This is a genomic window from Marinovum algicola (genome assembly GCF_900109145.1).
Lineage (GTDB): Bacteria > Pseudomonadota > Alphaproteobacteria > Rhodobacterales > Rhodobacteraceae > Marinovum > Marinovum algicola.
Genome location: NZ_FNYY01000019.1, coordinates 1 through 96,418, shown reverse-complemented (window position 1 = coordinate 96,418; position 96,418 = coordinate 1). Strand labels below are relative to the sequence as shown.

93 protein-coding genes and 3 tRNA genes are annotated in these 96,418 nt (G+C 65.7%); 53 read left to right on the top strand and 43 right to left on the bottom strand.

All coding sequences use genetic code 11. From position 1 onward, the window contains the following. On the top strand, window positions 1-318 hold a 318-nt coding region (locus tag BMW90_RS20445), incomplete at its 5' end, for a 5-deoxy-glucuronate isomerase (protein WP_170850593.1). A 12-nt stretch (window positions 319-330) separates the two neighbouring features. Here BMW90_RS20445 and BMW90_RS20440 read toward each other — a convergent pair. Beyond that, window positions 331-1,257, bottom strand: coding sequence for a 2-dehydropantoate 2-reductase (locus BMW90_RS20440; protein ID WP_170850592.1), 927 nt, complete (start codon window positions 1,255-1,257; stop codon window positions 331-333). 264 nt (window positions 1,258-1,521) lie between these two features. Next, window positions 1,522-1,605 (bottom strand) — tRNA-Tyr (locus tag BMW90_RS26780). Window positions 1,606-1,774: 169 nt separating this feature from the next. Between BMW90_RS26780 and rlmB the strand changes: the two genes are divergently transcribed. The 7 genes from rlmB (at window position 1,775) to BMW90_RS20405 (ending at window position 6,281) form a co-directional block, all read left to right on the top strand. Continuing rightward, on the top strand, window positions 1,775-2,557 hold the full coding sequence (rlmB, locus tag BMW90_RS20435) for a 23S rRNA (guanosine(2251)-2'-O)-methyltransferase RlmB (protein WP_074838629.1): 783 nt from the start codon (window positions 1,775-1,777) through the stop codon (window positions 2,555-2,557). A gap of 58 nt (window positions 2,558-2,615) precedes the next feature. Further along, the gene (locus BMW90_RS20430; RefSeq protein WP_074838626.1) at window positions 2,616-2,948 is read left to right on the top strand and encodes a hypothetical protein; all 333 of its coding nucleotides are present in this window, start codon (window positions 2,616-2,618) and stop codon (window positions 2,946-2,948) included. A gap of 13 nt (window positions 2,949-2,961) precedes the next feature. After that, on the top strand, window positions 2,962-3,594 hold the full coding sequence (locus tag BMW90_RS20425) for a CDGSH iron-sulfur domain-containing protein (RefSeq protein WP_074838623.1): 633 nt from the start codon (window positions 2,962-2,964) through the stop codon (window positions 3,592-3,594). Window positions 3,595-3,675: 81 nt separating this feature from the next. Then, window positions 3,676-4,788: a 3,4-dihydroxy-2-butanone-4-phosphate synthase gene (gene ribB / locus BMW90_RS20420; protein WP_048532196.1), complete on the top strand. Its 1,113-nt coding sequence runs from the start codon at window positions 3,676-3,678 to the stop codon at window positions 4,786-4,788. A 6-nt stretch (window positions 4,789-4,794) separates the two neighbouring features. Then, the gene (locus tag BMW90_RS20415; RefSeq protein WP_048532195.1) at window positions 4,795-5,346 is read left to right on the top strand and encodes a 6,7-dimethyl-8-ribityllumazine synthase; all 552 of its coding nucleotides are present in this window, start codon (window positions 4,795-4,797) and stop codon (window positions 5,344-5,346) included. Continuing rightward, entirely contained in the window at window positions 5,343-5,840 is a 498-nt protein-coding gene (gene nusB, locus BMW90_RS20410) for a transcription antitermination factor NusB (protein ID WP_048532194.1), read from the top strand. The genes BMW90_RS20415 and nusB overlap by 4 nt, the downstream gene beginning before the upstream one ends. 66 nt (window positions 5,841-5,906) lie before the next feature. After that, a complete protein-coding gene (locus BMW90_RS20405) occupies window positions 5,907-6,281 on the top strand; it encodes a hypothetical protein (RefSeq protein ID WP_306456265.1) in 375 nt (124 codons plus the stop codon). A gap of 455 nt (window positions 6,282-6,736) precedes the next feature. On the opposite strand, the gene BMW90_RS20400 is transcribed toward BMW90_RS20405, so the two are convergent. Together BMW90_RS20400 and BMW90_RS20395 are read right to left on the bottom strand one after the other, a co-directional pair. Further along, window positions 6,737-7,486 (bottom strand): COG3904 family protein, encoded by a 750-nt coding sequence (locus BMW90_RS20400; protein WP_074838620.1) that lies wholly within the window; start codon window positions 7,484-7,486, stop codon window positions 6,737-6,739. Then, window positions 7,483-8,814 (bottom strand): AAA family ATPase, encoded by a 1,332-nt coding sequence (locus BMW90_RS20395; RefSeq protein ID WP_074838618.1) that lies wholly within the window; start codon window positions 8,812-8,814, stop codon window positions 7,483-7,485. Before BMW90_RS20395 ends, BMW90_RS20400 begins: the two co-directional genes overlap by 4 nt. Window positions 8,815-8,921: 107 nt before the next feature. On the opposite strand from BMW90_RS20395, the gene BMW90_RS20390 reads away from it, so the two are divergent. Continuing rightward, window positions 8,922-9,401 carry an MmcB family DNA repair protein gene (locus BMW90_RS20390; RefSeq protein ID WP_048532191.1) on the top strand — a complete coding sequence of 160 codons (480 nt, stop codon included), beginning with the start codon at window positions 8,922-8,924 and terminating at the stop codon, window positions 9,399-9,401. A gap of 9 nt (window positions 9,402-9,410) precedes the next feature. On the opposite strand, the gene BMW90_RS20385 is transcribed toward BMW90_RS20390, so the two are convergent. Continuing rightward, window positions 9,411-9,605 (bottom strand): DUF6324 family protein, encoded by a 195-nt coding sequence (locus tag BMW90_RS20385; RefSeq protein WP_074838615.1) that lies wholly within the window; start codon window positions 9,603-9,605, stop codon window positions 9,411-9,413. A 70-nt stretch (window positions 9,606-9,675) separates the two neighbouring features. Between BMW90_RS20385 and BMW90_RS20380 the strand changes: the two genes are divergently transcribed. From BMW90_RS20380 to BMW90_RS20360, 5 genes are all read left to right on the top strand, one after another. Next, the gene (locus tag BMW90_RS20380; RefSeq protein ID WP_074838613.1) at window positions 9,676-10,161 is read left to right on the top strand and encodes a GNAT family N-acetyltransferase; all 486 of its coding nucleotides are present in this window, start codon (window positions 9,676-9,678) and stop codon (window positions 10,159-10,161) included. A 71-nt stretch (window positions 10,162-10,232) separates the two neighbouring features. Continuing rightward, window positions 10,233-10,309, top strand: a tRNA-His gene (locus BMW90_RS20375). A gap of 185 nt (window positions 10,310-10,494) precedes the next feature. Further along, a complete protein-coding gene (locus BMW90_RS20370) occupies window positions 10,495-11,151 on the top strand; it encodes a cytochrome c3 family protein (RefSeq protein ID WP_074838610.1) in 657 nt (218 codons plus the stop codon). Then, on the top strand, window positions 11,148-11,978 hold the full coding sequence (locus BMW90_RS20365) for a c-type heme family protein (RefSeq protein WP_074838607.1): 831 nt from the start codon (window positions 11,148-11,150) through the stop codon (window positions 11,976-11,978). The genes BMW90_RS20370 and BMW90_RS20365 overlap by 4 nt, the downstream gene beginning before the upstream one ends. Then, window positions 11,975-12,466, top strand: a complete 492-nt coding sequence (locus BMW90_RS20360; protein WP_074838604.1) for a hypothetical protein — start codon at window positions 11,975-11,977, stop codon at window positions 12,464-12,466. Before BMW90_RS20365 ends, BMW90_RS20360 begins: the two co-directional genes overlap by 4 nt. Here the strand turns inward: BMW90_RS20360 and BMW90_RS20355 are convergent. Further along, window positions 12,453-12,764: a DUF6476 family protein gene (locus BMW90_RS20355; protein ID WP_074838601.1), complete on the bottom strand. Its 312-nt coding sequence runs from the start codon at window positions 12,762-12,764 to the stop codon at window positions 12,453-12,455. The two genes, BMW90_RS20360 and BMW90_RS20355, sit on opposite strands and share 14 nt — an antisense overlap. On the opposite strand from BMW90_RS20355, the gene BMW90_RS20350 reads away from it, so the two are divergent. Next, the gene (locus BMW90_RS20350) at window positions 12,763-13,782 is read left to right on the top strand and encodes an RluA family pseudouridine synthase (RefSeq protein ID WP_074838598.1); all 1,020 of its coding nucleotides are present in this window, start codon (window positions 12,763-12,765) and stop codon (window positions 13,780-13,782) included. The two genes, BMW90_RS20355 and BMW90_RS20350, sit on opposite strands and share 2 nt — an antisense overlap. A gap of 258 nt (window positions 13,783-14,040) precedes the next feature. After that, window positions 14,041-14,937 (top strand): RNA polymerase sigma factor RpoH, encoded by an 897-nt coding sequence (gene rpoH / locus BMW90_RS20345; protein WP_048532183.1) that lies wholly within the window; start codon window positions 14,041-14,043, stop codon window positions 14,935-14,937. 99 nt (window positions 14,938-15,036) lie between these two features. Here the strand turns inward: rpoH and BMW90_RS20340 are convergent, their stop codons facing one another. Continuing rightward, window positions 15,037-16,971: a calcineurin-like phosphoesterase C-terminal domain-containing protein gene (locus BMW90_RS20340; protein ID WP_074838596.1), complete on the bottom strand. Its 1,935-nt coding sequence runs from the start codon at window positions 16,969-16,971 to the stop codon at window positions 15,037-15,039. Between the two features lie 181 nt (window positions 16,972-17,152). Here BMW90_RS20340 and BMW90_RS20335 point away from each other — a divergent pair, with 181 nt between their 5' ends. Further along, window positions 17,153-18,127, top strand: coding sequence for a Gfo/Idh/MocA family protein (locus BMW90_RS20335; protein ID WP_074838593.1), 975 nt, complete (start codon window positions 17,153-17,155; stop codon window positions 18,125-18,127). A 90-nt stretch (window positions 18,128-18,217) separates the two neighbouring features. On the opposite strand, the gene phaZ is transcribed toward BMW90_RS20335, so the two are convergent. Then, complete coding sequence (gene phaZ / locus BMW90_RS20330; RefSeq protein ID WP_048532180.1) at window positions 18,218-19,483, bottom strand: polyhydroxyalkanoate depolymerase; 1,266 nt, start codon at window positions 19,481-19,483, stop codon at window positions 18,218-18,220. Between the two features lie 115 nt (window positions 19,484-19,598). Between phaZ and BMW90_RS20325 the strand changes: the two genes are divergently transcribed. The 4 genes from BMW90_RS20325 (at window position 19,599) to phaR (ending at window position 23,758) form a co-directional block, all read left to right on the top strand. Then, window positions 19,599-21,392: a PHA/PHB synthase family protein gene (locus tag BMW90_RS20325; protein ID WP_074838590.1), complete on the top strand. Its 1,794-nt coding sequence runs from the start codon at window positions 19,599-19,601 to the stop codon at window positions 21,390-21,392. A gap of 131 nt (window positions 21,393-21,523) precedes the next feature. Then, the gene (locus tag BMW90_RS20320) at window positions 21,524-21,979 is read left to right on the top strand and encodes a phasin family protein (protein WP_048532178.1); all 456 of its coding nucleotides are present in this window, start codon (window positions 21,524-21,526) and stop codon (window positions 21,977-21,979) included. Window positions 21,980-22,151: 172 nt separating this feature from the next. Next, window positions 22,152-23,099, top strand: coding sequence for an HlyD family secretion protein (locus BMW90_RS20315; protein ID WP_074838587.1), 948 nt, complete (start codon window positions 22,152-22,154; stop codon window positions 23,097-23,099). Window positions 23,100-23,209: 110 nt separating this feature from the next. Beyond that, the gene (gene phaR, locus BMW90_RS20310; protein WP_048532176.1) at window positions 23,210-23,758 is read left to right on the top strand and encodes a polyhydroxyalkanoate synthesis repressor PhaR; all 549 of its coding nucleotides are present in this window, start codon (window positions 23,210-23,212) and stop codon (window positions 23,756-23,758) included. Between the two features lie 76 nt (window positions 23,759-23,834). Here the strand turns inward: phaR and BMW90_RS20305 are convergent, their stop codons facing one another. The 11 genes from BMW90_RS20305 to BMW90_RS20255 all read right to left on the bottom strand — a co-directional run bounded on the left by BMW90_RS20305 (window position 23,835) and on the right by BMW90_RS20255 (window position 34,737). Then, window positions 23,835-25,034, bottom strand: coding sequence for a DegT/DnrJ/EryC1/StrS family aminotransferase (locus tag BMW90_RS20305; protein WP_074838584.1), 1,200 nt, complete (start codon window positions 25,032-25,034; stop codon window positions 23,835-23,837). Window positions 25,035-25,135: 101 nt separating this feature from the next. Next, on the bottom strand, window positions 25,136-26,431 hold the full coding sequence (locus BMW90_RS20300; protein WP_074838581.1) for an NAD(P)/FAD-dependent oxidoreductase: 1,296 nt from the start codon (window positions 26,429-26,431) through the stop codon (window positions 25,136-25,138). Window positions 26,432-26,498: 67 nt separating this feature from the next. Further along, the gene (locus tag BMW90_RS20295; RefSeq protein ID WP_048532173.1) at window positions 26,499-27,857 is read right to left on the bottom strand and encodes a glutamine synthetase family protein; all 1,359 of its coding nucleotides are present in this window, start codon (window positions 27,855-27,857) and stop codon (window positions 26,499-26,501) included. Next, window positions 27,854-28,531: a type 1 glutamine amidotransferase gene (locus BMW90_RS20290; RefSeq protein ID WP_074838577.1), complete on the bottom strand. Its 678-nt coding sequence runs from the start codon at window positions 28,529-28,531 to the stop codon at window positions 27,854-27,856. The genes BMW90_RS20295 and BMW90_RS20290 overlap by 4 nt, the downstream gene beginning before the upstream one ends. Window positions 28,532-28,547: 16 nt before the next feature. Continuing rightward, complete coding sequence (locus BMW90_RS20285; RefSeq protein ID WP_048533843.1) at window positions 28,548-29,882, bottom strand: glutamine synthetase family protein; 1,335 nt, start codon at window positions 29,880-29,882, stop codon at window positions 28,548-28,550. Window positions 29,883-30,053: 171 nt separating this feature from the next. Then, window positions 30,054-30,860: an ABC transporter permease gene (locus tag BMW90_RS20280; RefSeq protein WP_048532171.1), complete on the bottom strand. Its 807-nt coding sequence runs from the start codon at window positions 30,858-30,860 to the stop codon at window positions 30,054-30,056. 97 nt (window positions 30,861-30,957) lie between these two features. Next, window positions 30,958-31,764 (bottom strand): ABC transporter permease, encoded by an 807-nt coding sequence (locus BMW90_RS20275; protein ID WP_407657405.1) that lies wholly within the window; start codon window positions 31,762-31,764, stop codon window positions 30,958-30,960. Window positions 31,765-31,925: 161 nt separating this feature from the next. After that, window positions 31,926-32,654 carry a transporter substrate-binding domain-containing protein gene (locus tag BMW90_RS20270; protein WP_074838574.1) on the bottom strand — a complete coding sequence of 243 codons (729 nt, stop codon included), beginning with the start codon at window positions 32,652-32,654 and terminating at the stop codon, window positions 31,926-31,928. A 25-nt stretch (window positions 32,655-32,679) separates the two neighbouring features. Next, window positions 32,680-33,456, bottom strand: coding sequence for an ABC transporter ATP-binding protein (locus tag BMW90_RS20265; protein ID WP_048532169.1), 777 nt, complete (start codon window positions 33,454-33,456; stop codon window positions 32,680-32,682). Between the two features lie 142 nt (window positions 33,457-33,598). Beyond that, complete coding sequence (locus BMW90_RS20260) at window positions 33,599-34,036, bottom strand: tellurite resistance TerB family protein (protein WP_048532168.1); 438 nt, start codon at window positions 34,034-34,036, stop codon at window positions 33,599-33,601. Between the two features lie 125 nt (window positions 34,037-34,161). After that, on the bottom strand, window positions 34,162-34,737 hold the full coding sequence (locus tag BMW90_RS20255; protein WP_048532167.1) for a DUF6151 family protein: 576 nt from the start codon (window positions 34,735-34,737) through the stop codon (window positions 34,162-34,164). A 138-nt stretch (window positions 34,738-34,875) separates the two neighbouring features. Between BMW90_RS20255 and BMW90_RS20250 the strand changes: the two genes are divergently transcribed. Then, complete coding sequence (locus tag BMW90_RS20250) at window positions 34,876-36,834, top strand: bifunctional 2',3'-cyclic-nucleotide 2'-phosphodiesterase/3'-nucleotidase (RefSeq protein ID WP_074838570.1); 1,959 nt, start codon at window positions 34,876-34,878, stop codon at window positions 36,832-36,834. A gap of 117 nt (window positions 36,835-36,951) precedes the next feature. Here the strand turns inward: BMW90_RS20250 and BMW90_RS20245 are convergent, their stop codons facing one another. From BMW90_RS20245 to BMW90_RS20235, 3 genes are all read right to left on the bottom strand, one after another. After that, window positions 36,952-38,595, bottom strand: coding sequence for a CTP synthase (locus BMW90_RS20245; RefSeq protein WP_074838568.1), 1,644 nt, complete (start codon window positions 38,593-38,595; stop codon window positions 36,952-36,954). Between the two features lie 191 nt (window positions 38,596-38,786). Further along, window positions 38,787-39,149, bottom strand: coding sequence for a preprotein translocase subunit SecG (secG, locus tag BMW90_RS20240; protein ID WP_048532164.1), 363 nt, complete (start codon window positions 39,147-39,149; stop codon window positions 38,787-38,789). 302 nt (window positions 39,150-39,451) lie between these two features. Further along, window positions 39,452-39,847 carry a DUF6524 family protein gene (locus tag BMW90_RS20235; protein WP_074838565.1) on the bottom strand — a complete coding sequence of 132 codons (396 nt, stop codon included), beginning with the start codon at window positions 39,845-39,847 and terminating at the stop codon, window positions 39,452-39,454. Between the two features lie 189 nt (window positions 39,848-40,036). On the opposite strand from BMW90_RS20235, the gene BMW90_RS20230 reads away from it, so the two are divergent. The 3 genes from BMW90_RS20230 to BMW90_RS20220 all read left to right on the top strand — a co-directional run bounded on the left by BMW90_RS20230 (window position 40,037) and on the right by BMW90_RS20220 (window position 42,621). Beyond that, complete coding sequence (locus tag BMW90_RS20230) at window positions 40,037-41,332, top strand: adenylosuccinate synthase (RefSeq protein WP_074838562.1); 1,296 nt, start codon at window positions 40,037-40,039, stop codon at window positions 41,330-41,332. Between the two features lie 7 nt (window positions 41,333-41,339). Further along, window positions 41,340-41,585, top strand: a complete 246-nt coding sequence (locus BMW90_RS20225) for a DUF2842 domain-containing protein (RefSeq protein ID WP_074838560.1) — start codon at window positions 41,340-41,342, stop codon at window positions 41,583-41,585. Between the two features lie 106 nt (window positions 41,586-41,691). After that, window positions 41,692-42,621 carry a DMT family transporter gene (locus BMW90_RS20220; protein ID WP_074838557.1) on the top strand — a complete coding sequence of 310 codons (930 nt, stop codon included), beginning with the start codon at window positions 41,692-41,694 and terminating at the stop codon, window positions 42,619-42,621. On the opposite strand, the gene BMW90_RS20215 is transcribed toward BMW90_RS20220, so the two are convergent. Then, window positions 42,572-43,264 (bottom strand): thiamine diphosphokinase, encoded by a 693-nt coding sequence (locus tag BMW90_RS20215; protein WP_074838555.1) that lies wholly within the window; start codon window positions 43,262-43,264, stop codon window positions 42,572-42,574. The two genes, BMW90_RS20220 and BMW90_RS20215, sit on opposite strands and share 50 nt — an antisense overlap. Before the next feature lie 138 nt (window positions 43,265-43,402). On the opposite strand from BMW90_RS20215, the gene BMW90_RS20210 reads away from it, so the two are divergent. After that, on the top strand, window positions 43,403-45,379 hold the full coding sequence (locus BMW90_RS20210; RefSeq protein WP_074838642.1) for a hypothetical protein: 1,977 nt from the start codon (window positions 43,403-43,405) through the stop codon (window positions 45,377-45,379). A gap of 57 nt (window positions 45,380-45,436) precedes the next feature. Here the strand turns inward: BMW90_RS20210 and BMW90_RS20205 are convergent, their stop codons facing one another. Further along, window positions 45,437-46,810: an L-serine ammonia-lyase gene (locus BMW90_RS20205; protein ID WP_074838552.1), complete on the bottom strand. Its 1,374-nt coding sequence runs from the start codon at window positions 46,808-46,810 to the stop codon at window positions 45,437-45,439. A 233-nt stretch (window positions 46,811-47,043) separates the two neighbouring features. Between BMW90_RS20205 and rpiA the strand changes: the two genes are divergently transcribed. The 6 genes from rpiA to BMW90_RS20175 all read left to right on the top strand — a co-directional run bounded on the left by rpiA (window position 47,044) and on the right by BMW90_RS20175 (window position 53,363). Beyond that, window positions 47,044-47,844 carry a ribose-5-phosphate isomerase RpiA gene (gene rpiA, locus BMW90_RS20200; protein ID WP_074838549.1) on the top strand — a complete coding sequence of 267 codons (801 nt, stop codon included), beginning with the start codon at window positions 47,044-47,046 and terminating at the stop codon, window positions 47,842-47,844. Window positions 47,845-47,854: 10 nt separating this feature from the next. Beyond that, a complete protein-coding gene (gene gor, locus BMW90_RS20195; protein WP_048532155.1) occupies window positions 47,855-49,213 on the top strand; it encodes a glutathione-disulfide reductase in 1,359 nt (452 codons plus the stop codon). A gap of 70 nt (window positions 49,214-49,283) precedes the next feature. Continuing rightward, entirely contained in the window at window positions 49,284-50,471 is a 1,188-nt protein-coding gene (hflK, locus tag BMW90_RS20190) for an FtsH protease activity modulator HflK (protein WP_074838548.1), read from the top strand. Then, window positions 50,471-51,505, top strand: a complete 1,035-nt coding sequence (gene hflC, locus BMW90_RS20185) for a protease modulator HflC (RefSeq protein ID WP_048532153.1) — start codon at window positions 50,471-50,473, stop codon at window positions 51,503-51,505. Before hflK ends, hflC begins: the two co-directional genes overlap by 1 nt. Beyond that, window positions 51,502-51,699 carry a DUF2065 domain-containing protein gene (locus BMW90_RS20180; protein ID WP_048532152.1) on the top strand — a complete coding sequence of 66 codons (198 nt, stop codon included), beginning with the start codon at window positions 51,502-51,504 and terminating at the stop codon, window positions 51,697-51,699. The genes hflC and BMW90_RS20180 overlap by 4 nt, the downstream gene beginning before the upstream one ends. Before the next feature lie 239 nt (window positions 51,700-51,938). Continuing rightward, window positions 51,939-53,363, top strand: a complete 1,425-nt coding sequence (locus BMW90_RS20175; protein WP_074838545.1) for a DegQ family serine endoprotease — start codon at window positions 51,939-51,941, stop codon at window positions 53,361-53,363. A 62-nt stretch (window positions 53,364-53,425) separates the two neighbouring features. Here the strand turns inward: BMW90_RS20175 and BMW90_RS20170 are convergent, their stop codons facing one another. Both BMW90_RS20170 and BMW90_RS20165 read right to left on the bottom strand, forming a co-directional pair. After that, a complete protein-coding gene (locus BMW90_RS20170) occupies window positions 53,426-53,974 on the bottom strand; it encodes a peptidoglycan-binding domain-containing protein (RefSeq protein WP_074838543.1) in 549 nt (182 codons plus the stop codon). A gap of 42 nt (window positions 53,975-54,016) precedes the next feature. Continuing rightward, on the bottom strand, window positions 54,017-54,367 hold the full coding sequence (locus BMW90_RS20165) for an OB-fold nucleic acid binding domain-containing protein (protein WP_244526563.1): 351 nt from the start codon (window positions 54,365-54,367) through the stop codon (window positions 54,017-54,019). Between the two features lie 281 nt (window positions 54,368-54,648). Here BMW90_RS20165 and BMW90_RS20160 point away from each other — a divergent pair, with 281 nt between their 5' ends. Continuing rightward, window positions 54,649-54,972, top strand: coding sequence for a 2Fe-2S iron-sulfur cluster-binding protein (locus BMW90_RS20160; protein WP_074838540.1), 324 nt, complete (start codon window positions 54,649-54,651; stop codon window positions 54,970-54,972). A gap of 131 nt (window positions 54,973-55,103) precedes the next feature. Continuing rightward, complete coding sequence (locus BMW90_RS20155; RefSeq protein ID WP_139211491.1) at window positions 55,104-55,757, top strand: FG-GAP repeat domain-containing protein; 654 nt, start codon at window positions 55,104-55,106, stop codon at window positions 55,755-55,757. Between the two features lie 85 nt (window positions 55,758-55,842). Here the strand turns inward: BMW90_RS20155 and BMW90_RS20150 are convergent, their stop codons facing one another. Continuing rightward, complete coding sequence (locus BMW90_RS20150) at window positions 55,843-57,594, bottom strand: trypsin-like peptidase domain-containing protein (protein WP_074838538.1); 1,752 nt, start codon at window positions 57,592-57,594, stop codon at window positions 55,843-55,845. Window positions 57,595-57,817: 223 nt separating this feature from the next. Between BMW90_RS20150 and BMW90_RS20145 the strand changes: the two genes are divergently transcribed. The 8 genes from BMW90_RS20145 to glmM all read left to right on the top strand — a co-directional run bounded on the left by BMW90_RS20145 (window position 57,818) and on the right by glmM (window position 68,540). Beyond that, complete coding sequence (locus tag BMW90_RS20145; protein ID WP_074838535.1) at window positions 57,818-58,762, top strand: glycine--tRNA ligase subunit alpha; 945 nt, start codon at window positions 57,818-57,820, stop codon at window positions 58,760-58,762. Continuing rightward, on the top strand, window positions 58,759-59,289 hold the full coding sequence (locus BMW90_RS20140) for a DUF6446 family protein (protein ID WP_074838532.1): 531 nt from the start codon (window positions 58,759-58,761) through the stop codon (window positions 59,287-59,289). The genes BMW90_RS20145 and BMW90_RS20140 overlap by 4 nt, the downstream gene beginning before the upstream one ends. A 150-nt stretch (window positions 59,290-59,439) precedes the next feature. Beyond that, window positions 59,440-61,608 carry a glycine--tRNA ligase subunit beta gene (glyS, locus tag BMW90_RS20135; RefSeq protein ID WP_074838530.1) on the top strand — a complete coding sequence of 723 codons (2,169 nt, stop codon included), beginning with the start codon at window positions 59,440-59,442 and terminating at the stop codon, window positions 61,606-61,608. Between the two features lie 97 nt (window positions 61,609-61,705). Then, window positions 61,706-64,288, top strand: a complete 2,583-nt coding sequence (locus BMW90_RS20130) for a putative PEP-binding protein (RefSeq protein ID WP_170850591.1) — start codon at window positions 61,706-61,708, stop codon at window positions 64,286-64,288. Between the two features lie 176 nt (window positions 64,289-64,464). Continuing rightward, the gene (locus BMW90_RS20125; RefSeq protein ID WP_053083360.1) at window positions 64,465-65,106 is read left to right on the top strand and encodes a cell wall hydrolase; all 642 of its coding nucleotides are present in this window, start codon (window positions 64,465-64,467) and stop codon (window positions 65,104-65,106) included. Between the two features lie 107 nt (window positions 65,107-65,213). After that, window positions 65,214-66,146, top strand: a complete 933-nt coding sequence (locus BMW90_RS20120; RefSeq protein WP_074838524.1) for a dihydroneopterin aldolase — start codon at window positions 65,214-65,216, stop codon at window positions 66,144-66,146. A gap of 27 nt (window positions 66,147-66,173) precedes the next feature. Continuing rightward, complete coding sequence (gene folP, locus BMW90_RS20115) at window positions 66,174-67,193, top strand: dihydropteroate synthase (protein WP_074838635.1); 1,020 nt, start codon at window positions 66,174-66,176, stop codon at window positions 67,191-67,193. 3 nt (window positions 67,194-67,196) lie between these two features. Further along, window positions 67,197-68,540: a phosphoglucosamine mutase gene (gene glmM / locus BMW90_RS20110; protein WP_048532143.1), complete on the top strand. Its 1,344-nt coding sequence runs from the start codon at window positions 67,197-67,199 to the stop codon at window positions 68,538-68,540. Window positions 68,541-68,631: 91 nt separating this feature from the next. Here the strand turns inward: glmM and BMW90_RS20105 are convergent, their stop codons facing one another. From BMW90_RS20105 to BMW90_RS20090, 4 genes are all read right to left on the bottom strand, one after another. Further along, window positions 68,632-69,756, bottom strand: coding sequence for an aminotransferase class V-fold PLP-dependent enzyme (locus tag BMW90_RS20105; RefSeq protein WP_074838522.1), 1,125 nt, complete (start codon window positions 69,754-69,756; stop codon window positions 68,632-68,634). A gap of 64 nt (window positions 69,757-69,820) precedes the next feature. Further along, complete coding sequence (locus BMW90_RS20100; protein ID WP_074838519.1) at window positions 69,821-70,702, bottom strand: CHAD domain-containing protein; 882 nt, start codon at window positions 70,700-70,702, stop codon at window positions 69,821-69,823. Between the two features lie 37 nt (window positions 70,703-70,739). Then, on the bottom strand, window positions 70,740-71,201 hold the full coding sequence (locus tag BMW90_RS20095; protein WP_048532140.1) for an Lrp/AsnC family transcriptional regulator: 462 nt from the start codon (window positions 71,199-71,201) through the stop codon (window positions 70,740-70,742). A 10-nt stretch (window positions 71,202-71,211) separates the two neighbouring features. Further along, window positions 71,212-71,667 (bottom strand): Lrp/AsnC family transcriptional regulator, encoded by a 456-nt coding sequence (locus tag BMW90_RS20090; protein ID WP_048532139.1) that lies wholly within the window; start codon window positions 71,665-71,667, stop codon window positions 71,212-71,214. 136 nt (window positions 71,668-71,803) lie between these two features. Between BMW90_RS20090 and ilvC the strand changes: the two genes are divergently transcribed. The 3 genes from ilvC to BMW90_RS20075 all read left to right on the top strand — a co-directional run bounded on the left by ilvC (window position 71,804) and on the right by BMW90_RS20075 (window position 74,530). Continuing rightward, complete coding sequence (gene ilvC / locus BMW90_RS20085) at window positions 71,804-72,826, top strand: ketol-acid reductoisomerase (RefSeq protein ID WP_048532138.1); 1,023 nt, start codon at window positions 71,804-71,806, stop codon at window positions 72,824-72,826. 189 nt (window positions 72,827-73,015) lie between these two features. Further along, window positions 73,016-74,236, top strand: a complete 1,221-nt coding sequence (locus BMW90_RS20080) for a S8 family serine peptidase (RefSeq protein WP_074838516.1) — start codon at window positions 73,016-73,018, stop codon at window positions 74,234-74,236. A gap of 51 nt (window positions 74,237-74,287) precedes the next feature. Next, window positions 74,288-74,530: a hypothetical protein gene (locus BMW90_RS20075; RefSeq protein WP_074838514.1), complete on the top strand. Its 243-nt coding sequence runs from the start codon at window positions 74,288-74,290 to the stop codon at window positions 74,528-74,530. 3 nt (window positions 74,531-74,533) lie between these two features. Here the strand turns inward: BMW90_RS20075 and BMW90_RS20070 are convergent, their stop codons facing one another. Both BMW90_RS20070 and BMW90_RS20065 read right to left on the bottom strand, forming a co-directional pair. Continuing rightward, window positions 74,534-75,730, bottom strand: a complete 1,197-nt coding sequence (locus tag BMW90_RS20070) for a UbiH/UbiF family hydroxylase (RefSeq protein ID WP_074838512.1) — start codon at window positions 75,728-75,730, stop codon at window positions 74,534-74,536. An 83-nt stretch (window positions 75,731-75,813) separates the two neighbouring features. Beyond that, the gene (locus BMW90_RS20065; RefSeq protein ID WP_048532135.1) at window positions 75,814-76,458 is read right to left on the bottom strand and encodes a pyrimidine 5'-nucleotidase; all 645 of its coding nucleotides are present in this window, start codon (window positions 76,456-76,458) and stop codon (window positions 75,814-75,816) included. A gap of 98 nt (window positions 76,459-76,556) precedes the next feature. Between BMW90_RS20065 and BMW90_RS20060 the strand changes: the two genes are divergently transcribed. Continuing rightward, window positions 76,557-77,201 (top strand): GntR family transcriptional regulator, encoded by a 645-nt coding sequence (locus tag BMW90_RS20060; RefSeq protein ID WP_048532134.1) that lies wholly within the window; start codon window positions 76,557-76,559, stop codon window positions 77,199-77,201. On the opposite strand, the gene BMW90_RS20055 is transcribed toward BMW90_RS20060, so the two are convergent. Beyond that, the gene (locus BMW90_RS20055) at window positions 77,198-79,102 is read right to left on the bottom strand and encodes a glycosyltransferase family 2 protein (protein ID WP_139211489.1); all 1,905 of its coding nucleotides are present in this window, start codon (window positions 79,100-79,102) and stop codon (window positions 77,198-77,200) included. The two genes, BMW90_RS20060 and BMW90_RS20055, sit on opposite strands and share 4 nt — an antisense overlap. 127 nt (window positions 79,103-79,229) lie before the next feature. Then, on the bottom strand, window positions 79,230-80,393 hold the full coding sequence (gene carA / locus BMW90_RS20050; RefSeq protein ID WP_074838510.1) for a glutamine-hydrolyzing carbamoyl-phosphate synthase small subunit: 1,164 nt from the start codon (window positions 80,391-80,393) through the stop codon (window positions 79,230-79,232). A 206-nt stretch (window positions 80,394-80,599) separates the two neighbouring features. Here carA and BMW90_RS20045 point away from each other — a divergent pair, with 206 nt between their 5' ends. Further along, window positions 80,600-81,064 carry a GatB/YqeY domain-containing protein gene (locus BMW90_RS20045; protein WP_048532131.1) on the top strand — a complete coding sequence of 155 codons (465 nt, stop codon included), beginning with the start codon at window positions 80,600-80,602 and terminating at the stop codon, window positions 81,062-81,064. 483 nt (window positions 81,065-81,547) lie between these two features. Here the strand turns inward: BMW90_RS20045 and BMW90_RS20040 are convergent, their stop codons facing one another. The 6 genes from BMW90_RS20040 to lipB form a co-directional block, all read right to left on the bottom strand. Beyond that, window positions 81,548-82,447, bottom strand: coding sequence for a hypothetical protein (locus BMW90_RS20040; RefSeq protein ID WP_074838508.1), 900 nt, complete (start codon window positions 82,445-82,447; stop codon window positions 81,548-81,550). Window positions 82,448-82,454: 7 nt separating this feature from the next. Further along, complete coding sequence (locus BMW90_RS20035; protein WP_074838505.1) at window positions 82,455-82,946, bottom strand: DUF2244 domain-containing protein; 492 nt, start codon at window positions 82,944-82,946, stop codon at window positions 82,455-82,457. A 258-nt stretch (window positions 82,947-83,204) separates the two neighbouring features. Beyond that, a complete protein-coding gene (locus BMW90_RS26775) occupies window positions 83,205-83,381 on the bottom strand; it encodes a hypothetical protein (RefSeq protein WP_158499034.1) in 177 nt (58 codons plus the stop codon). A gap of 152 nt (window positions 83,382-83,533) precedes the next feature. Then, window positions 83,534-85,204 carry a cytochrome c oxidase subunit I gene (gene ctaD, locus BMW90_RS20030; RefSeq protein ID WP_048532128.1) on the bottom strand — a complete coding sequence of 557 codons (1,671 nt, stop codon included), beginning with the start codon at window positions 85,202-85,204 and terminating at the stop codon, window positions 83,534-83,536. 174 nt (window positions 85,205-85,378) lie between these two features. Further along, window positions 85,379-85,546: a hypothetical protein gene (locus tag BMW90_RS26770; RefSeq protein ID WP_170850590.1), complete on the bottom strand. Its 168-nt coding sequence runs from the start codon at window positions 85,544-85,546 to the stop codon at window positions 85,379-85,381. A 286-nt stretch (window positions 85,547-85,832) separates the two neighbouring features. Then, window positions 85,833-86,489 (bottom strand): lipoyl(octanoyl) transferase LipB, encoded by a 657-nt coding sequence (gene lipB / locus BMW90_RS20025; RefSeq protein ID WP_074838503.1) that lies wholly within the window; start codon window positions 86,487-86,489, stop codon window positions 85,833-85,835. 218 nt (window positions 86,490-86,707) lie between these two features. Between lipB and BMW90_RS20020 the strand changes: the two genes are divergently transcribed. Continuing rightward, window positions 86,708-86,794: transfer RNA gene (locus BMW90_RS20020), tRNA-Leu, on the top strand. An 87-nt stretch (window positions 86,795-86,881) separates the two neighbouring features. Here BMW90_RS20020 and BMW90_RS20015 read toward each other — a convergent pair. Then, the gene (locus tag BMW90_RS20015) at window positions 86,882-88,246 is read right to left on the bottom strand and encodes an MATE family efflux transporter (RefSeq protein ID WP_074838500.1); all 1,365 of its coding nucleotides are present in this window, start codon (window positions 88,244-88,246) and stop codon (window positions 86,882-86,884) included. A 120-nt stretch (window positions 88,247-88,366) separates the two neighbouring features. Then, entirely contained in the window at window positions 88,367-89,062 is a 696-nt protein-coding gene (locus BMW90_RS20010) for a GntR family transcriptional regulator (RefSeq protein ID WP_074836622.1), read from the bottom strand. A 251-nt stretch (window positions 89,063-89,313) separates the two neighbouring features. Between BMW90_RS20010 and BMW90_RS20005 the strand changes: the two genes are divergently transcribed. From BMW90_RS20005 to BMW90_RS19985, 5 genes are all read left to right on the top strand, one after another. Then, entirely contained in the window at window positions 89,314-90,417 is a 1,104-nt protein-coding gene (locus tag BMW90_RS20005; RefSeq protein WP_048532124.1) for an ABC transporter ATP-binding protein, read from the top strand. After that, on the top strand, window positions 90,414-91,418 hold the full coding sequence (locus BMW90_RS20000; protein ID WP_082154489.1) for an ABC transporter permease: 1,005 nt from the start codon (window positions 90,414-90,416) through the stop codon (window positions 91,416-91,418). The genes BMW90_RS20005 and BMW90_RS20000 overlap by 4 nt, the downstream gene beginning before the upstream one ends. 13 nt (window positions 91,419-91,431) lie before the next feature. Beyond that, window positions 91,432-92,313 (top strand): carbohydrate ABC transporter permease, encoded by an 882-nt coding sequence (locus tag BMW90_RS19995; RefSeq protein ID WP_048532123.1) that lies wholly within the window; start codon window positions 91,432-91,434, stop codon window positions 92,311-92,313. Between the two features lie 111 nt (window positions 92,314-92,424). Beyond that, window positions 92,425-93,996, top strand: coding sequence for an extracellular solute-binding protein (locus BMW90_RS19990; protein ID WP_244526490.1), 1,572 nt, complete (start codon window positions 92,425-92,427; stop codon window positions 93,994-93,996). Between the two features lie 85 nt (window positions 93,997-94,081). Further along, on the top strand, window positions 94,082-96,412 hold the full coding sequence (locus BMW90_RS19985) for a DUF4962 domain-containing protein (protein ID WP_074836623.1): 2,331 nt from the start codon (window positions 94,082-94,084) through the stop codon (window positions 96,410-96,412). The last annotated feature ends 6 nt before the right edge of the window (window positions 96,413-96,418 follow it).

The window sequence follows — 96,418 nt, the reverse complement described above, 5'->3', positions numbered from 1 at the left end:
CACTGGTCCTCCTACCCCAGCCACCGTCACGACGAGGACGACTTCCCGCGCATCACCTATCTGGAGGAAACCTATTACCATCGCCTTAACCCGGCCTCGGGATTCGGCGTGCAGCGGGTCTATACCGAGGATGGCACGCTCGACGAATGCATGGCGGTGCACGATGGCGAGGTCGTTCTGGTCCCCCGCGGCCACCACCCCTGCGGCGCGCCTTACGGCTTCGAGATGTACTACCTCAACGTCATGGCCGGCCCCCGCCGCAACTGGCGATTCCTGCCCGACCCCGCCGTCAAGTGGATCATCGATAAAGACGGGTGAACGCGCCGGCATTCAACCGGACATCTGCGCCTCGGCAATCGGTTTCAGCGCCGCGTAGAGTACGCTATGGATCGGGGTCGGCACGCCGTGACTTGCGCCGGCCCGCACCAGATCGCCGCTCAGATACTCATGTTCCAGCGGCTTGCCATTGCGCAGATCGTCGAGCATCGAGGCATGCATGTGATCGGGCAGCCCGTCGAGGAAGCCCCAGACCGTCTCGGCCGTGTCCGCCGGCATGTCGGGGCGCACCGCGCGGGCCACGGCGACCGCCTCTTCGACAGCGGCGCGAAACAGCGCCCGGCTCTCGGCGGTGGCACGCAGCGGCCCCATGTCGAGCCCGGTCAGCGTGGTCATCGAGGCCATGGTGCTCTGGCCGCAGAACTTGGTCCAGAGATCGATCAGAATGTTTTCGTGCAGCACCGGGGTGGTTCTGGCCTCGGTCAGCGCCTCGGCCAGCATTTCGCAGCGTGGGCTGATGCCGCCGCCGGCCTCGCCAAAGGTCAGCATGTCGAACGGCGCGGTATGGGCGATGACCCCGGGCTTGGCAATATGGCCGGGAATGCGGGCGACGCCGGGGATGACGTGTTGCGCGCCGATCGCGGCTGCCAGACGTTCCCAGGCGGTGATGCCGTTCTGGCAGGTCACGACGGCGGTTTCCGGCGTCAGCATCGGGCGGATCGCCTCGGCCGCCGGTTCGACGTCGATGTTCTTGACCATGAACAGCACCGTATCGACCGGCCCGACCTCGGCCGGATCGCCGCTGGCGCCGATCCCGGGCAGATGCGCGTCGCCCTTGGGGCTACGGATGGTCAGACCGTTGCGGCGCAGCGCCTCGAGATGCGCGCCCCGGGCGATCAATGTCACCTCATGGCCGGCCTGCGCCAGCCGTCCGCCGAAATAGCCCCCCAGCGCGCCTGCGCCCATCACCGCGATCTTCAATGCCTGATCCTCCGTATCTTGCGGGAAGCATAACAGCAGATGGCGGAAAACCGAGCGGAAACAGGCCGGCGCAGGCTGTGCCGGAGGGCGGGTCATGTTTCTGGAGAAGTGGTGGCGACCTTGGAATCGAACCAAGCGTGCGTCTCCGCGAGGGAACCGCAGGTGGCCGCTGCCACATGCAGGGAACGCGGGATCGATCCTGGGGATCGATCGGTATCCAGCCGCGCAGGCTGTGCCGGAGGGCGGGTCATGGTTCTGGAGAAGTGGTGGGCGACCTTGGAATCGAACCAAGCGTGCGTCTCCGCGAGGGAGTTACAGTCCCCTGCCACACCTTGCGGCCTGTCGCCCACTGTGTGGGGCTGATTAATGATGGGGCCGGGGGAGGTCAAGCCGGAAATCCGGGAAAATTTGCCGGCCCGCATCTTTTCTTGCGGGGGGCATTTGCGCCCGGTAAGGGGCGGCGGGTTGCGCCATGGGGCGCGGGCGGCCATTGTCGCCAGAGGCGAAGGGGATTGCGATGAAAAAGCCCAAGTGGGTTGTCGAAAAGGAACAGGCCAAACGGGCGGCGGCGGCTGAAACCGTCTGGCTCTTTGGCATCCATGCGGTGCGCGATGCGCTGGAAAATCCGGCCCGCGAAAAGCTGCGGCTGATCGTGACGCGCAATGCCGCAGCCAAGCTGGACGCGGCCATCGCCGCCAGCGGCCTGCCCCCCGAAGAGGCCGATCCGCGCAAGTTCCCGGCCCCGATCGATCCGCAATCGGTGCACCAGGGCGCGGCGCTCGAGGTCAAGCCGCTGGCCTGGGGTTCGCTCGAGGATGTGGCGCTGGCCGACGGGCCGGGAGCGCAGCGGCTCTTGCTGCTCGACCGGGTGACCGATCCGCACAACGTGGGCGCCATCCTGCGCTCGGCCGAGGTCTTTGGCGCCCGCGCGGTGATCGCCCCGCGCCACCACAGTGCGCCCGAGACCGGTGCGCTGGCCAAGACCGCCAGCGGCGCGCTGGAGCGGCAGCCCTATCTCAGGGTGCGCAACCTGGCTGACACGATCCTCGCGCTTCAGGGCATGGGCTATATCGTCCTCGGACTGGCCGGCGAGGCCGCGCAGACCATCGAACAGGCGCTCGAGGGCCGCGCCGACCGGCCGGTGGCGCTGGTGCTGGGCGCCGAGGGGCCGGGGCTGCGTGAACGCACGCGCGAGACCTGCGACGCGCTGGTCCGGATCGATTTCGCCGGCGCCTTCGGTTCGCTCAATGTCTCCAATGCTGCCGCCGTGGCGCTTTATGCCAGCCTGAGCCGCGGCTGAAGGCTTTCAATTCGCGGTGCCGTGCTTAGGTTGGAGGGCACACATCACGGAGGATGCGATGCCGCAGGGCACAAAGATCGCCACATGTTGTTATTGCGGCACCCGCGCCGCGCTGATCCTGACCGGCAAGACGCGGCACGAGCTGAGCTGTCAGGGCTGCGGCGCGCCGCTGCATGACCTCAAGATGATGCCCGGCCCCCGCGCCGAAGTGCCCAGACAGGCGAAGGCCTCCAGGACGCCGAAGGCCGGCAAACGCAAGTCCGCGACGCCCAATCCGCTCTGGGAGATGAAGCGCGACAACGGCTACAAGCGCAAGAAGAAGAAAAAGAAACGCGGCGTGAGCTGGTTTCTGGAAGAGGCCTTCGACGTGATCGAGGATATTTTCGACTGACCGGGAGGACATCATGGGGAAAGCCAGGACTTACGACGGTAAGGACATCGCCATCTCTTTCGACATGTCGCGCTGCATCCACGCGCGCAATTGCTATCTCAAGCTGCCGCAGGTCTTCGACCCGTCGCGCCGGCCCTGGGTCGACCCCGATGCCGCCCCGGCCGAGGACATCGCGGCGATGATCCGCACCTGTCCCTCCGGCGCCTTGACCTATGCCCGCCGCGATGGCGGCCGCGACGAGACGCCGCCGGCGATCAATCGCGTCGCTGTCTGGGAAAACGGGCCGCTCGCTCTGGCCGGAAATTTGCAGATGGGCGAGGACCGGATGCAGCGCGCCACGCTCTGCCGCTGCGGGCTCTCCGCGACCAAGCCGTTCTGCGATCACAGCCACGTCAATGGCGGGTTCCAGGCCACGGGCGAGCCGGCGGAGGCCGAAGGCGAGGCGCAGGCGCCCGGGCCGCTGAAGATCACCTGCCGCGAGAACGGGCCGCTGGTGCTGGTCGGCCCGGCCGAGGTGACCACCGGCACCGGCCGGCGGGTGAAACAGGCGGGCCGGCTCTTTCTCTGCCGCTGCGGCCAGTCCGGCAACAAGCCTTTTTGTGATGGAAGTCACAAGAAGGCCGGCTTTACCGCGGATCCGGTCTGACGCGATGGGACGGCGGCGGGATGGTCTTTCCAATTCGCGCGGCCTCCTTTATCCCGAGCGGCAGAATTCAGGAGGCGTGCCATGGAATATGTGACCCCGGGGCCGGTCGAAGAGAACTGGAGCGAGGCGATCTCTCCGGTCGAGGAGATCATCAACGAGGCCCGCAACGGCCGGATGTTCATCCTTGTCGATCACGAAGACCGCGAGAACGAGGGCGATCTGGTGATCCCCGCGCAGATGGCGACGCCGGATGCGATCAATTTCATGGCCACCAATGGCCGCGGGCTGATCTGCCTGACCCTGCCGGGCGAGCGGGTCGATGCGCTGGGCCTGCCGCCGATGGTGACCAACAATTCCTCGCGCACCGAGACGCCCTTTACGGTGTCGATCGAGGCGCGCGAAGGCGTCAGCACCGGGATTTCGGCGCATGACCGGGCGCTCACGGTGGCGGTGGCCATCGATGGCAGCTCCACCGCCTCGGATATCTCGTCGCCGGGCCATGTCTTTCCGTTGCGCGCGCGTGATGGCGGCGTGCTGGTGCGGGCCGGCCATACCGAGGCCTCGGTCGATGTCAGCCGGCTGGCCGGGCTCAACCCCTCGGCGGTGATCTGCGAGATCATGAACGAGGACGGCACCATGGCGCGGCTGCCGGAACTGGTGTCCTTTGCCCAGAAACACGGGCTGAAGATCGGCACGATTTCCGATCTGATCGCCTATCGGCGGCGGCATGACAATCTTGTCAAGGAAACCGCGACACAGGAAGTGGTCTCGGCCTTCGGCGGCGACTGGGTGCTGCGGGTCTTTACCGACGTCACCGAAGGTGTCGAGCATGTGGTGCTGACCAAGGGCGACGTGACCTCGCCCGAGCCGGTGCTGGTGCGGACCCATGCGCTTTCGGCCTTGCAGGACGTGCTGGGGATCGGCAATTCCGGCGAGCTGCGCAAGGCGATGGAGATCATCGCGCGCGAGGGCAGGGGCGTTGTATGCCTGTTCCGCAATCCGCAGGCGCGGGTCATTCGCGAAGAGGCCGAGGAGGGGCCCAAGACAGTGCGCGAGATCGGTCTGGGCAGCCAGATCCTCTCGACCATGGGTCTGTCGAAGCTGATCCTGCTGAGCGACCACGAGGCGACGCGTTATGTCGGCCTCGACGCCTATGGGCTTGAAATCGTGGGCACCCGCCCGATCACGGAGTAACAAGAGATGGCCGAAGCCGAGACCCACTACATCCTGCCGCGCGCCGAATTCGACAAGCCGGTGAAGATCCTCATCGTGGTGGCGCCCTATTACAAGGCCATCGCCGACAATCTGGTGGCCGGCGCCAAGGCCGAGATCGAAGCCTCGGGCGGCACCTGGGAGCTGATCGAGGTGCCCGGCGCGCTCGAGGTGCCTTCGGCGATCGGCATCGCCGAGCGGATGAGCAACTTCGACGGCTATGTGGCGCTGGGCTGCGTGATCCGCGGCGAGACCACTCATTACGAAACGGTGTGCAACGACAGCTCGCGCGGGATCACCCTGCTGGGGCTTCAGGGGCTTTGCATCGGCAATGCCATCCTCACGGTGGAAAACATGACCCAGGCCGAGGTTCGGGCCGATCCGGACCGCGGCAACAAAGGCGGCGGGGCGGCCGCGGCGGCCTTGCATCTGGTGGCACTCAGCCGTAAATGGGGCGCTTCGCGTGACGGTGTGGGATTCCGCCCGGCGCGAGACGAATACCAGATAGCCGCCGACATGAAGAGCACCCCGACCGCATGAGTGACGAGACCGAAGCCTCCGCCCCCAAGGCGCTGTCAGGCAATCAGAAGCGCAAGATGAAATCCGCCGCCCGGCTTTATGCCGTGCAGGCGCTGTTTCAGATGGAGGCGCGCGGCCAATCCGTGCCTTCGGTGACGCATGAGTTTGTCGAACACCGCTTTGGCGCGGTCTACGAGGGCGACGAGATGGTCGAGGGCGATGTCAGCCTGTTCGGCCAGCTGGTGGCGGAGGCGGTCAACCATCAGGCCAGGATCGACCAGATGACCGACCGGGCGCTGGTGGCGAAATGGCCGATCGCGCGAATCGACCCGGTGCTGCGGGCGTTGTTCCGCGCCGCCGGCGCCGAGCTTGTCGAGGGCGAGGCGCCGCCGCGGGTGGTGATCAAGGAGTTCGTCGACGTGTCCGGCGCCTTCTTTCCCGAGGGCCGCGAGCCGCAGTTCGTCAACGCGGTGCTCGATCACATGGCGCGCGAGGCCCGCCCCGAGGCATTCTGAGCGAAAAAACGCCGGATGACGTGATGTCGCAGCGGCTTTTCATATCGCTTTGGCGTGATATCCTGTATGCTGAACGGCAAGCGCCACATTCCTTGGGGCGCCGGGAGAGGGATTACGATGCGAGAGCCGCAATTGCCGAAACTTGTCCGTCAGTACTTCAAGCACGTCTTGATCGGGTTCCTGGCCTCGGCGGTCTTCGTGATCATGCTGCTGGGTTTCAACATCGCCAATCTCGCGCATCTGGTTGCCACGTCGCCGCTGGGTATCCTTGCCGTGTTCCTGCTCTGGGTGGTTAACGGCATCGTTTTCGCCGGGGTGCAATTCGGCATTTCCACAATGGGCGATGACGATGACGACACCCCCGGCGGGGGCCTGCGCGCGCCGGTACGCGAATATGCCCCGGTGCGGGTGCCGGTCGCGAAGCCGCGCCGCAGGATCTGACGTCGGGGCCGCGTGGTGCCCGGCTTTTCGTGAAGGTGCGCAGGCGTTGCGCGCCTTTTTTCATGCCATGACGTTTTTGCCGTGATTGTTTTCGTGCCGTGACGGCAGGGAAGCCGCCAGGGGCGGCGATCTGGTGGAAAACGGCGGGCCCGCAAACGCGACCGTGGGGTTATCTCATTCCCGAGGACCTGTATATACAGGTGGGCGCCAGGTAACCAGGCCAGGACCAGGACAGAGCCAGCTCCCTCGGAATTGCTTAAGGCCACCGGAATGCAACCGTACACGAGAAGGGCAGCACCCGCCTTCACGCCAGATAGGGGCTCCGTGGCGCGGCGGCAAGGGGGGCGGGAAAGAAATCCCGGCCCGGCTGCGGCGAACGGGCGGAGGCGCGGCCCCTGCCGCCTGTGGCGAAATCCCCGAGGGGGCTTGAAAACAGAAGAAGATCAGGCGCTGTCCTAGCCGTCGGAGGCGCTGCGGAACTTGTAGCGGTCAAGCTCTTCGGGCAGGAGCAGGTAGATTTCATCCGGCGGTGTGGCCAGCGCATGGCGCATCACCAGCGGGTCGATGCCCATCTCTGCCAGATAGCCCATGACCTCGCCCTGACCGCGCTGGATGTCTTCCACCGCGACAAAGGCGGGCAGCAGGGAGCTTTCGCCGAAGTAGTGCTGATGGACCCCGACCGAGGCCGTGGCGTCGATCACGCGGCTGCTGCCGCCGGCCAACAGATAGGGGCAGGCAGAGTAACAGAATTCGCCTGCCAGCATCTGCGTCTCGATCCCCCTGGCGCGCAGGTGGCGGCCGAGAGTCAGCGCCTCGGCCACGGCGCCGCCGGGGGATTGCAGGATCAGCCGCTCCGGCGCCGGCTCGGCGCTCTCGAGCTGGTCGATGATGCGGCTGGCGTCGCCCTCGGCAATGGTGCCTTCGAGCCGCCAGGTGCCGCCTTCGGCGGGGGTGAGAACAAGGCGGTCCGGAAGGGTGCCGGGATCCCGCAGGGGCTGTGTCGCCGGGCGGTCGCGGCCCGGATCGAAGACCCGGCGCTGGTCGCCCGGTCGCACCGGTTCGGACAGCCGCGGCGTGTCGGTCCAGAGTTTCGGCAGCCGCAGCCCGCCGCGCTGCACATCGCCCACCACCAGCAGCACGCCGATGCCGACCTGAAACACCAGCACGCCGGTGAGGATGCGGGCAATGGCGCTGCCGGCGCTCATGTGGATTTGCCGGTCAGCGGGTGGACCTTGCCGCCGTCCTTGCCGGTCTCGGGCTGGGGCTCGCTGTCGGCTGCGGGGGGCTCTGCCGGGGTCTCGGGCACTTGGCGCATGGCGGTTTCGACATCGCGCAGGGCGGCCAGGGCGGCGCGCAGCTCGGCCAGGGTCATCGTGTCCTCGACCCCGGCACCGTCGCGGCCGGCGCGAATCGCCGCCTGGGTGATGGCGAGGATGAAGACCAGCACCGCCGGCAGCAGGTCGATGGCAATCGCCCCCGCCCAGGAGGGCACGAAATTGCCGGCATAGAGGATCACTGCGTCGGCCGAGGAGATCGGCGCATAAGAGACCTCGGGCGGCGGCGCGAGGGTGCGGACATCGCGGGCGGCGTTTTCCAGTGTGGCGGCGCGGCGGACCAGCACGTCGAGCACCGAGGTGATGGTGGCGGCCTGATCGCCGCGGTTCTGCTCGGTGGCGCCATCCAGCTCGGGCAGCACGACAGAGGCCGCGAGATCCTGCGCCGCGCGTTCCACCAGCGGTGCCACCGAGAGCTGGCGCAGCTGGGTGATCAGCCCTTGCAGTTCGACCGCCAGTTCGGAGAATTCCACCGACCGGGGTTCGACCGCGCCCGGCTCGACCGTCAGGGCGCGCATCCGGCTGAGCAGGGCGTTGCCCTGGGTGAAGGCGGTCTCGACCCGCGGGGTCTGGGCGGCGATCTGCGCCTCGAGCGCGGCCAGCTCTTCGGATTTCTGCCGCAGCACGCGGAACACCGCCCCGCGCCCCGCCAGCCCCGAGAGATTGCCGGTCGCCTCCTGTTCCGAGAGATCCTCGAAGCCCTGGCGCACCCGGGAGACATCGCGCTCCAGCGCCTGGCCGGTGAGCGCCACCTCATGCGCCCGTTCGAGCGAAGTCTGATAGCGTTGCACGGTTTCGGCCAGGTGCTGTTCGACGGCCGCAGAGCCGGCCAGCGCGGCGGCATTGAGCCAGGATGACATGGCGACGATGGCCAGCGAGCCCAACCCCATGGCGGCCAGCAGGCCGACGCGGGCCTGGGCGGTGCGCACCGCAGGAAACAGCCGCATCATGTAGGACCAGAAGACAAAGATGCCGACCGAGACCGCGACCGAATAGGCAATGGCGGCAAAGACCGACATGGCGCCGTTCTCATCCAGCAGCGAGGAGACCCCGAGATAGGTGTAGATCCCCGAGGCCACCGCCAGCACGCCGAGCGCGGTGCCGGAAAAGGTGTCGAGCCAGCCGAGATGGCCCTGCAATTCGCGCGCATGGCGCACGCCGCGCGCCTGCGCTTCGGTCAATTCGGTCTCTTTGGCCATTCTGTCCTCGACGGTTGCAGGATTGAAAATATGAGGGCCGGTGGATTTGGCAACGGCGGGGCGGCAGGGGATTGTCAACGTTCGCCTTATGTTCCAGTATTTACCGCATGAGCACCGCGTCCAGACCCGACCCGACCGCCGATCTTGCCACAGATCTCATGCCCGGCCAGCTTCTGGCGCGCGGGGTATGCCGGCACATGGCGAGCCTGGGGTTTGTCACCGTCGAGGAACTGGTGGTGACCCGGGGCTTGCGGGTCGACGTGATGGCGCTTGGGCCCAAGGGCGCGCTCTGGGTGATCGAATGCAAATCCTCGCGCAGCGATTTCATCACCGATCGCAAGTGGCAGGGATATCTGGAATGGTGCGACCGATATTTCTGGGCGGTGGACGCGGCCTTTCCAACCGATCTTCTGCCCGAGGGCACCGGGCTTATCATGGCCGATGCCTATGATGCCGAGGTGCTGCGCATGGGCGAAGAGAGCAGGCTTGCGCCGGCGCGGCGCAAGAAGATGATCCAGTGTTTTGCCACCCATGCCGCCCGCCGGCTTCAGGCGTTGCGCGATCCCGGTGCGCGGATCGAGATGTGAGGGTGGGCCTCAGCGGCGCTTGCCGGCCTTTTCGGCGGCGGCGGCCGCGGCGGTCAGCTCTTCGGCGATCTCGCGTGCCTCGTCGGGGTCGAAATCCATCGGAATCTCGATACCATCGGCGCTCACGAAGAGGCGCACCATGCCGGCGTCGGTTGGGCCGATCTGAAGATTGGCCTCGATGTCACGTTCGGAATTGATACCCATGATAGCCTCCTTCTGGCCGCCTCTGACAAGGCCGGATCGGGCTACAGGAGGCGGGGCGGAAAGGCAAGAGATGCAACAGGAGGTGACATTGCGCGCGCTGCGGCAGGGCGATGTGGACTGGCTGACCCGGGCGCATGGCCGGCTTTATGCCCGCGACGAGGGATTCGACGCCAGTTTCGAGACATTGGTGGGCCAGGTGCTGGCGGATTTCCTGCGCGACATGGAGCCGGCCTGCGAAGCCGGCTTCGTGGCCCAACGGGGCGGGGCGCGGCTGGGCAGCATCCTCTGCGCCCGCGAGGATGCCACGACCGCGCGGCTGCGGCTGTTCCTGCTGCTGCCCGAGGCGCGGGGGCGGGGCCTGGGCCGCTGGATGTTAGGGCGCTGCATGGGGTTCGCGCGAGAGGCGGGATACAGCCGCATGGTGCTGGCCACCCATCGCAGCCATGCCGCGGCCTGCGCGCTTTATGCCAGCACCGGCTGGCGCCTGCTGGACAGCCGGCCGGTCACCAGCTTTGGCGTCGAGCTGGAAGAGATGCGCTGGGAGGTGGATTTGTGAGCTGTTTCGGCAGATTTTTCGCCGCAAACGGCTTGCAATCGACGCGCGTCAGAGCTATTCCGCCTGCCAGTGCCGCCTTAGCTCAGTAGGTTAGAGCGCTTGATTGTGGATCAAGAGGTCGCCCGTTCGAACCGGGCAGGCGGTACCATTTCCAACCTGACAAATGTTACGACGCCCCGCATGGCGCAGGTGTCCAACTCCGCCGCTGGCGTCGGGTTGGCGGAGCGGCGAGGCGCGAAAAGAGAGCAAATTTTTGCCGCCTTAACCAATTATTAAGGGTGATTAATCAACTTAAAAGCGATTTCGGGTCCAAGGCATTCTGGAGAGATCGCGATGACGTTGCGCCGGTCGGCAGTGACCATGGCCATTCCGGTGGCCTTTCTGGGGGCGATGGGCCTCTGGACCGGGCCGGCGGCGCATTGGCTGGCGCAGGGGCCGATTCAGCAGGGCCATGCCGAGGTCTCCTGTCAGGGTTGTCACACGCCCAGCCCCGGCACGACGCGGCAGCAGGTGCAGGCCCGTTTCGCCTTTGCCATCGGGCGGCGCGACAGCGATGTCGATTTCGGCAATGGCCCGGTGACCAGCGATCACTGTCTGGCCTGCCACGCGCGGCCGAACGAGCGACATCCGATCTATCGTTTCCGCGAGCCGCGGTTTGAACCGGCGTTGCGCGCGGTCCGCGCCGACAGCTGCCTTGGCTGCCATTCCGAGCATGACGCGGCGCGGGTGTCTGCCACGCCCGATATTTGCAGCGCCTGTCATGGCGATCTGACGCTGGCCCGGGATCCGGTGAACATCCCGCATGACCGGCTGATCGCGGAGGAGAAATGGGAAAGCTGCCTGGGCTGTCACGATTTCCACGGCAACCATGTCTTCGAGCCGCCGACCCGTGTGCAGGCGATGATCCCCGGCGCCGCCATCCGCGCCTATTTTCATCAGGGCGCGGGGCCCTACGGCACCTTCAAACATTTCGAGGCAAAGCCGGAATGAGTTTCAGGATCATCGTCGCATTTGGCTGTTTCACCTGTCTGGCGATCTATCTGGTAGTCACCGCGCCGCCGCCGCTGCCGCTCGAGGCCAGCCGCGCCGGGGCCGGGCGCAGCCTGCCGGTGGCGCGGATGTTCGACGCGGTAAATGCGATCAACGATGCGGCGCGGGCGACCTATACGGCGCGGATCGTCGGCCCCGGCGGCAAGGCGGGGCTGAAATTCGGCGAGGACTGGGCCGAGCCGGGGGTCGACAAGGGGCCGTTGCCGGCACTGTTCCTGCGGCTGACGGCGGCGCGGATCGAGGCCAGGCCGCCGCGCCTGGGGCTCTATCTCGGCTCGGATGCGCCGATCAACGCTTCGAATCTGTTTGCCGGGACGCAGGCCACGGCCTTTGCCCGGGTCCGCGCCACCAAGGCGCCGGTGTTTTCCACTTCGGAGCGCGGCGATCAGGTGGCGATGTACCCCGATTTCGCAAGCGCCGCGCCATGTGTGAGCTGCCACAACGACCATCCCGACAGCCCGCGCAAGGATTGGCAACTCGACGCGGTGATGGGGGCCACGACCTGGACCTATCCCGAGGCCGCGCTGAATGCCGACAGCGCGCTCAAGGTGACCGAAGCCTTTTACCGTGCGGTCGAAGAGGCCTATCAGCGCTATCTCGACAAGGCGGCGGGTTTCGCCGTTCCGGTGACGATCGGCGCGGCCTGGCCCGAGGCGGGCGCGCCGGTGCTGCCCGACAGCGCGACCTTCATGGCCGAGGTCCGGGCCCGGGCGGGCGGGGCGGTGATGCGCGCGCTGATCCTGAGCGGCGGCGAGGGCGGGGCATGACCGAGGTTCTGCTGCGTATCCGGCGGCGGCCCTACGTGATGCTCGGGTTGCTGGCGCTCGCCTTTGCCGTCGCGGCGCTGACCGCCGGCACGGCCTTTCGGCCCTGGCCTCTGGGCGGAACGCTGACCTGGCAGGTGGTGACCGGCACGCTGCTGCTGACCGGCATGGGCTATCAATGGATGCTGCTGCGCGCCCGCACCGGCGGCACCGCGGCCGATGTCCGGCGCCATTATGCCGCGCATCGCTGGGTCGGGGTCGGGCTGGTGCTTGTCTTTGCGTTGCATGCGGTGCGCTTCGGCCATGCCTGGACTTCGGCGCTGGCGCTGTGCTTTGTCGCCATCGCCGCCACCGGCCTGCTGAACCGCGAGGTCATTCCCTATCGCAGCCGCTGGCTCTACCGGGCCTGGCTCTGGCTGCACATCGCCCTGTCCTCGGCGCTGATTCCGCTGGTCGCGCTGCACATCTGGGTGGCGCTCACCTATCAGTGAGCTCCACCTCCTGGGTCATCCGCCCGGTGACCCGGTCAAAGATCAGAATGCGGTTGTCGCCGGTCACCACCGCCACCCAGCCGGTGCCGAAGGTCACCGCCTGGGCCTCCACCCCGGCGGGCAGGCTGAGTTCTTCGGGCAGCTGCGGCCCGGGATCGCGGAAGCGGATGACAATCAGCGCGATGATCAGTATGACCCCTGCGATCATCACGCCCGTGAGCACGGTCACCAGCAGGCGCAGAAAGCGCAGGTTGGCCGGTTCGGGCAACTCCGCCTGCGTTTCAGAAGGGTCATCCATGCCGGAACTCCGTTTCACCATCGGCGCCAATCCGCCCGGACGTCTTGATAAGGCCTTGGCCCGCGATGTGCCAGAGGCGGCGGCCCTGTCGCGCACCCGGCTGGCGCGTCTTCTGGAAAGCGGGGCGGTGCGGCTGGATGGCGCGGTCGAGGTCAATCCCAAGGCCAGGGTCGCCGAGGGCGCCGAAGTGGCGATCACGCTGGAAGAGGCGGAAGAGAGCCATATCCTGCCCGAGGACATCCCGCTTGACGTGCTTTACGAGGACGATCACCTGATCGTCGTCAACAAACCGGTGGGCATGGTGGTGCATCCGGCGCCGGGCACGCCCTCGGGCACGCTGGTCAATGCGCTGCTGCATCATTGCGGCGACACGCTTTCGGGCGTGGGCGGCATGAAGCGGCCGGGGATCGTGCACCGGATCGACAAGGACACCTCGGGCGTGCTGGTGGTGGCCAAGGATGACGCCGCCCACCATGGGCTGGCGGCGCAATTCGAGAAACACACCGCCGAACGCGCCTACAAGGCGGTGGTTTTCGGCGTGCCGGATGCGGCCGATCCGCGACTCAGGGGGCTGCGCGGCATCAGCTTCGAGCCCGGCAACGTGCTGAAGGTGACCACGCAACTGGCCCGCCATCGCACCGACCGTCAGAAACAGGCGGTCTGTTTCGAAGGCGGCCGGCATGCGGTGACACGGGCGCGGGTGGTCGAGCGCTTTGGCGCGCCGGCGGCGGTGGCGCTGCTCGAATGCTGGCTGGAAACCGGCCGGACCCATCAGATTCGCGTGCATATGGCCCATGCCGGACACGGGCTGATCGGCGATGCCACCTATGGCGGCAAGCGCAAGATCGCCAAGGGCGCGCTTGCCGAGGCCGGGCAGGGGGCGGTGCAGGGCTTTCCCCGTCAGGCGCTCCATGCCGAGACGCTGGGATTTGTCCATCCGGTCACCGAAGAGCGTCTGAGCTTCACCGCCGCGCTGCCGGAAGACATGGAATTGCTGCTTGCCGCGTTGCGCGGCTGAAACATTTCCAATGCGATGATGCACGAAGGCCCCGGTCCGATCCGCAGGGTCTGTGCATTTGTGCACATGGACACCAATTATTCACGCTCTTATGACAGGTTTTGTCGTGAAGTGCACATGGCTGTGATCCGGCCACATGGGGCTTCCAATCTGAACGGATCGGTACAATTATCGTAATCAAGGTGGATATGTGCTCTTGAAAGGCCCGATTTCCACACCATATGGAATGTTAAAGCCCTAAACATTGGAGGGACCAACATGGCTAACTACGCAAATCTCCCGGCGCCGACGCCCGAAGGCGGCCTGTCGCGCTATTTGCAGGAAATCCGCAAGTTCCCCCTGCTTGAGCCGGAAGAGGAATACATGCTGGCCAAGCGCTGGGTCGAGGAGCAGGACACCGAGGCGGCGCACAAGATGGTCACCTCGCACCTGCGTCTGGCAGCCAAGATCGCCATGGGCTATCGCGGCTACGGTCTGCCCCAGGCCGAGGTCATCTCGGAGGCCAATGTCGGTCTGATGCAGGCGGTCAAGCGCTTCGACCCGGAAAAGGGCTTTCGTCTGGCCACCTATGCCATGTGGTGGATCCGGGCCGCGATTCAGGAATATATCCTGCGGTCCTGGAGCCTGGTGAAACTGGGCACCACCTCGGCACAGAAGAAGCTCTTCTTCAACCTGCGCAAGGCCAAGGCCAAGATCGGCGCGCTGGAAGACGGCGACATGCACCCCGACAACGTGGCGCAGATCGCCACCGATCTGGGCGTGACCGAACAGGAGGTCATCAGCATGAACCGGCGCCTGTCCGGCGGCGATGCCTCGCTCAATGCCACCGTCGGCTCCGAAGGCGAAGGCACCATGCAATGGCAGGACTGGCTCGAGGATGAAGACGCCGACCAGGCCGCCGATTACGAGGAACGCGACGAGCTGGAAGCGCGCCGCGCGATGCTGGCCGAGGCGATGGATGTGCTCAACGACCGCGAAAAGGACATCCTGACGCAACGCCGGCTGTCGGATCAGACGGTGACGCTCGAGGATCTGTCCGGCCAATATGACGTCAGCCGCGAACGGATCCGCCAGATCGAGGTGCGGGCGTTCGAAAAGCTGCAAAAGCGGATGAAGGAACTGGCCAAGAAACAGGGCATGGCCGCAATGGCCTGAGCGTTTCCAGAGAGGCCCGAGGGTTTCTTAACGAGTGCGGCGGCCCGGGGGTGACCCCGGGCCGTTTTTTGTCGCCTGCGGGCCGAGCAGGCGCCGGGATCATTGCCAGAGCTGCGTCTGCCAGGTCATCTGCGGGATCTCTGCCACCACTTCGAAGGTGTAATCGGTGGTGAAGGCCCGGCCGTGACGGTCGGTGGCGGTGACGGTCATCACATGCACGCCGTCCGACAGGTCCGAGGGCAGATCGGCACGCCACAGGTGCAGGCTGTTGTCGGTCAGAAGCCAACGCGGAAAGGGGCCGGCGACACCGGACATGCGGTTGCCCTGGAACATGGCATAGCCGGCGGTGTCGTCACCGCCGCGGTCCGACCGGATGGCCAGGCTGCCCTGGGTCGCCTGTTTCAGGATCGCCGCCGGGTCGGCATAGTCGAGCCCGCGGTACTTGGCCTCGCCCTCGCCGGGCTGGGTGCGCGTGGCCACCATCGGCGTGCCGCCATCGATCGACACGGTGACCTCGGTCGATTTGCCGCCGTTCCAGACATTCACCGCGACCCAGCTGTCACCTTCCAGATCGGCGCGGGTCAGCATAAAGGGATCGGCCAGATCGTTGCGCGTCACCGGCGGCAGCACCTTGGAGGGCGTGCCGTAGAGCTCGGCATAGGTGATCAGCGCATCGGCCCATTTGCGGAACCGGGGCGTATTGAACGCGGCGTGGAACTGGCTGTCCTCGGTGGTATGGAAGGTCAGATAGGTATCGACAAAGGTTGCGCCGTCGAAATCCAGCCGGAAATAGCCCCGTGGGCTGCCCAGACGCTGGGTGGCATGCGGCACGCCCTGGGCGTTCAGGTCGCCGGCCCACCAAGAGCCCGACAGCCCGCCGATCACCAGTTGATGAAAGGGCGAGGTCGCCAGACCGGTGGCCGCTTCCCAACCTTCAAAGCCTTCGCCCGGTTCGATGTTTTCGGTGGTGTGGGTGTGGCCCGCCATGGTCAGTACCTTGCGCCCGTCGAGCAGCGCGGCCAGCTCGGCGAGGTTGTCGGTCTGGTGCTTGGCGGCGGTGTTGTCGGTGAAGGTCTGGAACGGGATATGCGCCGTCATCACGATCAGCCTGTCCTCGGGCACCTGCGGCAGCAGGTTGCCCAGCCATTCCATCTGCCGCTCGGAGATCACGCCGTTGTAGGTATGGCTCTTGTCGGTCGAGCAGAAGGGGTGCGGATCGACGCCGTTGCAGGGATAGCGCACATTGTCGAGGCCGATGAAGAGCACGTTGCCGAACTCGGCCGCCCAGTATTCCGGGCCCCATTCGCGGCGGAAGGTGTCAAAGCTGTGGGCATCGGTCTCGGCGTCGAAATCGACGTCATGATTGCCGCCCACCCAATATTGCGGCGTCTGGCCGACGGCGATGATGCGCTTGAAACGCGGATAGAGCGACAGGTCGTCGCCCATCACGTCACCGGCAAAAATCAGGCATTCGGTCGAGGACAGATCGGCGGTTGCCAGCAGCTTGCCGGCGGTTTCGCGGACGTAAGAGACCTCCTGATTGGTATAGGGCTGGGCGTCGCCGAAGGCGAGGCAGCTGAAGCGGTCGCCGGCCGCGTCCTCGATCATGGGAAAGTTGATCGCGGCGGGCAGGGGGCCGGTCGGGGCGATGCCGCCAAAGCGCAGCTCGGGCGAGCCGGCCTGTTTGTGCACATAGGCGAACTGCGGGATCATCTGTTGATCGACCGGGTTGGCATAGCCGGCGGGTTTGATCACGCTCAGGTTCATGTCGTCATAGGCCGGCAGCGCGTAGGTGCCATCGGCGCCGGTTGCCACGACTTCGCGGCCATTGGTCACCAGCGCGCCTCCGATCCCGGTTTCGCCGGCGTCGAGGCGGCTGTTGCGGTTGGCGTCGACAAAGACGGTGCCGCGCGCCATGCCGGCGCTGTCGCCGGCAACGGTTTCGACGGTGCCAATGTAGCTCGCGTCCTTGGCCGCGGCGGGCAGGGCGGCAAGCCCGGCCAGGGCCGCCAGTGAGAGAGAGGAAAGTCGCATGTGGGATGTCCCTTTTGTAAAAGCGCCGAGGCCCAATCTCGCCGCGCTTCGCAAAGGGGATTTTGCGGCGCTGTGAAACTTGAGTGACGCCTCTGTGACAGCGCCGGGCCGGGCGCTTCCGGGTTGCAGCCGGGCCGCAGGTGGCTAGGGTTCGGCGCAAGCATTTCAGGGAGACGAGATCATGGCAGACCACATTCGTTGGGGCATTCTGGGCGCGGCGAAATTTGCCCGGCAACATATGGCTCCGGCCATTCAATCCGCGCGGCGCGGCCGTCTGGCGGCGCTGGCCACCTCGAGCGCGGACAAGGCCCGGCCGTTCCAGGAGCTGACGCCCGGGATCGAGGTGTTCGGGGACTATGACGAGATTCTGGCCAGTGATGCGGTGGACGCGGTCTATGTCCCGCTGCCCAATCACCTGCACGTGGAATGGGCGGAAAAGGCGCTGCGCGCCGGAAAACATGTGCTGGTGGAAAAGCCGCTCGCGATGAAGGCCGGCGCCTTCGACAGCGTGATCGCGCTGCGCGACGAGACCGGGCTTCTGGCGGCCGAGGCCTATATGGTGGTGCACCACCCGCGCTGGCAGAAGGTGCGCGAGCTGGTGCAGGCCGGCGAGATCGGCGAGCTGGTGCTCTGGGACACGGTGTTTTCCTATGACAACCGCGCCGACACCGGCAACATCCGCAACCGCGCCGACACCGGCGGCGGCGCGATCCCCGACATCGGCGTCTATACCTACGGCACCGCGCGTTTCGTGACCGGCGAAGAGCCCGAGGAGATCCTGTCGACCGAGATGCGCTGGGAAGAGGGGGTCGACGTCTGGAGCCATGTGACGGCGCGCTTTCCGTCCTTCCACTTTTCCGGGATCAATTCGATGCGCATGGCGCCTCGTCAGTATGTGGCGATCCAGGGCGACAAGGGCGTCATCACCGTCAAGGCGCCGTTCAACGCCGGGGTCTTCGACCAGGCCGAGCTGACGCTGGAGCGCGCCGGGATGGAGGCGGTGACCTGGCGCTGGCCGGGGGTCAACCACTATGTCTGCCAGGTCGAGAACTTCAACGCCAGCGTGCTGGATGGGGCCGAATATCCCTGCCCTCTGGAATTCTCGCGCGGGACGCAGGCAATGATCGATGCAGTGTTTGAGAAAGCCAGAGCCTGACCGGCCGTCGGGTGCGCCTTTACGGCGCACCCTGGTTCCTGCGGATGTATCTGGCGGAAGGTGCGCCGTGAAGGCGCACCCTACGGGGGGTCACACCGCGCGGATTTGGGTTGCCGCCGGCGGTGTATCGCTGTTGGCATCGATGAATTCGAGCACCAGCGGACGGATGTTGTTGCGCCAGGACTTGCCGGCAAAGATGCCGTAGTGGCCGGCGCCCGGCTCGAGGTGGCTGGCCTTCTTGTTGTCGGGCAGCCCGGTGCAGAGATCGAGCGCGGCGATACATTGGCCCGGTGCCGAGATGTCATCCTTGTCGCCTTCGACGGTTTTCACCGCCACGGTGGTGATCTTGCCGATATCCACCGGTTTGCCGGCGACGGTGAAGGCGTTCTTGGCAATCTCGCTGTTCTTGAAGATCCGCTCGACGGTCGAGAGATAGAATTCCGCCGGCATGTCCATCACCGCGAGATATTCATCATAAAAGCGGTTGTGCGCATCGTGGTCCGAGGCCTCGCCCCGGGCGACACGGCCGATCTGATCGACGAAAGCCTTGGAGTGGCGATCGGCGTTCATCGAGATGAAGGAGGTCAGTTGCAGCAGCCCCGGATAGACCTTGCGGCCGACGCCGGTGTATTTGAAGCCGACCTGCTGGATCATCGATTGCTCGAGCTGGCCCATGGTCACCCGATGGCCGAAATCTGTCACGTCGGTAGGGGTGGCGTCGGGGTCGATCGGGCCGCCGATCAGGGTCAGCGAACGGGGCTGGGCCTCGGGGTCCTCTTCCGCCAGATAGGCGGTGGCGGCCAGCGTCAGCGGCGCCGGCTGGCAGACCGCGATGACATGGGTATCTGGGCCAAGATGCCGCATGAAATCCACGAGGTAGAGGGTGTAGTCCTCGACATCGAACTTGCCTTCTGACACCGGAATATCACGTGCATTGTGCCAATCGGTGACATAGACTTCACAGTCAGGGAGCAAGGACCGAACTGTCGAGCGAAGGAGCGTGGCATAGTGTCCGGACATAGGTGCAACCAGCAAAACCTTGCGTGGTGCGGGCGTGCGGCCTGCAATCTCGAAGTGAATCAGGTCGCCGAACGGCCGGCTGATTTCGGTGCGGATATTGACCAGGTGATCGCGCCCGTCTTCGCAGGTGATCGAATGGATGCCCCAGTCGGGCTTGACGGCCATGCGTTCGAAAGCCCGCTCGGTCACCGACCCCCACGCCGCGAGCCAGGTCATCGCCGGATTGGGCCACATGGCAAAGGCGGGATAAGAGGCCATCGCCTCGGCCGTCGCGCCGAGCCACTGGTTCGTGTTCCGAAGGGTTTCCATCATATCGTAGGTGACCATGTAACGCATCTGCGTGGGCTCCGGAGCTATGGGGCACTGGCACGCCCCGTTGTTTTTGTCGCTTTGCCCCCTCCAACAAAGCAATCTAATGCTGCGCCTGCAAGATTAAAGAGGAATCGTTGAGATGACAATCGAAGACGCTAAACAGAGTAATAATATTGCTCATCTAGACGAGAATATTGCCAAAATTGACGAGTTGACGCAGCGTCTGACCAAGGCCTTGACGCGACGCAAACCGCCGAATCCGCAAATTGCTGCGCCCGAGTCCGAGCTTTTTGCACGTGCAGCGACGGCTTATTGGCAGGAATGGATGCAGAACCCGGCCAAGATCCTCGAGCATCAGGTGGACTATTGGGGCAAGTCGCTGAAGCATATCGTCGAGGCGCAGCAGCTTCTGGCCCAGGGCAAGCTGGCCGCGCCGGAAGACAACACGCCGGACGACAAGCGGTTTTCCAATCCGGTCTGGAAATCCAACCCCTATTTCAACTTCATCAAGCAGCAATACATGATCAATTCCGACGCCATCAAACAGGCGGTCGAGGACATTGAGGACATCGACGAGAAGGAAAAGAAGCGGCTGCGCTACTTTTCGCAGCAGATCGTCGACATGATGGCGCCGACGAATTTCTTTGCCACCAATCCCGACGCGCTGATGAAGGCGATCGAGACCGAGGGCGATTCCGTGGTCAAGGGGCTTGAGAACCTTGTCGCCGATCTCGAGGCCAACGATGGCGAGCTGGTGGTGCGGCTGGCCGATACCGAAGCTTTCGAAGTGGGCGGCAATATCGCCACCACGCCGGGCAAGGTGGTGTTTCGCAACGACATGATGGAGCTGATCCAGTACAGCCCCAGCACCGACAAGGTGCATGAAATCCCGATCGTGCTGTTTCCGCCCTGGATCAACAAGTTCTACATCCTCGATCTCAAGGACAAGAATAGCTTTATCAAATGGGTGGTCGACCAGGGCTATACGCTGTTCGTGGTCAGCTGGGTCAATCCCGATCCGACCTATGCCGACAGGGGCATGGAGGATTATGTCGAGCATGGCTATCTGGCCGCCATCGAAGAAGCCAAGAAGCTCTGCAAGGTCAAGCAGGTCAATGCGATCGGCTATTGCATCGCCGGCACCACGCTCAACCTCGTGCTGGCGCTGCTCAAGAAGCGTGGCGACAAGTCGGTCAAATCCGCCACCTTCTTCACCACGCTGACCGATTTTTCGGATCAGGGTGAATTCACGCCGTTCCTTCAGGATGATTTCGTCGACGGGATCGAGGCCGAGGTCGCGCAGCACGGCATCCTGCGCAGCTTCATCATGGGGCGGACCATGTCCTTCCTGCGGTCGAACGACCTGATCTATCAGCCGGCAATCCGCAGCTACATGATGGGCGATACGCCCCCGGCCTTCGATCTGCTGTACTGGAACGGCGATGGCTCGGGCCTGCCCGGCAAGATGGTGATGCAGTACCTGCGCGGCCTGTGCCAGCGCAACGAGATGATCGAAGGCACCTTCGAGCTTCTGGGCGAGAGCCTGTCGATCAAGGATGTCACCGTGCCGATCTGTGCCGTCGCCACCGAGACCGATCACATCGCGCCCTGGAAGGATTGTTATCGCGGGTTCCTGCAAACCGGCAGCCGGTCGCGCAGCTTCATCGTCGGCCAGTCGGGCCATATCGCCGGGATCGTCAATCCGCCGACCAAAAAGAAGTATGGCCATTACGTCAACGACGATCTGCCCGATACCGCGGAGGAGTGGATGGAAGGCGCCGAGTTCCACGAGGGCTCCTGGTGGCCGCGCTGGGAGGCCTGGCTCAAGCCGCGTGCAGGCAAGATGATCGATGCACGCGACGCGGGTGATTCTGAGCACCCGCCGCTTGGCGATGCCCCGGGTGACTACGTTCGGGTCAAGGCAAGCATCTGAATTTACGTAGGGAAAACCTTTTTCTGCACCGCAGCAAAAAGTGGTTGAAATGCTGCGGTGCAGCGGCTATATTCTTTGCAGACGCAGAGACGGGGTGGGCCCGCTCCGCGCAGAAACAAAGGATTTAGATTATGGCTGCTGCAAAAGCACAAGACGTCACCGCGCTGCTGAAAGACATGATGGGCGCGTTCCCGGTTGACACTTCGGCTCTGGAAGATGCCTTCAAGACCCAAGCGACCCTGAACGAGAAACTCTCGGGCGTTGCTCTGGAAGCTGCCGAGAAGTCGACCGAGATCTCCTCGAAATGGACCAAAGACACCCTGGCCAAACTGGCCGAGCTGTCGAAAGCCAAATCCGAGCCCGCCGACTATGCCAAGGCGATGACCGATTTCGCTTCGGCTCAAGCTGAAGTTGCCGCCGAAAACGTGGCCGCTTTCGCTGAAATCGCCAAGAAAGTTCAGATGGAAACCGTCGAACTGATGATGGCGGCCGGCAAGGAATTCTCGGAAGAAGCTTCGGCTGCCGTGAAAAAAGCCACTTCGGATGCGACCGCTGCCACCAAGAAAGCGACCGCAACCGCCAAGTAAGCTGATCATCTGATCAGGATGTAGTCCGCGCTGTCTCCTCCCCCCTGATGCGCGACGACATCACGGAAAGACGGGTCCCTCGGGGCCCGTCTTTTCTTTTGCGCCCGCCGCTCTTGCCAGATCGCCCGGCATTGCGCACCATCACCCGGATCGCAGCGGGGAAGGGCGCATCATGATCGGCAAGATTGCATCGAGACGCGGGGCGTTGGTCCTTGGCCTGGCCGCGACGGGCGCCATGGCCCAGGAGACAGAGGCCGAATTCCAGCCGTTCACCTTTGCCGGTACCGTGGTGGCCCGTGAGATCACCGGGCTGTCTTATGAAACCGGCGGCTGCATCGTCTCCGTCTCGGACAGCGCCCGCCGCACCGGCGCGGCCGAAAGCGGGCAATTGCTGGTCGAGCTTGACGCGCAGGACGCCGAACTGGCGCTCGAGACCGCCAAGGCAAGGGTTGCCGATCTCGAGGCGGCGGTGGCTGAGAAACAGCTCGCCATCGACGCCGCCGAGGCCAATGTCGACCGCCGGGCGCAGGAACTGGCCTTTGTCGGCAAGGAATTTGCCCGCAACGAACAGATGTTCCGCCGCGGCTTGATCAACGAAAGCACCATGGAAGGTGTCGAAAGCCGGATGATGAACGCCGATTTCGCCGCCGATCAGGCCAAGGAGACCCTGGCCAGCGCAATCTCCGCCAAGAAACGCGCCGAGATCGCGCTCGACATCGGCCAGCTCGACCTGCAATCGCAGCAGGTGGCCCATGCGGCGCTTCAGCTGCGCGCGCCTTATGCCGGTGTTCTGCTGGGCTTTGCGCCCAATGTCGGCGATTGCGTCAGCGCCGGCGCCTCGGCCGCGCAGATCTATGCGCCCGAGAAGAAATCGGTCGAGGTTTTCGTGCGCGTCGATCAGCTTGTGGCACAGCAATCCTCGGGCGTGACCATTGGCGCGCCGGTCCGGATCGCGCGGATCAACGGCCAGGCCTGTGGCGGCAGCTTCACCTGGATCGGCACCGAGGCCGACCTCGAACATCAATACGTCAAATCCTCGATCGAGGTCGACGAAGACTGCGCCGCCGCGCTCTATCTGAACGAGGCGGTCGAGGTCGAAACCCTGCCGGATCCCGCGTGATGCTGCGCAGCATCATGTTTTTCGCGCCTGCGGCGTGACAACGCTTTTCTTTTTGCAAACGCTGGCCTAGGCTTTTTTGCAACGCTGAAACTCACGGGAGGACGGCCCAAGTGGCGGACAAACCGAAACCCCTTCTGATCAAGCGGTACGCGAGCCGCAGGCTCTACAATACCGAAACCAGCGATTACGTGACGCTCGAAGACATCTCGGGGTTCATCCGCGATGGCCGCGACGTGCAGATCGTCGATCTGAAATCGGGTGACGACCTGACCCGGCAATACCTGCTTCAGATCGTCGCCGAACACGAGAGCCGCGGCGAAAATGTGTTGCCGCTGGGGGTGCTTACCGACCTGGTCCGCAGCTACACCACCCAGGCGCAAAGCGTCGTGCCGCAGTTCCTGACCGCCTCGTTCGAGATGCTGCGCGAAGGCCAGAACCGCATGCTCGAGATGAGCCCGATGGCCAAGATGCCGGGCTTCGAGGCGATGAAGGCGCAGCAGGAAGCTTTCATGAAGGCGATGACCGGCGGCATTTCTCCGCAATGGTCGGGCCCCGATCAGGGCGAAGGCCAGAGCGACCAGAAAGACGAGGAAGACCTCGACGCGATCAAGAAACAGCTGGCCGAGCTTCAGGCCAAATTGTCCAAGATGGACAAGTAAACCGCGAGCAAAAGCTCAGTTTTGCAAAGCCCCGCGCCGGTCGCGGGGCTTTTGCGGTTCCGACCCTTGCGGCGGATCAGGTGCCGTAGGCCCGGGGCGTGCCCATCACCGTCTCTGCCGCGGCGATCAGCGCCTCGGCGATAAAATCGCACTCCGCCCGCGTCAGCCGCGCCGGCAGCCGCACATCGCAGGCCCGCATCAGCATCGCCCGGGTGGCGGGCAGATCTTCCGGCAGATCCGGTACGAAATGCCAGTTCCAGAAGGCGCGCGCATTGTCTGCCGAGAGCCCGAAGATCTGCACCTTGACGCCCATCGCCTCGGCCGCCTCGGCAAAGCTGCGGCGCTGGGGCTCGGTCATGCCCTCGAGGTTGAACTGGATCGAATCCGGCGCGCGCTCTTCACCGGGCAGGCTGTCGGGCACCTGCATCCAGGGAGAGGTGTTGAGCCGCGCCGCCACGTGATCGTGGTTCGCCCGCCCGTCGCCCACCCGGCGCGCCAGATGCGGCAGCTGCGGCCGGATCACCGCCGCCGACAGGTTCGACATGCGCTGATTGTAAAGCGGCAGGCGGTTCTGCAACGCCGGGAAATGATCGCGCAGCACCGGGTGTTTCTTCCAGTTGTGCTCATAGGCGCCCGACATGATGATCGCGCGCGCCACCAGCTCGGCATCGTCGGTAACCAGAATGCCGCCTTCGCCGGCGTTTATCATCTTGTAGCTCTGAAAGCTGAAACAGCCGATCCGGCCAATGGTGCCGATCTTCCGCCCGCGCCAGGTGGTGCCCAGAGAATGTGCCGCATCCTCGACCACCGGAATGCCACGCGCGTCGCAAAGCGCCATGATCGCCGCCATGTCCGAGGTATGGCCGCGCATGTGGCTGATGATCACCGCCGCGACATCGTCGAGCTTGGCGGCGAAATCCTCAAGGTCGATGCGGTAATCGTCGCCGACCTCGCACAGCACCGGGCAACATTCGGCATGCACCACCGCCGAGGGCACCGCGGCAAAGGTGAAGCCGGGGATCAGCACGCGGGCGTCGCGCGGCAGCTCCAGCGCCTTGAGCGCCAGAAACAGCGCCGCCGAACAGGACGCGACCGCCAGCGCATAGCGCATGCCCATCATTTCGGCGAATTCCGCTTCGAGAAGCGCCACCGGCGCATCCTCGGGCGCGGTATAGCGGAACAGGTCGCCACTTTGCAGCAACCGGTCGATTTCGGCGCGGGCCGCCTCCGGGATCGGCTCGGCGTCATGAACGTTGGGGGCCTCGAGACTGCTCATATTCGCTTTCCTTAATCGGGGTTTTCAGAAAACTAAATCAGAGCAATGCGGCAAAAAAGTGAATTTTCCGTAACGGGCGTCAATGCCCGTCGCCTGTGTCGTCAGATCCCCAATCTGTCGCGCAGGGCATACCAGCTCATCGCCAGGGTCAGCAGCGGGGTTCGCATCATCCCGCCGCCGGGAAAGGCGGGGGCGGGCAGGGCGGACATGGTCTCGAACCCCTCCTGTTCGCCCATGATCGCCCGCGCCATCAGCCAGCCGGCATGGGTCGCCGTGCCGACCCCGTGGCCGGAGTAACCCGAGGCCGAGAGCACCCCCGGCGCCACCCGCGCCAGAAAGGGCAGGCGCTTCATGGTGATCGCCAGGGTGCCGCCCCAAGCATAGTCGATCCTGACGTCTTTCAGATGCGGGAAAATCTCGGCCATCGGCCGCCGCACCTTGGCGGCGATGTCCTTCGGGAACCGATAGCCATAACTCTCGCCACCGCCGAACAGCAGCCGCCTGTCGTGGCTGAGCCGGAAGTAGTTCACCACGAAGCGGCTGTCGGCCACGGCCACATCCTCGGTCAGCACCTGCGCCGCGCCCGCGCCCAGAGGCTCTGTGGCAATGACAAAATTGTTGATCGGTATGACCCGCGCCAGCACCTTCCGGTCCAGCGTGCCAAGATAGCCGTTGCCTGCCAGGATCACGTGATCGGCCTTGACCCGCCCATCGGCGGTCTGCACCAGCCCCGGCGCGACGTGATGCACGCAAGAGCCCTCATGGATCACCGCCCCGGCCGCCGCCGCCGCCCGCGCCAGCCCCACCGCCAGCCGCAAGGGGTGCAGATGCGCCGCATCCCGGTCGATCATCCCGCCCTTGTAATCGGGAGACGGGCAGAGCGCCCGGCAGGCCGCTTCGTCCAGCGCCTCGACATGGTCATAGCCATAGCGCTCGCGCAGGAAATCGACATAGCCGTGCAACTCGGCCACCTCCGCCGCGCTCGAGCCGGTCCAGGCCACGCCCGGCTTCAGGTGACACTCGATGTCATGGTCGGAAATCAGCCGCTTGACCAGCGCCTTGGCCGCCTCGCCGAGCGCCCAGTATTTCGCCGCATCCGCGCGTCCGACCAGTCGCTCCAGCCCCTGCTGGTCGACCCGCTGCCCCGAGCCCAACTGCCCGCCATTGCGTCCCGAGGCGCCAAAGCCCACCCGATGCGCCTCGAGCAGGACAACCCGGCGCCCGGCCCGCGCCAGTTCCAGCGCCGCCGAGAGCCCGGTATAGCCACCGCCGACAATACAGACATCGGCCGTCACCGCGCCCTGGAGCGGCGCGAAGGGCGGCAGAAACGCGGTTGTCGCCGCATACCAGCTCTCCGGGTACTGGCCCTGGCGATCGTTGGAAAACAGCAGGTTCATGCCCCGCTCCCCTGCTTCTTCTCTTTGACAAATACCGCCGGGGGTCCGGGGGCAGCGCCCCCGATCCTCACACGTTCAGCAACAGGTGTTCCCGCTCCCAGGGCGAGATCACCTGAAGAAACTCCTCGTATTCCGTGCGTTTGACGATGCCATAGACCCGGGCGAACTCCGGCCCCAGCACCTCGTGCAGCTCGGTCGCCGCGTCAAACAGATCCAGCGCCGATCCCAGCACCTGCGGGATGTCCGGCTCGCCCTCATAGGCATCCCCCGAAAACTGCCCGGCTGGCGTCACCTTGTTGACCAGACCGAGATAGCCACAGGCCAGCGACGCTGCGATCCCGAGGTAGGGGTTGCAATCCATGCCGCCGATGCGGTTCTCCACGCGCCTGGCCTCCGGATCCGAGATCGGGATGCGGATGCCGGTGGTTCGGTTGTCGCGCGCCCATTCCAGGTTGATCGGGGCGGCATGGTCGCGCACGTAGCGGCGATAGGAGTTCACATATGGCGCCATCACCGCGATGGCGCTTGGCAGATACCGCTGCAAACCGCCGATGAAATGCGCAAAGGCATCTGTCTCGCCGCCCTGCGGCCCGGCGAACATGTTGCGGCGGGTCTCCAGGTCGAGCACCGAATGATGGATGTGCATGGCCGAGCCCGGCTCATCGGCGATCGGCTTGGCCATGAAGGTGGCAAAGCAGTCGTGGCGCAGCGCCGCCTCGCGGATCAGCCGCTTGAAATAGAACACCTCGTCGGCCAGTTTCACCGGATTGCCATGCCGCAGGTTGATCTCGAGCTGGCCGGCGCCGCCCTCCTGGGTGATGCCGTCGATTTCGAAGCCCTGGGCCTCGGCAAAATCGTAGATGTCGTCGATCACCGGGCCGAATTCATCCACCGCCGTCATCGAATAGGCCTGACGCGCCGCGGCCGGCCGGCCCGAGCGGCCCATCATCGGCTCGATGCTCTTGGCCGGGTCGATATTGCGGGCCACCAGGTAGAATTCCATCTCCGGCGCCACCACCGGCTTCCAGCCGCGCTGGTGGTAGAGGTCGACCACCCGTTTCAGCACGTTGCGCGGGCTCGCCGGGATCGGCACGCCCTCGCGGTCAAAGGCGTCGTGGATCACCTGCAAGGTCCAGTCGCCGGTCCAGGGCGCGGCAGTGGCGGTCGACATGTCGGGCTTGAGGATCATGTCGCGCTCGATAAAGCCATCGGCGCCGGCGGCCTCGCCCCAGCCACCGGTGATGGTCTGATAGAAGATCGAATCCGGCAGGAAGAAGAACGACTGCCGGGCGAATTTCGACGCCGGGACCGCCTTGCCGCGGGCAATGCCCGGCAGGTCGGGGATCACGCATTCCACCTCGTCGAGCCGGCGCCCCTCGAGATAGGCCTGCGCGGCCTGCGGGGTCTGGGCGATCCAGTCGGTCATGCAAGGCTCCTGTCGCGAAAGAACTGGCCGATCATCCGGCCCAGCGTGGCATTGGCCACCGGCTTGTCGACCGTGGCACGCGCCTCGGCCAGCATCTCCGGCGGGATCGCCCCGCCGCGCGCCTCCATCAGCCCGGTGAGAAAGCCGGCGTCAAACTCGGGATGCGGCTGCACCGAGAACATCTTGCGGCCATAGACCAGCCCGGCGTTCTCGCAGAAATCGGTGCGGGCGATCACCCGGGACTCCTGCGGGCGCACGGTCACCTGATCCTGATGCCAGGCGTAAAGCGGCAGGGTCTCGCCGTCGAATTCATAATCCACCCGGCCCACCGACCAGCCACCCGAGAATTTCTCGACCCGCCCGCCAAGCGCCTGGGCCATGATCTGGTGGCCAAAGCAGATCCCCACCATCGGGATATCGGCCGCATAGGCCGCGCGGATCAGCGTCTCGAGCGGCGCGATCCAGGGCAGGTCGTCATAAGCTCCGTGTTTCGATCCGGTGATCAGCCAGCCATCGGCGTCCTCGACGCTGGCGGGAAACTGGCCATCCACCACGTCGTAATTGTCGAAGTCAAAGCCCTGGCCGTCCAGCAGATCGCGGAACATGCCGGAATAGGTCTTGTGGTCTGGCAGCGCCTCGGGCCTGTGCCCGGTGGTGAGGATGCCGATCTTCATGGTTCACCCATTTGTTCTAGACCGTGTCGAGATAGATCTCGACACGCTCCGTTTCAGTCAGTTCTTCCATATAATGGGCCTCCTGCCGTTTGGTCAGGAGGAAATTGCGGATCATCTCCGGGGCAAAGATGCGGCGGATGTGATCGCTGCCTTCGAAGGCGTCCATCGCGCCCACCCAGGTGACCGGAATCCGCGGCAGATCCAGCGCATAGGCGTTTCCGGTGATCGGCGCCGGCGGCTCGATCGCATCCTCCATGCCGTTCATCGCCGCCCCGAGAATCACCGCCAGCATCAGATAGGGGTTCACGTCGCCGCCCGCCACCCGATGTTCGATCCGTCGCGCCCGGGCATCGCCCGACGGCACCCGTACCGCCGCGGTGCGGTTCTCATAGGCCCAGCAGATGCCGGTGGGCGCATGCGCCTCTGGCACCAGCCGATCATAGGAATTGTGATGCGGCGCAAAGATCAGCGCCGAATCGGCCATTGCATCGAGACAGCCGCCAATCGCATGGCGCAGCACCTCGGTGCCGGTTTCGCCGCCGTCGTCGAAGATGTTGTCGCCGTTCTCGTCGAGCACAGAGAAATGCGTGTGCAGCCCCGAGCCGGCATAATCGTCATAGGGTTTGGCCATGAAGGAGGCGGCAAAGCCGTGCCGCCGCGCCAGCCCCTTGACCAGCCATTTGAACAGCCAGGCATCGTCGGCCGCCCGCAGCGCATCCTCTGAATGCATCAGGTTGATCTCGAACTGCCCCAGCCCGGCCTCGGAGATCGCGGTATCGGCGGGGATGTCCATCTCTTCGCAGGCATCGTAGAGATCGGTGAAGAACTGGTCGAAACTGTCGAGCGCGCGGATCGACATGGTCTCGGCCGCCTTGCGCCGCTTGCCCGAGCGCTCGCTCACCGGCACCTGCAACGACCGGCCGCTGTCGTCGATCAGGTAGAATTCCAGCTCCACCGCCACCACCGGCGTCAGCCCCTTGGCCTTGTAGCGGTCCAGAACGGCGCGCAGCGCATGGCGCGGATCGCCCTCGTAGGGGCGGCCATCCTCGCGGAACATCCAGATCGGCAGGAGGGCGGTCGGCGCCTCGAGCCAGGGCATCGGCAGAAAGCCGCGTTCGGTGGGCAGGAGCACGCCGTCGCGGTCGCCGCTCTCGAACACCAGCGGGCTGTCGTCGATATCCTCGCCCCAGATGTCGAGATTGAGCACCGAAACCGGAAAGCGGGTGCCGCTCTCGACCACCTTGTCGGCGAAACGCACCGGCACCCGCTTGCCGCGCGGCTGACCGTTGAGGTCGGCGGCGGCGACACGGATCGTGCGCACCTGCGGATTCTTGCGCAGCCAGGATTTCATTGCATTGCCGGACATGGGGCACCTTGGGTGAATAATTTGATCAAATTATGGATAACGACCCCCGCCGGGGTTTGGCAAGCGGGAAATGAAAACCCGATTGCCGCGCCCCGGACCTGATCCGGGGCCGCGCCGATGGCCAGGGGACGTCCCGGATCGGGGGTCCGGGACGGGTCAGCGAATGAGGTTCAGCCGCAGCTTCATCTTGGCCCGCCGCGCCTGCGGCAGATGCCGGTTGAGCCGCCGGTTGATCAGCCCGAAGAGCGCGATCAGCAAGAGCGTCAGCAGGATGAAATAGCCCGCCAGGATCGGGTAGGGGACAAAGGGGTTGAAGGTCTTGTCGGCAAAGTAATTGGCATAATACAGCGCGTCGCCGCGTTGCTGAAACGCCGGAAAGCCCGAGAAATAGACCAGCGTGGTGGCGTGAAACAGAAAGATCGCCTCGTTGGTATAGGCCGGCCAGGCCAGCCGCAGCATGGTCGGCCAGACAATGCGCCGAAACCGCACCCAGCCGGAAAAGCCATAGGCGTCGGCCGCCTCGGTATCGCCCTTGGGCACCGACAAAAGCGCGCCATAGAAGATCTCGCCGGAATAGGCGGCGGTGTTGAGAAACAGCACCACAAGCGCCCCGGCCCAGGCCGAGGTCAGCGGCGTGAAGACGGGCGCCACCTGTTTCAGCGACAGGAACAGGAAATAGGCAAAAAAGAACTGGATAAACAATGGCGAGCCGCGAAACAGGAAGATGAACCATTCCGCCGGCTTGCGCAGCCAAGGGCTTTGCGCCGCCTTGCCCAGCGCCACCGCCGTCGCCAGGAAGAAGCCGGCAAAAAGCGCCAGCACCCCGAAATAGACGTTCCAGATCATTCCCGAGCCGATCAGCACGAACTGCTGGCAGAGGGTAAAATCCGACCGCGGCAACAACCGCTCCCCCACACCGACAGAACGCAGGGCATAATCGGCAAAAGTCTCCCAACAACTCATTCCGCGCCCCCCCGGCAGCTTCCTCTTGCACAAAATACTCTCGGGGGAGTCGCCAAAGGCGACGGGGGCAGAGCCCCCAGAGTACCGCCACCCAACCTCATGCCGCCGCCTTCCGCTGCGCTTCGCCGCCGGCTGTCGCCTGCCCGAAGGTCAGACGTTGCATCACCCGGCCCAGCACCACCTCCGACACCTTGGTGAACCCCAGGTAGAACACCAGCAGCGCCAGGAAATACCACATCCGCCAGTCGCCATGCGGGTAATCGGTGAAGCGCGGGGTCTTGGTGCCGCCCAGCTCGCGCGCCCAATAGACGATATCCTCGACACCGAGCAGGAACAGCAGCGGTGTTGCCTTGATCAAAACCATCCAGAGGTTCGACAGGCCAGGCAGGGCATAGACCCACATCTGCGGCACCAGAATGCGCCAGAAGCTCTGCCGGCGCGACATGCCATAGGCCTCCGCCGTCTCGATCTGGGCCCGGGGCACGGCGCGCATGGCGCCAAACAGCACATTGGCGGCAAAGGCGCCAAAGACAATGGCAAAGGTCAGCACCGCCAGCAGGAACCCATAGGTCTCATGCACCCATTGCGGCGCGGTGCCCAGCGGCAGCTTGGCGGCGTCGCAGACCACGAAATCATTGCCCTGCCGGATCGGCTGATCCCAGCCCGGGCAGAGCGCCTGGTGGCGCAGCCATTCGAATCCCTGGTCGAGCGCGATGACAAAGAACAGGAAGAACGCGATGTCGGGCACGCCACGGACGATGGCGATATAGGTCCGGCCCAGCCAGTTGATCGGAAAGATGTGGCTGCGCGCCGACATGGCGCCGAGAAATCCGAAGGCCAGCGCCACCGGCGCGGTGATCGCCAGCAAGAGCAGCACCGTGCCGAAAGAGGCATAGAAGGCCATGTGCTTGCCGGTCGTCAGATAGCACGCCAGCCAGCGGGCGCCTTCGAGCAGCTCGGGTTCTGCGCAATAGCTGAAAATGGCAGCTCTCCTGCGGAGCGGGCGGGCCGGCAGGCCCACCCTGCGTTTCAGGGCCGGAGGCGGGTGTCAGCCCGCCCGCGGGATCAGAAGGTTTCGCCGACGTCCCATTTCTCGATCAGGGCATTGAGCGAGCCATCTTCCTTCATCGACTGGATCGCCGCATCGAACTTGGCGCGCAGCTCGGCGTCGCTCTCGCGGAAGCCCATGCCGATGCCGCCGCCCAGCAGGATATCCTCGGCCACGAAATCAAGCTCGGCGCTTTCCTCGGCATAAGGCGTCAGGAAGGATTTGTCGGCCAGAACCGCATCCGCCTCGCCATCGCGCACCGCGCCGATGGTTTCTTCGGGGTTGGCGAACTCCAGCAGGGTGGCGCCGATCTCGGCGATATGCGCCGCCTGGATGGTGCCGGCCTGCGCCGCGATCACCGCGCCGGCCGGATCGATCTCGGTGCCGGCCATGCCGAGATAGGACGAGGGGTCGGGCTGGGTGTAGTTCTGGGTGAAGTCGATGACTTCCTCGCGCTCGTCGGTGATCGACATGCCGGCGATGATGGCATCGTAGTTGCCCGAGACCAGGTTCGGGATGATCGAATCCCATTCGTTGGTGACCCATTCACAGGTCAGCTCGGCGCGGGCGCAGAGTTCGTCACCGACCTCGCGTTCGAAGCCGTCGACCTCGCCGGCATCATTGAGGAAGTTGAACGGAGGATAGGCGCCTTCGGTGCCGAGCCGCACGGTCTCGGAATGGCTTGCGGCCATGGCGAGGCTGGCGGTCAGGGCCAGAACGGCGGTGCCGGTCAGGAAAAGTTTCATGTCTGTTGCTCCCTTGGTTGGTGGTTCAGGCGGCTTTGGTCGAGGACAGAAAGCCCCGCAGCCGCTCGGATTTGGGCGCGTCGAACAGCGGTCCGGGCGCACCTTCTTCTTCGATCAGACCCTGGTGAAGAAAAACCACGTGGTCGCTCACGTCATGGGCCATCTTCATGTCATGGGTCACGATCAGCATGGTCCGGCCTTCGGTGGCCAGATCCTTGATCACCCGCACGACCTCCTGCTCGAGCTCCGGGTCCAAGGCCGAGGTCGGCTCGTCGAAGAGCAGCGCCTCGGGCTCCATGCAGAGCCCGCGGGCAATCGCCGCGCGCTGCTGCTGGCCGCCGGAAAGCTGTGCCGGATAGGCCGCGCATTTGTCGCCGATGCCGACCTTGTCGAGGTAGTGGCGCGCCCGTTCCTCGACGTCGGCCCGGTCGCGGCCCAGCACGGTGACCGGTGCTTCCATCACGTTTTGCAGGATGGTCATATGGGCCCAGAGATTGAACTGCTGGAACACCATCGACAGGTTGGTGCGGATGCGCAGCACCTGTTTGGCATCGGCCGGCCGGCGCGCCAGCCCGCTGCCTTTCCAGCTCACCGGCTCGCCCTTGAACAGGATCTCGCCCTGCTGGCTGTCTTCGAGCAGGTTGGCGCAGCGCAAAAGCGTCGATTTGCCCGAACCGGACGAGCCGATCAGCGAGATCACCTCGCCCCGGTGCGCCGTGATCGATACGCCCTTGAGCACTTCGAGCTGGCCGTAGCTCTTGTGAAGGTCGCGGATCTCGATGACGGGGGGCTGGTCTGGCACGTGACGCTTTTCTGTGTGTGAAGGTTCCCTGTAATAGGGCAGTAATTTTGCGGCCTTGCAACTTGCAAAACGGCGGAAATGCCCGGATTCCGCCGGACTTGCCGTCACGGCAGGCCAAATCGGAGGGCCCTTGCCCCCCGCGTCACTCCCGTGTGACGCGCTGGCGGGCCATGGCGCTGTCGACATCGCTGATGCCCAGCATCGGCGCCACCATGCGCAACAGCGCATCTTCGGCCTCGTCGCGGGTGCCATCGGCCAGCACCACCTGCCAGAGCGCCTCGATCACCCCGAGGCGGGCCTCGAAAGGCACCGCATCCTTGATCGCGCGGGTAAAGCGCACGGTGTCGGGGGCCTCGGATTCGAGCTGTTCGGCTTCGCGCCGCAGGGCGCTGGCCTCGAAGGGCGAGAGGCCGAAACGGCTGGCGGCAATCTTGTCGATCAGGGTGCGTTCGTCATCGTCATAGGTTTCGTCCGACCGCGCCACCCGCACCAGAAGCGCAGTCAGCGCGAGGCGGGCGTCTTGGTCGGGCAACTGGGCGGGCTCTGGCTGGGTCAGCCGTCTGAGGAAATCTGCGAACATGGGGGAGATATAGGCGCAAGCCAGGGGAGGGCCAAGCACTTCGGCCGAGGGGTCGTCGGATGGCCGGCGCCTTGGCGGGGGCGCGGGCCAAGACGGAAGCGCCGCGCCGTGGCCCGGCGTGCCGCTCAGGCGCGCGCCCTGAGACGCGCCTGCTTGCTCAGGATCTGCGGTTCCGCCACCGGCGCCCAGTCGGGCGGCGCAAAGAACGGCGTCTGTTGCCAGCGTCCCGACAGCCGTTCGGCCAGGAGCCGCTGGCCAAAGGCCAGCACCATCCGGCCCAGCCCCCGGTCCTTGCGCGGTGCGCCGGGCCCGCTGGCCCAGACGGTGTTGGCATGGGCCCGCACCGGCCCCAGCAGCTTGTCCTCGCCCTGGTGCGCCGCGCAACTCAGCGAGACAAAGGGCAGTTTGGCCGATTTCAGCGTATTGGCCACCGGCGTGCCGCAACAGGTGGTGTGCCAGCGCGACAACCCCTGTGGCGAGAGCCGGAGCAGGCCGAGATTGCCGATCCCGCGCGTGAACGTCACCTGTGATGGCGCCACCTGAAGCAGATCGGTGCCGCCGGCCTCGTTCAGGATATCGGCGCCGAGGTGGCGCGGAAAGCTCTGGCAGTCGGCGCAATAACAGATCAGTCGCGTCCCCCGCCGGGGCGCGCTGACGTGCCATTCAGTGGCACCGCAGGTGCAGGCAAAACGGGCGTTCATGGCGGCGAGGCTAGCCGCGCCTCCGGCGCGCCGCAAGTCGCCACGTCAACCGACAGCTTTCCTTCGCGGAATCGATCCGGAGGTGTAGCATTCACACGGCACCTGTGTGTCAAAATAACCGAAAATTGGGGAGTTCTCATGTCTATGTCCTTGTCCCGCCGCGGCTTTTTGGCTGGCACAGCCGGATTCGTCGCGCTGCACCCGTTCTCTCTCCGCGCTGCCGCCAATCAGGCACATCTGCGCATCATGGAAACCACAGACCTGCATGTGCACGTCTTTCCCTATGATTATTACGCCGACCGTCCGATCGATACGGTCGGCCTGGCCCGCACCGCCGCATTGATCGACGATGTTCGCGCCGAGGCGACCAATGCGCTGTTGATCGACAATGGCGATTTCCTGCAAGGCAACCCGATGGGCGATTACATCGCCTATGAGCGCGGCATGAAAGAGGGCGACATGCATCCGGTGATCGCCGCAATGAATGCGCTGGGGTTCGATGCCTCGACGCTGGGCAATCACGAATTCAACTACGGGCTGTCCTTCCTCGAGAAATCCCTCGCCGGGGCCAAGTTCCCGGTGGTCTGCGCCAATATCGCCAAGTCTCTGGGCGCCAGCCCGACCGAGGATGAGACCCTGCTGCCGCCCTATGTCATCCTCGATCACAGCGTCACCGACGGCGCCGGCGAAAGCCATCAGATCAAGCTCGGGCTGATCGGCTTTGTCCCGCCGCAGGTGATGAACTGGGACCGTCGCCACCTCGAAGGCAACGTCATGGCCCGCGACATCGTCGAAACCGCCCGGGCCTATGTGCCGCAGATGCGCGAGGCCGGCTGCGATCTGGTTGTGGCGCTGTCGCATTCCGGCATCGGCGGGGCGGATCATACCGACGGCATGGAAAATGCGTCAGTACCGCTGGCCGCGGTCGACGGCATCGACGCCATCCTCACCGGCCACAGCCACCTGGTCTTCCCGTCTTCGACCTATGCCGAATTCGCCGGTCTCGATGTCGAACAGGGCACGATCATGGGCAAGCCGGCCGTGATGGGCGGGTTCTGGGGCTCGCACATGGGGCTGATCGACCTGATGATCGAGCGCGACGGCAGCGGCTGGCGGGTGCTCTCGCACACCGCCGAGGCGCGGCCGATCTACACCCGGGGCGAGGACCGTTCGATCACTCCGACGGTCGAAAGCGTCGACAAGGTGCTGGCCGCCGCCGAACAGGAGCATCAGGAGACTCTGGCCTATGTGCGCCGCGCCGTGGGCAAGACCGATGCGCCGCTGCACAGCTATTTCGCTCTGGTGGCGGATGACCCCTCGGTGCAGATCGTGTCGAACGCCCAGACCTGGTATATCGAGCAGATGATGCAGGGCACCGAATACGAGGGCCTGCCGATCCTCTCGGCCGCGGCACCTTTCAAGGCCGGTGGCCGGGGCGGGCCGGAGTATTACACCGATGTCGCCGTGGGCGACGTGGCGATCAAGAACGTTTCCGACCTCTATCTCTATCCCAATACCGTGCGCGCGGTGAAGGTGACCGGGGCCGAGGTCAAGGACTGGCTCGAGCGCTCGGCCGGCATGTTCAACCAGATCGAACCGGGGGCCGAGGATGCCACGCTCTTGAACCCGGAGTTCCCGAGCTACAATTTCGACGTGATGGACGGGGTGACCTACCAGATCGACCTCAGCCAGCCGTCGAAGTTCGGGCCCAAGGGCGAGTTGATCAACCCCGAGGCCAGCCGTATCGTGAACCTCGCCTACAATGGCGAACCGATCGACCCGGCGCAGGAGTTCATCATCGCCTCGAACAACTACCGTGCCGGCGGCGGCGGCTCCTTCCCCGGCGCCTCGCCCGAGACCACTGTTTTCGAGGGGCCCGACACCAACCGCGACGTGATTGTGCGGTATATAGTCGAGAAGGGCACCGTCAGCCCCCGCGCCGATGGCAACTGGTCCTTCGCGCCGATGGAGGGCACCACGGTGATCTTCGAGACCGGCCCGGCGGGCGCGCAATATGCCGACGGCGTGCCGGGGGTGACGATCGAAGAGGCGGGCCAATCCGACAGTGGCTTCGCGCGGTTCCGCATTTCGCTCTAGGCGCGTCGCGCTCCAACCTCCCGTCCCGGCCTCAGCGCCGGGACCTTTCGCCTGCGGCTGGCGACCGGACGGCCCCGGATCAGGTCCGGGGCGCGGTGCTGCGGACCGTCTCGCGCCTCACACCAGTCGCGAGATCTCTTTCGCCGCCCGCACGAAATCCTTGAACAGCGGATGCGGCTCAAAGGGTTTCGATTTCAGCTCCGGGTGGAATTGCACGCCGATGAACCAGGGGTGATCCTGCCATTCGACGATCTCGGGCAGCCGCCCGTCCGGGCTCATCCCGGAGAACACCAGCCCGTGTTCCTCGAGCTTGTCCTTGTACTTGATGTCGACCTCGTAGCGGTGCCGGTGCCGCTCGTCGATCGCCTGGGAGCCATAGACCTGCGCCACCTTCGACCCTTCGGCCAGCGCCGCGTCATAGGCGCCCAGCCGCATGGTGCCGCCCTTGTCGTCATCGGCCGAGCGCGAGACCTTGGCATTGCCCTGAACCCACTCCTTGAGGTGATAGACCACCGGCTCGAAGCGTTTCTTGCCGGCCTCGTGGTCGAATTCCTCCGAGCCCGCGCCGGAGACGCCGGCGACATTGCGCGCCGCCTCGATCACCGCCATCTGCATGCCGAGGCAGATGCCGAGATAGGGCACCTTGTGCTCGCGGGCGAATTGCGCCGCCTTGATCTTGCCTTCGGTGCCGCGCTCGCCAAAGCCGCCGGGCACCAGGATCGCGTGATAGCCTTGCAGATGTACCGCCGGATCCTCGCGATCGAAGAGCTCGGCATCCACCCATTCCACCTTGACCTTGACCCGATTGGCAATGCCGCCATGGGTCAGCGCCTCGGCGATGGATTTATAGGCATCCTCGAGCTGGGTGTATTTGCCGACGATGGCAACCCGCACTTCGCCCTCGGCGTGATGGATGCGGTCGCTGACGTCTTCCCATTTGCTCAGCTCGGGTTTGGGCGCGGGCGAGATCTGGAAGGCATCGAGCACCGCCTGATCCAGCCCCTCGCGGTGATAGGTCAGCGGCGCGTCATAGATCGTCGAGAGATCCTGGGCGGCAATCACCGCCTCGGGACGCACGTTACAGAACAGCGCCAGTTTCTCGCGTTCCTTGGCCGGGATCGGCCCCTCGGAGCGGCAGACCAGGATGTCGGGGGCAATGCCGATCGACCGCAGCTCCTTGACCGAGTGCTGCGTCGGCTTGGTCTTCAGCTCGCCCGACGCGGCGATATAGGGCAGCAGTGTCAGATGCATGAAGATGCATTGCCCTCGCGGCTTGTCTTGGGAAAACTGGCGGATCGCCTCGAAGAAGGGCAGCCCCTCGATATCGCCGACGGTGCCGCCGATCTCGCAGAGCATGAAATCCACCTCGTCCTCGCCGATCGAGATGAAATCCTTGATCTCGTTGGTGACGTGCGGAATGACCTGGATGGTCTTGCCGAGGTAATCGCCGCGGCGCTCCTTCTCCAGCACATTGGAATAGATCCGCCCCGAAGAGACCGAGTCGGTCTTGCGCGCCGCCACCCCGGTGAACCGCTCGTAGTGCCCGAGGTCGAGATCGGTCTCGGCGCCATCGTCGGTGACAAAGACTTCGCCGTGTTCAAAGGGGCTCATGGTGCCGGGATCGACGTTCAGATAGGGGTCGAGCTTGCGCAGCCGGACGGAGAAGCCGCGGGCCTGCAACAGGGCGCCGAGCGCGGCCGAGGCCAGCCCCTTGCCAAGCGAAGACACAACACCGCCGGTGATGAAGATAAAGCGCGCCATGCTGAAGGAAACTCCCGTAGTCGAACGTCGTTTGAACCGCGCGGCCAGAGGCCAAATTTTCGCAGTACCACGGGAGTCCATCGTTACAGGATTCGCGTGGATTTGACAAGCCGACCGCAAGATACTGTTGCGGTCAGCCACGAAATCTCAATGGATTGTAGAGCCCCGAAATTCCGGCGCGGTCAGGCCCGTCAGTCGGCCCGCGGCACCAGCGGCGCGTTCTCGTCCTGGCCGGGCGGCAGAAGCTCGTCGCCGGGCAGGGCGGGGGTCGCAGGGCCGTCGCCTTCGCTGGCGGCCGGTGGGGTCAGGCGGTCGATGACCGAGCTGCCGGCGGAGTTCTGCGCGGCGATGATGGTCAGGGTGATCGAAGTCACGATAAAGGCCACGGCCAGCACCCAGGTCACCTTGCCCAGCGCGGTTGCCGCCGACCGTCCCGCCACGGCGCCGCCGCCGCCACCCATGCCAAGGCCGCCGCCTTCCGAGCGTTGCATGAGCACAACGCCAATCAGCGCCAGCGCCAACAGCAGGTGGATGATCAGGACGACGTTTTCCATGGGGCCTCGCGGGTATCGTGTTGCCGGGGTATGTAGGCGGAAAGATCCGCACGCGCAACCCGCAACCCGGCAACAGTCCGCAGCCCCGCCGCCGTCCGCCCGGAAACCACCCCCGGCCCAATCCCCAAAGACGCGCTCACCCCGCCCAGCCCCCCGGCCGCATACACCACGGCGCGCGAACAAAGCGCCCCGCACCGCTCTTCCTCTTGCTGAAAATACCCTCGGGGGAGGCCGCAGGCCGGGGGCAGAGCCCCCCATTCCCGCGACAGCCCGCCGACAGCCAAAAGTCCCTAACCGGGAATTCAGACGTCGACGTCATCCACATCCGCCTGGCCGGAAAGCCGCCGCCGCAGGATCGACCAGCTCAGCCCGATTCCCAGCACCGTCGAAAGCGCCAGGATCCCCAGCCAGGTGTTGAGCGCCTGGTTGTCCAGCGTCAGCACCCCGAAATCATGCAGCACCCAGAGCAGGGCGGCGACGATGGCGGCAATCAGCATCATGCCGAAGGCGCCGATCGAGCGCAGGGTGGCGCGCAGGTAGACGATCCAGCCGACCAGCAGCAGCAGCCCCAGCAGCAGGACCAGCGGCAACTGGCTGTCCCAAGCGCGCAACGCCCAGCCGAGATAGCTGAAGGCGGTCGGATTGAAGGTGGCGGCAACCAGAAGGAAGGCAAAGACCCAGCGAACGAGAAAACCCATGACGGCCTCTTTTGGTGACACGCGTTTCCGGTTCTTCCGAAACGCGCTTCACATCTAGCCGATTGCCGGCGCATGTCCAGCCGCGGCAAATTCCGCCCCGCGCCGGCGGCGAGGTCAATTTCGCGGTTTCGCCCCCGCGCGGCAACGGCTATATCGGCGCGGGTTTGGCACCATAGAGAAGGATGTGACATGGCCAATGTTGTCGTGGTCGGCGCACAATGGGGCGACGAAGGTAAGGGCAAGATCGTGGACTGGCTCAGTGAACGCGCCGATGTGATCGCGCGCTTTCAGGGCGGCCACAACGCGGGCCACACCCTCGTCATCGACGGCAAGGTCTACAAGCTGCATGCGCTGCCCTCGGGCGTGGTGCGCGGCGGCAAGCTGTCGGTGATCGGCAACGGCGTGGTGCTCGACCCCTGGAACCTGCTGAAAGAGATCGAGACGATCCGCGCCCAGGGCGTGGAGATCACCCCCGAAACACTGATGATCGCCGAGAACACGCCACTGATCCTGCCGTACCACGGCGAGCTTGACCGGGCGCGCGAAGAGGCCGCCTCCAAGGGCACCAAGATTGGCACCACCGGCCGTGGCATCGGCCCCTGCTACGAGGACAAGGTCGGCCGCCGCGCCATCCGGGTCGCCGATCTGGCCGATCCGGCGACGCTCGAGGCCCGCGTCGACCGTGCGCTCCAGCACCACGACCCGCTGCGCAAGGGGCTGGGGGTCGAGGCGATCGACCGCGACGGGTTGATCGCGCTGCTGCAAGAGGTGGCGCCGAAGATCCTCGAATATGCCGCCCCGGTCTGGAAGGTGATGAATGAAAAGCGCAAGGCCGGCAAACGCATCCTCTTCGAAGGCGCACAGGGCGCGCTGCTCGACATCGATTTCGGCACCTATCCCTTTGTCACCTCGTCGAACGTGATCGCCGGGCAGGCGGCCACCGGCGTGGGCATTGGCCCCGGATCGATCGATTACGTGCTGGGCATCGTCAAGGCCTATACCACCCGCGTCGGCGAAGGCCCGTTCCCGACCGAGCTGGATGACGCCGACGGCCAGCGCCTCGGCGAGCGTGGCCACGAATTCGGCACCACCACCGGCCGCAAGCGCCGCTGCGGCTGGTTCGACGCCGCGCTGGTGCGCCAGACCTGCGCCACCTCGGGCGTCACCGGCATCTCGCTGACCAAGCTCGACGTGCTCGACGGCTTCGAGACGCTCAAGATCTGCACCGGCTACGAGCTTGACGGCGAAACGCTCGACTATCTGCCCACCGCCGCCGACCAGCAGGCGCGGTGCACGCCGATCTATGAGGAAATGCCCGGCTGGACGGAAAGCACCGAGGGCGCGCGCAGCTGGGCCGAGCTGCCGGCCAATGCGATCAAATACGTGCGGCGGGTCGAGGAGTTGATCCAATGTCCGGTGGCGCTGCTCTCGACTTCGCCGGAGCGTGAGGACACCATCCTCGTCACCGATCCTTTCGCGGATTGAGGGCGTCATGGGTCTCGGCAAGGGATTGAGCTACAAGGCCCGGCGGCGCTGGTCGCTGGTGATCCTGCTGGTCGGTCTGCCGGCCTATGTCGTCGCGGCGGTCAGCATCGTGAACATGCTGAGCCGCCCGTCGATCCTGGTGGAACTGCTGGTCTATATCCTGCTCGGCGTCCTCTGGGCGCTGCCGTTCCGCTTTGTCTTTCGCGGCGTCGGTCAGGAGGATCCCGACGCCGACGGCGACCCCGAAACCTGATCTCGGGCCTCGGCCCGGGGCGGCGGCGGCTGATGACGGGGCGGGGCGCGAAATTTCCCTTGCGTCAGCATTGGCGCTGCGCGAGCCTTTGGTCTAGCGTTCCACCATGACGCGCGCGCCCGACATTCTGGCTCAGGACAACCCCTTTCTCGGCATACTGCTGATGCTGGGCTTCTGCCTGCTGGCGCCGCTGGGCGATGCCATCGTCAAGCTTCTGGGCGAGACGGTGCCGCTGCTGGAAATCCTCACCATCCGCTTCGTCATTCAGGCGGTGGTGCTGGCGGTGCTGGTCGGCATGACCGGCCGGTCGTGGTACATGTCGCGGCGGGTGTTCTGGCTGGCCTGGCTCCGGGCCTTCCTGCATATCGCCGGAATTGCGACGGTCTTTGCCGCGCTGCGCTATCTGCCGTTGGCCGAGGCCACGGCGATTGCCTATGTCATGCCGTTCCTGATGCTGCTTCTGGGCCATTACGTGCTGGGCGAAGAGATCGGCGCCCGGCGCGCCTGGGCCTGTGCGGTCGGATTTGTCGGCACCTTGATGGTGGTGCAGCCGACCTTTGCCGACGTCGGCTGGCCGGCGCTGCTGCCGCTTGCCGTCGCCGTGATCTTTGCCTTTTTCATGCTGGTCACCCGCCAGATCGCGCGCGAGACCGATCCGATCTCGATGCAGGCGATCAATGGCGTCATGGCCTCGCTGGTGCTTGTCCCGCTCTCGGTCCTGGCCGAACGCGCAAGCGCCGGCCTGCATTACGTGGCGCTCGATCAGACCGAGATCCTGCTGCTTGCCGCCGTCGGCATCACCGGCACCGTGGCGCACCTGCTGATGACCTGGAGCCTGCGGTACGCGCCCTCGGCCACCGTCGCGCCGATGCAATATCTCGAGATCCCGGTGGCGATGTTCTACGGCTGGCTGATCTTTGCCGATCTGCCCAATGGCCTCGCGCTGTTCGGCATCGCGGTGACCATGGCGGCCGGTCTCTATATCGTCATGCGCGAACGGTCGATGGCGCGGACCCCGCCGCTAGAACAGCCCTGACCGCCGCGTCAAGACAGTCCCGCGGCAGGATCACCAGCATGCCGGGGCCGTCCATTTCCAGCGTGACCTCGTCGGCCAGCGCTTCGTTCGAGGTGCCGACCCGGCCGCCGGGGGTGAAATCTATGCCATGGATCGGCCAGCGCAGCCCGGTGCTCTGGCCGGTCACCGGCCGCAACGGAAACAGCGAGACCCGGGTGCCGGCCGCCAGATCGAGCGCCAGCCGGGGCGGGGCGTGAAACACCACATCCTCGCGTCCGATCAGGATGCAGGGCCGGTCGGCCCGCGCCGCCAGCCGGTTGAAGACCGAGAGCTGATGATCCACCCGCGCACCCAGAAACCCCAGCCCGAGGATCAGCGGCGCCTCGATATTGCGCAGGCACTTGTCGAAATCGGTGCTGTCCTGTTCGGCGATGTGATGCAGGGTGTCGGGCGAGAGCGCGGCGCGGGTCTCGGCCGGAAGCGAATCGAAATCGCCGATCACCGCCTCGGGGGTCACCCCGTGGCGCAGCAGCACCAGCGCCCCGCTGTCGGCCGCCACCGCGCGTCCGGCCCAGGTTTGCGCCAGCGTCAGGTCGGCGTGGCGGAACTCTCCGCCACCGACAAGCAGGATCGGCGCTTCGGCAGTAATGATGGGGTGATTCATGGCTTTTTAGCCGTATTCCGGGAGAAAGGTCACAATCTGGTCACGAAATGATACCCTCACTTGCACAGATTCGGGCCGCTTTGGCCGGGACCATCATGATAAACATGAGCTTGCAGGTATTTGGAAGGCGAGCACACGATGGTACAGACAAATAAAATCCTGACCGTCTCTTACGGCACATTCTCGTGCACGTTGGAAGGGTTCGACGAATCCTTCGAGACCATGAAGGCAATTGCAGAATACTTCCGCGACCTCGCGTCGGATGACCGGTATTTCGGGGCGGAGCCGCCCACGCCAGACGCCGAAATGCTGGCCCGGATCGCGGAAAAGGAAATTTCGCGCCGCGTCGAGGCCCGGTTCGAGGATGACGGCATCGTGCTGCGCCCCTCGCTGGCCGCTGCCGCCGAGGCGGAAACCGCGCCGCAGCAGGCCGCGCCACAGAGACCCGCGCCGGAACAGCCCGCAGCCGCCAAAGCCGAAATCGCAGCGCCCGCCGCCCCGTCGGAGCCGGCCCCCGCCGCCGTGACCGAAGCGGTGAGCGACGCCGGGCTCGACGACGAACTCGAGACTATGTCCGCCGCGCTCGAGGTTCACGCCGAGCCGGAAGCCGAGACAGCGATCACGCCCGAGGCTGCCCCGGTGCAAGAGGCCGCGCCGGAAACGGTGGAAGCGGTCAGCGATGTCCCAGCAGAGCCCCCGAAGACCGAAGAAGTCGACGATTCCGCCGTCGCCGCCGCCAAGCCCGATCGCATGCCGGAATCGATTGCCGACAAGCTGGCCCGCATCCGCGCCGTCGTCTCTGCCAGTTCTCCGGCGGCCGCGCCGGCGGCCCCCGAAACCGAAGCCGGGCCCGGGACCGAAAGCGTCGAAGCCGCGCCCGAGACCGTGGTCGACCCGGTGATCGGAAATGTCATGTCGACCCTGGCCTCCGGCGACGCCGAGGACCGGCTGACCGACGCCCCCGAGATGCAGGACGTGGCGGTGACCGAAGTCACGCTTGACGGCATTGCGGACCTGGTGCCCGCCAAACCCGAAATCGAACCGGCCGAAGAGATGGACGGGGATGCCGCGGCGCCGGAAGCCGAGGCGGAACCAGAGGTTACCGCCGCCGCCGAACCCGAATCCGCGCCGGAAGCCGAGCCTGCGCCCGCGCCGAAATCCGAGGCCGAGCCCGCGCCGGTCGCGCCGCGTCGTGTGGCCCCGCGCCGTCCGGTCCGGGTGGTCAAGGTCAAGCGCCGCGCCGTTGAAACGCCGCCGAGCAGCCTGTCGCAGGACGACGAGGCCGAGCTGATGCGGGAGCTGGCCGAGGTGGAGGCCGAAATCGGCACGCCCGAGGCCGAGGCACCTGCGGCCGGGGCCGGCGCGCTCGAGGTCTCCGACGTGGTCGAGGACACCCAGCGCGCGGTGCGCGCCATGTCGCGCCGCGACCGCCGCGAGAATTTTGCCGGGGAAGAAGGCGACGTGTCGCGCCTGTTGGCGGCCACCGACGAGCAGTTGCAAGAGCCCGAAGGCCGCTCGCGCCGCAATGCCATCGCGCATCTGCGCGCCGCCGTCGCCGCCACCCGCGCCGATCGCAGCAGCGAGAGCCGTCATGACGAAAGCGATCCGCGTGGCGCCTATCGCGACGACCTTGCCGCCGCTGTCCGCCCGCGCCGCACCGCCTCGGCCGAGCCCGATCCCGAGCTGCCGCGCGTCGCGCCGCTCAAGCTGGTGGCCGAACAGCGCGTCGACCTGCCGGAAACCGAGCTGCCGGCACCCGGCGCCGTGGCCCAGACCGTGCGTCCGCGCCGTGTGTCGATGCCGCTGGAACGCGATGACGACGACAGCGCCGGCGGTTTCGCCAGCTTTGCCGAAGAGGTGGGCGCCAACCGTCTTCCCGAGCTGCTGGAAGCGGCCGCCGCCTATATGTCCTTTGTCGAGGGCCGCGACGAGTTCTCGCGCCCGCAGCTGATGACCAAGGTGCGCCAGGTCGACACCGGCGACACCAGCCGCGAGGACCGGCTGCGCAGCTTTGGCCAGCTTCTGCGGGATGGCAAGATCGAAAAGGTGCAGGGCGGGCGCTTTGCCGCCTCGGACAGCATCGGCTTCCGCCCCAAGGATCGCGCCGCCGGATAAGGCTCGCGGATATCGTACAAAAGGCCGGGGCAAGCGCTCCGGCCTTTTGCTTTTGTATCAACAGTTTGGCACGTTGACCGCCAGCCCGCCGAGCGACGTTTCCTTGTACTTTTCGTGCATGTCGGCCCCGGTCTGGCGCATCGTCTCGATCACCGCATCGAGCGGCACGAAATGGTCTCCGTCGCCGCGCAGCGCGAGACTTGCGGCGGAGACCGCCTTGATCGCACCCAGCCCGTTGCGCTCGATACAGGGCACCTGCACCAGCCCCTTGACCGGATCGCAGGTCATTCCCAGATGATGCTCCAACGCGATTTCCGCTGCATTCTCAATCTGTTCCGGCGTGCCCTTCATCGCCGCGCAAAGCCCGGCGGCGGCCATGGCGGCGGCCGAGCCGACCTCGGCCTGGCAGCCGGCTTCGGCGCCGGAAATCGAGGCATTGTATTTCACCAGCCCGCCAATCGCCGAGGCGGTGAGCAGGAAATCCGGCACGCCTGCGCGCGTGGCGCCCGGCACATGGTCGAGCCAGTAACGGATCACCGCCGGCACCACCCCCGCTGCGCCATTGGTGGGCGCGGTAACCACCTGATTTCCGGCGGCATTCTCTTCGTTGACCGCCATGGCATAGGCGCTCATCCAGTCGTTGATCGTATGTGGCGCCGAGAGGTTGCGGCCGCGCTCGGCCAGCAGCGCCTCGTGGATATTCTGCGCCCGCCGCCGCACGTTGAGCCCGCCCGGCAGGGTGCCGCCGCTTTCGAGGCCGCGATCGATGCAGTCGTTCATCACCTGCCAAATCCGGTCGAGGCCCTTTTCCAGCCGGTCGTGCCCGCCGCGCGACACCTCGTTGGCGCGTTTCATATCGGCGATGGTCTTGCCGGAAGACGCCGCCATTTCAAGCATTTCCGAGGCGCTCTTGAAGGGGTAGGGCACCGGCGGCCCATCGTCCTTGTCGCGGCCTTCGGCCAATTCGGCCTCGGTCACCACAAAGCCGCCGCCAATGGAATAATAGGTTTCCGACAGGATCACGTCGCCCTGGGCATCGCGCGCGCGCAGGACCATGCCGTTGGCATGGCCGGGAAGATTGGGGCCGAAATCGAACACCAGATCGCTCTTGGGATCAAAAGAAAGCGTTCCGAGCCCCTCCGGGCAAATGGTTTTTTCACTCTGGATACGGGCAAACTCGGCCTCTGCGCGGGCGGCATCATAGCTTTCAGGAGTAAAGCCGGCCAGGCCGAGGATGGTGGCGCGGTCGGTCGCATGACCGACGCCGGTAAAGGCGAGAGACCCGTGGAGATTCGCCTGCAAGCCTTTGAACTCAAACGGAGAGCCGCGCATCGTCTCGAGGAAACGCGCGGCGGCGACCATGGGGCCCATGGTGTGCGACGAGGACGGGCCGATGCCGACCTTGAACATCTCGAAAACCGACAGAAACATCAAAAGCTCTCCCTTGCGCGGGTTGGCGGGTTCGGGACGAGTGGTACAGCCCGGATCAGAGATTCCAAGGGCGGAAAGCGACGTCTTGCGCGGCTTTGCGGCCGTGTGAGCGGCGCAAACGCCCCGAAGATCACGCAAAACTGCGCGAATCCGGGAAAATGCGTGCCGAAACGGTCTCGCAACCCCACCGGCGATTTCCTATAACTCCGCGAAGCTTGAGGGAGTCGCTCACAATGTCCGGAGAATTGTCGCCAATTGACAAGGCCAAGTTCGTGGCCGCCAAACGTGCATCCGACCTCGTCGAGGATGGCATGCGTGTCGGCCTGGGAACCGGCTCCACCGCCGCCTGGCTGGTGCGCTGCCTGGGCGAACGGGTGCGCGAGGAGGGGCTGCGGTTTCGCGGTGTGCCGACCTCGACCCGCACCGCCGAGCTGGCGCGCGAGGTGGGGATCACCGTCATCAGTCTCGACGAGGCGCGCTGGCTCGATGTCACCATCGATGGCGCCGATGAATTCGACGGCAACTTCAACCTGATCAAGGGCGGCGGCGGCGCGCTGTTGCAGGAAAAGATCGTCGCCACGGCCTCGGATCAGATGGTGGTGATCGCCGATGCCGCCAAGCGGGTCGAGCACCTGGGGGCCTTTCCGCTGCCGGTCGAGGTGATCCCCTTCGGCTGGCCGACGACCCAGGCGCTGATCGAGGAAATGCTGGTGTCGATGGATGTGATGGGCCGCAATTCGACGCTGCGGATGACGGGCGACGCGCCATATGTTACCGATGAGGGCAACCACATCCTCGACCTGCATCTCGGCCGGATCGGCGACCCGCGGCAATTGTCGCTGGTGCTCAATCAGATCCCCGGCGTTGTTGAAAACGGGCTTTTCGTGGATATCTGCGATACGGTGATTGTGGGTTTCGGCGACGGCCGCATCGAGTTGCGCGACATCAACACCGGCGAAACCGAGAATGAACGCCTCGATTTCGTGGAAAACGAGAACATGTTCGCCGACCTCGGCGACTGGAAACGCGATTAAGGGATCCTTCATGGAATTTGACTACGACCTGTTTGTCATCGGTGGCGGCTCCGGTGGCGTCCGCGCTGCACGGGTTGCGGCGGGTGAAGCCGGCGCCAAGGTCGCTCTGGCCGAGGAAGACCGCTATGGCGGCACCTGCGTGCAACGCGGCTGCGTGCCGAAAAAGCTGATGGTCTTTGCCTCGGGTTACGGCGTCTCGGCCAAGGAGGCGCAGGACTACGGCTGGACGATGATGGCAGGCGGCTTCGATTGGCCAAAGTTTCGCGGCACCCTGGAGTCCGAACTTGACCGGCTGGAAGGGGTCTATCGCAAGATCCTGGCCAACAACGGTGTCGAGACATTCGACGCCCGCGCCCGGATCTCCGATCCGCATACGGTGGAGCTTTCGACCGGCGAGACAAAGACCGCCAAACATATCCTTGTTGCCACCGGCGGCTGGCCGGTGCGGCCGGATATCCCCGGCGCGGAGCTGGCGATCACCTCGAACGAGATCTTCCATCTCGACGTGTTGCCGGAACGCATGCTGATCGTCGGCGGTGGCTATATCGCCTGTGAATTTGCCTGCATCATGAATGGCTTGGGCGTGAAGACCACGCAATTCTATCGCGGCGCGCAGATCCTGCGGGGCTTCGACGAAGAGGCGCGCGGGCTGGTCTCGGAAGAGATGATTCAGAACGGTGTCGATCTGCACCTCGGCACCAATGTGCTCGAGATGAAGAAGGTCGACGACGGCATCTGGGTCAAGGCCACCAACGGCCAGGAATACACCGTCGATCAGGTGATGTTCGCGACCGGCCGGGCGCCCAATTCCAAGGATCTGGGCCTCGAGGAAATCGGCGTGAAGCTGGGCCGCGGCGGCCAGATCGAGGTGGATGAATACAGCCAGACGGCGGTGCCCTCGGTCTATGCCATCGGCGATGTGACCAACCGGGTCAACCTCACCCCGGTGGCGATCCGCGAGGGCATGGCCTTTGTCGAGACCGTGTTCAAGGGCAACCCGACGCCGGTCGATCACGAGATGATCCCCAGCGCGATCTTCACCCAGCCCGAGATGGGCACCGTGGGCTTGAGCGAAGAGGCGGCGCGCGAGCGCGAGCCGATCGAGGTCTATTGCACCTCGTTCCGGCCGATGCACACCGCCTTTATCGGCAAGTCCGACCGGGTGATGATGAAGCTCGTGGTCAGCCAGGAGAGCCGCAAGGTTCTGGGCTGCCACATCGTGGCGCCGCAGGCCGGCGAGATGATCCAGCTGGCCGGCATCGCCGTGAAGATGGGGGCGACCAAAGAGGATTTCGACCGGACCGTGGCGGTGCATCCGACCATGTCCGAAGAGATCGTGACCATGCGGACTCCGGTACGTACGGGTTGAATATGACCGTCCGCTCCCCGATTTTAGGGAGAGGACAAGAGATGAAGCGAACCTGAAGGGAAGAGCGGAAATGGCAGGCAATTCTGGCGGACCCTGGGGCGGTGGCTCTGGCGGCTCGGGTGGATCGGGCGACGACGGGCGCGGCTCCGGCGGTGGCAAGAGGGGCGGCGGACGTCGCCCCGGCGACGGCGAGAACCCACAGATCCCCGAGATCGACGAATTGATGAAGAAAGGCCAGGAGCAGCTTCGTGTGCTCATGGGCGGACGCGGCGGCGATGGCCGTCAGAACGGCGGCGGCGGCGGTGGCGGCCGGGGCAATGGCCCGATGCTGACCCGGGGCACCATCGGCCTCGGCATTGTCGGCGCGGTGATCCTCTGGGCGATGGCGAGCTTTTATACCGTCAAGCCCGAGGAACAATCGGTCGAGCTGTTTCTCGGCGATTACTCCAGCACCGGCAGCCCCGGTCTGAACTTTGCGCCCTGGCCTCTGGTCACCGCCGAGGTCATTCCGGTGACCCGAGAACAGACCGAAGACATCGGCGTCGGCGGCCGTGGCAGCGATGCCGGCCTGATGCTGACCGGGGACGAGAATATCGTCGACATCGATTTCCAGGTGGTCTGGAACATCAACGATCCGGCGAAATTCCTGTTCAACCTGCGCCAGCCGCAGCCGACCATCCGGGCGGTGTCGGAATCGGCCATGCGCGAGATCATCGCGCAATCCGATCTGGCGCCGATCCTCAACCGCGACCGGGGCGTGATCGCCGCGCGGCTTCAGGATCTGATCCAGTCGACGCTCGACAGCTATGACAGCGGCGTCAACATCGTCCGTGTCAACTTTGACAAGGCCGACCCGCCGACGCCGGTCATCGCGGCCTTCCGCGATGTTCAGGCCGCCGAGCAGGAGCGGGACCGTCTGCAAAACGTCGCCGACGCCTACGCCAACCGGGTTCTCGCCGAGGCGCGGGGTGAAGCCGCGCAGCTTCTCGAGCAGGCCGAAGGCTATCGCGCCCAGGTGGTGAACGAGGCCGAAGGTGAAGCCAGCCGCTTCTCTGCCGTCTTGCAGGAATACGAAAAGGCGCCGGAAGTCACCCGCCGCCGCCTCTATCTCGAAACCATGGAGCAGGTGCTGGGCCGGGTCGACAAGATCATCCTCGACGAAAACGGCGCCGGCGGCGGGCAGGGCGTTGTCCCCTATCTCCCGCTCAATGAACTGCGCCGCAACACCGCCACCACCAATACCGGAGGGTCCAACTGATGCGGAGAACCACCTATCTTCTGCCCGTCGCCGTGGTCGCCCTGATGGTGGCCCTGTCGGCGGTGTTCATCGTCGACGAACGCGAAAAGGCGCTGGTGCTGCAATTTGGCCGCGTGGTCGCGGTCAAGGAAGAGCCGGGGCTGAACTTCAAGCTGCCGCTGATCCAGGACGTGGTGCGCTATGACGACCGTATCCTGAGCCGCGATGTCGATCCGCTCGAAGTGACGCCGCTGGATGATCGCCGCCTGGTGGTCGATGCCTTCGCGCGCTACCGGATCGCCGATGTGAACCAGTTCCGCGAAGCCACCGGTGCCGGCGGCGACCTGGCGATCGAGGTGGCCGGGCAACGGCTCGACTCGATCCTGCGGTCGCAGACCCGGGAAATCCTCGGCTCGGTCTCGTCCAACGATATCCTGAGCTCCGACCGGGCCGCGCTGATGCTGCGGATCCGCAATGGCGCGCTGGAGGATGCCCGCGAGCTGGGCCTCGACCTGCTCGATGTGCGGCTCAAGCGCACCGACCTGCCGGCGGAAAACCTCGATGCGACCTTTGCGCGGATGCGCGCCGAGCGTGAGCGGGAGGCGACCGATGAACGCGCCCGCGGTAACGAGGCGGCGCAGAGGGTGCGCGCCCAGGCAGACCGGACCGTGGTCGAGCTGACCTCGGATGCGGCCCGCCAGGCCGAGATCATCCGCGGTGAGGCCGACGCCCGTCGGAACGGCATCTTTGCCGCGGCCTTTGGCGAAGACCCGGAGTTCTTCGAGTTCTACCGGTCGCTTACCGCCTATCAGCGTGCCTTGCAGGAAGGCAATTCGACGCTGGTCCTGTCGCCCGACAGCGATTTCTTCAACTATCTGAAATCCGACACCGGGGCGCAGGCCGACCGGCGGCGCGATACGGCCGCGGCCCCCGCGGCTGAGGCCCCGGCCGAGGAGGCATCCGAAGCGGCGCCCGCCGACGCGCCGTCGCCCGAAACGACCCCCGCCCCCGAGGCACCGGTCGACGACAGCGGCGACGCGGCCGTGACGCAATGATCGAAACCGCATTTCTGGCCCTCGGGCTGGTCTTGATCGTGGAGGGGCTGGCCTATGCGCTGGCCCCTTCGCTTGTGGAACAGCTGCTGGAAGCGTTGCGCGCCCTGCCGGAGACCCAGCGCCGCAACCTCGGCCTGCTGGCACTGGTGCTCGGCGTGCTGATGGTCTGGATCGCCAAGACGCTGGGCGGATGAGGTCTGCCGCGGATGTGATCGTGGGCCGGTTGCGGATGTGTTACTTTCTTCACGATCAAATCACAGGTGGTTGAAGGCGCGAGAGTTCCTTTGTTTGTGGCTTTTGAGTACCTACATTGGCACTGGTTATTCAGGCAGTGACCGCGGCGTGCGGTCAAACAGGAGGAGTTCTTCAATTGAGACCCCAATTCAATGCAATTGCCCGAGCAGAGCACCAGACGCATCCCGCGCGTCTGCGCATGCTGTGGATGCTGGGCATCTCGGTGATGTTCGTGCTGACCCAGGCGCTGGCTGCCGCGGCGCGCGGCGCACCTGACAGCTTTGCCGATCTGGCCGAAAGCATCAGCCCGGCCGTGGTCAACATCACCACCACGACCACCGTCGCCGGCCGCACCGGCCCGCAGGGCATCGTTCCCGAAGGCTCGCCCTTCGAGGATTTCTTTCGCGAGTTCCAGGACCGCAACGGTCAGGGGCAGGGCGACCGGCCGCGCCGGTCCTCGGCGCTGGGTTCGGGCTTCGTGATCTCTGAAGACGGCTTCGTGGTCACCAACAACCACGTGATTGACGGCGCGGACGAGATCCTGATCGAGTTCTTCGGCGGCCGGGAGCTGCCGGCCGAAGTGATCGGCACCGATCCCAAGACCGACATCGCGCTGCTCAAGGTCGAGGCCGATGCGGCGCTGCCCTTCGTCAGCTTTGGCGACAGCGACACCGCCCGTGTCGGTGACTGGGTGATGGCCATGGGCAACCCGCTGGGTCAGGGCTTTTCGGTTTCGGCCGGCATCGTCTCGGCCCGCAACCGCGCGCTGTCGGGCACCTATGACGATTACATCCAGACCGACGCCGCGATCAATCGCGGCAACTCGGGCGGCCCGCTGTTCGACATGGACGGCAATGTGATCGGCGTGAACACCGCGATCCTTTCGCCCAATGGCGGCTCGATCGGCATCGGCTTTTCGATGGCGTCGAACGTGGTGACCAAGGTCGTCGACCAGCTCAAGGAATACGGCGAGACCCGCCGTGGCTGGCTTGGCGTGCGCATCCAGGACGTGACAGAGGACGTGGCCGAGGCCATGGGGCTCGAGACCACCTCCGGCGCGCTGGTGACTGATGTTCCCGAAGGCCCGGCGATGGAAGCCGGCATGGAAGCCGGGGACGTGATCGTCAAGTTCGATGGCCGCGACGTGAGCGACACCCGTTCGCTGGTCCGGCAGGTGGGCAACACCACCGTCGGCAAGTCGGTTCTAGTGGTCGTCAATCGCGAGGGCAAGACCCAGACGCTGAAGGTGACCCTGGGCCGCCGCGAAGAGGCCGAAGGCACCGCGGTGCCGGCCTCGCAGCCGCTGGAAGAGACCGCCCCGGCAGAGGCCGAGATCCTCGGCCTCACCGTCTCGCCGATGAACGACGAGCTGCGCGGACAGCTCGAGCTGCCGGCCAGCGCCGAGGGGCTGGTGGTGACCGATGTCGACGAGATGTCGGAAGCCTATGAAAAGGGCCTGCGCGCCGGTGACGTCATCACCGAAGCGGGCCAGCAGAAGGTGACCGAGATCGCCGCCCTGGAAGAGCAGATCGAGGCCGCCCGCGAGGCCGGTCGCAAGTCGCTGCTGCTGCTGGTGCGGCGCGCCGGTGACCCGCGCTTTGTGGCGCTTGGTCTGGAAGAATGATCTCGCTCCTTGCGTGAGACCGAAAGGGGGCGTCCTGCGGGGCGCCCCTTTTTGTCTGTGGCTCAGCCCAGCTCGACCGCCGCCAGCCCCAGCTCGCGGGCGGTCTCGATCGTCAGCAGCGCCGTTTCGACCCCCTGCGCCCGCTGATAAAGCCGCAGCGCGGCCTCGGTGGCGGGGTTGATCTCGCCCGAGATCGCGCCATCGTATTTGCCGCGCACCTGAAGCGCGCGTTGCAGCGAAGCGACGAATTCCGGCGTGATCTCCTCGGCGCAGAGCGTCTCGAAGACATATTCCCGGCGCGGGGTGACGATCTCCTGCTGAATCTCGGTGGCATAGATTGCCGGCGCCAGCAGCGAGCCGTCGGCATTGAGGATGGCGGGCTGTTCCAGCACCTGCGCGGTGCGCGTCTCGAGTACGGCCGGCGTCACGTCGCGGGCCCAGCAACTGCCGGGCCGCGCGCCTGCGGGGGCGGGCACCCGGGCCCGCTCCAGCGCGGTAAAGGCAAAGCGGGTGGGGGGATCGGGGGGCGGAGCGCAACTGGCCAGGGCAAGACAAAGCGCCACGCCAAGCGGCGCGACGCAGGCCCTTCGGGATGCGGTGCGGTGGATCATCTGCTTCTGCCTCTTGCCCTCTGCCGGGGGCTTTGGGGCAGGTTAGCGGCTTTGGCCCGGGGCGGAAAGCAGGACGGACGGCGGGGCGGCACCTTCGCCGGGATCTGTGACATCGAGAAGACTGTCGAGCATGGCCGAGATGTCCTCGACCTCTTCGGCGATCACATGGATCACCCCGGCCTCGCGTTGCACCCGGCCGGTGACGCGCAACAGGCGGCCGGCGATCACCGCCCGGCGAAACCGTTCGTAGAGCTTGCGCCAGACGATGACATTGACCACCCCGGTCTCATCTTCCAGCGTGACAAAGATCACCCCTTTGGCCGTCCCGGGCCGTTGCCGCAGGATCACCAGCCCCGCCACGGTGACCCGCGCGCCCTCCGGCGGTTCGGCCAGCCGCGCGGCCTGAAGCGCGGCCGGCGGACGGGGCCAGTCCTCGCGGCCAGAGACGCCCGGACCGGAGGCGCCCGGACCGCCGCGGGAGGGCCCGGAGCGAACCGGACGCGCCGGGTCGGAGAGAGCAGAGCCGGAGGGGGCAGCACGCAGGATCTTCATTAGAACGAATATAGAACATTCACACCTCACCGCAAGTTGCAAGAGGCGGGGTCGCAAAAGGGGATGAAACACCATAAGAGGCTTTGCTAACACCAAGGCGAGATTCCGAAAGAGGGCAAGGCATGGCGAAGATCACCTATATCGAGCACAACGGCACCCGGCACGAGGTCGACGTGGCCACCGGGCTGACCGTGATGGAAGGCGCGCGCGACAACAACATTCCCGGCATCGAGGCCGATTGCGGCGGCGCCTGCGCCTGTTCCACCTGTCACGTCTATGTCGACAAGGCCTGGACCCAAAAACTGCCGCCGATGGATGCCATGGAAGAGGACATGCTCGATTTCGCCTACGAGCCCGACCCCGAGCGCTCGCGGCTGACCTGTCAGCTCAAGGTCTCCGACGACCTGGACGGCCTGGTCGTCCAGATGCCGGAGAAACAGATCTGAGCGGCGCGCCGCGTCACCCGCTGCGCCCCCGGCGCGGCCCCGCCCGCGGCGCTTGGCTGGCGGCAGCCCTGTGGCTGGCCGGGGCTGCCGCGGCACAAACACCGGACAAGCCGCCCTGTGGCGAGAGGCCGATGCAGGCCAGCTATGGCGCGCCGACCGATCGCTATCCGCATGGCGTGCTGGGCGACGATCTGGAATGGGGCAGCTTGCAGGTCATCTGCGGCGGCAGCCGCCACAGCGTGGACCTGCCCGAGGCCCTGGTCTTCGAGGATGTCGCGCCGCGGCTGGCGCAGCTTGACGGGCAGGGCCCGCCCGAGGTCATCGTGGTGGAAAGCCACCGCGACCGGGGCGCCCGGCTGGCGATCTGGGGGCTGGACGACGGCGCCGTGCAACGCCGTGCCGCGACACCTTTCATCGGCACGCGCTTCCGCTGGCTGGCGCCGCTGGGCGCCGCGGATCTCGACGGCGACGGCAGGATGGAAATCGCCTATGTCGACCGGCCGCATCTGGCGCGTGTGCTGCGGGTCTGGCGCTATGAGGCCGGGGACGGGCTGCGCGAGGTGGCGCAGCTGCAAGGGCTCAGCAACCACCGGATCGGCGCGCCCGACATTGCCGGCGGCATCCGCGACTGCGGCCAGGGCCCCGAGATGATCCTCGCCGATGCGCAGTGGCGCAGGCTGGTCGCCGTCACTCTGAACGACGGCACGCTTACCCGCAGGGATCTCGGCCCCCACCGGGGCCGCGACAGCTTTGGCGCCGCCATGGGCTGCGACCGACCCCGCTGACGCAGCCCGGCTCTTCCTCTTGCCGAAAATACCCTCGGGGGAGTCCCGCAGGGACGGGGGCAGCGCCCCCATCCCCGCTGCGGCATCAGTCCCAGCAGCTCACCAGGACCGCCATTCCGCGCGCCTTGTTGGTCAGATCCTCCGGCGCCATCTCCGCGCCGCCCGGCGCCATCCGCGCCGTGACGCCGGCCTGCCGCATCGCCGCCTCCAGCGCGCTGGCATCGGCGGCAAAGCTGACCTCCTCGGGCAGCCTCCGACCGTCGCCGTCGCGCGGCAACAGCATGCCGATCACCGCGCCCGAGCGGTCCATCACCGGCCCGCCGGCATCGCCGGGCAGGGCCGAGAGCGCCACCCGGTCGAGCGCGTCCTCGCCGTTCAGCCCGCGCAGATCGACCAGCGTCCCAAAGGTCATCGAGGGCGCGCCCAGCACACCTTCGTAGGAAAAGCCCGCAACCGCGATCTCGGATTGCAGGCGCGGCGAGGCGCTGGCCAGTTCGGCCACCTCCAGCGGCGCCAGGGCGCTCTGGGGCGTCAGCAGGGCCATGCCCAGCGCGGTGTCGGTCGCGGCGACACGCGCCTCGGTCGTGCCATCGAGCGTGACCCGGGTGCAGCCCTCGACCGCCTCCAGGGTGGTCAGCACGGTGCCATCCGCCGCGACAAAGAACCCGGTGCGCGACACCCGCGGCTTGCGGATTTGCAGTCCCGACAGCAGGTCGACCGACTGGCTGTCATCGACCCCCAGGTCAGACGGCAGCACGCCGGCGAGGCGGGTGAAACTCTCCGACATCTCCTGAAGCACCCGCGTCCGGCGGTCTTCGTCGCCGGCCGGCCAGACCAGCATGAACCCCTTGATCTCGCCGTCCCGCAGGCTGACCTCGGTGTGCGAGACGATCTCGTCATTGCGGCCGGTGATGCTGAAACCGTCGTCGCGGCGCTCGCGCGGGCCGTCAAGCGGCACGACTTCCAGGGTTTGCAGGATGTCGTAGAGACCGAACAGGCGGCGCCGGTCACCGGCCTGAGAAATCAGCAGCACCTGGGCCGGCAGATCGCCGGTGGCCGCATAGCGGGCAAAAGGCGCCTCATGCGCCTCGAATGCCACCACGCCCAGCGGCAGCAGCATCTCGATCCCGGCCTGGCTGTCGGTGACCTGTTGCAGGTCCATGCCCTCGAGCACGGCATTGTATTGCCGCAAGGCCAGGGCCCGCTGGCGGGTGGTCATCACGCTGGTGGCCTCATGGCCGTTGGCCTCTTGCCAGGCTGCCATGGCGCGGCGGGTGCCGGCGCCATAGGCGCCGTCGATGGCGGCATTGTAAAAGCCGGCCCATTGCAGCGCGACCTGCAAGTCGCGTTTCTCCTGGCCGGTCATCTGCGCCTCGCTGCGGCGGGCCTGGGCCAGGGTTTCCTCCGGCACCTCCGGGGCGCCGGGCGCCGCCTCTGCCGCCGCCTCCGCCGCCTGGTCATCCGGCAGGTCCGAGGTCTCGACCGGCGGCGGTGCGGTCTGCGCATCGGCGCCCACCGGCCAGAACTGGCGTTGCAGCGACTGCGCGCCGACGACAAAACTGTCCCGCGGCACCCGGCCCCGGGCACGCAGTTGGCGCAGCTCGCCATTGGCGGCATTGCGCGAGGCATAGGGCCCGAGCGCCACCGCATACCAGCCCGATCCCACGGCAAATCCGTTCACATTGGGCAGAAATTCGGCGTAATCGCGCACCCGGTCTTCGGCTTCGAGTAGGCTGGGCAGCGCCTCGATCTGAATCCAGGCCCGGTTGTCCTGGGCGATGGCGGCGCTCAGGGAAAATACCAGCGCGCAAAGGGTGGCAAAAAACAAACGTGTCATATGTGTGGGTCGTCCTGGCCTGCATATCTGTCGTATCGAACCAGTGTAGAGCATGGCGGCCGGCTTGCACGTTGAAAGTGGCGGATTTCCGCTTTTGTCACGTGATCGTCAGTCCAGGGTTGCCGCAATGCCGCAGGACACTATTTGCCGCCAATCCGGGGCCTCTGATTGACCCTCGCGCCGCATCCGCCTAAGCAGGCGCAAAGCTTGCAAAGGCCATGACATGACACGCGACACCGCCACCAAACCGCGCTCTTTCCAGGAGATCATCCTGCGGCTCCAGGCCTATTGGGCCGAGCAGGGCTGCGCCGTGATGCAGCCCTATGACATGGAGGTCGGCGCCGGCACCTTTCACCCCGCCACCACCCTGCGGTCGCTCGGTTCGAAGCCCTGGGCCGCGGCCTATGTTCAGCCCTCGCGCCGCCCCACCGACGGCCGTTACGGCGAGAACCCGAACCGGCTTCAGCATTACTACCAGTATCAGGTGCTGATCAAACCCAGTCCGCCCGATCTTCAGGCGCTCTACCTCGGTTCGCTGCAAGCCATCGGCATCGACATGGCGCTGCACGATATCCGCTTCGTCGAGGATGACTGGGAGAGCCCGACACTGGGCGCCTGGGGCCTGGGCTGGGAGGTCTGGTGCGACGGCATGGAAGTCAGCCAGTTCACCTATTTCCAGCAGGTCGGCGGCCATGATTGCCACCCGGTCTCGGGCGAGTTGACCTACGGGCTCGAGCGGCTGGCGATGTATGTGCTGGGCATCGATCACGTGATGGACATGCCCTACAACGATCCCCAAACGCCGATCGCGCTCAGCTATGGCGACGTGTTTCGCCAGACCGAGCAGGAATATTCCCGCTGGAATTTCGATGTGGCCGACACCGAGGTGCTGTTGCGGCATTTCGAAGAGGCCGAGGCGGAATGCGCCCGCATCCTTGAGGCGCCGCATCACGATCCCAAGACCGGCAAGCGCATCGTTATGGCGCATCCGGCCTATGACCAATGCATCAAGGCCAGCCATATCTTCAACCTGCTCGACGCCCGGGGCGTGATCTCGGTCACGGAACGGCAGGCTTATATCGGCCGGGTCAGGACGCTGGCCAAGGCCTGCGCCGATGCCTTCGTGCTGACCGAGGCGGGCGGCCATGTGGCGGAGGCCGCAGAATGAGCGGCCGGATTATTGCGGGGGTGATCGTCTTGGTGGCTTTGGTCGCGGGCGCGCTGGTCTACTACATGCAGATCTATGCCTTCTACTCGCCGGTGGCCGCCAACGGTCAGGATGACGTGCAGCTTGTCTCGCTGACGTCCGGCGTGCCGGAGCCGATCGTCTATGACGCCTTCGAGGCGATCGACGCCGACAGCTCGCCGATCCGCTACCGCGCCTGCTTCACCACCATCCACAGCCTCGCCATGCTGACCGAGACCTATGAAATCTACGACGATGCCGAGCCGCGCATTGCGCCCGGCTGGTTCGACTGTTTCGACGCCGAGGCCATCGGCGCCGCGTTGGCGGCCGGGGACGCGCTGACCTTTCTGAGCCAGAAGAACGTGGCATATGGCGTCGACCGGGTGGTGGCGATCACCGATGACGGGCGCGGCTTTGTCTGGCACGAGCTGAACGACTGCGGCGACAAGGCCTATGACGGCACCGTGGTGGGCGAGGAATGCCCCCCGCGCGAGAATTCCACCGACTGAGCACGGTGCACCGGCCTCCCGCGTCGAGCCTTCGGCAGAGGTGCCCGGCCCGGCCAGAAGATGGGATAGCGATTTCGCCGCTATCGGCTTGCCGTGCAGGGGCAGGGGCATTAAGCACCGGGGCGTTGATCCAGAACCCCCGGTGACCCTATGCCCGACCTGCTTATCGAACTCTTTTCCGAAGAAATTCCCGCGCGGATGCAGGCGCGCGCCTGTGACGACCTGAAAAAGCGGATGACCGACGGGCTGGTCGAGGCCGGGCTGACCTATGCCTCCGCCGCCGCCTTTTCGACGCCGCGCCGGCTGGCGCTGACCGTCGAGGGGCTGCTGGCCGAAAGCCCCACCGTGCGCGAAGAGCGCAAGGGCCCCAAGGTGGGCGCGCCCGACAAGGCGATCGAGGGGTTTCTGCGCGGTGCCGGTGTGAGCCGCGACGATCTTGAGGAACGCGAAACCCCCAAGGGCGCGGTCTATTTCGCCACCATCACCAAGCCCGGCCGTCCGGCGGCAGAGATCGTCGCCGAGGTGCTGGAAGAGGTGATCCGCAACTTCCCCTGGCCGAAGTCGATGCGCTGGGGCGCGGGCAGCCTGCGCTGGGTGCGGCCGCTGCATTCGGTGATCTGCCTGCTGAGCGACGAGGCCGGCGCCGAGGTGGTGCCCTTCGAAATCGACGGCATTCGCGCCGGCGATGTGACCCGCGGCCATCGCTTCATGGCACCGGATGCGTTTTCTGTTGTATCTTACGAGGATTACGCGGCAAAGCTAAAGCGCGCGCATGTGGTTCTGGATGCGCAGGAGCGGGCCGATCACATCTGGAACGACGCCACCAACGCAGCCTTTTCGCAAGGGCTGGAGGTGGTCGAGGACAAGGGGCTTCTGGCCGAAGTGGCCGGGCTGGTGGAATGGCCGGTGGTGCTGATGGGTGAGATCGGCGCCGATTTCCTCGGGCTGCCGCCGGAGGTGCTGCAAACCTCGATGAAAGAGCACCAGAAGTTCTTTTCGGTGAAGAATCCCAAGACCGGCCGGATCGAGAAATTCATCACCGTTGCCAACCGCGAGACCGCCGACAACGGCGCCACCATCCTGGCCGGCAACCAGAAGGTTCTCTCGGCCCGGCTGTCGGATGCAAAGTTCTTTTGGGAGAACGACTTGCGCGCCGTTGCTGATGCGGGGCTCGAAGGCATGGCGGCGCCGCTGGCGCAGGTCACCTTCCACAACAAGCTGGGCTCGCAGGCCGAACGCATCGCCCGCATCGCCGCACTGGCACGCGAGATCGCGCCGATGGTCGGGGCGGACGCCGATGCCGCGGAACTGGCCGCGAAAGTGGCCAAGGCCGATCTGTCGTCCGAGATGGTCTATGAATTCCCCGAGTTGCAGGGGATCATGGGGCGGTATTACGCCATGGAGGCCGGGTTGTCGCAGCCGGTGGCCGACGCCTGCCGCGACCATTACTCGCCGCTCGGCCCCTCCGACGACGTGCCGGTCGAGCCGGTCTCGGTCGCCGTGGCGCTGGCCGACAAACTCGATACTTTGACCGGCTTCTGGGCGATCGACGAAAAGCCCACCGGAAGCAAGGATCCCTTTGCCCTGCGCCGCGCGGCGCTGGGGGTGATCCGGTTGGTGTTGGAGAACGATCTAGCTATTGAGCTCGAAGTCGTCTTGGCATCAGCTTTCGGACCTCAAACGGCAGAGTTCTTGGATAGCGCGGCGAAGTCTGCTGACGCTAAAGCGAAAGTTTCGGCTGTAATGGAAGTCGAAGGGTCCCAAATCACGTATGGAGCTAAGGAGGCAATTCTTTTTGACCTCCTCTCTTTCGTCCACGACCGTCTGAAGGTCTTCCTGCGCGATCAGGGTATCCGGCACGACGTGATCGACGCCTGTGTCGCCATGCCGGGCAGTGACGATCTGGCGCTGCTGGTCAAACGCGCCCAGGCCTTGCAGGGCTTCCTCGACACGTCGGACGGCGAAAACCTGTTGCAGGGCTTCAAGCGCGCCAACAACATCCTGACTCAGGCCGAAGAGAAGGACGGGGTTGAATACAGCTTTGGTGGCGACGTGAAGTTCGCCGAGGAAGCCGAGGAAAAGGCGCTGTTTTCCGCGCTGGATGCCGCCGAGCCCAAGATCAAGGCGGCGCTGGAGCGTCAGGATTTCGAGGCGGCGATGTCGGCGCTGGCGGGCTTGCGCGGGGCGGTCGACGGGTTTTTCGAGGCGGTGCAGGTCAACGCCGAAAACGAGGTGCTGCGGCGCAACCGGCTGAACCTGTTGTCGAGCATCCGCACCGCCTGTCTTTCGGTGGCCGATCTGGCGCGTATCGAAGGGTGATCGGGGGGCCCGATGGTCGGCGGGGCCGGGCATGGGGTGATGTAACGATGGCGGGGCGCGGCGTGAGTTAGCGCTTGTGCGATGCGTGGTGGCGCTTATGCTGCGCTGCAACGCAAAGGAGCCGCGCTTGCTTCAGGACAACCCCGATATCACGCCGATCACGCCCACGGCACAGATGAAGGCCCACACCCATGGCGGGCGGGCGAAATGCCTGCAACGTCTGGTGCGGCTCGACATGCCGGTGCCGACGACCGTGGCGCTTTCCTTCGAAACCGTGCATGGCATCGCCAGCGGACACATGCCCGACATGGCGGAAATCCTCGCCGCCTTTCCCGAGGGCGCGCTGCTCTGCGTGCGGCCGTCGAGCCAGGATCCGGATTGGGGCGGGCCAGGGGCGATCCTCAATATCGGCATGAACGATGCTCGTTACGTCGAGATGTGCGATACTCTGGGGCGCCACGCGGCCTCGGCGCTTTATGCAAGGTTTGTCGAGGCTTACGCCCTGCATGTGGCGCGGCTCGACCCGGATGTCTTTGAAGAGATCACCGCCGAGGGGCCGCAGGCACTGTCCGAAGCGCTGCGCGCCTATGAAGACGAGGCCGAAGAACCCTTTCCGCAGGATCCGGCGGCGCAGTTGGCGCAGGTGCTGCGCTCGATGGCGCGGGCCTGGGAGGGCACCACGGCGCGGCTGTTGCGCCAGGCCAAGGGCGCGCCGGCGGATGCCGGTCTTGGCCTGGTGGTGCAGGAGATGGCGCTGGGGATCGGCCACCCCGAGGCGCGCGACGGCGAGACCGGATCAGGCGTGCTGCAACTGGTCAACAGCCACACCGGGCTGCGCCAGATTACCGGGCGCTACCTGAGCCAGAGCCAGGGTCGCGAGGCGCTTTCGGGGGCGGCCGAGGCGCTGTTTCTGGCGCGGGACGAGCGCGGGCCGTCGCTGGAAGAGGTGGCGCCAGAGGCCTTCAACGAGATCGTCGGCATTGCCGAGCGGATGCGCCGAAAGCTGCGCGCCGAGATGCAGATCGAATTCACCATCCAGGGCGGGCGGGTGCATGTGCTCGACGGGGTGCGGGTGCGTCGCTCGAACCGGGCGGCGGTGCGGATTGCCGTGGCGCTGGCACAGGACAAGATCATTCCGCGCGAAGAGGCGCTGATGCGGGTCGAGCCGCGGGCGCTAAGCGAATTGCTGCACCGTCAGATCGACACCGACGCGCCGCGCGACATCCTCGGCCACGGCGTTGCCGCCAGCCCCGGCGCGGCCACCGGCAGGATCGTCTTCAGCGCCACCGCAGCCCAGGCCAGCGCGGCGCGCGACGAACCCTGTGTGCTGGTGCGGCGCGAGACCTCGCCCGAGGACATTCGCGGCATGCAGGCGGCGGTCGGCGTGCTGACCGAACGCGGCGGCATGACCAGCCACGCGGCGGTGATCGGCCGTGGCATGGGCATTCCCTGCATCGTCGGCGCCGCGAGCCTGGCCTTCCACATCCGAAAGAAACGTCTGGTGGCGGCCGATGGCCGGGTGTTCCACGAGGGCGACGTGATCACCATCGACGGCGCCACGGGCGAGGTGCTGGCCGGCAGCCCGCCGATGCTCGAGGCGGCGCTTGACGAGAGTTTTCAGACGCTTATGGACTGGGCCGATGCGGCGCGCGACATCGACATCCGCGCCAATGCCGATACGCCGATGGACGCCCAGACCGCGCGCAACTTCAAGGCCGACGGCATCGGGCTGTGCCGCACCGAACATATGTTCTTTGAAACCGACCGCATGATCGTCATGCGCGAGATGATCTTTGCCAAATCCTCCGAGGACCGGCGGGCGGCGCTGGAGCTGCTCCTGCCGATGCAGCGGGCGGATTTCATCGAGCTGTTCCGCATCATGCAGGGCCAGCCGGTCTGCATCCGGCTGTTCGATCCGCCGCTGCACGAGTTCCTGCCATCGGACAAGCCCGGCATGCGGGCGCTGGCCGAGGCGCTGGACCTGCCGGTCTCGGATGTCGAACGGCGGGTGGAATCTCTGGGCGAATACAATCCGATGCTGGGTATGCGCGGGGTGCGGCTGGGCATCACGCTGCCCGAGATCTACGACATGCAGGCCCGCGCCATCTTCGAGGCGACGCTGGCGGCCAGCCGCGAAGGCGCGCCGGTGGTGCCGGAAATCATGATCCCGCTGGTTTCGGCCAAGCGCGAGGTGGAAATCGTCAAGACCCGTGTCGACGCGGTGGCGGCGGCGGTGCGCAACGAACGGGGCCGGGATTTCGACTATCGACTGGGGGTGATGGTGGAAACGCCCCGCGCCGCGCTGCGCGCCGAAGAGATCGCCGGCCATACCGATTTTCTCAGCTTCGGCACCAACGATCTGACGCAGATGACCTATGGGCTGTCGCGCGACGACGCCGGGCGGTTCATGTCGGATTACGTCAAGCAGGGGGTCTTTGCCGAAGATCCGTTCCATGTGCTGGACCGCGACGGCGTGGCAGAGCTGTTGCGGATCGGGGCCGAGCGCGGCCGCAAGGCGCGGCCCGACGTGGTGCTTTCGATCTGTGGCGAACACGGCGGCAACCCCGAATCGATTGCCATCTGCCGGGACATGGGATTCACCTATGTTTCCTGTTCACCCTTCCGTGTGCCGGTCGCGAGGCTTGCTGCGGCGCAACTTGCGTTGGGCGGCAAGATATAGAGGAAGGCCCTTTGCGGCCGGGTCGATCTTGTGGATTATCCGCGCGCCGCCTCCGCGCTGTGGCGGTTTTCTGCCCTGCGTCAGGCTGCCGCTAGAAGAAAATTCACTTTCTGACTATACAACGCGGGTTGCCAGCAGCCCGGGACCCTCTCGGGCTTTCGCGTGTGAGGGATAGAATGCGTCTGATAATTGCCGGTATAGCGGCCGCGATCCTGGGGCTTCCAGGTCACGGTGCCAAGGCCGAATTGCGTCCGAACGAGGTCGGCAGCCTGATCCAGCTGGAGCGCAAGGGGCTCAAATCCGTGCCCAAGGGCACGTTGAAATGGGCGCTTGGCGCCAATCAGCCCAAATCCGCCGGTTCCATCGACTACGATGAGGCCTGGCTCAGAAGCCTGCCCAACGGCAAGGGCGGCGAACAATTCACCTGTCTGGCCGAAGCGCTCTATTTCGAGGCGCGCGGGGAAAGCATCAAGGGCCAGGTTGCCGTCGCCGAGGTCATTCTCAACCGCGTCGAGAGCAATAAGTTCCCGAACACGGTCTGCGGCGTGATCAATCAGGGCACCGGCCGCAAATACGCCTGCCAGTTCACCTATACCTGTGATGGCCGTGCCGAGACCGTGGGCAATCCCGGCGCCTATGCCCGGGTGGCCAAGATCGCCAAGGCGATGCTCAGCGGCCTGCCGCACAAGTTGACCGGCGGCGCCACCTATTACCACACCACGGCGGTGCGCCCGAACTGGTCGCGGGTCTTTGCCCACACCACCACCATCGGCGTGCACAAGTTCTATCGCGAAGACACCCGTCTTTCGCAGAAGTAACGGCCCATGCACTTCGCCTCTTGCGGCGAACAGGCCGGTTTTGGGTCTGCCAGCGCGGCAGGATTGCTGCTAGACACGGGCGGCAGACCCAAAGCCGGAAACCCACGATGAGCCAGGACATCCACTTCGCATTCGCCCACCCCTCTGAACGGGCCGCCGCCACCGAGGGCGCGGCCCCGCGCGACCGCATCTCGCTACGCGATCATATCGTCGAGGTCGAGATCGGCGCCTTTCAGTCCGAGCGCGGCCACACCCAACGGGTCTGTTTCAACGTGGTGGTCGAGGTCGCCCGCGCCGGCGACCGCATCGACGACGATGTCGACCGCATCCTCAGCTATGACCGGGTGACCGAGGCAATCGCCTTCGAGCTCGCCGAGGAACGGCTCAACCTTCTGGAAACCCTGGCCGAACGGGTGGCCGAGCGCATTCTGCTCGAGCCGCAGGCGATGCGGGTCTTCGTACGGATCGAAAAGCTCGATCGCGGGCCCGGCGCGCTGGGGGTCGAGATCGTGCGCAGCCGGGGCGATCTCGATCCGGCCCATGCCGCGCAGCTCACCGGCGCGCGGCCGCATCCCCGGGTGGTCTATCTGTCCAATGCGGCCATTGCCGCGCCGCATCTGACCGGCTGGCTCGACTGGCTGGCCGGGCAGGCGGCGCCGGTCGTGCTCTGCGTCGGGTTGCCCGATGGCGCGCGGCCCGAGGCCGATCATCCGCTGGCGCAGCGCCGGGTCGATCTTCTGGCGATCGAGCAGAACGGCTGGGTGCTCGCGGCGCGCGATCCGCGCTGTGTGGTCGTCGGCACGCTGACCGAGCTCGACTGGGGCATGAAACACGATCAGATGAGCCTCTGGGCGCCGTCCAAGATCGTTCTGGACGCGGTCGAAGGCCCCAAGACTCGGCCGCGCGACAGCGTGGCGCTTGCGGCCTGGTTCGCGGGGCATATCGAGGCCAGCGACTTCCTGGTGATCGGCGAAGATCTGCCCGAAACCCAAGGCTTGAAGGCCCGCGCCGTCGCGGTGACGCAGCGCCACCTTGCATGACCGGAACGATTGGATCATGTGAACGCCATGACGGCGACTCGTGAGACATATTTCCGCCCGCTGGTCCAACGCGGCACCGCCCGGCCGGAGAGTGCCGTGGCGCTTGCCGGGGGGCCGGGCTGGTTCACCCAGGCCGAGCGGCTGAGCCACGACGGCAGCCGGGCTATTGTCGCGGCCGACGCCATCCCCGACGACCTGTTGCAGTGTCTCAGCGCGCCGCGTGCGGCCATCGCCGGGCTGGAGATGGACCGGCCCCGGCTGATGGGCATTCTCAACGTCACCCCCGACAGCTTTTCCGACGGCGGAAGGCACAGCGGCTTTGACAGCGCGCTGGCGCATGGCCGTGCCATGGCCGATGCCGGGGCCGACATCATCGATGTCGGCGGCGAAAGCACCCGGCCGGGGGCGGTCGATATCTCGGAAGCCGAAGAGATCGGCCGGGTTGGGCCGGTGATCGAGGCCCTGTCCTCGGCGGTGCCGCTGCCGATCTCGATCGACACCCGCAAACGGGCGGTGGCCGCGGCCGCCGCCGACGCCGGGGCGCATCTGGTCAACGATGTCTCTGGCTTCGTGTTCGACGCCGGTCTCGCGCCGTTCTGCGCCGAGGCAGGGCTGCCGGTCTGCATCATGCACAGCCAGGGCACGCCGCAGACCATGCAGGACAATCCGCGCTACGGCGACGTGCTGCTCGAAGTCTATGATTTTCTGGCTCGCCAGATCGCCCTGGCCGAGGCCGCCGGCATTCCGCGCCACAGGATCGTCGCCGATCCCGGCATCGGCTTTGGCAAGACCACCGCGCACAACCTTGCGCTGCTGCGCGGCCTGAGCTTGTTTCACGGGCTGGGCGTGCCGCTGCTGCTCGGCGCCTCGCGCAAGGGACTGATCCGCGATGTGGGCCAGGCGCCTCGGGCCGAGGACCGGATGCCCGGATCGGTGGCGGTGGCGCTTGCCGGGGTTGCGCAGGGCGTGCAGATTCTAAGAATTCATGATGTAGGTGACACCAGGCAGGCCCTGCGGCTCTGGTTGGCGATTGAAGAAGGAATTTAAGTAATGTCTCGCAAGCTTTTTGGCACCGACGGGGTGCGCGGCAAGGCGAACACCGCGCCGATGACCGCCGATATGGCGCTTCGGATCGGCGCGGCGGCCGGGCGGTATTTCCGCCGGGAAAACGGCGGCGTGCACCGGGTGGTGATCGGCAAGGACACCCGGCGCTCGGGCTACATGTTCGAAACCGCGCTGACCGCCGGGCTCACCTCGACCGGGATGAGCGTTCTGCTGCTGGGGCCGGTGCCGACGCCGGCGGTGGGGCTGCTGACGCCCTCGATGCGGGCGGATGTGGGCATCATGATTTCCGCTTCGCACAATCCGGCCGAGGACAATGGCATCAAGTTCTTTGGCCCCGACGGGTTCAAGCTTAATGACGAGGCCGAGGCTGAGATCGAGCGGCTGGTCGAAGAGGGGGTGGAACCCGCGCTGGCCGGTGATATCGGCAAGGCCAAGCGGATCGACGATGGCCGTTTCCGCTATCAGGAGCGGGTCAAGAGCACCTTTCCGGCGGGCATGCGCCTCGACGGCATGAAGGTGGTGGTGGACTGCGCCAATGGCGCCGCCTATCGCGCCGCGCCCGAGGTTCTCTGGGAGCTGGGCGCCGAGGTGATCCCGGTCGGGGTGAACCCGGACGGCTTCAACATCAACAAGGCCTGCGGCTCGACCAAGCCGCAATCCGCCGCGGCCGCGGTGCTTGAACACGGTGCGGATGTCGGCATCTGTCTCGACGGCGATGCCGACCGAGTGATGATCATCGACGAAACCGGCACCGTGGCCGATGGCGATCAGATCATGGCGCTGATGGCGGCGCAATGGGCGGCGGAAGAGCGCCTGCGCGGCGGTACGCTGGTGGCGACGGTGATGTCGAACCTCGGGCTCGAGCGGTTCCTGCATGGCCACGGCCTGCGGCTCGAGCGCACCGGCGTCGGCGACCGCTATGTCGTCGAGGCGATGCGCGCCGGCGGCTGGAACCTCGGCGGCGAGCAATCGGGCCATATCGTGATGACGGATTACGCCACCACCGGCGACGGGCTGATGGCGGGGCTGCAATTCCTTGCCGCGATGACGCGCACCGGCCGCAGCGCCAGCGATCTGGCGAACAATTTCGATCCGGTGCCGCAGATGCTCAAGAACGTGCGTTTTGGCGCCGGGCAATTGCCGCTGGAGACCGATGGCGTCAAGGCGGCCATCGCCTCGGCCGAGACCGAGCTCAATGGCAAGGGCCGCCTGCTGATCCGCAAATCGGGCACCGAGCCGCTGATCCGGGTGATGGCCGAATGCGAAGACCCGGCGATGCTGGAAGCGGTAGTCGACCGGGTTGTCGAAGCGGTGCAGGACGTGGTCTGAGCCAGTCCGGCCCGGCGCGACCGCGTTATCGAGAAGCCCCCGGACAGGGGGGAGCGCGCCCCGGGTCTGACCCGGGGTCTCTTTGTTTCCGTCAGAGCACGTCTGACAGAACTCTGTCGAGCCGCGCCACCGTGGCATCGACATCATAGAGCTTGTCGAGCCCGAAAAGCCCCAGCCGGAAGGTCGAAAAGCCGTCGCCTTCGTCGCATTGCAGCGGTACTCCGGCGGCGATCTGGGTGCCCTGGGCGGCAAAGGCGCGGCCGGATTGCACCTCAGGATTGTCGGTGTAGCTCACCACCACGCCCGGCGCCTCGAAGCCCTGGGCCGCCACCGAAGCGATGCCCTTGGCGACGAGCAGCGCCCGCACCTTGCTGCCCAGCGCCCATTGCGCCTCTTTCAGACGGTCGAAGCCGTAGTCGCGGCTTTCCAGCATGGTGTCGCGGAACATCCGCAGCCCATCGGTGGGCATGGTGGCGTGATAGGCATGGCCGCCGTTTTCATAGGCCATCATGATCTGATGCCATTTCTTCAGGTCGGCGGCAAAGCTGTTCGAACTGGTCTCTTCCATCCGCGCCAGCGCCCGTTGTGACAGCATCACCAGCCCGGCGCAGGGCGTCGAGGACCAGCCCTTCTGCGGGGCCGAGATCAGCACGTCGACGCCGAGCGCGCCCATGTCGACCCAGACGCAGCCCGAAGCGATGCAGTCGAGCACCATCAGCGCGCCGACCTCATGCGCCGCTTGCGCCAGCGCTGTCAGGTAATCGTCGGGCAGGATGATGCCGGAGGAGGTTTCCACATGCGGCGCGATCACAAGGTCGGGCTTTTCCTCGCGGATGCGGGCGGTGACGTCTTCGATCGGTGCCGGGGCAAACGGACTTTGCGGATCGTTGCCGCTGCGCCGCGCCTTCATCACGGTTTCCGAGCCTGCGAAGCCGCCCATCTCGAAAATCTGGCTCCAGCGGAAGGAGAACCAGCCGTTGCGCACCACCAGGCATTTGGCGTCCTGGGCAAACTGTCGCGCCACCGCCTCCATGCCGAAGGTGCCGCCACCGGGCACCACCACAGCGGTCTCGGCGCCATAGACCGATTTCAACGTGTCGTTGATGTCGCGCATCACCTGCTGAAAGGTGGCCGACATGTGGTTGAGCGAGCGGTCGGTGAAGACCACCGAGAACTCGTCGAGACCTTGGGGATCGATATCGTCGCGCAGGGCCATGCGGGCCTCCTTCCTGAGAGTTTTCTCAGGGCTAGCGCGGCGGCGGTGAAAAGGCAATCGCGTGTCAGCCGCGGCATTTTTTCCAGCGCTTGCGGTAGCTCCTGACCAGCGCTTTCGGCGGTTTGCCGAGCACCTTGGGCGCCCGTGCAAAGGCACGGTTTTGCAGCCGGTCCATTTCGATGGCGAGCGGCGAGGCCAGCGCCTGCGCCGCCTCGGGCGGCAGGGCCTCGGCGTCGATCATCCGGCGCAGATCGGCCAGGTCCTGGTGATCGCCCAGAAGGTCCGACAGTTCGCCCAGCCGGTCGATGCGCCGCCGCAGCTTCTTCGAGGCCAGCGGTTTCAGCAGCCGCGTGTGATACCAATGGTATTTCACCCGTTTGCGCCATTGGTGCAGGTCGCGGGGATCGCGGGTCTCGAGCGCCGTGGCCCAGGCGGCGCGGGCGCGTTTGTAGGTTTTCTTCAGCCCGCCCTCGATCGCGCCAAAGCCGGTCTTGTCGACCTCCCAGAGCGCGGCCCGGTGGCGCACCGCCTTCAGCGCGTCGCGAAACGCCGCGCGGCGACTGTCGAAATCGTCCAGATGCGTTTCGGCGCGCCGCGCCTTGAGCGCGTCGCGCAGGGCGGCGGCATTGGGGCCGGAGAGCCGCTCGGGATAGCTTTGTTCCAGCCGCGTCAGAATCTCCAGCGCCGCGCCGGTTTCGCGCAAGTCCGACAGGCGGCGGGCAGCGTCGCGAAATGCGCGGTTTTCGGTCTTGTAGTCGATGAACTGCGGCCGGACGAGGCGGATCAGCCCGCGCAGCTTCTTGCAGCGCTTGCGGGCGTCATGCACCGCTTCGGCCATGTCGCCGGTGCCATCAAGCGCGGCAAGCGCCCTGTCGAGCTGGTCGCAGGCGATGCGGCGCAGCCCTTCGGAGACATCCTCGTCGGATCGCTTGAGCTTGTATCCCATGGCCCGAAACCTAGCCTCGGGCCGGGCCGCGGCAAGATCAGCCCAGCGGGCCGGGCAGACGTTCCTCGGAGAGCACCACATTGGCCTCGACCTGGCCGGCGCCGGGCAGGGTCATGATCCGGCGGCGCAGAACCCGTTCGAAATCCGACAGATCGCGCGCCACGATGCGCAGGCGGTAATCGTAGAGGCCGAGAATGTGTTCGACGGTCTGTACCTCGGGGATGGCGGTGACCGCGCGTTCGAAATCCTCGAGACTGATGCGGCCCTTGGTGGCCAGCTTGATGCCGAGAAAGACGGTGACGCCAAACCCCAGCTTTTCGCGGTCGAGCAGCAGGCGGGTGCCCGAAATCACGCCGGCCTCGCGCAGACGCTTGATCCGCCGCCAGGTGGCGGGTTGCGACAGGCCGAGACGCCGGCCAATCTGACCGGCCGAAAGGCTGGCGTCGCGGGACAGGGCGCGCAGGATGGCGCGGTCGGTGTCGTCGATCTCGATGGTCATGAAAGCGGGCTCATACCGGCAGCGCCTCGTCGTCCTTGATCCGGGCGACATGCATTAGCGCCTCGACATCGGCGATATGGGGCAGGGTGAGCAGCCTTTCGCGATAGATCTGCTGGTAATGCGGAATGTCGCGGGCGATGACGGCAAGGCGGACGTCGACCTGGCCGAGAAATGTCTGTATCTCGATCACCTCTGGCACCTGGCGGGCGGCGGCGAGAAAATCCTCGAAGGCGCGCGATTGCGTCTTGTCCAGGGTCAGTCGCAACGAGACCTCGACCGCATAGCCGAGGCTTGGCCAGTGGATCTCGGCGCGCTTGCCTTTGACGATGCCGGCCTCGCGCATCCGTTCGAGCCGCCGCGACAGGGTGGCCGGCGTCAGATCGGCGCGCTGCGCGAGATCGGAGAGCGGCAGGTCCGGGGCGGCCTGCATCTGGCGAAGGATGCGTCTGTCTGTATCGTCGAGCATGATTCCACCGAGATACCGCATTCAGGCGAATAGTTAAATCGCCAAATGGCGAAATCATCGCGGTTATGAACGCGCATTCACGGCAGGCCTCGCGTAGGTTGCCGCTCAAACGCACACCGAAAGAAGGAAGACCGATATGCGCGTCTATTATGATCGCGATTGCGATGTGAACCTGATCAAGGACAAGAAAGTCGCCATCCTGGGCTATGGCTCGCAAGGCCACGCCCACGCGCTGAACCTGCGCGACTCTGGCGCCAAGAACATCGTCGTCGCCCTGCGCGAAGGCTCGGCCTCGGCCAAGAAAGCCGAAGGCGAAGGTCTTCAGGTCATGGGCATCGCCGAAGCGGCGGCCTGGTGTGACGTGATCATGTTCACCATGCCCGACGAACTTCAGGCCGAGACCTACAAGAAATACGTCCACGACAACCTGCGCGAAGGCGCGGCGATTGCCTTTGCCCACGGTCTGAACGTGCACTTCGGTCTGATCGAGCCCAAGCCCGGCGTTGACGTCATCATGATGGCGCCCAAGGGCCCCGGCCACACCGTGCGCGGCGAATACACCAAGGGCGGCGGCGTGCCCTGCCTCGTGGCCGTCCACCAGGACGCCACCGGCAAGGCGCTGGAAATCGGCCTCAGCTATTGCTCGGCCATCGGCGGCGGCCGCTCGGGCATCATCGAGACCAACTTCCGCGAGGAATGCGAAACCGATCTCTTCGGTGAGCAGGCGGTTCTCTGCGGTGGTCTGGTCGAGCTGATTCGCATGGGCTTCGAGACCCTGGTCGAAGCCGGCTACGCCCCGGAAATGGCCTATTTCGAGTGTCTGCACGAGGTGAAGCTGATCGTGGACCTGATCTACGAAGGCGGCATCGCCAACATGAACTACTCGATCTCGAACACCGCGGAATACGGCGAATATGTCTCCGGCCCGCGCATTCTGCCCTACGACGAGACCAAGGCCCGGATGAAAGCCGTGCTGCGCGACATCCAGACCGGTGCCTTCGTGCGCGACTTCATGCAGGAAAATCAAGCGGGTCAGCCCTACTTCAAAGGCACCCGCCGTCTCAACGACGAGCACCAGATCGAGCAGGTCGGCGAGAAGCTGCGCGGCATGATGCCGTGGATTTCCGCCGGCAAGATGGTCGACAAGGAAAAGAACTGATCTACGCCCACCGGCGTTGATTTCAGGCGATTTGCGCCCGGCAGTCGAGAGGCTGCCGGGCGTTTTTGCATGCGGCCGGGGCAGCGATGCCAGTTCTCCACGGTTGAAAATTTGCCAGTTTGCGCTACCATTGCGAGTATTATTGCAGTCTATTTTCTCGTCCTTTTTCGCAACAATTCGGTTGGTCCCATGTCCCAGATCCTTCATGAATTCCTTCGCCCGCAGCCCACCGGGGGCACCATTGTCACCTTTCACAAGGACTCAGACGTCGCGACCCAGCGCCAGGCTCTGGTGCGCAGTGCCGGCGAGGGGGTGCGATCGCTCTCGGGCGGTCCCGGTCGCTCGGCCGAGATGAGCGACGATGCCCCGGCGTTTCACCTGGAAGAGGTGGGCATCGGGGTGATCTCGGAGCATGTGGATGCCCAGCGCTCAGCCGGCATTCTGAGCGGCGAGGAGTCGGTGGTCGAGGCGCGGCCGGAATTCTGGCTGTTTGCCATTCAGGATTTTCAGGACACGGCTGACCGCACCTGGGGAATTGCCGCCACCGGGGCCGAGACCTCGCAGTTTACCGGCGCGGGCATCAAGCTTGCGGTGCTCGATACCGGGCTCGATTTCGAACACCCGGACTTCACCGGCCGCAATCTGGTGCAGCAGAGCTTTGTCACCGGTCAATTGGCGCAGGACGTCCAGGGCCATGGCACCCATTGCTGTGGCACCGCTGCGGGCCGGGAGGTGAGCCAGGGCGTGCCGCGTTATGGTGTCGCGCCGGAGGTGCATCTGCATGTCGGCAAGGTGCTCAACGATTCCGGTTCGGGGCGCGAGCGCGACATCATCAACGGCATGATCTGGGCGATCCAGCAGGGCTGCGCGGTGATCTCGATGTCGCTGGGCCGCCGGGTCAGGCAGGGTGAAGGGCCTTCGGCCGCCTATGAGCGTGTCGGCGAGCTGGCGCTGGATTCGGGATCGCTGATCATTGCCGCCGCCGGCAATGACAGCGCCCGCCAGTTCGGCTTTATCGCGCCAGTGGGGGCGCCGGCCAATTCCCAGTCGATCATGGCGGTGGCGGCGCTGGATGAAAATCTTAAGATCGCCGATTTCTCCTGCGGTGAGATCAACGCCGGCGGCGGCGAAGTCGATATCGCCGGGCCAGGGGTGAACGTGCTGTCTTCGGTGCCGCGGCCGCAGCTTTATGACGTCAAAAGCGGCACCAGCATGGCCTGTCCGCATGTCGCCGGCATCGCGGCGCTGCTGGCGCAGAGCGATGCCAACCTGCGCGGCAAGGCCCTGTGGACGGCGCTGACCGACAGTGCCAAGGCGCTCTCGGCGCCGGCCTCGGACGTCGGGGCCGGTCTGGCGCAGGCGCCGCAAGGCGCGCCGGACGAGGGCTATGGCAAGACGCCGGTGGCATAGCAGGCAGCGGCTTCTTATATCATCAGGGCAATCCGCCACGGGATGGAAGCCATGTCAGACGTCACCCTGAAGATCGTGCTCGACGACGCGCATCGCGACAAGTCGGACGAGGTCTGCCGCGCGCTGGAAGCGGCGGGTCTGCGGATCGAAGACAGCATTCCGGCGATCGGAGTGATTTTCGGCACCGCCGACAGCGAAAATCTGGCCCGGGTCAAGCAGACCCGGGGCGTGCTCGAGGCCGAACCCGAGGCGCAGTATCAGCTGCCGCCGTTTGACAGTGATCAGCCGCAATAAACGCTAGCGCGACTGGCCAAGACCAAGCTGCATCAGCGCCCGGCGCAGCGGCGCCGCGCCATGCAGCGCGGCCAGGCCGGCGGCGCGCAGGTCGCGCAGCGGCGGCGGCTTGAGCATCGAGACCTGGTTGAGCGCGGTGATCCCGGTGACGCGGGCGCGGATGTCGGTGATCCGGGCGCGGTGATAGCGGTCGAGCATCTCGGCACTGCCGAGGCTCTCCGGCGCGGCGCGGGCCAGATCGAGCAGCGCCGAGAGATCGGTCAACGACATATTCAGCCCCTGCGCGCCGATCGGCGGCACCACATGCGCGGCCTCGGCCACCAGCGCCAGCCGTTCGGAGGTGAGCGCCTTGGCGTGCTGCGCGATGATCGGCCAGATCGACCGCCGCGAGGCCAATGTCAGCGGGCCGAAGAGATGCGCCGAGCGCTCGGTCATCGCCGCTTCAAAGGCCGGCACGTCGAGCGCGTGCAGCTCTGCCGCTCTGGGGCCTTCCTCCATCCAGACCACCGCGGACGACGGACGGCCCTGGTGGTCGGGCAGCGGCACCAGGGTGAAGGGGCCGCCGGTGCGGTGAATCTCGGTCGAGACATTGCCATGCGGGATCGGGTGGGTGACGGCAAAGGCCAGCGCCTTCTGGCCGAAGCGTGTGCAGGCAACATCGATGCCCGCCGCCTGACGCAGCGCGCTGTCGCGGCCATCGGCGGCGATCACCAGGCGGCAGCGGATGCGGTTGCCGTCCGACAGAGTGACGCGGGCCTCGTCGGTGCGGGTAAAGAGCGCCTCGGCGGCGACACCGGTGCGAAACGTGACGTTGGCCATCTCTTCGAGCCGCGCCGCCATCTCGCGCCGCAGCAGCCAGTTGGGCAGGTTCCAGCCAAAGGGCAGATCGGGCGAGAGATCGGCGGCCTCGAAATCACGGCTGAGGCGGGCCTCGGGTTCCGGCCCGCCGGCATCGATGATGCGCATGGTTTGCAGCGGCGTGGCGTGCGGGGCGAGCCTGTCCCAGAGACCGGCCGCGTCGAGAAAGGCCTGCGCCGGTTGCAGAAAGGCGGTGCTGCGCATGTCGGCGCCCTCGGCCTCGCGACTGGTGACCGGCGGCGCGGGGTCAACGCAGAGCACGGTGAAACCGGCGGCGCCAAAGGCGGCGGCGGCGGTCAGCCCGGCGATACCGCCGCCGGCGATGAGAATGTCGTGGTCCATGGGGCGACTCCTTTGCCCGAGGTTATAGCGCGGGCGCGGGCGGGGGCCATGGGACAAAGCGCGGCGGTGGGGGCAAACCCGCCCTACGCAAGGCCGGAGAGAAATCGGCTCAGATTGTCGGTGTGGTGGTGGATGTGATCGGCCAGAAGCCGTTCGGGCGCCACATGCACGGTGCGCATCCCCATGGCATGGGGCGCGGCAAGGTTGCGGGGGTCATCTTCGAACATGGCGGCGCGGGCGGGATCGGTGCCGTCGCGGGCAAAGATCGCCTCGAAGGCCTCGCGCTCGGGCTTGGGGCGGAACTGGGCATGTTCGACGCCATAGACCGCATCGAAGAGCCCGGAGAGCCCGCGCGCCGCCAGCACCTCTTCGGCATAGGGCGAGGTGCCGTTGGTGTAGACGATGCGGCGGCCGGGCAGGGCGCGGATGCGGGCCGCCAGCTCGGGGTCGGGGGTGAGCACGGAAAAGTCGATCCGGTGCACGTCCTCGAGATAGGGCGTGGGATCGACGTCATGTTCGCGCATCAGCCCGGCGAGGGTGGTGCCATAGGTCTTCCAGTAATGCACCCGCAGGTGACTGGCCTCGGCCTCGGTGACGCCGAGCGCCTGCATCACATAGGCGGTCATCCGCGGTTCGATCTGGGAAAACAGCCGGCTCTCGGGCGGATAAAGCGTATTGTCGAGATCGAAGACCCAATGGGCCACATGCGAGAAGTATTCTTTTGCCATGCGCCGGACGCTACGCCCGGCGCGGGCGCGGCGCAATGGCCGTATTGCCGGCCAAGGTCGGGCTGGGTAAGGTCTCGCCCGGGACAAAGGAGACACGCGTGAGCCAGAAGACGACGCCGCAGAAAGACGCCTATACGATGATCCTCGAAGCGATTGACGTGGGCACCTTTCGCCCCGGTGATCGGCTGGTGGAAAGTGATCTGGCCGAACGTCTGGGCATGAGCCGCACGCCGATCCGCGAGGCGCTGCAACGACTGGAGACGCAGTCACTGCTGTCGCGCGATGGCCGCTCGCTGATCGTCGCCTCGCTCGACCACAATCAGATGGCCGAGCTTTACGTGGTGCGCACCGAGCTCGAGGGGTTGGCGGCGCGGCTGGCGGCGCGACATGCCACTGCGGAAGAGGTGCGGGTGCTGCGCGACATGGTCAAGGAGGACCATGCGCTGATCGATAACCCGTCGGCGCTGTCGCGCGCCAACCGGCGGTTTCACAAGCAGATTCACCTGGCCTCGCACAACCGCTTCCTGGTGCAGCAGCTCGACCTGGTGCACCGGTCGATGGCGCTGATGGCCACCACGTCTCTGGCCGCCGAAGGGCGCGGCGAAAAGGCCTTGGAGGAGCATGACGCCATCGTCCGCGCCATCGAGGCGCGCGACGAGGCGGCGGCTTACGAGGCGCTGAAATCGCATATCTCGGTGGCTTTTGTCACGCGGCTCAAACTCGACTCGCGCAATGAGGGTTAGGGCGCAGCCTCCCGGTGATCGATCAGCGCTTCGCTGTTGGAATGGCCGTGCTCGGTCTTGTCCCAGTAGAAGGGCTTGATCAGCAGTTCGATCAGCCCCTTGTAGATCGCGATGCTGCCCATCGGGAAATAGAACAGCAGCGTCGGCACCCAGGGGATCAGCCCACGGTGCTGCGGGCTGGCCACTGCCGTGGCGCCGATCACCAGCCCGGCACATTCCGCCAGCAGGAAGAACGACAGCACAACGGTCTCGGTGGCCGGGCCCATCCAGTCGATCAGAGGGTGGCCGAGGCCGAAGACGGCGATCCAGAACGACCAGAGCACCGGCGCCAGAAGCGCCTGGCTGATGGCGCCGAGAAACAGCGCCTGAAAGCCCAGAAAACGCCTCCAGCCGAGATCGCGCAGCAGGGCGCCGGGGCGGCGCATATGCACCAGATAGGTCGCCATGTAGCCCTTGAGCCAGCGCGAGCGCTGTCGGACCCAGGGCCAGGGGCGGCAGTTGGCCTCTTCCAGGGTGACGGAATCGATCAACTCGATGCGAAACCCGCGCCGGGCCAGACGAATGCCCAGGTCGGCATCCTCGGTGACATTATGCGCGTCCCAGCCGCCGACCTGCTCGAGCACCCTGCGACGGCAGAACAGCGTGGTGCCGCCCAGCGGAATGGGAAAGCCCAAGCGCGACAGGCCGGGCAGGACGATACGAAACCAGGTGGCGTATTCGATGGTGAAACAGCGCGACAGCCAGTTGGAATAGGGATTGTAGTAATCGAGGATGCCTTGCAGGCAGGCGACCTCTGGCGGTGCCTCCTGGAAATGCGCCGCGACCCGGCCGATCTGGTCGGGGGCGGGATTGTCCTCGGCGTCGTAGATGCCGATGATATCGCCGTCGCAGAACCGCAGCCCGTAATTCAGCGCTCGTGGCTTGGTGGTGAGTTCGCCCGGCGGCACCACGAGAATGCGCATCCAGGGCGGCAGATCGGCACATGACAGCGCCTGGCGGGTCAGCAGATCCTCGGCTTCGAGCAGCAGGACGACATCGAGGCGCGATTTCGGATAGGTCAGCCGCGACAGCCGGGTGACCAGCTGCGCGGCAATCGAGGTTTCGCGGAACAGCGGCACCAGGATCGAGACCTTGGGCGGGGCGGGCTGGCCGGACGTCTTCGGCGGGGCCTGGGGCCGGGGCAGCGGCGTGCGCAGCCGGGCCAGAAAGGCCGCCAGTTTGAGCCCGGCCACCGCCACCAGCGTGAGCCCCGCCCAGCCGGCGGCCAGGGCAAAGAAAAGCAGCGGCTGCACCAGCACCGCCGCGACGCCAAAGAGCGCCGCCAGCGCCACCCGCCGCAGACGACGCGGGCTGGCCACGGCGCGCAGGCTGCGGCAGCTGTCCTCCTCGGGCAGTGCGGTTTCCGCCAGCTCCGAGAGCTGCGGGCCATGACATAGGGCGATCGCGGCGTGAACGTCGGCCTCGGTGGCGATGCCCATCACCACCGGGCCGATATCTCGCGGCAAGAGATCGCGCAGCGCCTCGAACCGGTCGGGATGGCAGGTGGCCAGCACCAGCGTCTCGCCGAGCCGCATCCAGGGAATGACCCCGTGTTCGAGACAGGTGAGCGGATCGAGCGCCAGGGCGCAATCGGCATCCGGCGGCGCCTCGTCCAGCATCAGCGAGATGGCGGCATGTTGCGCCGCCTGGGCGTGCAGGATGTCCCGCGCCGAGGCGAAGCCCTCGGCCAGAAGGACCTGGTGGATCGGTGCCTGGCACTGGTTGTGGATCGCTAGCGCGCGCAGGAGATCGGCCGCCGAGATCACCCCCATGTCGACCAGGATGCGCCCCAGCGGCAGTTGGTAATGACGACTGAGGCGCGCGGACTGAAGACCGCGCAATTGCAGTTGTGGGGGACTCATGATCCTGGCCTCGTAGCTGCTGGGCCAAGATTGACAAGCTTTAGATTAATACTAGGTAAACAAGAGCTTAACAAAAAATTAACCGCGCCGGAGCGCGGTTAATCATCTTGTCGCAATGGTGCCCGGCTCAGCCGCGTGCGGCCATCGCCTCGGCGAATTGCTCGAACAGGTAGAAGCTGTCCTGCGGGCCGGGGCTGGCCTCGGGGTGGTGCTGCACCGAATAGACCTTGCGGACGTCGGAGTTCAGCGCGATGCCGCAGTTCGATCCGTCGAACAGCGAGACATGGGTCTGCACCACGTTCTCGGGCAGGGTGGCGGCATCGACGGCAAAGCCGTGGTTCATCGAGGTGATCTCGACCTTGCCACTCTGCATGTCCTTGACCGGGTGGTTGGCCCCGTGGTGGCCGTGGTTCATCTTGATGGTGCGGCCGCCAAGCGCCAGCGCCAGCATCTGGTGGCCGAGGCAGATACCGAACATCGGCAGATCGGTCTCGTCCAGCAGCGTCTTGATCATCGGCACGGCATATTCGCCGGTGGCCGCCGGATCGCCGGGGCCGTTCGACAGGAAGATGCCGTCGGGGTTGTGGGCCATCACCTCTTCCGCGGTGGCGGTGGCGGGCAGCACGGTGACGTCACAGCCGGCCGAGGCCAGGCAGCGCAGGATGTTGCGCTTGGCGCCGTAGTCCACGGCGACAACCTTGTGTTTCGGCGCCTGCTGGCGGGCATAGCCCTCGGGCCAGGCCCAGCGCATCTCGTCCCAGCGGTAGCTTTGGGAGCAGGTGACCTCCTTGGCGAGATCGAGGCCCATGAGCCCCTTGAAGGCACGTGCCTTGGCAACCAGCGCCTCGATGTCGAAATTGCCGTCGGGATCATGCGCCAGGGCCACATGCGGCGCGCCCTGCTGGCGGATCGCGCGGGTCAGGCGGCGGGTGTCGATGCCGCCGATGGCGATGCGGCCGCGGGCGGCGAGCCAGTCGGAGAGCTCCTGCACCGCGCGCCAGTTCGAGGGCTCGGTAGGCATCCATTTGACCACCATGCCTTCGGCCACCGGATCGCCGGTTTCGTCGTCTTCGGGGTTCACGCCGACATTGCCGATATGCGGAAAGGTGAAGGTGACGACCTGGCCGGCATAAGAGGGATCGGTCATGATCTCCTGATAGCCGGTCATGGCGGTGTTGAAGCACAATTCGGCCACCCGGATACCGGTGGCACCAAATCCTGTGCCGTAGAAAACCGTGCCATCGGCAAGGGCGAGGCAGGCGGTGGGCGTCTGATCGGCGCGTGCGGTCATCTGGGCGACTCCCTGTGACGGACTGTGGGGCAAATTTGCGCGAACCTATGCCCGGACCGACACGGGGTCAAGGGGCTAGATCGTCCTGCCGGAAATTTCGATTTTCCTGTCTTTTCAATAGCTTGGATCGCGACTCCGGGCATTGCCTCGGATCGAGGCATCGCGTATGGTTCGAGGCTGGTATTCACCCATGGGGATGGGACGACATGAGTTTACGCGCAGAGATCAATTCAGCGCTCAAACAGGCCATGCGGGACAAGGACGCCCGGCGCCTGTCGACGCTGCGCCTGATCAACGCCGCCATCAAGGACCGCGAGATCGCGCTGCGTGGGTCCGGCGAGGAAGAGAGCCTGGGGGAGGCCGATGTGCTTGCCATCCTGGGCAAGATGGTCAAGCAGCGGCAGGAAAGCGCCCGCACCTACGAAGAGGGCGGGCGGCTGGACCTGGCCGCGCGCGAGCTGGAAGAGATCGAGGTGATCGAGGAATTCCTGCCGCGCAAGCTCGACGACAAGGAAGTATCGGCGGCGATCGATGCGGCTGTGGCCGAGGTCGGTGCCTCGTCGATCCGCGACATGGGCAAGGTGATGGGGGCGCTCAAGGCGCGCCACACCGGGCAGATGGATTTCGGCGCGGTCGGCTCGCAGGTCAAGGCGCGGCTGGCGCAGGGCTGAGCCGGCGTCGCTCCGCCGGCTTCGATCGGCCTGTTTCGATCAGCCTGCTTCGATCCGGGGCGCCTGCGGCGCACAGTAGGCCTCGGCCCCCATCCTGACCTTCCCCCGGACACGGGGGAAGGAACCTCTTGGCGGGCCGACCCTGTTTCATCTCTGTCTGTGCGCCTCGCTGATGAGGCCGGGCTCAGGGCTCACCAAAGCAATGCCTCGAAGACACCCCACGCCCTCTCCGGACCTGACAGCGTGCGCGTCCGGGGCAAGCAAAATAGCCGTCTCCCCGCAAGCGGGGCCCTCGGCGATTTGGCTGGCCCCTCCCTGTGCGCGCTGTCCTGTCCTCCCCGGGCGAGGGGCGGCTCCGAAGCAATGAGCAGGCTTCCCGGAAACGCTCCGGTGGAGCGTTTCGCCTGCGCATGGGCGGAGCCCAAGGCTTCCCGGAAATGCTCCGGTGGCGCGTTTCGCCTGCGCATGGAGCGGCGCGTCGGATTACAGGTGAAATTCCTGCCGGATGGCCCGGTCGTCCGCGACGCGGAAGCGCTGCACGAAGCGGGTCTTGAAGCTGATGCGGCCGCGGCGGGCGCCGAAGTTTTCGCCGTGGTTGAGCAGATAGAGCACGCGCGGTGCCTCGAGCGTCGTCAGCGGGCGGCCCGCCAGGCGCGCCAGATAGGGGAACATGCGGTGTTCGTGCTGGCTCATCTCGCGCAGCAGGTCTATCTCTGCCGGGCCATTGGCGAGATCGAAGCGCAGGGCGGCACAGGAGCCGCAGAGCTTCCAGAAGGGTTTGCGCAGCGGTTGCGTCAGGCTGCGCGGCGCCGCCAGCGCCAGGGCGTCGGCGGATTTGTCGTAGACGTAGCCGGTTTGCGCCAGATAGCCGCCGCGGGCCTCGCGACTGATGATTTCCGAGACCAGGCCGGGATGGGCCAGATCGTCGGCGTCGAAGGTCATGGCATAGCCGGCGGCGGTGCCGAGCGCCGGCAGGTGATCGCAGAGCTGCGCCAGCTTGCGCCATTTGTCGTTGCCTTCGACCGGGGTGGTGAAAGGCAGGAAGGTGACGCGCGGATCGTCGGCCAGGTCTTTCGGCCGGTCCTGGCCGCAGATCACCGCCTGCCAGCGGGCGTCGCTCTGGCGCCGCAGGCTGGCCAGCGTGGCGGCGAGGCGGGCGCAGGTGCCCGCCCAGTCGCCGACATGGTGGCGGCCGACCAGCGGGATCAGGAAGACGACCGTGTCGGCCGGGGCGGTGGCCCGATGCGGGCGCAGGGTCAGCGCCGCGCGTTCCGAGGATTGCAGGCCGGTGTCGCGCGCCATCAGCCGCGAGGGGCCGAGGCTCGCGGCAGCCGCGAGGCGCCGCAGACGGGCAGGTTTGGGGGTCGCGGGGATCTGGGCCATGTCGGGATCAGCGGCGCGCCGGGGGCAATTGCCGGCTGAGGTCCTGGAATAGGGCCATGCGTTCGTCTTCGGACAGGAAGGCGCCGATCTCGACCTCGCGGCCGCAGCCGGTGAGGGTGACGTAATTGGGCACCGGGCCGCCGTCGGCATGCAGGTGCGGCCGGGTCCAATAGGCGTTGCAGGCCCAGTTCTGATCCGGGCCATTGGGGTTGTGGCGGGTAAGCGATACCGTCTCGGGCGTCAGGCGCAGCACCTCGAGCAGCTGGCAATCGCGGTGGTTGCGGTCGAGCGCGTACCACAGCCCGCCGAGCGCCAGCAACAGGAACGGCAGCAGTCCCCAGAGCAGCACCGTGCCGAGCACCGTATAGAGCGGGATCGTGGCGAGGGTGAAGGTGGCCAGGAGAAACGCCGCATAGCCCCGGGGTGGCAGCGATTCATGCGGCCAGAGGCGCAGTTCGGCCTCGTTCGGAGAGGGGCTTGGCAACCATCGATAGGGCATAGGAAGTATATAGGAGTCGGCCGGGCCGGCGTCGACTGAAATATCGCCGCAGGACGGGGCCGGGCGCACGGGAAGCGAGCCAGGGGATGGTCGCGCACCGCGGCCCCGGCTGGCGATCCTTGGGGGGTCCGCCAGCAAGAGCGCCTTGCGGCGCCCCCGCGTCAGGCTGGCATGAAATCATCGGCGCCCCTGTGAGACAGGTCACAGCGCCAACCACTGCCCGCCCGGTTCTGGAGAAAACCGGAAAACGCGTTTGGGTCAGCCGGCCGTTTTCGGGCAGAGCAGGCAGGGGCCCCGGGTGGGGGTGTCGCCCTGCGGCCGCGGGTCCGAGGGAAAGGTCAGAAGGGGCAGAGTGCCGGCACCGAAAGCCTGTGCGGGCGGGGGTGTCGCGCTGGCCAGAAAGCCGGCGGCGAGCAGGGTGAGAAGGCGGGTCATGGCAAAGTCCTTTGCGGCAATAATGCAGTTGCAGCATAGTGCGTGACCCAACGTCAACCTGTGTGACCGGTCACACTTCCGACCGCTTTCAACCGGCGCATGAAAAAGGCCCGCGCAATGCGCGGGCCTTTTCCTGTTTCTGTCTGGCGCGATCAATGCGCCGGATGCTTGTCCCAGTCTTCCTGCTTGGGCAGGATTTCGAAGGTGTGCTCCGGCGGCGGGGTCGGCAGCGTCCATTCCAGCGTATCCGCGAATTCGTTCCAGTAGTTGTCGCGGGTCTCCTTGGCGCCGCGCAGGAGGGCCTGGCCGACGATGTAGAAGAACAGCAGGAACGAGGCGAAGGAGATGAACGCACCGATCGACGACCACCAGTTCCAGGTGGCGAATGCCTCCGGGTAGTCGATGTAGCGGCGCGGCATGCCCTGACGGCCGAGGAAGTGCTGCGGGAAGAAGGTCAGGTTGGCACCGATGAAGAACATCCAGAAGTGCACCTGGGCCAGCTTCTCGTTGTACTGGCGGCCGGTCATCTTGGCGAACCAGAAGTACATGCCGGCAAAGATGCAGAACACCGCGCCCAAGCTCATCACGTAGTGGAAGTGCGCCACGACGTAATAGGTGTCGTGATAGGCCCGGTCGACCGCTGCCTGGCTCAGCACGATGCCGGTCACGCCGCCAACGGTGAACAGGAACAGGAAGCCCATGGCAAAGAGCATCGGCGCCTTGAACTCGATCGAGCCGCCCCACATCGTTGCGATCCAGGAGAAGATCTTCACGCCGGTCGGCACCGCGATCACCATGGTCGCCAGCATGAAGTAGCTCTGTTGGGTCAGCGACATGCCGACGGTGTACATGTGGTGTGCCCAGACGACAAAGCCCAGCGCGCCGATCGCGATGATCGCCCAGACCATCGGCAAGTAACCGAAGACCGGCTTGCGCGAGAAGGTCGCGATCACGTGGCTGACGATGCCGAAGCCCGGCAGGATCACGATGTAGACTTCCGGGTGACCGAAGAACCACAGGATGTGCTGGTAGAGGATCGGGTCACCGCCGCCGGCGGGGTCGAAGAAGGTGGTGCCGAAGTTGCGGTCGGTCAGCAGCATGGTGATCGCGCCTGCCAGAACCGGCAGCGAGAGCAGGATCAGCCAGGCGGTGACGAAGATCGCCCAGGAGAACAGCGGCACCTTGAAGAGCGTCATGCCCGGGGCGCGCATGTTCAGGAAGGTGGTGATCATGTTGATCGCGCCGAGGATCGAGCTGGCACCAGAGACGTGCACCGCAAAGATCGCCAGGTCCATCGACAACCCGCCTTCGTTGGTCGAGAGCGGCGGATAGAGCACCCAGCCCACGCCGGAGCCAAGCTGGTCGTTGCCGCCCGGGGCCAGGACCGAGGAGACGGCCAGGGTGGTGCCGGCGACATAAAGCCAGAAGGACAGGTTGTTCATCCGCGGGAACGCCATGTCGGGCGCGCCGATCTGCAACGGCATGAAGTAGTTGCCGAACCCGCCGAAGAGGGCGGGGATGACCACGAAGAACATCATCAGGATGCCGTGGCCGGTGATCAGCACGTTCCAGAGGTGGCCGTTCGGGGTACAGACCGCGTCCGAGGCAATCAGCCGGGCGCCTTCCATGCACATGAACTGCACGCCGGGCTCCATGAGCTCCAGACGCATGTAAACGGTGAAGGCCACCGAGATGAAGCCCGCAAACGCAGAGACGATGAGATACAGGATCCCGATATCTTTGTGGTTGGTGGACATGAACCAGCGGGTGAAGAAACCGCGCTGATCCTCATGCTCGTGGCCGTGAATGGCGGCGTCAGCCATGTCTCGTGCCTCCTGCTAGACAAAACATGGGCGCATGCACCATAGCCGGCGCCCGGACTCTCGGACCGGTTCTAGAATGCACGCCCGGGATCGGCAACGGGTCAGATTGACCTAGATCAAGAAAAAGTGTCGCGGGGGGCGTGGCTTCGCCGGTGGCGCCTGGCTGGCGACGCTCTAGCTGGCGACGACGATGAGCCCGAGCAGGGGAATCACCAGCGCCGCCAGCCAATAGGGCAGCCTGCGGTTCCAGATCGGGGTGGGTTGAAAGCAATTGCCACAGACCGGCGCGCCAAAGCGCAGGCGATGGGCGCAGCTGGGACAGTGAAACAGACGACGGGCCACGGGGGTACCTCGGGCGGTGCTTACGGGGCGAAACGGTTGGGAAGGCGATTTGGTTCCAGCCCGATGATGCAGATGGCCCGATGTGCAGAAAGCGAAATGCGCGCGGGCCAGTGACATCTATCACCACCCCGGCGCGTTTTCATGCGACGCCAGAACTGATGCTGCGCAGTCGGGCACAGGGGGGCGGATATGCGGTGAATGGCGCGACTTCGTGAGCTGAGCTGCGGCCCGGCGGATGGTCGGAAAAGCCAGCGGGCGCCCGGCCCGGTGATGGCGCGGGTCGGGATCAGTCGATCTCGCCGAAGACCGCGTCGAACTGGCTGCGCAGCGCGACATCGAGGTCGGCCATGGTGACGGGCAGCCCGAGATCGACCAGGCTGGTGACCCCGTGGTCGGTGATGCCGCAGGGGACGATGCCGGAGAAATGCTCGAGATCCGGCTCGACGTTGATCGAGACGCCGTGAAAGCTCACCCATTTGCGCAGGCGGATGCCGATGGCGGCGATCTTGTCTTCCTGTGGCTCGCCGGTCGCGGTCAGCGGCTTGTCGCCGCGCGCGACCCAGACCCCGACGCGGCCGTCGCGAATCTCGCCCTTGACGTTGAAGGCGGCGAGGGTGGCGATCACCCAGGACTCGAGCTGATGCACGAAACGGCGCACGTCGCGGCCGCGCCGGCCGACATCCAGCATGACATAGGCCACCCGCTGCCCCGGCCCGTGATAGGTATACTGGCCGCCGCGCTTGCTGGGATGCACCGGGAAGCGGTCGGGATCGGTCAGATCCTCGATCCTGGCAGAGGTGCCGGCGGTGTAGAGCGGCGGATGTTCGACCAGCCAGACGGCCTCGTCCTCGCGGCCCGCGGCAATGGCGGACGCGCGGGCTTCCATGAAGGCGACCGCGGCGTCGTATTCGGTCAGCCCGTCGGAGATGATCCATTCTACCATGCGGATGAGGTACACCGGCGGCGCGGGAGGGGGAAGCGGAAAGCGGTGTCGGGTGCGCTGCCCCCGTCGCCTTTGGCGACTCCCCCGAGGGTATTTTCGGCAAGAGGAAGCGGCAGGAAGGGGGCTTTGGCGGCGGTGGGAAAAAAAGTGCCGGGGGGCGGTTTTCGCTCTTGGCATTGTCCGGGCTATTGGCTAAACCCCGCCCACCAGTTCAAAGTGCGGTCGTGGCGGAATTGGTAGACGCGCAGCGTTGAGGTCGCTGTGGGGTAACTCCCGTGGAAGTTCGAGTCTTCTCGACCGCACCAATTCTCTCTCGCGAGAAAGACGGTGACGAAAAAGCCCCTGTTTGTCAGGGCTTTTCGCGTTTTGCGAGGGGCCTGAAGGCCCGATTCTCAGGGCTCCGGCGGGGCGGTCTTCCATGTGCCTTTCAGCAGCCGCAGATGGAAGGGCGGGAATTTCACCAGCTCCTCGAGCAGCAGCAGCGAGAAGATCCAGATCACCGGCAGGTCGAGCCAGAGAACCATGACGGCGGTCGCCGGCACCCGGAAGAGCCATTGCGACCAGATGAAGATATGCATCACATAGACCGTGTCGCCGCCGGCGCGCAGGGTGTTGCCGCAGATCGCGTTGGAGCCCTTGGGGAAGGGCAGTACCAGCAGGATCGGCAGGAAGCCGAGCAGCGTCATCTGGGTTTCGCGGGACAGATCGGCGTAGAGCCAGGGGCTGGCCAGGATGACCCCGGCGTAGAAGGTGGCGACCAGGGCCGCGGCCAGCAGCGCCACGCGCCATGCGGCGGCAAGAAAGACCTCGAGATCCTCGGGCGGGGTCTGGCGGCCCAGCATCTGGCCCACCATGATGCCGGTGGCCTGGGCCCAGCACATGCCGACGGTGCCGGCGACCTGGACCCAGGGCATGATGATCGTCATCGCCGCGAACTGGTTGACCGGCAAGGTGGCATAGATCAGCCCGCAGACATGCAGCGCGATGGTGGCGCTGGCGAAGGTAGCGGCGATCGGCAGGGCAAAGACCAGATGCCGCCGGAGTGATGCGGAAAAGCTGCCGTTGCGCCATCCCGGTGTGCGCAGCAGGTCACGGCGGGTTCTGAGCAGCACGACGGCGAGAAAGCCGACCTGCACCATGGAGGCCAGGGCGCTGCCGAGTGCCGCGCCGAGCACGCCGAGCGCCGGGGCGCCAAAATGGCCGTGGATCAGGATGACGCTGGTGGCGATGTTGACCGGCACGGCGAGGCCATAGCTCAGCGCCGGCAGACGGGTGTCGCCGCAGCCGTTGAAAAATCCGGTCAGGCATTGGCCCACCGCCTCGGCCAGGATCACCACGGCGAAGACCGAGAGATAGCGCCGCGCCTGATCCGCGATCCAGGCGTCATGTGCGAGGGCCTCGATGGCGGGGCCGGCGGCGAGGGCCAGCACGGCGAGGCCTGCGAGGATCACCGAGACATTGATTGTCAGCCCGGCCAGCAGGGCGGATTTCAGGAACACCCGGTCGCCGGAGCCGAAGGCCTGGGCGATGCGGATCTGGGTGGCATTTGAAAAGGCGACGATCAGCCCGAGCAGCAGACCGGCGATCGAGGCCGAGAGGCCCAGCACCGCCACCGCCGGCTCGCCCAGCGACGAGACGAGCCAGGCGTCGATGACGACGATGCCATGCAGCATGATCGCCTTGAAGGTCAGCGGCCAGGCGAGGTTGAACACCGCGCGCGTCGAGGGAATGTCCCTCGTCAGGGGGAAATGGGTCATCGTGACTGGGTCCATGGGTTCGCGACGGCCCGGGTGGGCGGTCGCTATGGGGCGGCGGGCGCGCGGGGCGCCCTGGCGGCAAGGGTCAGGGGGGAGACGGCAGGGGCGGCAGGGCCCCTGTCACTTTTCATTTTCGAAGTATGAAGCGTTGTCTTTGGTTATTTTTTCGAGGGTGGAGTCGAGTCTTTTGAGGTGTTTCATTCCGTTGGCGACGGCGGTTTCGGGGTCTCCTTGGAGGATGGCGGTTGCGATGGCTTCGTGGTCGGCGAGGAGCTGGGGCATGCGGTCCTGTTTGGCGAGGCCGAGCAGGCAGAGGCGGTCGACCTTGGCCTTTTCGGCGGCGATCACCTCGAAGGCGAAGGCGGCGCCGGCGATGGTGCAGAGGGCGCGGTGGAAGGCGTAGTCGAGGGCGCTGAAGCCATGGGCGTCGCCGGCGGCGAGGGCGGCGCGCTGGCGGGAGAGTTCCTGGGTCAGGGCCTGGCGGGCGGCGGCCTGGGTCTCGGCGGCGGCCAGGGCGGCGCGGCGCAGCACCTCGGCCTCGACGGCGGCGCGGACAAAGCGCGACTTCTCGATCTCGCGGGCCGAGAACCGCTTCACCTCGGTGGCGCGCTGCGGCCGGATCAGCAGCAGGTCGAGATTGGCCAGCCGGGTGAAGGCATCGCGCACCGGCTGGCGCGAGACGCCGAAGCGGGCGGCGATCTCGGCCTCGGAGATGCGGTCGCCGGGGCGCAGGCGCAGGGCGTCGATCTCGGCGCGCAGGTGGTCGAAGATCTCGTCGACGGCGGTGCGCCGGTCGCTGGACAGGCTGTGTGGCATCCCTCGGGTCTCCCTGTGCGGGGCCGGCGGCTGCCCCCTGATGGCTGTGGCTGCGGCGCCGGCGCGCCGGGCCCCTTGGGGGGTCTGGCGGGCGCCCTGCCGAACTTCATACTAGTATTCCAGATTTGTTACTAGTATACCAGTCTTAAGTTAGCCCCGAATCGCACCGCCATGCAACTGATTGGGGGCGGCATCCGCACAGGCGGGACCGGCGGGGGCCGGGCGCCGGCAACTTTAACGGAGGAGAGGACATGTCGGGAGTTCGTTTGGAGGGCATCGTCAAGGCCTATGGCGCGGTGCAGGTGGTGCATGGCATCGACCTCGAGGTGGCGGAGAAGGAGTTTGTCGTGCTGGTCGGGCCCTCGGGCTGCGGCAAGTCGACGACGCTGCGGATGATCGCCGGGCTGGAAGAGATCAGCGACGGCGATCTGACGATCGACGGCCGGCATGTGAACCGGGTGGCGCCGAAGGATCGCGACGTGGCGATGGTGTTCCAGAACTACGCGCTCTACCCGCATCTCAACGTCGCCGACAACATCGCCTTCGGGCTGCGCATCCGCAAGGAAAGCAAGGACCACATCGCCGCCTCGGTCGATGAGGTCGGCGGCATCCTCGGGCTCACGCCCTATCTCGAGCGGCGGCCGGCGGATCTCTCGGGCGGCCAGCGCCAGCGGGTCGCCATGGGCCGTGCCATCGTGCGCCGGCCCAAGGTCTTCCTGTTCGACGAGCCGCTGTCGAACCTCGACGCCAAGCTGCGCACCCAGATGCGGGCCGAGATCAAGCGGCTGCACAAGCGGCTCGGCGCGACCTCGATCTATGTCACCCACGACCAGGTCGAGGCGATGACCCTGGCCGATCGCATCGTGGTCATGCACGACGGGCGGATCGAGCAGATCGGCAGCCCGATGGAGCTCTTCCTGAACCCGGCCAACACCTTTGTCGCGGGCTTTCTCGGCTCGCCGCCGATGAACATGATCCGCGCGCAGGTGGTGGCCGGCGATCGCGGCCCGGTGGCCGAGTTCGACGGCCAGCGCATCCAGCTGCAACCGATCCCGTCGTTGCAGAACGCGGTCGGCCAGACGGTCATTCTCGGCATCCGGCCCGAGTTCGTCGCGGTCGCCGGGGCCTCCGACCCGACCCGGGTCGGCCTCGATGTCGATCTGGTCGAGACCCTGGGCTCGGAGGCGCTGATCCATGCCAGCCTGCAGGGCGAGCCCTTTGTCATCCGCACCGAGACGGTGGGCCAGATGCACATCCTCGACGGCATCTCGGGCTTCACCATCGCGCCGCATCTGATCAAGGTCTTCGACGCCGAGACCGGCCGGACGCTGCCCGGGCAGGTGCTGGAACAATGAGCAACGATCCCAACTTCACCGGCGCCGCCGGCCCGGCGACCGAAGAGCTGATCTTCGACGCCTCCGAGGCGCGGCGCGCGCGCCGGCCGAGCCGCATCCAGAGGGTGGGCGACCACCTGCGCCGGGAATGGCAGCTCTATGTCATGCTGATCCCGACCATCCTGTGGCTGGCGGTCTTTCTCTACAAGCCGATGTACGGGCTTCAGATCGCCTTCAAGGATTACTCGATCTTCCGCGGCGTGGCGGCCAGCCCCTGGATCGGCTTCGAGCACTTCCAGACGCTGTTCGGCAACGACCAGTTCCTGCGGGCGCTGAAGAACACCATCATCATCTCCTTCTACGGGCTGCTCTTCGGCTTTCCGATGCCGATCATCCTGGCGCTGATGTTCAACGAGATCCTCAAGCAGAGCTTCAAGAAGACGGCGCAGACCATCGTCTATCTGCCGCACTTCATCTCGAGCGTGATCATCGCCGGCATCGTGATCACCGCCTTCAGCCCCTCCGCGGGCATCGTCAACACCTTCCTCGGCTGGATCGGGGTGGAGCCGATCTACTTCCTGACCAAGCCCGAATGGTTCCGGCCGATCTTTGTCGGCACCGGCATCTGGCAGGAGGCGGGCTTCCAGTCGATCGTCTATCTGGCGGCCATCGCCGGGGTCTCGCCGACGCTGTATGAATCGGCCGTGGTCGATGGTGCCAGCCGCTGGCAGATGATGTGGAAGATCACCATTCCCTCGATCCTGCCGACGATCATCATCATGCTGATCATCCGCATCGGCAACATGCTCGAGATCAGCTTCGAGATGATCATCCTGCTCTATCAGCCGGCGACCTACGAGACGGCGGATGTGGTCAATACCTTCATCTACCGCCAGGGCATCCAGGGCGGGCAATACGATCTGGCGGCGGCCGCGGGCCTGTTCAACGCGGTGGTGGCCTTCGTGCTGGTGATGACGGCGAACACGATCTCCAAGCGCTATTCGCGCACCTCGCTCTGGTAAGGGAGGACCGGACATGACCAACATGAACCTCTATTCGCGCGGCGACAGGCTCTTTGTCATCGTCAACATGGTGCTGATCGGCCTGTTCACCATCTCGACGCTCTATCCCTTCATCTACATCGCCTCGATGTCGATGAGCACCGGCTTCGAGGCCCGCGCCGGCAATGTCATCCTGACCCCGGTGGGCTTCACGCTGGAGGCCTACAAGCAGGTGCTCTCCGAGCCGCTGTTCTGGTCGTCTTACGCCAACACCTTCATCTACACCATCGGCGGCACGCTGATGAGCCTGGCCTTCATCATCCCCGGCGCCTATGCGCTGTCCAAGCCGCAGCTCTACGGCCGGCGGTTCTGGAACCTGGTGGTGGCCTTCACCATGTGGTTCAACGCCGGCCTCATTCCGTTCTTCCTGAACATGCGCGATCTGGGCCTGCTCGACAGCTACTTCGGCATCATCATCGGCTTTGCGGTCAACGGCTTCAACATCATCCTGCTGCGCAACTTCTTCGAGGGCATTCCGCGGAGCTTCGAAGAGGCCGCGCGGATGGACGGCGCCAACGAGTTCCAGGTGCTGTGGAAGGTCTATGTGCCGCTTTCCAAGCCGGCGATCGCCACCGTGGCGCTGTTCTGCATCGTGTCGCGCTGGAACGGCTTCTTCTGGGCCATGGTGCTGCTCCAGGACGAGGACAAGATCCCGCTCCAGGTCTATCTGCGCAAGGTGATCGTCGAGCTCTCGGACGACGAGGAGTTCGCCACCTCGCTGCTGACCGCGGCCTATTCGGTCGAGACCGTGACCGCGGCGATCATCGTCTGTTCGATCATCCCGATCCTGATGATCTACCCCTTCCTGCAGAAATACTTCTCCAAGGGCATCCTGCTCGGCGGGGTGAAGGAGTGAGCGGCGCCCGGACAGGGCTCCGGCGGAGCCCTGTCCGGGCGCGAACGCCCGAGGCCCTCCCGAGGGCCTGGCAACCGAAGACCGAATGAATTCGCATAAAGGGAGGACACCATGCGAAACCTGTCACTGACCATGCTGGCGACGACGGCCTTGACGGCGGCCATCGCCGTGCCGGCGTCTGCCGAAAGCCATCTGCCGATCACCGAGGAGCCGCTCGAGCTGACGATCCACATGCATTGGCCGCGCGCCCAGGGCTATGGCCCCGGCGGCGACACCTCGAAGCTCTACCCGGTCGAGGAAGTGGCCCGCGAGAAAACCAATATCCACCTGATCGACCAGACCTCGGGCCGCAACACCAAGGACAACAACGAGGCGATGAACCTGCTGCTCGCCACCGGCGATCTGCCCGACATCGTCGGCGGCAACCTGATCAAGCAGCCGGTCAACCAGTACGGCCCCGAGGGCGCCTTCGTGCCGCTCAACGATCTGGTCGAGGACCATGCGCCCAACATCAAGGCCTGGTTCGACGACCATCCCGAGATCTGGGATGCGATCAAGGCCTATGACGGCAATGTCTATTACATCCCCTATCTGCCGGACGGCAAATACGCCCGCGCCTGGTTCGTCCGCCAGGACTGGCTCGACGCGCTGGGGCTGGAGGCGCCCGACAACGTGGAAGAACTCTACGACGTGCTGGTGGCCTTCCGCGATCAGGACCCCAACGGCAACGGCGTGCAGGACGAGATCCCCTTCTTCGTGCGCGACTGGGAAGAGGTGCTGCGGCTGCTGACGCTCTGGGATGCGCGTTCGACCGGGGCGGATGTCTATCACCAGTTCTACGTCAAGGACGGCCGCGTGGTGCATCCTTACGCCCAGGAGGCCTATCGCGACGGTCTGGCCAATATCGCGCAATGGTACGAGGAAGGCCTGATCGACCCCGAGGTCTTCACCCGCGGCTCCTCGGCGCGCGACTATCTGCTGGGCGAGAACCTGGGCGGCATGACGCACGACTGGTTCGCTTCCACCTCGGGTTACAACGTGGCGCTGGAAGACAAGGTCGAAGGCTTCAACTTCATCCCCTTCCTGCCGCCGAAATCGGTCTCGGGCGTGCGCATCGAGGAAAACCGCCGCATCCCGATGAAGCCCGACGGCTGGGCGATCTCCTATTCCAACGACCATCCGGTCGAGACCATCAAGTACTTCGACTACTGGTTCTCGGAAGAAGGGGCGCTGCTCGCCAACTTCGGCGTCGAGGGCAAGACCTGGGACATGATCGACGGCGCGCCGGTCTACAAGGACGAGGTGCTGAGCTCGGGCCAGCCGGTCAACAGCCAGATGTATCTCGAGGGCGCGCAGGTCTATCGCGGCTACCCGCAGGACTACCGCTACGAATGGCAATGGACCCGCGACAGCGCGCGCAAGGGCATCGAGCTCTATGACACCGAGGACCTGCTGATCGAGCAGTTCCTGGGCGTCGCCTTCAACAAGGAGGAGCAGGAGGTCTACGACCGGTACTTCCCCTCGATCCAGACCTACATGCTGGAGCGCCAGCAGGCCTGGATTCTCGGCTCCGGCGACATCCAGGAGGACTGGGACAGCTACATCGAGACCCTGAACAAGATGGGTTACGAGGAGGTGCTCGAGGTGATGAACTCGGCCTACGAGCGCCAGTACGGCGGCTAGGCCAGAGCCCCCCGGACAGACCCGCCTGCGGCCGTCGCCGGCCGCAGGCTCCCCGAATCTTCCCCGCAAGCAACAGGATATCCCGATGCCCGGCGCCACCGCCCCCACGCTCGACGAACCCAGAACCGGCCGCCTGACGATCCAGTATGCGCCCGACGCGGAGACCCCGATCGTCGAGAACCCGCCGCGCTTCACCTGGCTGCCGGTGATCGAAGACGAGGCGCTCTATCTGCTGCGCCTGTCGCAGGACCCGGCCTTTCCCGCCGCCGAGACCCGAACCCACGGGCCGGTGCCGCTCAACTTCTTCACCCCCGACCGGGTGCTCGAGCCCGGCACCTGGCACTGGGCCTATGCGGTCTGCGACGCCGAGGGCCAGCCGGTCACCGGCTGGAGCGCCACCCGGCAGTTCACCCTGGCCGAGGGCTTGCCGGAAACCCCGCTGCCCGGCCGCGCCAGCCGCTTTGCCGAGGCCCCCGAAAGCCACCCGCGGCTCTGGCTCGACGCCGCCCGGCTCGAGACCTTCCGCAAGGCGGTGAAGGCCGATCCCGACCATTGCACCTGGGCGCGCTTCTACGAGAAATCCGTCCTGCCCTGGATGGACCGCGAGATCACCCGCGAGCCGGCGGGCTATCCCGGCCACCAGCGCACCGCGCCGGTCTGGCGCCAGACCTACATCGAGTTGCAGGAGGTGATCTATGCCATCCGTCACCTCGCCATCGGCGGCCAGGTGACCGGCGACCAGGCGATGCTCGACCGCGCCAGGGACTGGCTGCTGGAGGTGGCTTCCTGGGATCCGATGGGGGTGACCAGCCGTGCCTATACCGACGAATGGGCCTACCGCGTCACCAATGCCCTGGCCTGGGGCTACGACTGGCTTTACGACCAGCTCTCCGACGACGAGCGCAGGCTGGTGCGCGACGCGCTGCACGAACGCACCCGCGACATTGCCGAACACGCCATCCTCAACGCCAAGATCCACCTCTTTCCCTATGACAGCCATGCGGTGCGCTCGGTCTCGCTGACCCTGGTGCCGGCCTGTATCGCGCTCTTGGGCGAGGACGAGGGCGAGAACGGCAGCGGCGAGGCCCGCGACTGGCTGAACTACTGCATCGAGTTCCTCGCCACGGTCTATTCGCCCTGGGGCGATGCCGATGGCGGCTGGGCCGAGGGCACCAACTACTGGATGATGGGCATGGCCTATCTGATCGAGGCCGCCAACCGGCTGAAGAGCTTTGCCGGCATCGACCTCTACCAGCGCCCCTTCTTCCGCAACACCGGCGACTTCCCGCTCTATTGCAAGGCGCCGAACACCCGCCGCGCCACCTTCGGCGACGACAGCACCCAGGGCGATCTGCCCTGCATCAAGACCGGCATCAACCTGCGGCAATACGCCGGCGTCACCGGCAATGGCGCCTATCAATGGTACCATGAGGAGCTGGCCCGGCTGAACCCCGGCACCGAGGGCGCCTTCTACAACTGGGGCTGGTGGGACACCCATTTTGACGAGCTGACCTATCTCACCGACTTCCCCCTGGTCGAAGCTACGGATCCGCCCTCGGGCATGCGCCACTTCAAGGGCATCGGCTGGGTCGGCATCCAGCACGAGATGGCCGACCCCGACCGCCATATCCAGTTCGTGTTCAAAAGCAGCACGTTCGGCTCGATCAGCCACAGCCACGGCGACCAGAACGCCTTCTGCCTGGCCGCCTTCGGCGAGGACCTGGCGGTGCAATCGGGCTATTACGTCGCCTTCAACTCATCGATGCACCGCAACTGGCGGCGCCAGACCCGGTCGAAAAACGCCATCCTGATCAATGGCAAGGGCCAATATGCCGACAAGGACAAGGCCCGCGCCATGGCCGCAACCGGCACGATCCTCGCCGCCGAGCAGCGCGACGACCACATCTACATCCACGGCGACGCCACCGCCGCCTATCAGAGCCTCTCGCCCGAGGTCACCCGCGCCGGCCGCGAAGTCTACTTCGTGAACGGCAGCTACTTCGTCATCGTCGACAGCGTCGATGCCGACGCAGCCGTCACCATCGACTGGCTGCTGCATGCCAACCAGCCCTACGACCTCGGCCGGACCTCCTTCCGCATGACCGGCGAGACGGCGGGCTTCTACGGCCAGGTGGTCTGGTCCGAGGCCGGCAAGCCCGAACTCAGCCAGGTCACCGGCTTCCCCGGCGTCGACCCGGCCGATTACGCCGGCCTGCCCGAAAGCACCTGCCTGCACGCGACATACCCCGCCGCCAGACGCCACCGCATCGCCACCCTGCTGGTGCCCTACCGGCGCTCCGAACCCAAACGCATCTTCAACTTCATGGACGACCAGGGCTACGACGCCGACCTCTACTTCACCGACCCGGACGAAAACACATTCAAAATTACCCTCAAAAAACTCGCAAAATCATGAGCCGAG

Bases quoted from the DNA above. Each gene is read 5' to 3' on its own strand.
- ilvC (WP_048532138.1), top strand. From the start codon at position 71,804: ATGCGCGTCTATTATGATCGCGATTGCGATGTGAACCTGATCAAGGAC.
- BMW90_RS20250 (WP_074838570.1), top strand. From the start codon at position 34,876: ATGTCTATGTCCTTGTCCCGCCGCGGCTTTTTGGCTGGCACAGCCGGA.
- BMW90_RS20140 (WP_074838532.1), top strand. From the start codon at position 58,759: ATGAGCGGCCGGATTATTGCGGGGGTGATCGTCTTGGTGGCTTTGGTC.
- BMW90_RS20155 (WP_139211491.1), top strand. From the start codon at position 55,104: ATGCAGGCCAGCTATGGCGCGCCGACCGATCGCTATCCGCATGGCGTG.
- BMW90_RS20415 (WP_048532195.1), top strand. From the start codon at position 4,795: ATGGCCGAAGCCGAGACCCACTACATCCTGCCGCGCGCCGAATTCGAC.
- BMW90_RS20290 (WP_074838577.1), bottom strand. From the start codon at position 28,531: ATGAAGATCGGCATCCTCACCACCGGGCACAGGCCCGAGGCGCTGCCA.
- BMW90_RS20370 (WP_074838610.1), top strand. From the start codon at position 10,495: ATGACGTTGCGCCGGTCGGCAGTGACCATGGCCATTCCGGTGGCCTTT.
- BMW90_RS20350 (WP_074838598.1), top strand. From the start codon at position 12,763: ATGCCGGAACTCCGTTTCACCATCGGCGCCAATCCGCCCGGACGTCTT.
- BMW90_RS20075 (WP_074838514.1), top strand. From the start codon at position 74,288: ATGTCAGACGTCACCCTGAAGATCGTGCTCGACGACGCGCATCGCGAC.
- BMW90_RS20215 (WP_074838555.1), bottom strand. From the start codon at position 43,264: ATGAATCACCCCATCATTACTGCCGAAGCGCCGATCCTGCTTGTCGGT.
- BMW90_RS20210 (WP_074838642.1), top strand. From the start codon at position 43,403: ATGGTACAGACAAATAAAATCCTGACCGTCTCTTACGGCACATTCTCG.
- BMW90_RS20095 (WP_048532140.1), bottom strand. From the start codon at position 71,201: ATGACCATCGAGATCGACGACACCGACCGCGCCATCCTGCGCGCCCTG.
- BMW90_RS20300 (WP_074838581.1), bottom strand. From the start codon at position 26,431: ATGAACCTGCTGTTTTCCAACGATCGCCAGGGCCAGTACCCGGAGAGC.
- BMW90_RS20045 (WP_048532131.1), top strand. From the start codon at position 80,600: ATGAGTTTACGCGCAGAGATCAATTCAGCGCTCAAACAGGCCATGCGG.
- ctaD (WP_048532128.1), bottom strand. From the start codon at position 85,204: ATGGCTGACGCCGCCATTCACGGCCACGAGCATGAGGATCAGCGCGGT.
- BMW90_RS20285 (WP_048533843.1), bottom strand. From the start codon at position 29,882: ATGAAATCCTGGCTGCGCAAGAATCCGCAGGTGCGCACGATCCGTGTC.
- BMW90_RS20380 (WP_074838613.1), top strand. From the start codon at position 9,676: ATGCAACAGGAGGTGACATTGCGCGCGCTGCGGCAGGGCGATGTGGAC.
- BMW90_RS20230 (WP_074838562.1), top strand. From the start codon at position 40,037: ATGGCCAATGTTGTCGTGGTCGGCGCACAATGGGGCGACGAAGGTAAG.
- BMW90_RS20090 (WP_048532139.1), bottom strand. From the start codon at position 71,667: ATGCTCGACGATACAGACAGACGCATCCTTCGCCAGATGCAGGCCGCC.
- BMW90_RS20065 (WP_048532135.1), bottom strand. From the start codon at position 76,458: ATGGCAAAAGAATACTTCTCGCATGTGGCCCATTGGGTCTTCGATCTC.
- BMW90_RS20225 (WP_074838560.1), top strand. From the start codon at position 41,340: ATGGGTCTCGGCAAGGGATTGAGCTACAAGGCCCGGCGGCGCTGGTCG.
- glmM (WP_048532143.1), top strand. From the start codon at position 67,197: ATGTCTCGCAAGCTTTTTGGCACCGACGGGGTGCGCGGCAAGGCGAAC.
- BMW90_RS20100 (WP_074838519.1), bottom strand. From the start codon at position 70,702: ATGGGATACAAGCTCAAGCGATCCGACGAGGATGTCTCCGAAGGGCTG.
- BMW90_RS20270 (WP_074838574.1), bottom strand. From the start codon at position 32,654: ATGAAACTTTTCCTGACCGGCACCGCCGTTCTGGCCCTGACCGCCAGC.
- BMW90_RS20320 (WP_048532178.1), top strand. From the start codon at position 21,524: ATGGCTGCTGCAAAAGCACAAGACGTCACCGCGCTGCTGAAAGACATG.
- BMW90_RS20260 (WP_048532168.1), bottom strand. From the start codon at position 34,036: ATGTTCGCAGATTTCCTCAGACGGCTGACCCAGCCAGAGCCCGCCCAG.
- BMW90_RS20055 (WP_139211489.1), bottom strand. From the start codon at position 79,102: ATGAGTCCCCCACAACTGCAATTGCGCGGTCTTCAGTCCGCGCGCCTC.
- BMW90_RS20255 (WP_048532167.1), bottom strand. From the start codon at position 34,737: ATGAACGCCCGTTTTGCCTGCACCTGCGGTGCCACTGAATGGCACGTC.
- glyS (WP_074838530.1), top strand. From the start codon at position 59,440: ATGCCCGACCTGCTTATCGAACTCTTTTCCGAAGAAATTCCCGCGCGG.
- BMW90_RS20245 (WP_074838568.1), bottom strand. From the start codon at position 38,595: ATGGCGCGCTTTATCTTCATCACCGGCGGTGTTGTGTCTTCGCTTGGC.
- ribB (WP_048532196.1), top strand. From the start codon at position 3,676: ATGGAATATGTGACCCCGGGGCCGGTCGAAGAGAACTGGAGCGAGGCG.
- BMW90_RS20175 (WP_074838545.1), top strand. From the start codon at position 51,939: ATGCTGTGGATGCTGGGCATCTCGGTGATGTTCGTGCTGACCCAGGCG.
- BMW90_RS20010 (WP_074836622.1), bottom strand. From the start codon at position 89,062: ATGCCACACAGCCTGTCCAGCGACCGGCGCACCGCCGTCGACGAGATC.
- BMW90_RS20220 (WP_074838557.1), top strand. From the start codon at position 41,692: ATGACGCGCGCGCCCGACATTCTGGCTCAGGACAACCCCTTTCTCGGC.
- BMW90_RS20040 (WP_074838508.1), bottom strand. From the start codon at position 82,447: ATGGCCCAGATCCCCGCGACCCCCAAACCTGCCCGTCTGCGGCGCCTC.
- BMW90_RS20390 (WP_048532191.1), top strand. From the start codon at position 8,922: ATGAGCACCGCGTCCAGACCCGACCCGACCGCCGATCTTGCCACAGAT.
- BMW90_RS20170 (WP_074838543.1), bottom strand. From the start codon at position 53,974: ATGATCCACCGCACCGCATCCCGAAGGGCCTGCGTCGCGCCGCTTGGC.
- BMW90_RS20275 (WP_407657405.1), bottom strand. From the start codon at position 31,764: ATGGCCTTCTATGCCTCTTTCGGCACGGTGCTGCTCTTGCTGGCGATC.
- BMW90_RS20295 (WP_048532173.1), bottom strand. From the start codon at position 27,857: ATGACCGACTGGATCGCCCAGACCCCGCAGGCCGCGCAGGCCTATCTC.
- nusB (WP_048532194.1), top strand. From the start codon at position 5,343: ATGAGTGACGAGACCGAAGCCTCCGCCCCCAAGGCGCTGTCAGGCAAT.
- BMW90_RS20070 (WP_074838512.1), bottom strand. From the start codon at position 75,730: ATGGACCACGACATTCTCATCGCCGGCGGCGGTATCGCCGGGCTGACC.
- BMW90_RS20150 (WP_074838538.1), bottom strand. From the start codon at position 57,594: ATGACACGTTTGTTTTTTGCCACCCTTTGCGCGCTGGTATTTTCCCTG.
- BMW90_RS20355 (WP_074838601.1), bottom strand. From the start codon at position 12,764: ATGGATGACCCTTCTGAAACGCAGGCGGAGTTGCCCGAACCGGCCAAC.
- BMW90_RS20335 (WP_074838593.1), top strand. From the start codon at position 17,153: ATGGCAGACCACATTCGTTGGGGCATTCTGGGCGCGGCGAAATTTGCC.
- BMW90_RS26775 (WP_158499034.1), bottom strand. From the start codon at position 83,381: ATGACCCGCCTTCTCACCCTGCTCGCCGCCGGCTTTCTGGCCAGCGCG.
- BMW90_RS20280 (WP_048532171.1), bottom strand. From the start codon at position 30,860: ATGAGTTGTTGGGAGACTTTTGCCGATTATGCCCTGCGTTCTGTCGGT.
- BMW90_RS20005 (WP_048532124.1), top strand. From the start codon at position 89,314: ATGTCGGGAGTTCGTTTGGAGGGCATCGTCAAGGCCTATGGCGCGGTG.
- hflC (WP_048532153.1), top strand. From the start codon at position 50,471: ATGCGGAGAACCACCTATCTTCTGCCCGTCGCCGTGGTCGCCCTGATG.
- BMW90_RS20180 (WP_048532152.1), top strand. From the start codon at position 51,502: ATGATCGAAACCGCATTTCTGGCCCTCGGGCTGGTCTTGATCGTGGAG.
- BMW90_RS20000 (WP_082154489.1), top strand. From the start codon at position 90,414: ATGAGCAACGATCCCAACTTCACCGGCGCCGCCGGCCCGGCGACCGAA.
- BMW90_RS20400 (WP_074838620.1), bottom strand. From the start codon at position 7,486: ATGAGCGCCGGCAGCGCCATTGCCCGCATCCTCACCGGCGTGCTGGTG.
- BMW90_RS19990 (WP_244526490.1), top strand. From the start codon at position 92,425: ATGCGAAACCTGTCACTGACCATGCTGGCGACGACGGCCTTGACGGCG.
- BMW90_RS20125 (WP_053083360.1), top strand. From the start codon at position 64,465: ATGCGTCTGATAATTGCCGGTATAGCGGCCGCGATCCTGGGGCTTCCA.
- carA (WP_074838510.1), bottom strand. From the start codon at position 80,393: ATGACCGCACGCGCCGATCAGACGCCCACCGCCTGCCTCGCCCTTGCC.
- BMW90_RS20235 (WP_074838565.1), bottom strand. From the start codon at position 39,847: ATGGGTTTTCTCGTTCGCTGGGTCTTTGCCTTCCTTCTGGTTGCCGCC.
- BMW90_RS20160 (WP_074838540.1), top strand. From the start codon at position 54,649: ATGGCGAAGATCACCTATATCGAGCACAACGGCACCCGGCACGAGGTC.
- BMW90_RS20305 (WP_074838584.1), bottom strand. From the start codon at position 25,034: ATGAGCAGTCTCGAGGCCCCCAACGTTCATGACGCCGAGCCGATCCCG.
- secG (WP_048532164.1), bottom strand. From the start codon at position 39,149: ATGGAAAACGTCGTCCTGATCATCCACCTGCTGTTGGCGCTGGCGCTG.
- folP (WP_074838635.1), top strand. From the start codon at position 66,174: ATGACGGCGACTCGTGAGACATATTTCCGCCCGCTGGTCCAACGCGGC.
- BMW90_RS20145 (WP_074838535.1), top strand. From the start codon at position 57,818: ATGACACGCGACACCGCCACCAAACCGCGCTCTTTCCAGGAGATCATC.
- BMW90_RS20120 (WP_074838524.1), top strand. From the start codon at position 65,214: ATGAGCCAGGACATCCACTTCGCATTCGCCCACCCCTCTGAACGGGCC.
- phaZ (WP_048532180.1), bottom strand. From the start codon at position 19,483: ATGCGTTACATGGTCACCTACGATATGATGGAAACCCTTCGGAACACG.
- BMW90_RS20395 (WP_074838618.1), bottom strand. From the start codon at position 8,814: ATGGCCAAAGAGACCGAATTGACCGAAGCGCAGGCGCGCGGCGTGCGC.
- rpoH (WP_048532183.1), top strand. From the start codon at position 14,041: ATGGCTAACTACGCAAATCTCCCGGCGCCGACGCCCGAAGGCGGCCTG.
- BMW90_RS20425 (WP_074838623.1), top strand. From the start codon at position 2,962: ATGGGGAAAGCCAGGACTTACGACGGTAAGGACATCGCCATCTCTTTC.
- BMW90_RS20405 (WP_306456265.1), top strand. From the start codon at position 5,907: ATGCTGAACGGCAAGCGCCACATTCCTTGGGGCGCCGGGAGAGGGATT.
- BMW90_RS20365 (WP_074838607.1), top strand. From the start codon at position 11,148: ATGAGTTTCAGGATCATCGTCGCATTTGGCTGTTTCACCTGTCTGGCG.
- lipB (WP_074838503.1), bottom strand. From the start codon at position 86,489: ATGGTAGAATGGATCATCTCCGACGGGCTGACCGAATACGACGCCGCG.
- BMW90_RS20035 (WP_074838505.1), bottom strand. From the start codon at position 82,946: ATGCCCTATCGATGGTTGCCAAGCCCCTCTCCGAACGAGGCCGAACTG.
- BMW90_RS20340 (WP_074838596.1), bottom strand. From the start codon at position 16,971: ATGCGACTTTCCTCTCTCTCACTGGCGGCCCTGGCCGGGCTTGCCGCC.
- BMW90_RS20315 (WP_074838587.1), top strand. From the start codon at position 22,152: ATGATCGGCAAGATTGCATCGAGACGCGGGGCGTTGGTCCTTGGCCTG.
- BMW90_RS20205 (WP_074838552.1), bottom strand. From the start codon at position 46,810: ATGTTTCTGTCGGTTTTCGAGATGTTCAAGGTCGGCATCGGCCCGTCC.
- BMW90_RS20105 (WP_074838522.1), bottom strand. From the start codon at position 69,756: ATGGCCCTGCGCGACGATATCGATCCCCAAGGTCTCGACGAGTTCTCG.
- rlmB (WP_074838629.1), top strand. From the start codon at position 1,775: ATGAAAAAGCCCAAGTGGGTTGTCGAAAAGGAACAGGCCAAACGGGCG.
- rpiA (WP_074838549.1), top strand. From the start codon at position 47,044: ATGTCCGGAGAATTGTCGCCAATTGACAAGGCCAAGTTCGTGGCCGCC.
- BMW90_RS20325 (WP_074838590.1), top strand. From the start codon at position 19,599: ATGACAATCGAAGACGCTAAACAGAGTAATAATATTGCTCATCTAGAC.
- gor (WP_048532155.1), top strand. From the start codon at position 47,855: ATGGAATTTGACTACGACCTGTTTGTCATCGGTGGCGGCTCCGGTGGC.
- BMW90_RS20130 (WP_170850591.1), top strand. From the start codon at position 61,706: ATGCTGCGCTGCAACGCAAAGGAGCCGCGCTTGCTTCAGGACAACCCC.
- BMW90_RS20080 (WP_074838516.1), top strand. From the start codon at position 73,016: ATGTCCCAGATCCTTCATGAATTCCTTCGCCCGCAGCCCACCGGGGGC.
- BMW90_RS19985 (WP_074836623.1), top strand. From the start codon at position 94,082: ATGCCCGGCGCCACCGCCCCCACGCTCGACGAACCCAGAACCGGCCGC.
- BMW90_RS20430 (WP_074838626.1), top strand. From the start codon at position 2,616: ATGCCGCAGGGCACAAAGATCGCCACATGTTGTTATTGCGGCACCCGC.
- hflK (WP_074838548.1), top strand. From the start codon at position 49,284: ATGGCAGGCAATTCTGGCGGACCCTGGGGCGGTGGCTCTGGCGGCTCG.
- BMW90_RS19995 (WP_048532123.1), top strand. From the start codon at position 91,432: ATGACCAACATGAACCTCTATTCGCGCGGCGACAGGCTCTTTGTCATC.
- BMW90_RS20360 (WP_074838604.1), top strand. From the start codon at position 11,975: ATGACCGAGGTTCTGCTGCGTATCCGGCGGCGGCCCTACGTGATGCTC.
- BMW90_RS20015 (WP_074838500.1), bottom strand. From the start codon at position 88,246: ATGACCCATTTCCCCCTGACGAGGGACATTCCCTCGACGCGCGCGGTG.
- BMW90_RS20385 (WP_074838615.1), bottom strand. From the start codon at position 9,605: ATGGGTATCAATTCCGAACGTGACATCGAGGCCAATCTTCAGATCGGC.